The organism is Streptomyces sp. NPDC047072 (assembly GCF_040643855.1).
Taxonomy (GTDB): domain Bacteria; phylum Actinomycetota; class Actinomycetes; order Streptomycetales; family Streptomycetaceae; genus Streptomyces.
On record NZ_JBEYVC010000031.1, the window covers coordinates 1 to 82190 of the forward strand.

Consider the following 82190-nt stretch of genomic DNA (forward strand, 5'->3'; position numbering starts at 1 on the left):
GTCGCTGTCCGAGACCCCGGTGCAGGCCGCCGAGGACGAGGACCCGTGTGCGTGCCCGGCGCTCGACGGTTGCTCAGGCGCTCGCGCCGACTCAGTGGTTGCGCGGGAAGCCCAGGTCGACGCCCGAGGGGCCGTCGGCCGGGTCGGGCCAGCGGGTGGTGACGACCTTGCCGCGGGTGTAGAAGTGGGTGCCGTCGTTGCCGTAGATGTGGTGGTCGCCGAAGAGGCTGTCCTTCCAGCCGCCGAAGCTGTGGTAGCCGACGGGGACCGGGATCGGGACGTTGACGCCGACCATGCCGGCCTCGACCTCCAGCTGGAAGCGGCGGGCGGCGCCGCCGTCCCGGGTGAAGATCGCGGTGCCGTTGCCGAACGGCGAGGCGTTGATGAGGGCGATGCCCTCGTCGTAGGTGTCGACGCGCAGCACGGTCAGGACCGGGCCGAAGATCTCGTCCTGGTACGCCTTCGCGGTGGTCGGCACCTTGTCGAGGAGCGAGATGCCGATCCAGTGGCCGTCCTCGAAGCCCTCGACCGTGAAGCCGGTGCCGTCCAGGACGACCTCGCAGCCCTCGGCGGCCGCGCCCTCTACGTAGGACGCCACCTTGTCGCGGTGTACGGCAGTGATCAGCGGGCCCATCTCCGACGTCGGGTCGTTGCCGGGGCCGATCTTGATCTTCTCGGCGCGCTCGCGGATCTTCTCGACGAGGGTGTCGCCGATGGAGCCGACGGCCACGACCGCGGAGATCGCCATGCAGCGCTCGCCCGCCGAGCCGTAGGCCGCGGAGACTGCCGCGTCGGCCGCCGCGTCCAGGTCGGCGTCCGGGAGGACCAGCATGTGGTTCTTGGCGCCGCCGAGAGCCTGGACGCGCTTGCCGTTCGCGGAGGCGGTGGTGTGGATGTAGCGGGCGATCGGGGTCGAGCCCACGAAGGAGACGGCCTTGACGTCCGGGTGCTCCAGGAGGCGGTCGACGGCCACCTTGTCACCGTGCACGACGTTGAAGACGCCGTCGGGCAGACCGGCCTCGGCCAGCAGCTCGGCGATCTTCAGGGACGCCGACGGGTCCTTCTCGGACGGCTTGAGCACGAAGGTGTTGCCGGTCGCGATGGCGATCGGGAACATCCACATCGGCACCATCGCCGGGAAGTTGAACGGCGTGATGCCGGCGACGACACCCAGCGGCTGGCGGATGGAGGAGACGTCCACGCGGCTCGCGACCTCGGTGGACAGCTCGCCCTTCAGCTGCACGGTGATCCCGCACGCCAGGTCGACGATCTCCAGACCGCGCGCGACCTCGCCGAGCGCGTCGCTGTGCACCTTGCCGTGCTCGGCGGTGATCAGCTCGGCGATCGCGTCCCGGTTCGCTTCAAGAAGCGCCCGGAACTTGAAGAGGATGGTGGTGCGCTTGGCGAGGGACGAGCGGCCCCAGGTCTGGAACGCGTCCTTCGCGGCGGCTACGGCGGCGTCGACCTCGTCGACGGTCGCGAACGCGACCTTGGTGGTGACCGCGCCGGTCGCCGGGTCGGTGACCGGCCCGAAGTTGCCCGACGCGCCTTCGACGGTCTTGCCGCCGATCCAGTGGTTGACGATCTTCGTCATGACCGAGTACTCCTTCACAGATGGCGGCGTCGGGTAGAGACGTGCCGTTCGTACAGCTCACGGGCCTTCACCGCGGACGCGCGCGTCGCGGTCTCGGCCACAGGAACATCCCACCAGGCCTGCGCCGGAGGCGCGCCCGACACTGTGTCTGCCGTTTCCGTCTCGACGTAGACACATGTGGGAGTGTCCGCGGCCCGCGCCTCGGCGAGGGCTGCGCGGAGGTCTCGTACGGTCTTCGCGCGCAGCACGCGCATACCGAGGCTGGCCGCGTTGGCGGCCAGGTCCACGGGCAGCGGGGCGCCCGTGTAGGTGCCGTCGTCGGACTGGTGGCGGTAGGCGGTGCCGAACCGCTCGCCGCCGACCGACTCGGACAGGCCGCCGATGGAGGCGTAGCCGTGGTTCTGGATGAGGAGCATCTTGATCGCGATGCCCTCCTGTACGGCCGTGACGATCTCCGTCGGCATCATCAGGTACGTGCCGTCGCCGACCAGCGCCCAGACGTTCCGCTCGGGGGCGGCCATCTTCACACCGATCGCGGCCGGGATCTCGTAGCCCATGCAGGAGTAGCCGTACTCCAGGTGGTACTGGTCCCGCGAGCGGGCGCGCCACAGCTTGTGCAGGTCGCCGGGGAGGGAGCCGGCCGCGTTGATGATCACGTCGGACTCGTCGACGAGGGCGTCGAGCGCGCCGAGGACCTGCGGCTGGGTCGGGCGCACGTCGGGCTCGTCGGCCTCGTAGCAGGCGTCGACGCGCTGCTCCCAGCGCTCCTTGTCCAGGGTGTACTCGTCGACGTACGCGTTGGGGACGCGGTGGCCGTGGAGGCGGAGGGCCTCGGTCAGCTCCTGGAGGCCGCTGCGGGCGTCCGCGACCAGGGGCAGACCGGCGAGCTTGTGGCCGTCGTAGGGCGCGATGTTGAGGTTGAGGAAGCGGACGCCGTCGGCTGCGAACAGCGTGCCGGAGGCGGTGGTGAAGTCGGTGTAGCGGGTGCCGACGCCGATCACCAGGTCGGCGGTGCGGGCGAGTTCGTCCGCGGTGGCGGTGCCGGTGTGGCCGACGCCGCCGACGTCCTGGGGGTGGTCGTGGCGCAGGGAGCCCTTGCCGGCCTGGGTGGAGGCGACGGGGATGCCGGTGCTCAAGGCGAACTCGGCGAGGGCCTCTTCAGCGCGGCTGTGGTGGACGCCACCGCCGGCGATGACCAGAGGGCGCTGGGCGTTGCGGATCGCGCTTACGGCTTCGGCGAGTTCGGCCGGGTCGGCGCCTGGACGTCGTACGGCCCAGGTGCGTTCGGCGAAGAACTCCTCCGGCCAGTCGTACGCCTCGGCCTGAACGTCCTGCGGGAGAGCCAGAGTTACGGCACCGGTCTCCACGGGGTCGGTGAGGACCCGCATCGCCTGGAGGGCGGCCGGGATCAGGGCTTCGGGGCGCATGACGCGGTCGAAGTACCTCGACACCGGGCGCAGGCAGTCGTTGACCGATATGTCACCGGCGTACGGGACTTCGAGCTGCTGGAGGACCGGGTCGGGGGCGCGGGTGGCGAAGATGTCGCCGGGGAGCAGCAGGACCGGGAGGTGGTTGATGGTCGCGAGGGCCGCGCCCGTCACCAGGTTGGTGGCGCCCGGGCCGATGGAGGTCGTGACCGCGTGGGTGGAGAGGCGGTTGGACTGACGCGCGTAGCCGACGGCCGCGTGGACCATGGACTGCTCGTTGCGGCCCTGGTGGAAGGGCATGTCGGCGGCGGACTCGACGAGCGCCTGGCCGAGGCCCGCCACGTTGCCGTGGCCGAAGATGCCCCAGGTCGCGGAGATCAACCGCTGCCGTGCGCCGTCGCGTTCGGTGTACTGGGCGGCGAGGAAGCGGACCAGCGCTTGCGCGACGGTCAGGCGGATCGTCATCGGTACCCCTCGGTGTGGTCCGGGTGGAAGCAGATCCGCCACTCCCGCGTCGCACCCGGGCCCGCCATGACGTTCAGGTAGTACATGTCGTGCCCGGGCTGCGCGATCGACGGGCCGTGCCACCCGTCGGGGACGAGCACGGCGTCGCCGGAGCGGACCTCGGCGAGGACGTCGGCGCCGCCCTCACGGGAGGGAGATACGCGCTGATAGCCGAAACCGTTCGGGCCGTCGATCTCGAAGTAGTAGATCTCCTCCAACTCCGCTTCCACACCGGGCCGGTGCTCGTCGTGCTTGTGCGGAGGGTACGAGGACCAGTTGCCGCCGGGCGTGATCACCTCGACGGCGATGAGCTTGTCGCAGTCGAAGGCGTCGGCGGAGGCGAAGTTGCGGACGTGCCGCAACTGGGTGCCGCTGCCGCGTTGTTCGACGGGGACCTCCGGCGCGGGGCCGTAGCGGGCGGGGAGTCGTCGCTCGCACTTCGCTCCTGCCAGGGCGAAGCGGCCTCCCGCGCCGGAGGCGATCGTTGCCTGGGCGTCCCGGGGCACGTACGCGAAGTCGGAGACCCCCGCGAACACGCTCTCCCGGCCCAGGAGTCGGAACTCTTCCTCTTCAGTCTGTACGGTGCAGCCGCCTTCCAGCGGCAGCACGATCCACTCGCTGTCCCCGGCGGCGAAGGTGTGCGTGCCGCCCGGCGCCAACTCGACGATCCTGAGGGCGCTGTAGCCCCAGCCCGCCTTCTTCGGGTCGATGTCGACGGCGTACTCGGCCGTGCCCGCGGTCCCGCGCGGGACGTACAACTCGTTGCTCATACCGGCCCTCACAGCAGTCCGACGGCGGTGTCCACGGCGGCGGCCACATCGCCGTCCGCCGGGTACAGCAGCGAACGGCCGACCACCAGGCCGCGGACGGTGGGCAGTTGGAGGGCGCCGCGCCACTTCTCGTACGCGCCGTCCTGGTCGTCGCCGACCTCGCCGCCGAGGAGCACGGCGGGCAGCGTGGAGGTGGCCATGACCTCGGCCATGTCGTCCGGGTTGTCGCAGACCGGGACCTTCAGCCAGGTGTAGGCCGAACTGCCGCCCAGGCCCGAGGCGATGGCGATGGACTTGGTGACGGCCTCGGCGGAGAGGTCGTTCCTGACCTTGCCCTCGCTCGTACGGGAGCTGATGAACGGCTCGACGAAGAGCGGGAGTCGGCGCGCGGCCATGTCGTCGATCGCGCGGGCGGTGGTCTCCATCGTGGTGAGGGAGCCCGGGTCGTCGTAGTCGATGCGCAGCAGCAGCTTGCCGGCGTCGAAGCCGAGGCGCTGGATGTCCTCGGCGCGGTGGCCGGTGAAGCGGTCGTCGAGCTCGAAGCTCGCGCCCTGGAGGCCGCCGCGGTTCATGGAGCCCATGACGACCTTGCCGTCGAGGGCGCCGAGCAGCAGCAGGTCGTCGAGGATGTCGGCGGTCGCGAGGACGCCGTCCACGCCGGGGCGGGAGAGCGCGAGGACCAGCCGTTCCAGCAGGTCGGCGCGGTTGGCCATGGCGAACTTGCGGTCGCCGACGCCGAGCGCGCCCCGGGCGGGGTGGTCGGCGGCCACGATCATCAGGCGGCCGTTCTCGTTCAGCAGCGGCCTGCGGGTACGGCGGGCGGCGGCCTCGGCGATCGCCTCGGGGTGCTGGGTTCGGAGGCGGACGAGCTCCGCGATGTCGACGCTCACTTCACGGCTCCCGCGGCGATGGCCGCCTCGATCTCGTCCGGCGTGGGCATCGCCGAGCTGCACTCCAGGCGGGAGGCGACGATGGCCCCGGCCGCGTTGGCGTGCCGCATGATCTTCTCCAGGTCCCAGCCGGCGAGCAGGCCGTGGCAGAGCGAGCCGCCGAAGGCGTCACCGGCGCCGAGACCGTTGAGTACGTTCACGGGCAGCGGCGGGACCTCGGCCTCGTCGCCCTTGCTGTCGACGGCGAGGACGCCCTTGGGGCCCTGCTTGACGACGGCGAGTTCGACACCGGCGTCCAGCAGCGCCTGAGCCGCCTCGCGGGGCTCGCGCACGCCGGTCGCGACCTCGACCTCGTCGAGGTTTCCGACGGCGACGGTGGTGTGCTTGAGGGCCTCGACGTAGAAGGGGCGGGCCTCGTCGGGGTCCTTCCAGAACATGGGGCGCCAGTCGAGGTCGAAGACCGTCGTACCCGCCTTGGCGCGGTGGGCGAGGGCCGCGAGGGTCGCCGTACGGCTGGGCTCCTCGCTCAGGCCGGTGCCGGTGACCCAGAAGATGCCCGCCTCGCGGACCGCGTCCAGGTCCAGCTCGTGGGCGTCGATCTCCAGGTCCGGGGCTTTGGGCTGCCGGTAGAAGTAGAGCGGGAAGTCGTCCGGCGGGAAGACCTCGCAGAAGGTGACGGGGGTCGGCAGGCCCGGAACCGGGGTGACCCACCGGTCGTCCACGCCGAAACCTCGCAGCGCCTCGTGCAGATAGGTGCCGAACGGGTCGTCGCCGGTGCGGCTGATGACCGCGGTGCGCCGTCCCAGGCGCGACGCGGCGACGGCGACGTTCGTCGCCGAGCCCCCGAGGAACTTGCCGAAGGACGTCACCTGCGGCAGCGCGACACCGGTCTGCAGTGGATACAGGTCCACACCGATCCGCCCCATGGTGATCAGGTCGTACGCCATCGGCTTCCTTTCGTACCTGTGCGTCGGCTCTCCCAGCGTTTCTAGCCCCGTCCGCCGAGCCCTGTCAATACTTTGTCCAGACATTCGGACGAGACCTTGACAGCGCTTACCGCTCGCGCGGAAGCTGACCGGCATGACTCCCGCACCTCAGTCCTCACTGTCCCGCATCCGCATCGGGTCGGCTCCCGACTCATGGGGCGTGTGGTTCCCCGACGACCCCCAGCAGGTCCCCTGGCAGCGCTTCCTCGACGAGGTCGCGGACTCCGGCTACGAGTGGATCGAGCTGGGGCCGTACGGGTACCTCCCGACGGATCCGGCCGTCCTCACCGAGGAGGTCTCGCGCCGCGGCCTCAAGGTGTCGGCCGGCACGGTCTTCACCGGGCTGCACCACGGTGAGTCCGTCTGGGAGAAGACCTGGGCGCACGTCGCCGACAACGCGGTGCTCGCGCAGGCGATGGGGGCGAAGCACCTCGTCGTGATTCCGTCGTTCTGGCGGGACGACAAGACGGGTGAGGTGCTGGAGCCTTCCTCGCTCACGCCGGAGCAGTGGCGGAACCTCAGCTCGCTGACCGAGCGGCTTGGGCAGCGGGTCCGGGAGGAGTACGGGCTTCAGATCGTCGTCCACCCGCATGCGGACACGCACATCGACAGCGAGGAGAACGTCGTCCGGTTCCTGGACGCGACGGACTCGTCCCTCGTGTCGCTGTGTCTGGACACCGGGCACTACGCGTACTGCGGCGGGGACAGCGTGAAGCTGATCGAGACGTACGGGTCGCGGATCGGGTATCTGCACCTCAAGCAGGTGGATCCGGAGATCCTGGCGGACGTGCGTTCCAAGGGGACGCCGTTCGGGCCTGCTGTGGCGCAGGGTGTGATGTGTGAACCGCCGTCCGGGGTACCGGCGTTGGGGCCGGTGCTGGAGGCTGCTGGGCGGCTGGATGTGGATCTGTTCGCGATTGTGGAGCAGGACATGTATCCGTGCGAGCCGGACAAGCCTCTGCCGATTGCTCAGCGGACCCGGGCGTTTTTGCGGAGTTGCGGGGCGTAGTTGTTTGGCTGCGGGTGTGTGGGGGCTGGTCGCGCAGTTCCCCGCGCCCCTAAGGGGTGTTGCCGGGGCCCTTTCGCTGGAAAGCTGGCCGGATGGTGTGGATTCGGTCCGGGCGTGGGGCTGGCGGGTCCTGGGAGTTGGCGCTTGCCGCTCCTCATCCTCGGTTGCGGCCCGCATTGCTCAGCTATCGCGGCTTGAAGCTCTCCATGGACCGGCCCCGGCGGCGACTTGAGACGCCTGTCGGGGCCGCCACCTTGTTGCTGGGGTTCGAGGACCCCGTGCGGATCACTCGGGGTGGGCGGCCGCCGGACACCCTTGTCTCCGTGTTCTGCGGTCCTACGACCACTCCCGCCGTCGGGGAGCACAGCGGGCGGTTGTCCGGGATCGAGGTGATGCTCGCCCCCTGGGCCGCCTTCACGCTCTTCGGGACACCTCAGTACGAACTCGCCGATCGCGTCGTCGATCCCGACGTGCTGCCGCATGTGTTGGGTGGGCGGGTCGGTGAACTCGCCGCCGCGCTGGCCGCGTTGCCATCGTGGGATGCGCGGTTTCGGTTGCTGGACGACGTGTTCTCGCGGTGGTGGGAGAACGGGGTGCCGTGCTCGGCCCGGGTGGTGCGTGCCTACGGCGAACTCGTGCGGACCGGCGGCGCGATGCCGGTACGGCGGCTCGCCGAGGAGGTCGGGTGGAGCGTGCGGCATCTGGAGAACCGGTTCCGGGAGCAGATCGGGCTGGGCCCGAAGGCCGCGGCGCGGGTGCTGCGGTTGCAGCGGGCCCGGCGGCTGCTGGCGGAGGGCGTCGGACAGGCGGAGACCGCGGCGGCGTGCGGGTTCTACGACCAGGCGCATCTGAGCGGTGAGTTCAAGGCGATGACCGGGTGCACACCGCGGGAGTTCACGGTGGCCCGGCGGATGGCGCTGCCCGTGCCCGCGAGCGACCGGATGACCGGGGAGGCGACGAGTCTCGTGCTCGCGCCGGGGCGCAGTGCGGATTTCTCCAAGACCGGCGGGCGGGTCTGACTGCACGCTGTCAGGACAAAAGGGGGGAAGCCGATGGGCCGGGCCCGACGCAGCGGGCCCGGCCCATTCGCACGCCCACGGTGAGGGCTGCCCCTCCCCTGTCAACGCGCCCCGCCGATGAGCCCGCGTGCGCCTTTGCGGCACCTCTGTCACAAACGCCCCCCGCGTGTCACACATGTCGCGTGTACGCGGGCTGCGTGTCACACCCGGTACACAGCCACTGACCGACGGTCACCGCCTGTCGTTCACGGGGCACAGGCTTCTGTGATCGCCAGCGCAGCGCCCGGTACCCCCGACGCGGCCGTTCCCGGCCGCCGCCGCGGTGCGCGCGAGGAGGTGCACCACATGACCGACCGAAGGCTCTGGTCGTACAAGGAGATCGCGGCGCACATCCGAGTGCAGCCGGACACCGTGCGGTCGTACCGCAAGCACGGGCTGCTGCCGCCGCCCGACCACGTCGAGGGCGGCAAGCCCTTCTGGTACGCCGACACCGTGCGGACGTGGGTCGCGTCCCGGCCCGGCAACCGGGGCCGAAGAGAGGACTGAGTCCGTCTTGTGTGGACGCCGGGTGCCCTTGAGCGGGTGCCCGGCGTCGCCGTCAGTGGACCGGGCGGCCCGGGGCCGGGTGGGGGCGGTCGTGGGTGTGGGTGGCGACGGACTTGCCGCCGTCGACGCGCAGGGTGACGCCGGTGATCCAGTCGGCGCGCGGGGAGAGCAGGAACGCGGCCGCGTGGGCGACGTCCTCGCTCTCGCCGATCCGGCCGAGGGGGTAGCTGGCGGCGATGGTGTCGTCGGGGAGGGTGGCGAGGGTGTCCTTGAAGGCGGTGCGGACGAACGCGGGGGCGATGGCGTTGACCCTTACGCGCGGGGCGAGTTGGTCGGCGAGGTCCTCGGTGAGGCGGTGCAGGGCGGACTTGGTGGCGCTGTAGGCGGGCATCCGGAAGACGGCGTGCGCGGCGACGGTGTTCATCATCAGGACCGCGCCGCCGTTCTCCTTCATCCAGGCGTGCCAGGCGAGTTGGACGAAGTCGAGCGCGGCGAGCACGTTCGTCTCGAACATCCGGCGGAAGCAGTCCAGGTCGAGGTCGATGGCGGGGGTGTCCAGGGCCGGGTTGATGCCGGTCGTGTAGACGAGCAGGTCGAGGCGGCCGAAGGTGTCCATCACGGCCTCTACGGCGGCCTTTCGGTCCTTCTCCTCTCTGCTGTGCGCGGTGATCGCGAGGACGCGCCGGCCGGTGTCCTCGCGGATGGCACGGGCTGCCTCGCGCAGGGGTTCCTCGGTACGGGCGGTCAGCGCCACCGAGGCGCCCTGGCGGGCGAGTTCGGCGGCGATGGCGTAGCCCATGCCGCGGCTGGCGGACACCACGAGGGCCGTGCGGTCGTGGAAGGCGGCGGTCGTCATCGGTCGGCTCCGGGGGCGCAGGCGGCCATGTCGTCGATCGCCGCGCGCCACCGGTCCGGGATCTCCTCGGCGCCGGGCAGGGAGCGGTCGATCTGGAAGGAGGCGGTGGAGGTGTCCCCGTAGAGGAAGAGGCCGACGGTGAGGGGGAAGCCGTCGGGGCAGCAGATGATCGGGACGACCCGGTCGACGGGGTCGCCGTCGAGGGAGAGGCGGCCGGGGACGCGGAAGATCGAGCCGACGACGGTCAGGGAGCCGGGGGCGGTCGTGTGGGCGATCAACTGGGCGTACTGGTCCGGTTCCTGACGGATCATCCGGTACAGGGTGCGGCGGTGGTCGGGGTCTCTCAGCGGGGCGGTCGCGGCGCGGGTGCGGGTGAGGCGGCGGGCCGGGGTCATCGGGCCGCCGGGGAGGTCGAGGCGGGCGAGGAAGAAGCGGTTGCCGGGGAGGGCGGTCTCCTCCGGGGTGCGCAGGTTGACGGGGAGCATCAGCGGGAGCGGGTCGCGGTCGGCCGCGGGGCGGTGTTCGGCGGCCCAGCGGCGCACCGCGTGGGCGAGGGCGGCGAGGTGGACGTCGTTGCTCGTGGCGCCGTACGCCTGTGCCGTGTCCTTGAGGAGACGGGTCGGCACCTTCTGCCAGACGACGTGGCGGCGGCCGGAGAGGGGGTGCTCGGGGTCGGTCCACAGGTGGTGCGGGCGGGTGCTGCGCCAGATGTGGGCGGTGGTGTCGAGGAGTTGGCGTGGGGTGGGTGGGGTGAGTTGGCGGTCACTGGTGTCTTCGGTGGCGGTGTCTTCGGGGGCGAGCAGGGTTTCTACGACGGTCACGAGGTTCGCGGCGTCCTGGACGGCGTGGGTGGTGATGAGGGCGAGGGCGTAGCGGCGGGGGGCGTGGCCGGTGAGGAGGGTGAGGTGCCAGGCGGGGGCGTCGGTGGGGAGGGGGCGGTGGAGGAGTTCGCGGACGGTGTCGTCGAGGCGGCCGGAGACTGTGAGTCGGCCGACGTGCGTGTCCAGGTCGGGGGCGGTGGGGGTCCAGCGGGGCGGTGTGTCGTCGGCGGTTCCGTCGGTGAGCACGTGGGTGAGGCAGGGCAGCCGGTGCAGACGCTCCGCGAGGCGCGCGCGCAGGTCGGCGAGGGCGGGGGCGTCACCGGTCAGATGCAGCACGACACCGACGTTGGGAGCCGCCTCCTGATGCGAGGCGAACTTCCCGGCGACGTGGAAGAGAAGGTCGACGGGGTTGGGAGCGGGCGGCACGAGCACGGAAGTGAGAACAGCCATGTCAGTCGACTCCGGAGGGGGCGGGGGCGGGGAACTCATGCGGGGCACGGGCCTGTTCGGGGACGCGGGGGGTCTGGGCCGGTTCCAGAGGGTGGGGGGTCTGGTCCTGCTCCGGAGCGTGGGGGCTCGGTGGGGCTTTCGGCGGCCGGCCGTCTCGCGCGGCTTCGGGGCCAGGGCCACCGCCCTCGACACGAGCGGCTTCGGGCGCACGGTCGGCATCCCCGACGTGAGCGACCTCGGGTGTACGGCCAACGCCTCCCGCATGAGCGGCCCGCGCCGCCTCCGCCAGCCGGGCCCGGGTCTCCTCCCCCACTCTACGGCGGTCCGTCTTGCCTGTTGCTGTGGTGGGGAAGGTCTCGGCGGCGAGGATGTGGCGGGGGCGTTTGTGGGCGGGTAGGTGGGTGTGGCAGAAGATGTGGAGTGCGGCTTCGTCGAAGGGGGTCGGGGTCGACGGGATCACGCAGGCGACCGGGCGGTCCAGGCCGTCCGCGTCGGGCGCCGCGACCACGCACGCCGCCGCCACCGCCGGATGGCTCAGCAGCGTGTTCTCGACCTCCGCCGGGGCGACCCAGACACCCCCGCTCTTGATCATGTCCCCGGCACGTCCGTGGCAGGTGTAGTAGCCGTCGGCGTCCCGCGTGAACAGGTCCCCGGTGTCGATCCACTCACCCTGGAAGACGGTCCGCGTGGCCTGCGTACGGCACCAGTACCCGGTCGCCGCCGAGGGCGCCCGCACCTTCAGGACCCCCGGTTCCCCGTCGGCCGCCTCGACGCGCAGGTCGTAGCCGGGGACGGGCGTGCCGAGGGTGCCGGGGCGGGCCGCGCCCGGCCGGTTGGAGAGGAAGATGTGCAGGGCCTCCGTGGAGCCCATGCCGTTCACCAGCCCGATACCGAAGCGCTCGTGGAAGCGGTGCTGGAGCTCCGGCGGCAGCGGCTCCCCCGCCGAGACGGCCAGCCGTACGCCCCGGAAGACGTCGTCGGGGACAGGGGCGCGCAGGAGCGCCGCGTACGAGGTCGGGACGCCGAAGAAGACGGTGGGCGCGTCCGCGGAGAGACGGCGGGCGATCGACTCCGGGGTCGGCGGCGCCGGGTCGAGGACGGCGGCGGCACCGGCGGCGAGCGGGAAGAAACAGGAGTTCCCGATGCCGTACGCGAAGAACAGCTTGGCCACCGAGAAGCAGCGGTCGTGCGGGCGCAGGCCGAGCACCTGCTCGCCGTAGTGCTCGGCGACGAAGCGGACGCTGCCGTGCCGGTGCATCGCGGCCTTGGGGGTGCCGGTGGTGCCGGAGGTGTAGAGCCACAGCGCCGGGGAGTCCTCGGTGGTGCGGTCGGCCCTCAGGTCGGCGGGGTCCGCTGCCCGACCGGCCGCGATCAGGTGCTCCCAGCGGATGCGCAGCACGGCGGGCGGCGGCTGGACGGGCGCGTCGTCGAGGACGACCACGCCGACCAGGTCCGGGACGGCCGCGCTGTGCCGTAACGCCGCGTGGACGCGGTCGCAGAACTCGGGTCCGGCGAGCAGGTGGCGGCAGCGCGAGTCGGCGATCAGGGCGGTCAGTTCGGCCGGCGTGCTCATCGTGGAGACCGGGACGGGGACCGCGCCGATCCGCATCAGGGCGAGCAGCGCGACGACCGTCTCGGGGCCGTCGGCCGCGTGGATCAGGACGCGCTCCTCGGGACGTACGCCGAGGGCCCGCCAGCCGGCGCCCACCGCGGCCACGCGGGCACCGAGTTCGCCGTACGTCAGGGTCGTGCGGGTTCCGACGAGGGCCGGCCGGTCGCCGAACCCGCGGGCTATCTGGCGGTCGACGAGGTAAGTGGCGGCGTTGAAGGGGGAGTTCATGAGGGCCTCCTGGAAGGGATTCGATGCTTGGACGCAACTCCCGCTGCCGCACTGCGCGTTGCGTCATGTGTCGCCCTTGCACATGCGCAGCAGTTCCAGTGCGAGGCGGGTGCCGTCCTGGCCCAGGCGGTCGTGGAAGCGCTCGACGACCTCCCGTTCGCGGGCGAGGTCGGTGCGGGACAGGGCACCCTCGGTGCGGGAGCGGCGGATGCCCCGGCTGACTCCGCCGCGGGCGGTGACGATCCCCATGAGGTCGTCGTCGAGGGCGTCGATCAGCGCGCGCTGACGCACGATCTGGGCGGCGGCCCTGGGGAGTTGACGGGTGCGGGCCCTGGGGGCGGTCGTACGGCGGGGCCCGCGCCGCCAGTCCTCGGCGGCCTCCAGGAGCGCGTCCACGTCCCGGAGGGTGTTGTAGAGATGGCAGCTGACCCGGACCCCGCCGACGCCGGAGGTGTAGCGCACGCCGACCGCGATGCCCGCCGTGAGCAGCGCGCGCAGGAGGTGCAGGTCGCCGGCGGCGCGGCCGGTGCCGAAGGTGACGATCCCGGAGCGGTGGCGGGCCTCGCGCGGGCTGACGACGGTGAACCCGAGCCGGTCCAGGCCCTCGATCAAGTAGTCGGTCAGGGTGCGCAGATGGGCCTCGACGCGCTGCGGCCGCAGTTCGAGGAAGAGCGAGAGGGCGGCCGAAAGGCCCACCGCGCCGGGGTAGTTGCCGGTGCCGCCGGTCTCCCAGGCGTGGGCGTCGTCGGTGAACTCGTAGGCGCGCAGCGGGGTGAGGTCGGGGCGCAGGAACGCCTCGCCCCAGGTGCGGGCGGGCGGTCTGGCCGCGAAGAACCCGGCGAGGGGTCTGCGCAGCCGGGGGCGGGCGGCCGGGGCCAGATAGAGGAAGCCGGTGCCGAACGGCGAGCACAGCCACTTGTGTCCGCCGCACACCAGGAGGTCGACCGGCGTCCGCCGGACGTCGAACGGCAGCGCTCCCACGTGCTGTGCCGCGTCCACGAGCAGCCAGACCCCGCGCCCGCGGCACAGTTCGGACAGGTCCGCGAGGTCGGCCCGGAAGCCGTTGGTCCACTGCACCGAGCTGAGCGCCAACACCTTGACGGCGGGGGTGAGTTCGGCGCGTACGGCGTCGACGCCGATCCGGCCGGAGGGGTCGTGCGGCACCGTGCGGACCGTGATGCCGCGGTCCTCCAGCTGCCGGCACATCACACCCAGCTGGATGAACTCCAGGTCGGGCAGGAGTACTTCGTCGCCGGCGTGCAGCGGGAGGGACTCCAGGGCGATCTTCAGTCCGTGGGTGGCGCTCTCCACGAGGGCGATGTCGCTCGCCTCGGCGCCGATCAGGCGGGCCGCCAACGGCCGTGCGCTCGCGCGCAGTTCATTGAGCCGGCCGTGCATCTCGGTGCCGGACTCGGCGGTGCAGTACTGCATTCCCTGCACGAGATCCGTCACCGCGCGGACGGCCCGTACCGGCGCGACCCCGATACAGGCGCTGTCGAGATAGACCTTCCGGTCCAGGGCGGGAAACTCCCGGCGGACACAGGACGCGAAATCACCGGGACAGCATTCTTCACTCATGCGGAACACCCCACTGAGACCCCACTGAGCACGGCATTTGACCTGCCGTTCGACGTTCAGTGGAACGGATGCGGGGGAATTCGTTCAAGGGCGCATATGCGCTGATCAGCGCACTTCACGAGCACAGGAAGCGCGTTCGTATTCTTACGACAATCCGTTTAACATTCGGCTTGATGCGGCGGGCCCCGAGGCGACCCTTCTTTTCTACGCCGTCCCGATGTGACCATTTCGGCCATGTCCCGCTATCTCTTCGACAACGCCGCCCCAGAGGCGTCGACCCGATTCTCCGTCCTCGAATCCAGCTACGACCCGGTGTCCAGAAGGGCGTTGGCGGCGACCGGGCTCGCTCCCGGATGGCGCTGCCTGGAGATCGGCGGCGGGGGCGGCTCCCTCGGCGACTGGCTCGGTGCACGGGTCGGGCCGGACGGGGAGGTCACCGTCACCGACATCCACCCGGACCGGGCGCTCTCCCGACGCGGGTCGGCGAACGTCCGGGTGCTGCACCACGACATCACCCGCGACCCGCTGCCCGACGCCGGCTACGACCTCGTCCACGCCCGGCTGGTCCTGATCCATCTGCCCGAACGGCTGCGGGTGCTGCAACGGCTGGCCGGGGCGCTGCGGCCGGGCGGGGTGCTCGTCCTGGAGGACTTCGACTGCAACTGGACGCCGGTGCTCGCGGCGCCCGACGCGGGCGCGGCGGAGCTGTTCGAACGGGTCCACTCGGCGCTGCTGAGCCTGCTGGCGCGGGCCGGGGCCGAGCCCCGGTGGGGGCTGCGGACGCTGGGCGCGATGCGCGGGGCGGGGCTGACCGACGTCACGGCGACCACGTACGCCGAGGCCTGGACGGGTGGCGGCACGGGGGTCGGGCTGCATCGCGCCAACATCTCCCAAGTCGCCTCTGCTATCGGCGAGTTGGGGGTGACGCCCGACGAGGTGAGCCGCTTCCTGGCGCTGCTGGACGATCCCGCGTTCGTCGTCAACTCCTATCCCCTGATCAGCACGTGCGGGCGGCGGCCGCAGGAAGGTGGTGCGTCATGACCGGCGTCCGGTACCGGGAGCTCCGGCTGCCCTCGGCGGAGGACCCGCTCTCCCTGATGGCACGCCTCGCCCGCAGCGGACTGTTCGAGCAGTACGTCGTCTACGAGAACGGCCCCGAGTGGTCCTTCGCCGGCGGCGTCCTCACCGACCTCCGCCTCGACGCGGACACCTGCCGTACGGCGGGACCGGCGGCCGTGGAGAACTGGCTCGCGGAACTGCCGGTGCGGGGGTGGCGGGTGTACGGGTGGGCGGCGTTCGAGTGGGGGGCGGTGTCGGCGGGGGCCGGGGGCGTGGCCGTACCCGGCGATGCGGCGGATGCCGGGGTGCTGGTGCATCTCGCGGTGCCGGTCGGGGAGGTACGGGCCGACGGCGAGGGCGTCCTGGTGCGGGCCGTGGACGAACAGCAGTTGGCACTCCTGGCCCGGCTGGTGCGAGCGGCTCCGGGCATCCCGGCGAGGGAGCCGACGGAACGGGTCGAGGTACGCCTGGACGACACCGACGGCTACCGGGAGGCGGTCGTCGCAGCTCTGACCACACTGGACGGCACCGGTCCCCTGGAGAAGGTGATCCTCTCCCGGCAGGTCCCCGTGCCCGTTCCTCTCGATCTCGTCGCCACCTATGTCGCCGGGCGGCGGGCCAACACTCCCGCTCGTTCCTTCCTCGTCCGGCTGGGTCAGGCGCATGCCGCCGGGTTCAGTCCGGAGACCGTTGCCGAGGTGACCGCCGACCGTCTGGTGGTGAGCCGGCCGCTCGCCGGGACCCGGGCCCGTACCGGCGAGCCCGCCGAGGACGCCCGGCTCCGGGCCGAGCTGCTCGGCGACCCCAAAGAGATCCACGAGCACGCCATCTCCGTGAAGCTGGCCCTGGAGGACCTCGCGGCCGTCTGCGAGGAGACCTGGGTCGCCGAGTACCTCACCGTCCAGGAGCGCGGCACCGTCCAGCACCTGGCCTCCACCGTCATGGGCCGACTGCGCCCGGACCGCACCCCCTGGCAGGCCTTCGCCGCCCTCTTCCCCGCGGTCACCGCCACCGGCATCCCCAAAGCCCCCGCCTACCCCCTCATCCGCCGCCTGGAGGGCCGCCCCCGCGGCCTGTACGCCGGTGCCGTCCTCACCTACGACACCGACGGCACCCTCGACGCCGCCCTCGTCCTGCGCACCGTCTTCCAGCGGGACGGCCACGGCCTGCTCCAGGCCGGGGCCGGGATCGTCCGGCAGTCCCGGCCCGACCGCGAGCACGAGGAGACCTGCGAGAAGCTCCGCAGCGTCGCCGCCCACCTGGTGCCCCTGGTGTCGCCGGCTCCCCGGACAGCCGCGCCGCCCGCACCCGGCCCGGCGAAAATCCCCGCGCAGGAGGAGGGCGCCTCTGACACAGTCGCCCCATGAGCGACTTCTCCGTCAAACCCGTGCTCACCGGCGAGAGGACCGTGCTGCGGCCGTTCACGGAGTCGGACGCGGAGGTGATGTGGGAGATCGCCCAGGACCCGGACGTCGTCCGCTTCACCTTCGAGCCCGGCACCGAACTCACCCCGGAACGCCTCCGCTCCTGGTACGGCTCCCGCTCCACCCAGCCCGACCGCCTCGACCTCGCCGTCACCGACCCGACCACCGGCGAACTCCTCGGCGAGGTCGTCCTGTACGAGTGGGACCCTGCACAGCGCAGTTGCACCTTCCGCACACTCATCGGTCCCCGAGGGCGCGGCCGTGGCATCGGCACCGAGGCCACCCGCCTCATCGTCGGCCACGGCTTCGAACAACTCGGCCTGCACCGGATCGAGTTGGAGGCCTACGGCCACAACCACCGCGCCCTGCGCGTCTACGAGAAGGTCGGTTTCGTACGGGAGGGCGTCCGCCGGGAGGCGGCACTGCGGGAGGGTGTGTGGACCGACTCCGTCCTCATGGGCCTCCTCGACCACGAGTGGGCCGCCCTCAGCTCCACGGCTCGATGACCGTCACCCCCGCTCCGGGCGCCGTCCCCATCGCCGCCAGTGCCTCGGGCGTCGCGTCCAGCGAGATCGTGGACGTGACCAGCAGGTCCGGGCGGAGCACACCCGCCCGCACCAGCTCCAGCATCGCCGGGTAGGTGTGTGCCGCCATGCCGTGGCTGCCCAGGATCTCCAGCTCCAGACCGATCGCACGGGCCATCGGGACCGGTGTCGTGCCGTCCGGCGAGGGCAGCAGCCCGACCTGGACGTGCCGCCCGCGCCGGCGCAGGGAGTTGACGGAGGCCGCGCAGGTGACCGGTGAGCCGAGGGCGTCCAGCGACAGATGCGTACCGCCGCCGGTCAGCTCCCGGATCTCCGCGGCCGTGTCCGGCGTCCGCGTCGCGTCCACGCACTCCACCGCGCCGAACTTCCTCGCCAGATCCAGGGCACCCGGCGACACGTCCACGGCGACGACCCGCGCGCCGGACGCCGCCGCGATCATCACCGCGGACAGACCGACCCCGCCGCAGCCGTGCACGGCGACGTGTTGCCCTGCGGCGACCCGGCCGACCTGCACGACCGCGCGGAACGCTGTCGCGAAACGGCAGCCGAGGGAGGCGGCCGTCGCGTAGGAGAGGTCGTCCGGGATCGCCACGAGGTTGATGTCGGCGTGGTCCAGCGAGACGTACTGGGCGAACGAGCCCCAGTGGGTGAAGCCAGGTTGGGTCTGGTGCTCGCAGATCTGGTGGTTGCCGGAGGCGCAGGTCGCGCAGGTGCCGCAGGCGCAGACGAAGGGGACGGTCACTCTGTCGCCGGGGTGCCAGGCGCTCACGCGGGCGCCGGTGGACTCGATCACTCCGGCGAGTTCGTGGCCCGGTACGTGGGGGAGCGTGATGTCGGGGTCGTGGCCCTGCCAGCCGTGCCAGTCGCTTCTGCAGAGGCCGGTGGCTTCTACGCGTACGACGACGCCGTGCGGTGCGGGTTCAGGGTCTGGAAGCTCCCGTACCTTTGCCGGTTCACCGTATTGATCGAAGACCACCGCTCGCATCTGCCATCCCCTCGCCGTTTGTCTCTGCGGGTCCATCGTGGCTGGTCGCGCAGTTCCCCGCGCCCCTGGGTGGGTTCTCGCCGCCCTCGCTCAGACCGAACCGTTCGTGCAGGCGCCGCAAGGCCCGAGGGGCCCACCAGGTCGCTCGCCCCGTCAGACGCATCACCGCCGGTACCAAGAGGCTGCGGATGATCATGGCGTCCATCAGGACCGCCAGGGCTATGCCGAGGCCCAGCATCTTGGTGTTGGTGACCCTGGACGCGCCTATCGCGATCATGACCACCGCCAGGATGACCGCGGCCGCCGTGATCAGGCCGCCGGTGCGCTGGAGGCCGTGGCGGACCGACTGTTCGTGGTCGCCCGTCCTGTCGTACTCCTCCTTGATGCGGGACAGGAGGAAGACGCCGTAGTCCATGGAGAGGCCGAAGGCGACGCAGAACATCAGGACCGGGAGGGTGGTCTCTATGGAACCGGGGCTGGTGAAGCCGAGGAGGCCGGAGAGGTGGCCGTCCTGGAAGACCCAGACCACGGCGCCGAACATCGCGGTCAGGCTGAGGGCGTTGAGCAGGACCGCTTGGACCGGGATCAGGACGCTGCCGGTCAGGAGGAAGACCAGGAGCAGGGTGACGATCGCGATGAAGGCGGCCGCCCAGGGCAGGCGTTCGCCGATGGCGTGCTTGGAGTCGACGAGGACGGCTGCCGTGCCGGTCACCTTGGTGTCGAAGGGGGCTTTGGTGGCGCGCAGTTCGCCGACCAGGCGCTGGGCACCGGCGTCGACCGCCTCGCCCTCGGGCTGCACCGTGAAGTACGCGGAGTCGCCCTTCACCAGGGGGCCGTCGACCCGCCGCACCTCGGGGAGGGCGGCCACCCGCTCCTTGTAGGCGGTGTACTGCGCCTCGGTCGCCTTTCCCTCGGCTAGCACCTCCAGGCCGCCGCCGGGGCTGCCGGGGAAGCCGTCGCGGATGTGCTGCTGGACGACATGGGACTCGGCGGTCGAGGGCAGCTGGCGGTCGTCGGCGGTGCCGAACTTCACGCCCAGGAAGGGCAGTCCGAGGACGATCAGCACGGTGGTGGTCGCCACCGCGAAGAGCGGGGCCCGGCGCATCACCAGGGTCGCCGCCCGCGCCCAGGCCGTGCCCTCCTCGCCGGAGGCCCGCACCGGCCGGCCGCGCCGCAGCAGCCGTCGTAGATCGAGGGAGTTGACCCTCTCTCCGAGCAGCACCAGGGCCGCCGGGAGCAGGATCAGCGCGGCCGCCGCGGCCAGGAGGACGACCGCTATGCCGGCGTAGGCGAAGGAGCGCAGGAAGTACTGCGGGAAGACCAGCATCGCGGCCAGGGAGACCGCGACCGTGAGCGCGGAGAAGAGGACCGTACGGCCCGCCGTGCGCAGGGTGGTGGCCACCGCCGTCGTCGGATCGGCGCCGGTGGCCAGCTCCTCGCGGAAGCGGCGGACGATGAACAGGGCGTAGTCGACCGCCAGGCCCAGCCCCAGCGCGGTGGTGAGGTTCATCGCGAAGACGGAGACGTCGGTGAACTCGGTCAGGCCGCGCAGGACCGCGTTGGTCCCGAGGATCGCCACGATGCCGATGCCGAGCGGCAGCAGGGCCGCGATCGCGCTGCCGAAGACCATCACCAGGAGCAGGAGCGTGATCGGCAGGGCGATCATCTCGGCGCGGACCAGGTCCTCCTGGATGGTGGTCTGCATCTCGTGGCGGACCGCGACCATGCCGCCGATCTCGACCGCCACCGGGCCGTGCGTGCCCCGGAAGGAGGGGGCGATGCGGTCGAGGGTCTCGCCCATCCGCTTCTCGTCGCCGGTGATCCGCGCGGCGATCAGCGCCTCATGGCCGTCCTCCGCGCGCAGGGCGGGTGACTTGGCCGTCCAGTACGAACCAACGCCGGTGACCCCCTTCTCGGCGGCCAGGCGGGCGGTGAGGCGGTTCGCCTCCGCCGCGACCGCGGGGTCGTCCACCGAGGCGCCGCCCGCGTCCACCAGCAGCAGGAGGTTGGGCTGGGAGTCCGGGAACTCGCGCTCCAGGGCCTGGGTGGCGTACGTCGAGTCCGCGGCCGGGTCCTCCCAGCCGCCGCTGCCGAGGCGGTCGGCGACCCCGCTGCCGGCCAGCACGGCGAGCGCGGTGAGCACGAGTGCCGCGAGCAGCGACAACCGGGGGCGGGCGGTGACGAAGCGGGTCCAGCCTCCTACGCGGGGTGGGCCGTTGACTTCGGACATGGTGCGGTGTCCCCTTCACCTCGGAAAGCCTGGAAGCTGGAAGCCGTAGACTCGTGAACACGAGAGATCGCTCGCGTTTCTCAAGAATGCGAGCGACCGCTCGTGTTTGTCAATGCCGTTCGGAGACCTGGGGATAACGCGTGCCCGAGAACTCGCCCACAGAACAGCCGCGCCGCCGCCAAGCCCGCGGCGAGCGCCGTATCGCCCAGCTGCTCGAAGCCGCCGCCAACGTCTTCTGCACGACCGGCTACACCGCGGCCAGCACCAACGCCATCGCCCGCGAGGCCGGGGTCTCCCCCGGCACGCTCTACCAGTTCTTCCCGAACAAGGAAGCGATCGCCATCGAGCTGGGCACCCGGCTCGCGCACGACATGCGGGAGATGTACGGCGAGGCGCTCGCGCCGACCGGTCCCGCGACCCCGCTGGAGACGGCGGTCGCCACCGCCGTGGACCGGTTCATCGCCTTCAACTGCGACAACCCCGTGTTCTTCGCACTGATGCACGGCCCCGACGTCCCCGGGCGGATGGCCGAGGAGCACGACGAGCTGCACACGACCCTGCTCTCCCGGATCGAGGACCTGCTCTCCTCCTACCTGCCGGACCTGTCCCCCGCGGACCTCACCCGTACCGTCCACATGTGTCTGGGGCTGTACAAGGCGGGCCTGGAACTCGTCCTCTCCCACGAGGGCGCGGAGCGCGACGCGTATGTCGAGGAGCTGAAGAACGTCCTCACCCGGTACCTCGCGCCTTTGAGAAGTACCCCCTAGGGGTATAGGGTGTGTGGCAACGCAACGTCACACACCTCTGCGAGGAGAACGACATGACCGCCGAGACCGATACCCAGGGTTCCGTGACCGCCGTGTACAAGGTGAGCGGGATGAGCTGTGGGCACTGCGAAGGGGCCGTGTCCGGGGAGATCTCCGAGATCGCGGGGGTGACTTCGGTGAAGGCTGTCGCCTCCACGGGTGAGGTGACCGTGATCTCCGCGGCGGCGCTGGACGAGGAGACCGTGCGGGCGGCTGTGGACGAGGCCGGTTTCGAGCTCGTCGGCAAGATCTGAGACGTCATGACCCCCTCCCCGATAACCGAAGTCACCGAGGTCGAGCTGGTCATCGGTGGGATGACCTGTGCCTCCTGTGCCGCTCGGGTCGAGAAGAAGCTCAATCGGATGGAGGGGGTCAGTGCGAGCGTCAACTACGCCACCGAGAAGGCTCGGGTCGCGTACCCCGCGGGGGTCTCGGTCGACGATCTGATCGCGACCGTCGTGAAGACCGGGTACACCGCCGAGGAACCTCGGCCGGCGGCGGCGGAAGCCCCCGCCCAAGACCCGGAACTCAACGACCTGCGGCAGCGGCTCGTCGTCTCCGCGCTCCTCGCTCTCCCCGTCGTCCTGCTCTCCATGATCCCCGCCCTCCAGTTCGACAACTGGCAGTGGCTGGCGCTCACGCTTGCCTCGCCCGTGGTCGTCTGGGGTGGGTGGCCGTTCCACCGGGCCGCCTGGACGAACGCCCGGCACGCCGCGGCCACCATGGACACGCTCGTGTCGGTCGGCACGCTGGCCGCGTTCGGCTGGTCGCTGTGGGCGCTGTTCTTCGGGGACGCGGGGATGCCGGGGATGCGGGAGAGCTTCCGGCTCACCGTCGGCGGGATGGACGGCGCCTCGACGATCTATCTGGAGGTCGCCGCCGGGGTCGTCGCCTTCATCCTGCTCGGCCGCTGGCTGGAGGCGCGCGCCAAGCGCCGCGCGGGGGCCGCGCTCAGGGCGTTGATGGAGCTGGGCGCCAAGGACGTCTCGGTGCTGCGGGACGGGCGGGAGGTCAGGATCCCGGCGGAGCGGCTGGCCGTCGGGGACCGGTTCGTCGTACGGCCCGGGGAGAAGATCGCGACCGACGGCACCGTCGTCGAGGGTGCCTCGGCGGTCGACGCGTCCATGCTGACCGGCGAGTCGGTGCCGGTGGACGTGGCCGCCGGTGACCCGGTCACGGGCGCGACCGTCAACGTCGGCGGGCGGATCGTCGTAGCGGCGACGCGGGTCGGGGCGGACACGCGGCTCGCGCGCATGGCGCAGCTCGTGGAGGACGCGCAGAACGGCAAGGCCGAGGTGCAGCGGCTGGCCGACCGGATCTCCGCGGTCTTCGTGCCGGTGGTCATCGCGATCGCCGTCGCGACCTTCGGCGGCTGGCTCGGCGCGACCGGCGACGCCGTCGAGGCGTTCACCGCGGCCGTCGCGGTCCTGATCATCGCGTGTCCGTGCGCGCTGGGTCTCGCCACCCCGACCGCGCTGCTGGTCGGCACCGGGCGCGGCGCCCAGCTCGGCATCCTCATCAAGGGCCCCGAGGTGCTGGAGTCCACGCGCCGCGTCGACACCGTCGTCCTCGACAAGACCGGAACCGTCACCACCGGCCGGATGACCCTCCAGGAGGTCTACGTCGTCCAGGGCGCCGACGAGAAGCAGGTACTGCGGCTCGCGGGCGCCGTGGAGGACGCCTCCGAGCACCCCGTCGCCCGCGCGGTCGCCGTGGGCGCCCGGGAGCGGGCCGGTGAGCTGCCGGAGGTGACGCGGTTCGAGAACGTCCCCGGCAGGGGCGTACGCGGGCATGTGGAGGGCCACGAGGTGGCCGTGGGGCGGCTGTTCGAGGCACCGCTCAAGGAAGACGGCCCGCCTCAGGAGCATGCCCTGCCGGACGAGCTGGCCCTCGCCAAGGACCAGGCCGAGCGGGACGGTCGTACGGCCGTCGTCGTCGGCTGGGACGGGGTCGCCCGGGGTGTCCTCGCCGTCGCCGACGCGGTCAAGCCGACCAGTGCCGAGGCGGTGCGTGCGCTGCGGGCGCTGGGGCTCACGCCGGTGCTGCTGACCGGGGACAACCGGACGGTGGCCGAATCCGTCGCCCGGACCGTCGGCATCGACGAGGTGGTCGCCGAGGTGCTGCCCGAGGACAAGGTCGCGGTCGTACGGCGGCTGCGGGGCGAGGGCCGGGTCGTCGCGATGGTCGGCGACGGGGTCAACGACGCGGCGGCGCTGGCGACGGCCGATCTGGGGCTCGCGATGGGCACGGGGACGGACGCGGCGATCGAGGCCGGCGACCTCACGCTGGTGCGCGGGGACCTGCGGGTGGCGGCGGACGCGATCCGGCTGTCGCGGCGGACCCTCGCCACGATCAAGGGGAATCTCGTGTGGGCGTTCGGCTACAACGTGGCCGCGCTGCCGCTGGCCGCGGCGGGGTTGCTCAACCCGATGATCGCCGGGGCGGCGATGGCCTTCTCGTCGGTCTTCGTGGTGACGAACAGCCTGCGGTTGCGTGCCTTTCGTTGAGCATTACTTTTGACGGACCCCTCTGGAGTCCCGGGCGCCGCTCACATAAGCTCTTCACAAGACTCGCGCAACGTCCTTACGCTTGGGTCTCGGTCGCCATACCGGGCCCTTGCGTATCTAACGGACATTTGCAAGAGACGCAGATCACAGTGATGTGAACGTAACCATCGAAGGGGTTCGAAGGTCTAAGTTGGCGATGTCAGGCAGCGTCTTGGGGGGCGCCGACTGGCATCTGAGGTTGTCTTGGGGGACTTCCTCAGAGATGCGTTGCCGGGGCACGTACTTCGGGAAGCTTTGAGCGGCCCTCCCGAGCGTGCGTTGTCCCGGCAGATCGCACACCGGAGCAGTGCGGCGAGTTTTGCTCGTTCTGCTCACAGCAGTACCAGGCAGTACACGAAAGACAGCGAATTCAGGCGCTGGTCTCTCAGGCGCCCGGCCGGATCCCGTGGGGGGAATCCGCACCGGGACATGGGAAGGCGCCCTGGACGCCGGCCCGTGGGGGGACCGTCGCCAGGGCGCCTTTCGCTTCGCGGATTTAGCCGGGGGGTTCGTGGGAGTTCAGGTCGCGTCCGGCCGACCGCCGGTGGGGGCTGGTCGCGCAGTTCCCCGCGCCCCTAAAAACCAACCCCGGCACCGGCAACTATCAGCGCTGCTCTACCGGGATGAAGTCTCGCTCCACCACGCCCGTGTAGATCTGGCGGGGGCGGCCGATGCGGGAGCCCGGTTCCTTGATCATTTCGTGCCACTGGGCGATCCAGCCCGGGAGGCGGCCGAGGGCGAAGAGGACCGTGAACATCTCGGTCGGGAAGCCCATGGCGCGGTAGATCAGGCCCGTGTAGAAGTCCACGTTCGGGTAGAGGCTGCGCGAGACGAAGTAGTCGTCGGAGAGCGCGTGCTCCTCCAGCTTGAGCGCGATGTCCAGCAGCTCGTCGGACTTGCCGAGGGCCGAGAGGACGTCGTGCGCGGCGGCCTTGATGATCTTGGCGCGCGGGTCGAAGTTCTTGTAGACCCGGTGGCCGAAGCCCATCAGCCGGACGCCCTCCTCCTTGTTCTTCACCTTGCGGATGAAGGAGTCGACGTCACCGCCGGAGGCCTGGATGCCCTCCAGCATCTCCAGCACGGACTGGTTGGCACCGCCGTGCAGCGGGCCCCACAGGGCGTTGATGCCGGCGGAGATCGAGGCGAACATGTTCGCCTGCGAGGAGCCGACCAGGCGGACCGTGGAGGTCGAGCAGTTCTGCTCGTGGTCGGCGTGCAGGATGAGCAGCTTGTCGAGGGCCGCGACGACGACCGGGTCGAGGTCGTACTCCTGCGCGGGCACCGAGAAGGTCATCCGCAGGAAGTTCTCGACGTAGCCGAGGTCGTTGCGCGGGTAGACGAACGGGTGGCCGATCGACTTCTTGTACGCGTACGCCGCGATCGTCGGAAGCTTGGCGAGCAGCCGGATCGTGGAGAGGTCGCGCTGCTTCTCGTCGAACGGGTTGTGGCTGTCCTGGTAGAACGTCGACAGGGCGCTGACGACCGACGACAGCATGGCCATCGGGTGGGCGTCGCGCGGGAAGCCACGGTAGAAGTTCTTGACGTCCTCGTGCAGCAGGGTGTGCTGCGTGATCTCGTTCTTGAAGACCGAGAGTTCGTCGACGGTCGGCAGCTCGCCGTTGATCAGCAGGTAAGCGACCTCCAGGAAGGTGGAGCGCTCGGCCAGCTGCTCGATCGGGTAGCCGCGGTAGCGGAGGATGCCCGCCTCGCCGTCGAGGTAGGTGACGGCGGATTTATAGGCGGCCGTGTTGCCGTAGCCGCTGTCCAGCGTCACCAGACCGGTCTGGGCGCGGAGCTTGCCGATGTCGAAGCCCTTGTCGCCGACGGTGCTGTCGATCACCGGGTAGGTGTACTCGCCGTCGCCGTACCGCACTACTACTGAGTTGTCGCTCACGTCTTCCCTCACCGACGTTGTGCCTCATCTTCGAGGTTGCCCTGACTGTCTCTACCATCCCCCATTTGGCGCAGGAGAGTGCACTCGGGGTCGGCCGTTGGGCTTGTCCGCGGCACTCAGTGCCGCCAACTTGCCCATCCTGCCCCTCCGCCACCCCCTTCGGGAAGAGCTCTGTGACCCACATGACTCATTTGATCGATCATTTTTTGTGGTCACTGGCCCGCCAGCCGGAAATCCAGCGCCGTACAGCGCCGGCCCGCGGACACCGTGCGCACCGCCTGCCCGATCGCCTTGCGCGAACCGACGAGGACGACCAGCTTCCTGGCCCGGGTGACCGCCGTGTACAGGAGGTTCCGCTGCAGCATCATCCATGCGCTGGTGGTGACGGGGATCACCACGGCGGGATATTCACTGCCCTGTGAACGGTGGATCGTCACCGCGTACGCGTGCGCCAGTTCGTCCAGTTCGTCGAAGTCGTACGGCACCTCCTCGTCCTCGTCCGTCAGCACGGTGAGGCGTTGGTCGACCGGATCGAGCGAGGTGACCACGCCCACGGTGCCGTTGAAGACACCATTGGTGCCCTTCTCGTAATTGTTGCGAATCTGGGTGACCTTGTCGCCGACCCGGAAGACCCGGCCGCCGAACCGCTTCTCCGCGAGGTCGGGGCGGCCCGGGGTGATGGCCTGCTGGAGCAGGCCGTTGAGGGTGCCGGCGCCCGCGGGGCCTCTGTGCATGGGCGCGAGCACCTGGACGTCCCGGCGCGGGTCGAGCCCGAACTTGGCCGGAATCCGACGGGCCGCGACGTCCACGGTGAGCCGGCCGACCTCCTCGGTGTCGTCCTCGACGAAGAGGAAGAAGTCCTTCATGCCGTCGGTGACGGGGTGCTGTCCGGCGTTGATGCGGTGCGCGTTGGTGACCACACCGGACTGCTGCGCCTGCCGGAACACGCGCGTGAGGCGGACGGCGGGGACGGGGCCGCCGTCGGCGAGCAGGTCCCGCAGGACCTCCCCCGCGCCGACGCTGGGCAATTGGTCGACGTCCCCGACGAAAAGCAGGTGCGCGCCCAAAGGCACCGCCTTCACCAGCTTGTTGGCGAGCAGCAGGTCCAGCATGGACGCCTCGTCGACGACCACCAGATCGGCGTCGAGCGGGCGGTCCTTGTCGTAGGCCGCGTCGCCGCCGGGCTTGAGCTCCAGGAGGCGGTGAACGGTGGAGGCCTCCGCGCCGGTGAGTTCGGCGAGGCGCTTGGCGGCACGGCCGGTCGGGGCGGCGAGGACGACCTTGGCCTTCTTGGCGCGGGCCAGCTCCACGATCGAGCGGACCGTGAAGGACTTGCCGCAGCCGGGGCCGCCGGTGAGGACAGCGACCTTCTCGATGAGCGCGAGCTTCACGGCGGCCTCCTGCTCGGGGGCCAACTCCACGCCCGTACGCCCCTTCAGCCACGCCAGCGCCTTGTCCCAGGTCACGTCATGGAACGCCGGCATCCGGTCCTGGTCCGTGCGCAGGAGGCGCGACAGCTGGGCGGAGAGGGAGAGTTCGGCGCGGTGGAAGGGGACGAGGTAGACGGCGGTGACGTCATGGCCGTCGGGGCCGGGCACCTTCTCGCGTACGACGCCGGGCTCGCCCGACTCCTCGTCGGGCAGGGCGAGTTCAGCGAGGCACTCGATGACCAGGCCGGTGTCGACCTGGAGCAGCTTCACCGCGTCGGCGATCAGCTGCTCCTCCGGGAGATAGCAGTGCCCTTGGTCGGTGGACTGCGAAAGGGCGTACTGAAGACCGGCCTTCACCCGCTCGGGGCTGTCGTGCGGTATCCCGACGGACTGGGCGATCTTGTCGGCGGTGAGGAAGCCGATGCCCCAGACGTCGGCGGCGAGCCGGTAGGGCCGGTTCTTCACGACGGAGATCGAGGCGTCGCCGTACTTCTTGTAGATGCGCACGGCGATGGACGTGGACACCTCGACGGTCTGGAGGAAGAGCATGACCTCCTTGATCGCCTTCTGCTCCTCCCAGGCGTCGGCGATCTTCTTCGTCCGTTTCGGCCCGAGCCCCGGAACCTCGATGAGCCGCTTCGGCTCCTCCTCGATGATCTTCAGGGTGTCCATGCCGAAGTGCTGGGTGATGCGGTCGGCGAAGACGGGTCCGATGCCCTTGACGAGACCCGAGCCGAGATAGCGCCGGATGCCCTGGACGGTGGCCGGCAGGACGGTCGTGTAGTTCTCCACGGTGAACTGCTTGCCGTACTGCGGGTGGGAGCCCCAACGCCCCTCCATCCGCAGGGACTCCCCGACCTGGGCACCGAGCAGCGCACCGACGACGGTGAGCAGATCGCCACCACCGCGCCCGGTGTCCACCCGCGCGACCGTGTAGCCGTTCTCCTCATTGGCGTACGTGATCCGCTCCAGGACGCCTTCGAGGACCGCGAGCCGTCGCTCGCCCGTGGGTTGAGCCATGATCCGACGGTACCGGCGACCTCTGACACGGCGGGTGCCGATCGACCGCCCGCCGCCCCGTGGGCGCGGGGATTGGTGCGGTTTTCCCGGGCCCCTGCCCTATTCACGGCGTGTCGCCGGGAAAACCGCACCAATCCCCGGGCTAGCGCCGCCAGCTTCATCACGATCCGGTATCGGGGGCTTGCCTCTCGTCGTGTAATCGATTCCAATCCTTCGTGCACGAAGTTGTGTAATCGATTCCACGAGGAGGTGGAGCGGCGATGGCGAGCATCAAGGACGTCGCTGCCGAGGCGGGGGTGTCCGTCGCCACGGTGTCGCGGGTCCTGAACGACCATCCGTCGGTCAGCGCGGAGGCACGCACGCGCGTGCTGGCCGCCGTCGAGGCGCTGGGCTACCGCCCGAACGCCGTCGCCCGCTCCCTGCGCACCGACCAGACCCACACCCTCGGCCTGGTCATCAGCGACGTGATGAACCCCTACTTCACCGAACTGGCCCGCTCCGTCGAGGAGGAGGCCCGCGCGCTCGGCTACAGCGTGATCATCGGCAACGCCGACGAGCGCCCGGATCTACAGGACCACCACGTACGGAACCTGCTGGACCGGCGGATCGACGGGCTCCTCGTCTCCCCCACCGACGGCGGCTCCCCGCTGATGCTGGACGCCGTACGGGCCGGGACGCCGATGGTGTTCGTCGACCGGTGGATCCCGGGCGTCGACGTGCCGGTGGTGCGGGCCGACGGGCGGGACGCCGTACGCGATCTCGTGGCCCATCTGCACGCGCTCGGGCACCGGCGGCTCGCCATCATCGCCGGGTCCGCCGCCACGACCACCGGACGCGAGCGTGTGGAGGTCTTCCGGGAGGCCCTCCAGGCGTACGGGCTCGATCTTCCCGACGCCTACGTCGGGCAGGGCGACTTCCAGGCCGAGAGCGGGCGCCGGGTCACCGAGGGCTTCCTCGACCTGCCCGAGCCGCCCGAGGCCGTCTTCGCCGCCGACAACCTGATGGCGCTCGGGGCCCTGGACGCCGTACGCGCGCGTGGGCTGCGGGTCCCCGACGACCTCGCGCTCGCCGCGTTCGACGACATCCCGTGGTTCGTGCACACCGATCCGCCGGTCACCGCGATCGCCCAGCCCACGGGCGAGCTGGGCCGGGCCGCCGTGCGCGCTCTCGTCGACCGCATCGAGGGGCGGCCGCCCGAGTCCGTCACCCTTCCCGCCCGTCTCGTCGTACGCCGCTCGTGCGGCGAGAACCCCACCCCTGTGCAAAGGAGCACGTCGTGAGCAACCAGGACGAGTTGCTGCGCATCGAGGGCATCCGCAAGACCTTCCCCGGCGTGGTCGCGCTCGACGGCGTCGACTTCGGCCTGCGTCGGGGCGAGGTGCACGTGCTGCTCGGCGAGAACGGCGCCGGCAAGAGCACGCTGATCAAGATGCTGTCGGGCGCCTACCACCCCGACGAGGGCCGCGTCCTGGTGGACGGCGAGGAGGTGCACATCCGCGGGGCGCAGGACGCCGAGCGGCTGGGCATCGCCACCATCTACCAGGAGTTCAACCTCGTCCCCGACCTGACCGTCGCCGAGAACATCTTCCTGGGCCGCCAGCCGCGCCGCCTCGGGATGATCGACCGGAAGACGATGGAGGCGGACGCCGAGGTGCTGCTCCAGCGCGTCGGGGTCGACGTGTCGCCACGCGCGCGCGTGCGGGAACTCGGCATCGCGCGGCTCCAGATGGTGGAGATCGCCAAGGCGCTGAGCCTGAACGCGCGCGTGCTGATCATGGACGAGCCGACCGCCGTGCTCACCTCCGAGGAGGTCGACAAGCTCTTCGCGATCGTGCGCACCCTGCGCGAGGACGGCGTGGGGATCGTCTTCATCACCCACCACCTGGAGGAGATCGCGGCCCTGGGCGACCGGGTCACCGTCATCCGGGACGGGAAGTCGGTCGGACAGGTCCCCGCCGCCACGCCCGAGGACGAGCTCGTACGCCTCATGGTGGGGCGGTCGATCGAGCAGCAGTACCCGAGGGAGCGCGGCGACACCGGTCAGGCCCTGCTCAAGGTCGAGGGCCTCAGCCGGGACGGCGTCTTCCACGACATCGGCTTCGAGGTGCACGCCGGCGAGGTCGTCGGCATCGCGGGGCTGGTCGGCGCGGGCCGTACCGAGGTCGTGCGCGCCGTGTTCGGGGCCGACCCGTACGACAAGGGGACCGTGAAGGTCTCCGGGGCCGCCCTGAAGGGGCATGACGTGGGCGCCGCCATGGCGGCCGGCATCGGGCTGATCCCCGAGGACCGCAAGGGCCAGGGGCTGGTGCTCGACCAGACCGTCGAGGAGAACCTCGGACTGGTCACCATGCGGGCCGCCACGCGCGCGGGGCTCGTCGACCTCAAGGGGCAGCGGGAGGCGGCCGCGAGGATCGCCGGGCAGCTGGGCGTGCGGATGGCCGGGCTCCAGCAGCAGGTGCGCACGCTCTCCGGCGGCAATCAGCAGAAGGTCGTCATCGGCAAGTGGCTGCTCGCCGACACCAAGGTGCTCATCCTCGACGAGCCGACGCGCGGGATCGACGTCGGCGCCAAGGTCGAGATCTACCAGCTGATCAACGAACTGACGGCGCAAGGGGCCGCCGTACTGATGATCTCCAGCGATCTCCCGGAAGTGCTCGGCATGAGCGACCGGGTGCTGGTGATGGCCCAGGGCCGGATCGCCGGCGAACTCGACGCCGACGAGGCCACGCAGGACTCCGTGATGGCGCTCGCCGTCAGCACACCCACCACTACCGAAGGGGAGGCCAGCCGTGGCCACTGACACGCTCAAGAGCGGGGCGAGCGCGGGTGGTCTGCGCCGTCTCCTGCTGGACAACGGCGCGCTGACCGCGCTGATCGTCCTCGTCGTCGCCATGTCGGCGCTGTCGGGCGACTTCCTCACCACCGACAACCTGCTCAACGTCGGCGTCCAGGCGGCCGTGACCGCCGTCCTCGCCTTCGGTGTGACCTTCGTGATCGTCTCGGCGGGCATCGACCTGTCGGTCGGCTCGGTGGCGGCCCTGTCGGCCACGGTCCTCGCCTGGAGCGCGACGCAGCACGGAGTACCGGTCTTCATAGCGGTGGTGCTCGCCGTCGTCACCGGCATCGCGGCCGGACTCGTCAACGGCTTCCTCATCGCGTACGGCAAACTCCCGCCGTTCATCGCGACGTTGGCGATGCTCTCGGTGGCGCGCGGTCTGTCGCTGGTGATCTCCGAGGGCTCCCCGATCGCCTTCCCCGACTCGGTCTCGCACCTCGGTGACACGCTCGGCGGCTGGCTGCCGGTGCCCGTGCTCGTGATGGTCGTCATGGGGCTCCTCGCGGCCTTCGTGCTGGGACGGACGTACATCGGCCGCTCCATGTACGCGATCGGCGGCAACGAGGAGGCGGCGCGGCTGTCCGGTCTCCGCGTGAAGAAGCAGAAGCTCGCCATCTACGCGCTGTCCGGTGTGTTCGCCGCCGTCGCGGGTGTCGTGCTGGCCGCGCGGCTCTCCTCCGCGCAGCCGCAGGCCGCCGACGGCTACGAGCTGGACGCGATCGCCGCGGTCGTCATCGGCGGTGCCTCGCTCGCGGGCGGCACCGGCAAGGCGTCCGGGACGCTGATCGGCGCGCTGATCCTCGCGGTGCTCAGGAACGGCCTCAACCTCCTCAACGTGTCGGCGTTCTGGCAGCAGGTCGTCATCGGTGTCGTGATCGCGCTGGCGGTGCTCCTGGACACCCTGCGCCGCAAGGCCGGGGCGACCCCGGTGGCCGGTGCCTCGCAGGGCGGCAAGGGGCGCCAGGTCACGACGTACGGGCTCGCGGCCGTCGTCACCGTGGCGATCGTCGGCGCGACCTCCTTCCTGCACAACGGCTCGTCCTCGACGGCGAACCCGAAGGTGGGGCTGTCCCTCTCCACTCTCAACAACCCCTTCTTCGTGCAGATCCGCTCGGGTGCCCAGGCCGAGGCGAAGAAGCTGGGCGTGGACCTGACCGTCACGGACGCGCAGAACGACGCCTCGCAGCAGGCCAACCAGCTGCAGAACTTCACCAGTTCGAGCCTCGGCGCGATCATCGTCAACCCGGTGGACTCGGACGCGGCGAGCAACTCCGTGAAGGCCGCCGACAAGGCGAAGATCCCGGTCATCGCGGTGGACCGCGGTGTCAACAACGCCAGGACGGACGCTCTCGTGGCCTCCGACAACGTGGCCGGCGGTGAACTCGCCGCCAAGACCATCGGCGAGAAGCTCGGCGGCAAGGGGAAGATCGTCATCCTCCAGGGCCAGGCGGGCACTTCGGCCGCCCGGGAGCGCGCGGAGGGTTTCGCCAACGGCCTCAAGGCGTACCCGGGGATCCAGGTCGTCGCCCAGCAGCCGGCCGACTTCGACCGCACCAAGGGCCTCGACGTGATGTCGAACCTGCTCCAGGCCCACCCTGACGTCCAGGGCGTCATCGCCGCCAACGACGAGATGGCGCTCGGCGCGATCAAGGCGCTCGGCTCCAAGGCCGGCAAGTCGGTCTCGGTCGTGGGCTTCGACGGCACTCCGGACGGACTCGCGGCCGTCAAGAACGGCTCGTTGTACGCGTCCGTGGCACAGCAGCCCTCCCAGCTCGGCAGGATTGCCGTGGACAACGCCGTCAAGGCCCTTCAGGGTAAGAAGGTCGAGGAGACTGTGAAGGTTCCGGTGAAGGTGGTCACGGAGGAGAACGTGGCCGGCTTCAGCGGCTGACGGTCCAACTCACCCCAGGGAGTCATCTTCATGTACGACTACGACCTGCTGGTCGTGGGATCCGCCAACGCCGACCTCGTGGTCGGCGTGGAGCGGCGGCCCGGCCCCGGCGAGACGGTGCTCGGCTCCGACCTCGCCGTCCACCCCGGCGGCAAGGGCGCCAACCAGGCGGTCGCGGCCGCCCGGTTGGGCACGTCCACGGCGCTGCTGGCGCGGGTCGGCGACGACGGGCACGGGCGGCTGCTGCTGGACTCGCTGCGGGCGGCCGGGGTCGACACGGTGGGCGTGCTGGTGGGCGGGGCACCGACGGGGGTCGCGCTGATCACCGTCGACCCGTCCGGCGACAACAGCATCGTGGTCGCGCCGGGCGCCAACGGCCGTCTGACGCCGGGGGACGTCCGGGCCGCGGGGAGCCTCTTCCACGCCTCCCGGGTGGTGTCGGCGCAGCTGGAGATCCCGCTGGAGACGGTCGTGGAGGTCGTACGGAATCTGGCACCCGACAGCCGTTTCGTGCTGAACCCGTCGCCGCCGCGGCCGTTGCCGTCGGAGGTGCTGGCGGCCTGCGACCCGCTGATCGTCAACGAGCACGAGGCGAAGGTGATCCTCGGCGAGGCGTGTGTCAGCGACCGGCCCGAGGACTGGGCGCGGCTGCTGCTCGCGAAGGGGCCGCGGTCGGTGGTGGTGACGCTGGGCGGCGCGGGTTCGCTGGTGGCGTCCTCCGCGGGAGTGGAGCGGGTGCCGGCCGTGAAGGTGGACGCCGTGGACACGACGGGTGCGGGCGACGCGTTCACCGCGGCGCTGGCGTCCCGGCTGGGAGCGGGCGCGGGGCTCGCGGAGGCGGCGGCGTACGCGTCCCGGGTGGGGGCGGCGGCGGTGACCCGCAAGGGCGCGCAGGACTCCTTCCCGACGGCCCGGGAAGTCGACGGTCTGGAGGGCGGGGCGCTGGAGGACGGGGCGAGTGGGGCGTCCGGCACGGGGCGGCGGGATGAGGCGCCGAGGGACGGGGTGGGCGGGCCCGGGACGGCGGGTGGGGCGCTGTGAAGCGGGCGGGCATACTCAACCGCCATCTCTCCGGCGCGCTCGCGGAGTTGGGGCACGGGGACGGGGTGCTGGTGTGCGACGCCGGGATGCCGATCCCGGACGGGCCGCGCGTGGTCGACCTGGCCTTCCGGGCAGGGGTGCCGTCCTTCGCGGTGGTCCTCGACGGGCTGCTCGCCGAGCTGGTCGTGGAGGGCGCGACGGCGGCGGAGGAGATGCGGGACGCGAATCCGGCGGTGGCGGCGCTGCTCCAGGGGGAGTTCCCGGACCTCCAGCTGGTCTCCCACGAGAAGCTCAAGGACCTCTCGGCGGGAGCGCGGCTGATCGTCCGCACGGGCGAGGCACGGCCGTACGCGAACGTACTGCTGCGCTGCGGGGTTTTCTTCTAGCCCGCAGCATCTCTACGACATGTTTCGAGGGGCCCGGTCCGTCGACCGGGCCCCTCGGGTTTTCCCCTCCACTCAGGACTCCCTGTGATCCCCCCAGATCCCCCTCCAAGAGTCCTGATGCGATGTATGACAGGCGAGGTGGGGCGAGGGTTGTACGGCGTCTCCGGAATTTTTTCTAGCGGCTTCCCCGGCTGTCCGCGACCCGCTTCACATCCCCGAGGGACTCCTTCAACCGGAGCGCGAGGTAGCGGAGTTCCTCGCCGCTCAGGTCGGGCTCCGCGAGGAGTTCGGTGGCGTGGTCCAGGAGGTTGCCCGCCATGCCGAGTTGGATGCTCTCGATCTGGTCCGCGAGCCGGGAGACATGCCCGACCCCGTCTCCGAGGAGAAAACAGGGCTTGCCTCCGAGTCCGGTCCAGGGCAGCAGCCGCCCTTCGTCGCCCACCGGTCCGCTCATGTCAGCCTGCTTTCTCATCTGCGGTGACTCCGCTCTGTCGCGAATCACTCACAGAATGGGGTCGGCGTTGGCTACGCTGCCAGGGGCCGGGGCTTGACATCCCGCCTGTCAGGGAAGGGAGTTGGCCGGATGAGCGAAGACCGTGGGCCTCGAACGCCCCGCCAGAAGTACGGCGAGGAGTTGCGGCTACGACGGATCGCGACCCGTCTCACCCAGGAGGAACTGGGCGACCAGGTGGTGTGCTCACCCACTCTGATCAGCCACTTCGAGGCCGGGCGGCGCCTGCCCAAGCCGGACGACGCCCTGCGGATCGACAAGGCGCTCGGAACAGACGGGTTCTTCGCCCGCTGGCTGAAGGACCTGGACTCCAAGTACGCGGACCACTTCGCGGCAGCGGCCGAGCTGGAGCAACAGGCTTCGCTGATCCAGCAGTTCGCGCTGTCGTTGGTACCGGGGGTGTTGCAGACCGACGGTTATGCGCGGGCCCTCTTCCGCGCGTATCGGCCGAACTTCACGGCCGAGGAGCTTGACAAGGCCGTTGTCGTCCGAACAGAACGTCGACGAATCCTCGACGCATCACCGCATCCCGTGGTGTGGACGCTGCTCGACGAGGCCGTGCTCCGGCGCCGGATCGGCGGACCTCATGTCATGGCAGAGCAGTTGCGCAAGATCGCGGACTCGGCCGACGCAGGACGGCTGCGCCTGCATGTCATCCCGTACGGGGTGGGGGCGCACGCACTGCTGGAGAGCTTGCTCACCCTCATGAGCTTCGAGGATTCGGCGCCGGTGGCCTACGTCGAGGGCTTCCTCAGCGGGCACTTGATGGATGATCCGGCCCTGGTGAGCGCCTCGCAGACCGCCTACGCTCTGGCCCTGGGCGACGCGTTGTCGCACCAGGAGTCGATTGCCCTCGTGAGGGCGGCAGCAGAGGAACACACGCATGGTCAGTGAGCACACCGTCTCCGACTCGTCCGCCCTCACCGGGTGGTTCAAGTCCAGCTTCAGCGGCGGTGGTCAAGGCGAGTGCCTGGAGGTCGCCCGCGGCCACGCGCGCGTGCCCGTCCGGGACAGCAAGGTGGAGTTCGGGCCGGCGGTGGTCTTCTCCGCGGGCGGGTGGTCCGCGTTCGTGGGTGCCGTACGCGAGGGCCGTATAGGCGGCTAGGCGCCGGCGATCTCTTTCCGGAGTTGCCGGGTGAAGCGGCGCAGGAGGTCCAGCGTCTCGCTGAACTCGGCCCGGATGTCGTCCCGGCCGCCGCTCGGGCGGGTGCGCCAGACCCGGCGGGCGAGAGCGTCGGCCAGCTCGACGGTGTCGCCGTCGCAGAGCAGGTAGAGCGCCGAGCGTGCCTCCTGCAGCCGGTTCGCCAACTCGTTGGCTCCGGGGCCGTCGTCGCTCAGCCGTGTCTCCTTCAGGTGGTCCAGCAGCTGAACCACGGCCGTGCTGAAGCCGATCCCCGCCTTGAGCTTCTGCTCGCGGAGCCACATGCGGTCCTGTCGACGCGCGGTGAACCACGAACCGAACAAGACCCCCATGAACCCGATCGCGGCCCCGACGGCCACGGGCAGGACGTTCTCCACGGTCAGCTCCCCCCGACGTACGGCGGCGCCAGGCTACCGACGACCGGAGTTCCGCGGAAAATCCCGGGCGCGGACGTCCGCCTCGCCGCGACACTGCCCCTATGACGACGACACCGGCCCATGAAGCAGATCTGCGCTTCTACCTTCAGGACGCCCGTAATGCCGTGCTCCTGAAGGTGGACGGGCTCAGTGAGTACGACGTGCGGCGGCCGTTGACGCCGACCGGGACGAATCTGCTGGGGCTGGTGAAGCATCTTGCCGGGGCCGAGGCGATGTACTTCGGGGAGACCTTCGGGAGGCCGTTCTCCGGTGCGCCGTTGCTGTGGGTCACCGGGGCGGCGGAGGAGGCGAACTCCGATCTGTGGGCGAGGGCCGACGAGTCGCGTGAGGGGATCGTCGACACCTATCGGCGGGCGTGCGCGCACGCGGACGAGACCATCGCGAGCCTGCCGCTCGACGCCGTGGGGCGGATTCCCTTCGAGCCGTACAGCGAGATTCCGCTGCACCGTCTGATCGTTCACATGATCGGTGAGACGCATCGTCATGCCGGGCACGCCGATATCGTCCGCGAACTCATTGACGGCGCGGTGGGGTTGCGGGGATCGGGTGACAACCTGCCCTCGGAGGACGGCAGTTGGTGGGCCAGGCATCGGGAGCGGGTGGAGCGTGCGGCACGTGAGGCTTCGGCCGACGGTCACACGTTCTCCTCGAACGGGTGAAACGACCGGTACACAGAGTGGAGCCGTGCCGGGAATCACGCCAGGTCGCGGGCGAGTCGGGCGTCAACTCTGCACATCCCATCCTTCGTTTGGATCAACACCCTGAATTCACCGCTTCTCCACATACTGCTTGAATCCTCGCGAATGATCATCGAGGTGGGGAGCAAGGTGGAAAAACGGTCCTCCCTGGGCGGGGCGACGGTGTTGATCGTCGGTGCCGGGCCCGCCGGGCTGGTGCTCGGCAACCTGCTGCTGGCGGCCGGCGTCGGCTGTCTGATCGTGGAGCGGAGCAGCCGCGCGCACGTCGAACGGCGGGCGCGGGCCGGCTTCCTCGCGGAGCACACGGTCCGCGTCCTCGCCGACAACGGCCTGGCCGACGGGCTGGCGGCTCGCGGACGGCGGCACGACACCTGCGTCTTCCGCACCGGGCGGGGCGAGTTCGCCCTCCGGTACGGCGGCCTCGGCCGGGGTGAGGCCCACACCGTCTACCCGCAGCAGGAACTGGTGACCGACCTGATCGCCGAGTTCCTGCGGCGCGGCGGCGACCTGCGGTTCGAGACCGCGGTGCGCGAGATCGGCGGGCTGGACGGCGAACGGCCCTGGCTCGTGGCGCAGAGCGTGGGCGGGGCGGACGGGGCGAGCAGGGCGGAAGGGGCGGGCGGGGCGGGCGGGGCGGACATCGCGAACGCCACGGACGGCACCGGCAGCGGCAGCGCCACCAGCAGCGGCACCGGCACCAGCACCAGCACCAGCACCAGCACCAGCACCGACGCCAGTCTCAGCCCCAACCCCCCGTACCGCCTCACCGCCCGCTACATCGCCGGCTGCGACGGTCGCCACGGCGTCTGCCGTCGCCACGTCCCCGCAGGCACCGTCCGCACGCACCGGCGCCGGCACGGCGTCTCCTGGCTCGCGCTGCTCGTCGAGACACCCCCCTCGCTGCCCGCGGTCACCTACGCGGTGCACGACCGGGGCTTCGCCGGGCACATGGCCCGTACGCCCTCCGTCACCCGCTACTACCTCCAGTGCGCGCCGGGAACCGACCCCGGCACATGGAGCGACGACGCCCTCTGGGACGAACTCGACCTGCGCATGCGGGCGGAACGATTCGGCCCGCTGCGTCGTGGGCCCGTCCTGGAGCGCACGGTGGTCGACCTGGAGTCCGACGTGCTCGATCCGATGCAGTACGGGCCGCTGTTCCTGGCAGGCGACGCGGCGGGCCTGATCAGCCCCTCGGCGGCCAAGGGCGCCAACCTCGCGGTGATGGCGGCCGAGACCCTGGCCCGCGCGTTCACCGCCGCGCTCCACGACGGCGACGAGGAGCCGCTGGCCCGCTACTCGGCCACCTGCCTGCCGAGGATCTGGCGGGCCCAGGAGTTCTCCCACTGGATGATCGGCCTGCTGCACGCGCCCGCCGGGGACGACGACGAGGCCCGCTTCCTGCGCGCCCTGCGCGACTCCCGCCTGGAGAGCCTGCGCACGTCACCGGCCCAGCAGCACTCCTTCGCCGACAGTTACGTCGGCATCTAGGACCGGCCCGGCCGCCCTTCCCGTCCACCGGCGACCGGGCCCACGGCCACCGCTGACCCACGGCGGTACGTCCGCCTCCGGGTACGCCCAGCCCCCCGTACGCCCGTCGTGCCGTACGCCCAACACGCCGTACCCCCATGACCACCGCACCCCCACCGCATCCCACCACCGAAGGACACCCATGCCCATCGCGTCCGCGCCGGAGCGCTGTCTGTCGCCTGCGGATCTCGACCGGATCGAGGCGGCGGCCGAATTCGTCCGCAGGAACGACACTGCGAGCGCCCTCGACGCCCTGCTGCCCGCCCTGACCGCCGAGGAGCGGCACGACCTCGGCGGGCTCGTGCGGCTGGCGCACACCGCGCTGCTCGTCTTCCCGCGCACCCTCGCGGGGCTGGGCGACGAGCTGGCCGGGCGGGGGCTGCGCACGGGTGGGATGACGCCGAGCGTGGTCGTCCGCGGCCGACTCGCCCAGCGGTACGGGCGGCCCGCCGGTGACCTGCCCGTCGGGATCCTGCGGGCGGCCGTGCCGGGCGCGCCGGACGGGCGCGGGGAGATCGAGGTGTTCGCGCTGGAGGTGCCGCCCGGCTCGGACCTCGCGTCGGTCGCGGCGGACGAGCGGACGGCGGGGTACGAGGCGCACACCGCGTTCGAGGTCCTCGCCCCCACGCCGGTGGTCCTGCACGGTCTGACGGCCCTGCTGGTCGACCGGGCCGGGGCCCGAGCCGACGGCGGCGGCAGCAACCCGCACGAGAACTCCACCGTGTTCTACTTCCGCGCCGGGGACCACCGCATCGAGCTGTACGTCCCTGGCCGACACCCCGAACTCCTCGCCGCCCACCTGCGCCGCTCGGCGGACCAGGACCATCAGGGACTGGCGGTCGGTGACCGGCCCCGCGACCGTCTGCTGCACCTGATGACCGGCGCCTGGACCACCCAGGCGATCGCCACGGCCGCCGCGCTCGGGCTCGCCGACCACCTCGACGCCCACCCCGGCGCCGGTCTCGCCCGCCTCGCCGAGCTGACCGGCTGCCACGCGGACAGCCTGGGCCGGCTGCTGCGGTATCTCGCCGGGCTCGGGCTGGTCGCGGTGGACACCGACGGGTCGTACCACCTCGCCGAGCTGGGGAGGCCGCTGCGGACCGGTGCCGACGCCTCCTTCCGGCCGCTCGCGCTGCTCTACGGCGGCCCGTTCTACCGTTCCTTCGGGAGGCTGCCGCAGGCGGTGCGGACCGGGGAGGAGGCGTTCGCGACGGTCTTCGGGGAGCATCACTTCCCGTACTTCGCCCGCCATCCCGAACTGGCCGACCTCTTCGACCGGGCCATGGCCGCGAGCGCACCGATGTTCGCCCCGGTCGCCGGGCTGGTGGATCTCTCCGCCCACCGGGTGGTGGTCGACGTCGCCGGCGGCAACGGCGAACTCCTCGGCCGTCTGCTGCGCGCGGCGCCGCACCTCAGCGGGGTGCTGCTGGAGCGGCCGCACGCGGTGGAGGCGGCGGAGAAGGCGTTCGCCGAGGCCGGGCTGACCGACCGCTGCCGGTTCGTGGCGGGCGACTTCACGGCGGCGGTCCCCGCGGGCGGCGACCTGTACGTCCTCTCCCGCGTCCTGCACGACTGGGACGACGAGCGCTGCCTCACGATCCTGCGCCGGTGCGCCGAGGCGATGGCCCCCGGCGCGGAGCTGCTGGTCGTCGAACGGCTCCTGCCGGAGGACGGCCGCCTCACCCTCGCGGTGGCGTGGGACGTGCACATGCTGTGCAACGTGGGCGGCCGGGAGCGTACGGAGGCGCACTACCGGCGGCTGCTGGCGGAGGCGGGCTTCGAGTTCGCCGCGTGCCATGAGCTGCCGTTGCAGGGGGCGCTGTTGCGGTTCCGGCGACAGTGAGGGGGCGAACCTGAGGGCAGCAGCCCCCAGGACCGTCAGACCCGCGGCAGCCCCAGTACCGTCACTCCCGCGGCGCCCCCGTCGACCCCCGAACCATCAGCTCCCCCCGAACCGTCGCGATCCCCCCGGGCGGCGGCTCCTCCCGCCCCATCGCGATCCGCCCGGCCCGGGCCCCGGCCTCCGCCAACGGCAGCCGCACCGTCGTCAGCGCCGGCACCGCGTCGATACTGAACGGAAGATCATCGAACCCCGCGACCGACACGTCCTCCGGAATCCGCATCCCGGCCTCCCGCAGCGCCGCGCACGCCCCGAGCGCGACGGAGTCGTTCGCGGCGACCACGGCGGTGAGGGACGGATCCCGGCGCAGCAGCTCCAGCGTGGCCTCGTAGCCGGACCGCCGGTCGTAGCGGCCGTGGACGGTCCAGCGGGGGTCCTCCGTGATCCCGTGCGCCTCCAGGGCCGCGCGGTGGCCCTCCAGCCGGTGCCGGGTCGTCGTGCGCTCCTCGGGGCCCGCGATGTACCCGAGCCGCCGGTGGCCGAGCCCGATGAGGTGCTCGGTGAGTTCCTTGCCGCCGCCGCGGTTGTCGAAGGTCAGTGCGATCGCCCCGGTCTCCGGGGCGGGCGGGCGGCCGCACAGCACGATCCTCGTGCCCGCGTCGGCCAGCTTGCGCAGCTTCGCTGCCATCGCCGCCTTGTGCGGGGCGTCCTCGACCGCGCCGCCGGTGAGCACGACGGCCGCCGCGCGCTGCCGCTGGAGCAGGGTGAGGTACGTCAGCTCGCGCTCCGGAGACCCGCCTGTGTTGCAGACCACACCGAGCCGCTCGCCGCCCGCACGCCCGCCGGGGCCGCCGATCTCGGACTGGATCGCGCCGGCCATGATCCCGAAGAAGGGGTCGGCGATGTCGTTGACGAGGATGCCGACCAGGTCGGAGGTGGCGGCGGCCAGCGCGCTGGCGGGGCCGTTCAGTACGTAGTCCAGCTCGTCGACGGCGCGCAGTACCCGTTCCTTGGTGGACGCGGCCACGGGGTAGTTGCCGTTCAGCACGCGCGACACCGTCGCGGGGGAGACCTGGGCGCGGGCCGCCACGTCCGCCAGGGTCACCGTCATCTCGTCGTCCTCCGGTCGCGCGCCGCAGCGCATCTCAGTCGTACTCCGTCGTACACGCGGGCACCTACCGCCCGGTTCCGAGCCGACCTTAAGGCCATGACCCCCACTTGTTCGCCCCCTCGAACAACTCACCCCCGCCGCGGTCTTGTCCAGACCGCTGCTGAGAGGCTAGCTTCTTCTTGGATAGAAAGCGCTTGCTGTAACGCTCATCAGTGGAGCGTGCGCGGCGCGCACAACCGCGTACGACTCCTACGAAGGGAATGACGTGACACGCAAGACGGTGCGTATCGCCATGAACGGTGTGACGGGGCGCATGGGCTACCGCCAGCACCTGGTCCGTTCCATCCTCGCCATCCGTGAGCAGGGCGGACTGGACCTCGGCGACGGCACGGTGCTGTGGCCCGAGCCGATCCTCGTCGGCCGCCGCGAGCACGCCCTCAAGGCGCTCGCCGAGCAGCACGGCCTGCGGCTCGACAACATCGCGACCGACGTGGACGCGGTGCTCGCCGACCCGACCGTCGACATCTACTTCGACGCCCAGGTCACCTCCGCGCGCGAGGAGGCCATCAAGAAGGCGATCGCGGCCGGCAAGCACATCTACACGGAGAAGCCCACCGCCACCGGCCTCGACGGCGCCCTGGAGCTGGCCCGCCTGGCGAACGCGGCCGGCATCAAGCACGGGGTCGTCCAGGACAAGCTCTTCCTCCCCGGCCTGCTCAAGCTGAAGCGCCTCATCGACGGTGGCTTCTTCGGCCGGATCCTCTCGATCCGCGGCGAGTTCGGCTACTGGGTCTTCGAGGGCGACTGGCAGCAGGCCCAGCGCCCGTCGTGGAACTACCGCGCCGAGGACGGCGGCGGCATCGTCGTCGACATGTTCCCGCACTGGGAGTACGTCCTGCACGAGCTGTTCGGCCGCGTGAAGTCCGTCCAGGCCCTCACCGCCACCCACATCCCGCAGCGCTGGGACGAGAACGACAAGCCCTACGACGCCACCGCCGACGACGCCGCCTACGGCATCTTCGAGCTGGAGGGCGGCGCGATCGCCCAGATCAACTCCTCCTGGGCGGTGCGCGTCAACCGCGACGAGCTCGTCGAGTTCCAGGTCGACGGGACGGAAGGCTCCGCAGTCGCCGGTCTGCGCAACTGCCGTGTCCAGCACCGGAGCGCCACGCCCAAGCCGGTCTGGAACCCGGACATCCCGGCCACCGAGGTCTTCCGCGACCAGTGGCAGGAGGTCCCGGACAACGCGGACTTCGACAACGGCTTCAAGGCGCAGTGGGAGCTGTTCCTCAAGCACGTCTACGCCGACGCCCCCTACCAGTGGGACCTCCTCGCCGGCGCCCGCGGTGTCCAGCTCGCCGAGCTGGGTCTGAAGTCCTCGGCGGAGGGCCGCCGTCTCGACGTACCGGAGATCGCGCTGTGACCATCCAACTGCCTTCCGGCGACGGGACGTTGCGGGCGTACGAGCCCCGCACCGAGCCCCTCGCCGTCACGACCGGCTCGCCCTTCACCTCGCGTACGGTCTTCTCGGCGGCGCACGTCGTGGCCGACCCGTTCGCGGACGTGTCGCCGGACTCGCCGGCCGCCGTCGACTGGGACGCCACCCTCGCCTTCCGCCGCCATCTGTGGTCGCACGGGCTCGGGGTCGCCGAGGCGATGGACACCGCGCAGCGCGGGATGGGCCTGGACTGGGCGGGTGCGGCCGAGCTGATCCGCCGAAGTGCCGCCGAGGCCAAGGCGGTTGGCGGTCTCATCGCGTGCGGTGTGGGCACCGACCAGATCGCTTCGGGCTCTCTCGCCGAGGTCCGGGCGGCCTACGAGGAGCAGCTCGCCCTCGTCGAGGCGTCCGGCGCGCAGGCCATCCTGATGGCGTCCCGGGCGCTGGCGGCGGCCGCCAAGGGCCCCGAGGACTACCTGGAGGTCTACGGCCACCTGCTGCGCCAGTCCGCCGAGCCGGTGATCCTGCACTGGCTGGGCCCGATGTTCGACCCGGCGCTTGAGGGTTACTGGGGCTCGTCGGACCTCGACGCGGCCACGGATGTGTTCTTGCAGGTCATCGCCGCGCACCCGGACAAGGTCGACGGCATCAAGGTCTCGCTCCTGGAGGCCCGGCGCGAGATCGACATCCGCCGCCGGCTCCCCGACAGGGTCCGCTGCTACACCGGCGACGACTTCAACTACCCCGAGCTGATCGCGGGCGACGAGAAGGGCTTCAGCCACGCGCTGCTCGGCATCTTCGACCCGCTGGGTCCGCTGGCGGCGGAGGCGGTCCGCGTCCTCGACACGGGAAACGTTGTCGGGTTCCGTGAACTCCTCGATCCCACGGTCGAGTTGTCCCGCCATCTGTTCCAGAAGCCGACGCGCTTCTACAAGACGGGAGTTGTCTTCCTCGCGTGGCTCGCGGGCCACCAGAGCCACTTCACGATGGTCGGCGGCCTCCAGTCGGCCCGCTCCCTGCCGCACTTCGCCCGCGCCTACCAACTCGCCGACGGCCTGGGCCTGTTCCCGGACCCGAAGCTCGCGGAGGAGCGGATGAAGACCCTGCTGTCCCTGTACGGGGTGAACCAGTGACCGAACTCGCGCGTTTCTCCATCAACCAGATGACGGTCAAGCAACTGTCGCTGCCGGAACTGGTGTCCGCCTGCCGTGAGTTGGGCGTCTCCGGTGTGGGCCTGTGGCGGGAGCCCGTCCAGGCGTACGGCGTCGAGGAGACGGCCAAGCTGGTCCGCGACGCGGGCCTGACCGTGACGACCCTGTGCCGCGGCGGCTTCTTCACCGCGATCGACCCGGACGAGCGGGCGGCGGCCCTCGCCGACAACCGCCGGGCGATCGACGAGGCGGCGACGCTCGGCACCGACACCCTGGTGCTGGTCTCGGGCGGCCTCCCGGCCGGCTCGAAGGACCTGCGCGGGGCGCGGGAGCGGATCGCGGACGCGCTGACGGTGCTCGGCCCGTACGCCGAGGAGCACGGCGTACGGCTGGCCATCGAGCCGCTGCACCCCATGTACGCCTCGGACCGCTGCGTGGTCTCCACCCTCGCCCAGGCCCTGGACATCGCGGAGCGCTTCCCGGCCCGGCAGGTCGGCGTCACGGTGGACACGTACCACATCTGGTGGGACGACAACGCGCCCGCGCAGATCGCCCGCGCGGGCGCCGGCGGCCGTATCCACACCTTCCAGCTCGCCGACTGGACGACCCCCCTCCCGGAGGGCGTCCTCAACGGCCGCGGCCAGGTCGGCGACGGCGCGATCGACATGCGCGAGTGGCAGGGGTACGTCGAGGCGGCGGGGTACACCGGCGCGATCGAGGTGGAGCTGTTCAACGACGCGCTGTGGGCGCGGGACGGGCGCGAGGTGCTCGCCGAGACCGCCGAACGGTTCGTGGCCCACACCCTGTGAAGGTGTATTCACACAGCTCGCTCTAATAACCGGAGATCAGCACCCGTACGTTTATCGGGCTCCCTGTGATTTCACTGTCCATTCAGGTTTTTCGAGGGCAGTGGGAACCGCATCTGTCCTGGTCATGTCTGTACGATCAGGTCCGCCGCAGGGCCGGAGGGGAATTCCAGAATTCCCCTCCGGCTACCAGCGGAAAAGAAAAGGTAAGGAAACAAGGAGTTCTCTGTGAACATGCGAATTGCAGCCGTCTCCGTGGTGTCCGCCGCTCTCGTCGCGACCGGTGCCGGTGCCGCCGTCGCCGCCCCGCAGGCAGCCCCGGCCCCCAAGGCGACCATCACCCTCAAGGCGAGCGCCCCCGCCGTCAAGCTCGGCGACCCCGTCACCTTCAGTGGCAAGGTCGCCGGCCTCAAGGAGGGCAGCAAGGTCGTCATCCAGGTGAAGGAAGGCGCGAAGTGGGTCACGCTGCCGGCCACCGCCAAGGTGAACAAGGGCGCCTACAAGGTCGCCGAGAAGCTGGAGAAGAAGGGCGTCGAGATCCTGCGCGCCAAGGACGGCAGCACTGTGTCCAAGGCGGTCTCCGTCACCGTCGGCTGACGCTGACCCGCGCCTGCTGACAGCCGGATGAGACAGCCCCACCCCGTTGGAGCCGGGGTGGGGCCGTCGTCGTGAATCCTATGGATTCCGTGGGAGCGATGCCCCCGGCCCCGGCTGAGATTGTTCTTAATTACCGCTGGAGGCACACGAGTCGAAGCCTCGGTCACGGGTTCCGGTAGACCGAGGTGAACGTGCGGTCGAGGCGGCGGGCGGTCAGGTCCGTGCGCTGGATGGACCAGTGGACCGTGGCGCCCTCCAGGCCGTCGATCCAAGGGGTCCATTCGGCGAGCAGGACCCAGTCCGCGGGGTCCGCCGACACCGGTTCGTCGCCGCCCCAGCGGCCGGCCGCCGCCTCCTGTGCCGCGCGCCATGCCACCGTCGCGACGGGATCGGTGTCGATGGCCTCCTGGTCGGCGTACCCGCCGAGCTGGAGGTGTCCCTGGGAGGTGATGTCCTCGTAGGTGTCGGCCCACACCTCGGCCAGTTCCTCGGAGCGCGGATGCCCGGGGAGCGGGACCCAGCGGGGCTCCTCGGGTATCGCCACCCAGTAGTGGTACGGCAGGGAGACGTCGGCCGTCGCCCTGAGCTGCTCCTGCGGGAACTGTGCGAAGACCTCCTGGTACTCCTCGTCCTCCTCGAACCAGGGCCAGCCCTCCTTGTCCCGCTCCTCCACGGGCGTTCCCACCGGGACGTACACCGCGCTGCCCGCGCTCTCCCGGTGGCCGTAGTCCTCGGGGTAGGCGAACAGCAGCAGGTGGCCGTCGGGCGGGAGGGGCAGGTCCGTCGTACCGGCGGGCAGCGCCGCGAAGTCGATGGTCGCGACGTAGGGGTGGAAGGGGTGCGGGGTCCCCACGGGCAGCAGCAGCGGCCCGCCGAACCGGCCCACGACCGGCCCGTCCCCCTTCTCCCCCAGGGTCGCGCACGGCCGGGCGAGGTCCATCCACCGCTCCACGTCCTCGGCGGGGATCCCTCGCGCGATCGCCTCGTCCTTGAACGGGCCCAGTCCGGCCCGCAGTTCAGAAGTCATGGGGGCCACCGTAGAGCCGGCCACCGACACCGCGGCCGCCCGTTGTCAGTGCCGCCCCCTATCGTCCCGGCATGACCTTTTCACTGCCCCGCGAACTGCGGCTGCCCTCCGGACGCTTCGAGCGACGGGGCCCCACGGAGATCTGGCTCGCCGACGAACTGCCGGACGACATCGAGGAGTTGTGGGTGGAGCTGCTTCGGCGGGCGCCCGACACAGGGTTGTATCCCCACCTCTGCTGGCCCGGGGATCACGGGGCACCCGAGGGGGCGGAGGCCGCAGACGCCGTAGACCTGGAGAAGGTGCTCGCTGTCGACTTCACGGCGTACCGGGAGGCTCGGCTGCCGTACTGGTCCGATCCGTCCACCGCCGAGTTGCCGGACGACACTCCGGAGGGGGTCGCGCCCTGGCCGCACGATCCGGGGCCGCCGTTCGACAGCTGGCCGGGGTTCGCGCCCGCGGGGCCCTCCGGGGCGGACCCCGCGGAGGCGGCCGCCCGTGCCGTCGCCGAGCTGCTGTGCACCGATCCGTTCGCGAGTTCCTTCGTGCTCGCCCTCGTGCCCGCCCGGTGTTCCGCCGACGTGCCCGCGCTGGTCGGCTGGGACCACGGGGCGCCGATGCCGTTGCTGACCGCCCTGTTGCGTAGCTGGGAGGAGCGGTTCGGGGCGCGGGTCATCGCCGCGTACGGCGGGGAGGTGCAGGTGTCCGTCGCACGGCCGCCGCTCGACCCGGGGGACGCGGAGCGGCTGGCGCTGGAGCATGTGCTGTCCACCGCGGACAACATCGTCGACGACCCGCCGACGCCGTTCCCGGAGTACGCGCGCGAACTCGTGGGGCGGACCGAGTGGCGCTTCTGGTGGGACTGAGGCGGGCATTCCGGGCGCGCGCCCGGGCATGCCGGGCCACCATGGGGTTCAGGTGCGGGGCCCCGGGAGGGGTGCGGCGCGCGGGCACAGGGGCTGCGGCGCAGGGCCACGGGGATCGGCGCAGGGATCGGCGCAGGGCCCCAGGGGTTCCGGCGCACGCCTCAGCGCAGGCGCTCCCGGGTCTCCGGCCGCCACCCGAAGCCCCCGGGGATCCCGCCCCCGCCCCCGCCCCCGCCCCACCGATGAGTTCCGCCCGCCACCCCGGTCTGAACCGCCGTAACCGACAACGAACTGGAGTGAGTCCCATGCGCATCGTGGTCAGCGAGTTCATCAGTCTCGACGGTGTCGTGCAGGCGCCCGGCGGGCCCGAGGAGGACACCGACGGCGGGTTCGCGCACGGCGGTTGGTCGCATCCGTACTTCGACGCGGAGGTGCTGGGCCCCGCGTTCACCGAGGGGATGGAGCGGGCCGAGGCGCTGCTGTACGGGCGGCGGACCTATCTGACGATGGCGGGGGCCTGGCCCGAGCGCGCCGGGGACCCGTTCGCCGACCGGCTCAACTCCCTCAAGAAGTACGTCGTGACGGACACCCTCAAGGACGACGAGCTCACCTGGAACAACACCGAGCGCATCCCCGGCGGTGAGGCGGTCGCGCGGATCCGTGAGCTGCGGGACCGGGAGGGCGGGGAGCTGGCGATGATGGGCAGCCCCACCCTCGTGCGCACCCTCCTCGCCGAGGGCCTGGTCGACGAGCTGCAGCTGATCGTCATGCCGGTGCTGCTCGGCGGCGGCAAGTCGATCTTCCCGGCGGACGGCGGCAAGCGGCCGTTCGAGCTGGTCTCCACGACGGCCGGGAAGACCGGGGTGCAGCTGTGCGTCTACCGCCCGGCGGCCGGGTGACCCTGGTGACCCCCTCATGGAGGGGCTAGCCGGGACGGGCTCGTACGGCATACGCTCGTCCCGGCAGAACCTCTGACTGAGTCAACGATCCAGGGGGTGGGTCACCATGACCGTCCAGGACATCCGCGCCTTCAACCGCTTCTACACGAACGTCATCGGCGCGCTCGACTACAGCCGCCAGCTGTACGCCCCCTACACCCTCACCGAGTCCCGGGTGATCTACGAGCTCGCGCACTCGCCGCGCACCGACGCGGCCGATCTGCGCACCGAACTCTCGCTGGACGCCGGGTACTTGAGCCGCATCCTGAACAAGTTCGAACAGGACGGGCTGATCGAGCGGACCGCCTCCGAGCACGATCCGCGCCGGGTGCGGGTCACGCTCACCGCCCGTGGCCGGCAGACCGCCGCGCTGCTCGCCGAGCGCGCCGACGAATCCGTGGGCGCGCTCCTCGCGACCGTCCCGCCCGCCGAGCGGCCCCGGCTGTCGGAGGCGATGCACACCGTCCGCACCCTGCTCTCCGACGGGCGCCCGCCCCGCCGCGAGGATGTCCTCCTGCGCGAGCCGGGACCCGGCGACCTCGGCTGGATCGTGGCCCGCAACGCCGCCCTGTACGCGGCCGAGTACGGCTTCAACGCCGACTACGAGGGCCTGGTCGCGAGGATCGTCGCCGACTTCGCCGAGGACCACGACCCGCACCTGGAGCGGGTGTGGATCGCCGAGCTGGACGGCCGTCCGGTGGGGTGCGTGATGTGCGTACGGGACGACGCGCCCGCCACCGCCCGGCTGCGGCTGCTGCTCGTCGAGCCGGACGCGCGCGGGCTCGGCATCGGCGACCGGCTGGTCCGCTCGGTGATCGACTTCGCGCGCGGGGTCGGCTACCGCGACCTCGTCCTGTGGACCAACGACGTCCTGGCCGCCGCCCGCCATGTCTACCAGCGGCACGGCTTCGTACTGGTCGCCGAGAAGCCCCACCGCTCCTTCGGCGTTGACCTGAACGGCCAGGACTGGCGCCTGGACCTGACCGCGGACCCCGGCGAGTGACAGTCGGCACGGGGTGCGTGAGAGTAGGACCATGAAACTGGCGTTCTCCACCCTCGGCGTACCCGGACTCCCCCTCACCGACGTGCTGCGGCTCGCGACCGCGCACGGCTATCACGGCGTAGAGCTGCGCGCGCATCCCGAGGAGCCGGTGCATCCCGGCATCGGGCTCGCCGAACGGGCCGACGCGGTCGCCGAGTTCAAGGCCGCGGGCGTGGAGGTGCTCGGGCTCGCCGGGTACGCGCGGGTGGCCGCGCCGGGCGCCGACGAGCCCGTCGTGGAGGAGATCCACCGGCTGCTCGACCTGGCCCGGGACCTCGGAGCCGGTTTCGTCCGCGTCTTCCCGGGCGCCGCCTCCGACCAGAGCCGCGAGGAGGCCGACGCCACGGCCGCGCGGAGGCTCGGTACGGCCGCGGAGTACGCCGGCGACCTCGACGTACGCATCCTTCTCGAAACCCATGACTCGCACCGCACGGGCGCCGACGCGATCCGGATCCTCGGACCCGTCGGTCACCGCCAGGTCGGTTCGCTGTGGGACGTCATGCACACCTGGCTGGGCGGCGAGCAGCCCACCGACACCTACGCGGCGCTCGCCCCGCACCTCGGATATGTGCAGGTCAAGGACATCGCCTCGGCCGAGGACACCACCCCGGTCGGGCTCGGCTCAGGGGTGCTGCCGCTCGCCGAGTGCGTGGAGGTGCTCTCCCGGCACGGCTGGGACGGCTGGCTGTGCTGGGAGTACGAGAAGCGCTGGTACGAGGGGGCGGCGCCGCTGGAGGAACTGCTGGGCGCCGGGCGCGAGCATCTGGCGAGGTTGCTCAACGAGTCCGCCTGATTAATTCGGTGGCCCCGCCGGGGACGGCCCGCTACCGTCCCCGGGTGCATCAGCCCACCCCGCTCCCCCTCCCGCTCTCATGAGCCTGTCCCGTACGTTGCTCGATGTACGGCCCCTGCGCACCTCCCCCGTCTTCCGGCGGCTGGTGTTCGGGCGCACGGTGTCGACGCTCGGCTCGTTCATGACCATGGTCACCGTCATGTACCAGGTGTGGGACATGACCCACAGCGCGTTCTGGAGCGGTGCGGTCGGGGTCGCGCAGGCGGTGCCGATGGTGGGCGTCAGCCTCTTCGCGGGCGCCTGGGCGGACCGCGTGGACCGGCGCCGGCTCTACCTCACGGGCACGGTCGGCTCGGCGTGCTGCTCGCTGCTGCTGACCGTGCAGGGCTTCGCGGGGCACGCGCCGGTGGCCGTCGTCCTGCTGCTGGTCGCCGTACAGACGTCGTTCGCCGCGCTCGGCGCGCCCGCGGCGGGCGTGTTCGTGCCGCGGCTGCTGCCGAAGGACCAGGTGCCCGCCGGTCTCGCCCTCCAGCAGGTCACCGCCCAGGCGATGATGCTGGTCGGCCCGGCGGTCGCCGGTGTCGTGCTCGGCTGGTGGGGCATCGGCGTCTGCTACCTCCTGGACACGCTGAGCTTCGCGATGTCCTTCTACGGTGCCTACGGCCTGCCCGCGCTGCCGCCAGAGGGCGGGAAGTCCCGGCCGGGGGTGCACGGCGTGCTGGACGGACTGCGGTTCCTGGTCGGTCACCGCACGGTGCGCGGCGCGCTGCTCACCGACCTGGCCGCGACCGTCCTGTCCATGCCGGCCAGCCTCTTCCCGCTGGTCAACGAGGAGCGGTTCGGCGGCGATCCGCGCACGCTCGGCCTGTTCCTGTCCGCGCTCGCGGTGGGCGGGGTCACCGCGACGGCCTTCTCCGGGCCGGTCACCCGGCTCGCCCGCCCCGGCCCGGTGATGCTCTGCTGCTCGGCCGGCTGGGGCGCGGCCCTGCTCCTGTTCGGCCTGACGACGAGCGCCTGGCTCGGCCTCGGCCTGCTGGCGCTCGCGGGTGCGGCGGACGCGCTGGCCGTGCTCTCCCGGGCGACCATCGTGCAGACCCACACGCCCGACGCCCTGCTGGGCCGGGTCACGGCCGCCGAGACGATCGTCGGCCAGGCGGGACCCCACCTGGGCAACCTCCGCGCCGGCCTGGTCGCGGGCTGGAGTTCGGGGGCTACGGCGCTGATCGTGGGCGGGGCGATGTGCGTGGCGGCGGTGGGGTACGTGGGGGCGAGCACTCCGGAGCTGCGGGCGGCGGTCGCCTCCGGCGGGGACGGCGCCGACGTCGGGGAGGGCGCCGACTTCGGGGACGAGCCCCCGGGCGCGGGCCCGCACGTCGAGGACGGGCAGCTGGGCGCGGGCCCGCGCATCGAGGACCGGCGCCCGGAAGCGGGCATCCCCCTCACGGACCCGGCTCCCGGCACCCCCGTCACCGACGAGGCGTGAGCCTCACCTCCGGGTCCAGGCACCAGTCCAGAACGGCGGGCCAGGGCCCGTAGCCCGCGTCGAGATCGAGGTGGGCGGCGCCGGGGAGGGTGTCCGTGGGGATGCCCAGGGGGTCGCCGAAGAGACGGGCGGCTCCTTCCGGGCAGTACGGGTCGTCGTCGCCGGCGACCAGGCGGGTGGGGTTGGGCAGGGTGAAGTCGAGGGCGGGGGCGGCGAATTCGGCGACCTCGGGCAGTTCCGCGAGCACCGAGGCGGAGGGCGGGGCGACGAGGAGGACGCGGTCGACGGCACCGCTCTTCACCAGCCCGCGCGAGACGGCGTGCAGCCACAGCAGCGCGGAGGCGCTGTGCGCGAGGACGACCCGGTCCTCTTCGGCGGGCAACTCGGCGAGGTGGCGGGTGAGTTCGGCGAGCCAGGTGTCGAGGTCGGGGTCGTCGGGGTCGGGCAGCTGGGGGTAACTCACGTGCTGTCCGCGCTCGTTGAGCCGGTCGGCGAGCCAGTGCTGCCAGTGGTCGTGGGGCCGGTGGTTCTGGTAGCCGTGGAGGATGAGGTAGGCGGTCATGGAAACAATTGTTTCCGTCGCCGACCGACAGATCCAGTTAATCTTTCCTGGTGGAACAGATAAGCACGCCCTTCACGGTCGATCTGCGCCGGCTGGCCGTCCTGCGGGAACTCCAGCGCCGGGGCAGTCTGGCGCGCACCGCCGAGGCGCTCCATCTCACGCCCTCGGCGGTCTCCCAGCAGATCGCCGCGCTGGCCCGGGAGGCGGGCATACCGCTGACGGAGAAGGACGGGCGGGGCGTACGGCTGACCGGGCAGGCCCGGGTGCTGCTGGCGCACGCCGATCTGATCGCGGCCCAACTGGAGCGGGCGCGGGCCGACTTGGCGGCGTACGGCGAGGGCGGCGGCCGGGGCGCGGTGACGATCGGGTGTCTGTCGAGCGGGATCCTCGGCCTGCTGCCGGACGTGCTGACGGCTCTGTCCGAGCGGCTGCCCCGGGTCCGCGTCGACGTCGTCGAGTCGGCGCCGCCGGACCTGTTCACCGCGCTCGACGGCGGCCAGGTGGACGTGGCGGTCGCGGTGGACTTCGCGTCGGCACCGCCGCGCACCGACCCCCGCTACAGCCGCACCGAGCTGCTGACCGACGTCATGGACATCGCCGTCCCGGCCGGTCACCGGCTCGCCGGACGCGGCCGGATCGCGCTGCGGGAACTGGCGTACGAGTCCTGGATCGTGGGGGACCCACGCAGTTGCGTCGGCGCGGTGGCCCGCTCGGTGTGCGCGGCGGCCGGGTTCACCCCGGACATCCGGCACGCGGTCGACGACTGGGCGGCGGTGGCCGCGCTGGTGGAGGCGGGGCAGGGCGTCGCCCTGCTCCCCCGGCTGGTCCGCCCGGTGTACGCCGGCCGCCGGCTGGCCCTGCTCACCACCGAGGGCGAGCCGCCGTCCCGGCACGTCTTCGCGGCCGTGCGGAAGGGGGCCGAGAAGGACGCGGTGCTGGCGACGGTGCTGGAGGAGCTGCGCGCCTGCTCACATCCGTAGGCGCACGGTGAAGACCGTCTCCGTGTCCGGGGTGCTGGTCACCGCGACCGTGCCGCCGTGGGCCTCGGTGAGCTGGCGGACGATCGCCAGGCCCAGGCCGCTGCCGCCGGTCTGGCGGCTGCGGGACCTGTCGGCGCGCCAGAAGCGGTCGAAGACGCGGGGCAGGTCGTCGGCGGCGATCCCGGTGCCGGTGTCGGCGACCTCGATCACGATCTCGTCGCCGGCCGTGCGGCAGCGCAGCGTGACGGTGCCGCCCGGGGGTGTGTGGCGGATCGCGTTGGACAGCAGGTTGCCGACGGTCTGGCGCAGGCGCGCGGGGTCGGCGAGGAGGGTCGGGGTGTCCTCGATACGGGTGACGAGGGTGACGCCGGCGGTGTCGGCCCGGCCGCGGTGGGCCGCCGCCACATGGCCGAGGAGTTCGCGCAGGTCGAGGGGTTCCGGGTGCAGGCGGAACCGGCCCGCGTCGGCCTGGGCCAGGTGCTGGAGGTCGTCGACGATGTGCTGGAGCAGCAGGGCCTCCTCCAGCAGGGAGGCGACGAACGCCTCGTCGGAGACGGCCAGTCCGTCCTGGGCGGCCTCCAGCCAGCCGCGGATCGTGCTGAGCGGGGTGCGCAGTTCGTGGGCGACATCGCTGACCATCGCCTTGCGCTGGACCTCCACGCGCTCGCGGCGCTCCGCCAGGTCGTTGAAGGCGGCGGCCAGATGGCCGATCTCGTCGTTGCTGGTCACCGGTACCCGCAGCTGCTGCTGGGCCGGGCGGCGGGCCGCGTCGGTGAGCGCCCGCAGCGGTCTGACCAGCCGGGTGCCGACGGTGACGGTGACGGCCACGGTCAGGACCAGGACGAGCGCGGCGACGCCCGCGATCCGGCCCTTGTTGGCCGAGGAGAGGTGGAAGCCCGGCTCTGCCGCTCCCGCCGGGGTCGCGACGAACAGCAGCGCGGGAGGGGCGACGTAGGGGGCGAGCTGCTCGCGGCGGGCGGTGTCGACGCACCGCTGCACGGGCTCGTCGACGCTCCTGGTGGGGACGAATCCGAGGCCGATCTCGACGGGGTCCAGCCGCTGGCGTCTCACGCAGCCGCCGACCAGGGTGTTGAGCCGGCCGAGCGCCCGCTTCTCGGTCTTGGTGGGAGCGTCGAGTTGGTACACGCCGCACACCTCGCCGACCTTCCGCTGGACGCTGCTGTCGCCGGTCATGACGAGGGAGGGCCTGCCGCTCGCCCCGTCGACGACTCCGGCGGCGAATCCGGCGCCGCGCAGACAGGTCTGCAACTTCCGTGCGACCTGGCGCAGTTGCCCCCGTTCGGTGGCCGACAGCCGGTACGGGCCGACCGCGCGCGGGTCGATGCCGTCGGCCTGGACGCCGGGCAGCAGCGCCGGGTCGGCCCGCAGCGGGTCGACGAGCGCCGAGGCCCGGGCGGGGAGCGCCTGGGACACCGTGCCGGACGCGGCGACGGACCGGCGGTCCTGGGTGGTCAGCGTGATGTGCCGGCCGGTCCGTTCGGCCAGCCGCTTCAGGGTGGGCGCCACCGCGGACCAGTCGGTGTGGTCGGCCGCGTAGCCGATGAGCGTGTCGTAGATCTGGGCGTCGTCGGCGAGGACCTGGCCCTGCTCCTGCTGGATGGCGCTGGTGGCGGTACGCGCGGCGAGCCAGGCGGTGGCGGCGACCGAGCAGACGGCGATGGTGATCGACGCGGCCAGCAGCCGGACCAGCAGGCTGCGGCGCAGGGGCAGCCTGCCGTGCAGGCGCGCCCGCTTCTCAGTGGCCACGGCTGCCGTCGGTGAGGCGGTAGCCGACGCCGAACACCGTCTGGAGATAGGCCGGCCGGCGCGGGACGCGCTCGATCTTCTTGCGGAGGTTCAGGACGTGCACGTCGATGGTGCGCTCGGTGATGTAGCGGTCGTCCCCGCGCGTGCTCGCCAGCAACTGGCGCCGGGTGAAGACCCGTTCGGGCTCGGCCGCCATGGCCGCGAGGACGTCGAACTCACCCGGTGTGCAGGCCACTTGCCGACCCTCGATCTCGACCGTACGGCGCACCGGGTCGACGGCGAGGGCGCCGACCCGCAGCACGGGGTCCTCCTGAGCCGCGCCGGACGCCCGAGTCCGCCGTAGCAGGGTACGGATGCGGGCCATCAGCTCGCGGGGGCTGTAGGGCTTGGTGAGGTAGTCGTCCGCGCCGAGGTCCAGGCCGAGCAGCAGGTCCTCCTCGGTGCTGCGGGCGGTCAGCATCAGCACCGGCAGGTCGCTCTCGCGGCGCAGGACGCGGCACACGTCCAGACCGTCGACGACCGGCATCATCACGTCGAGGACCAGCAGGTCGGGCCGGTGGCGGCGCACCTCTTCCAGCGCGGCGCGCCCGTCGTGGACGAGCAGGGCGGTGTGGCCCTCGCTCTCCAGGTAACGGCGGATCACCTCGGCCTGTTTGGGGTCGTCCTCGGCCACGAGGACACGGGCGTTCATGGGGTCAGCGTAGGCACGCGGCGATCAGGTCAGACGGGTTTCTGACCGCGTCCTGACAGGATCGTCATAACTTCGGGCCATGGTCTGCGGCATGTTGAACCTCTTCCATCGAACCGCGGTCGCCACCGCCGTCGGCACGGCAGGCCTGCTCCTTCTGACCGCCTGCGGAGGCGTCGGCGGGAACGACGACGCGGGCAAGGGCAGCGACGGCGAGGTCGCCTCGCTCACCACACCGGCGGCGGACGGCGGTTCGGCGAGCGCGAGCGCCGATCCCGACGCGGGCCGTCCGCAGATCCGGCTGGACAGCACCAACGAGGAAGTCGACCGGATGTACCAGGCCTGGGAGGCCTGTCTGAAGGAGCACGGGGCGCAGGAGAAGTACAAGCGCAAGCCCAACGACCCCTCGGTGCTGGCCTGCAAGGGGAAGGAGCCGCTCAACCCGCCGGAGCTGGACCCGTCGAAGAACCCGGACTACAGCGACGACGTACGCGAGATGGTCAAGTGCATGAAGGGGCACGGCATCAAGGCCCTGGTCTACCAAGGCAATTGGGCCCTGGAGACCGGGGACGAGATGAACCGCCCCCACTACGACGAGTACGAACTCCAGTGCCAGGTGAAGGCGTTCGGTGGAGACAAGTAGACGGTTGGTCATCGGGGTGGTGGCGTCGGCGGTCGTCGTGGCGAGCGCCTTCACCGTGACCGCCTGGCAGAACGACGGCGGGAAGGCGGACACCGCGAAGGGCGACGCCGTCCGGACCGCGACCGCCGTCGTGACCCGCGGCGACCTCTCCAACGCCCAGACGCTGGACGGGACCCTCGGCTACGGCCGGGCGACCACGGTGAAGGGCGGCAAGTCCGGCCTGATCACCTGGCTGCCCGCGACGGGGACCACGGTGAAGCGCGGCGAGCCGCTGTACCGGGTGGACAACGTGCCGGTGCCGGTCTTCTACGGCGGCACACCGCTGTACCGGACGCTGTCGGCCAGGAACACGACCGGCCCCGACGTGCGTACCGTCGCCGACAACCTCAGGGAACTCGGGTACGACATCGGCGTGCAGCCGGCGGTGGGGACGTGGGTGACTCCGCAGGCGGGCACGAGCGGGTCGGGGGCGTCGGACACGGCCTCGGGCACTTCAGGTACGGGTTCCGGTACGGCTTCGGGCGCGCCCGTGTCGAGTGCCCCGCCCTCCGCACCCGTCACCTCCGCCACCCCCGTCCAGGTCAAGCGCGGTGACGGTGTGCTGACCGCGAGTCTCGTCGCCGCCGTCAAGCGGTGGCAGACCGCGGCCGGGATGCCGTCCACCGGCTCGCTGGGGGTCGGCGATCTCACGGTGCTTCCCGGGGCCGTACGGGTCGAAGGGGTCCAGGCGCAGCTCGCCGACCCGGCTGACGGAGCCCTGATGACGGTCACGTCCACCACCAAGTCGGTGACCGTGCCGGTGGATCCGGACGCGGCGGGCTCGATGCGGCGCGGCGACACGGTGACGGTGAGCCTGCCCGACGACTCCACGGCCAAGGGCACCATCGCCTCCATCGGTGCGGCCGTCCGCGTCAGCGACGCGTCGAGCGGGGACGACACCTCCGGGCAGCCCCGGTTGACGGTCGCCGTCTCCCTGCGCGACACCGGGGCGGTGCGCGGGCTCAACTCCGCGCCCGTGCGGGTGAGTTTCACGTCGGAGACCCGCAAGAACGTGCTCACCGTGCCGGTCGGCGCCCTGATGGCGCTGCGCGAGGGCGGTTACGCGGTGCAGTTGCCGGGCGGCCGGCTGGTGGCGGTGAGGACCGGGATGTTCTCCAAGGGCCTGGTGGAGATCAGCGGCACGGGCATCGACGCCGGGACCAAGGTGGTGACGACCTCGTGAGCGCGCCCCCGGTTCTCGCGGTGCGCGGCGCGAGCATGGTGTACCCCGGCGGGGTCACGGCGCTCGACGACGTCTCGCTCGTCGTCGAGCGGGGCGAACTGCTCGGTATCGTCGGCCCGTCGGGGTCCGGCAAGTCGACCCTGCTGAACATCATGGGCACGCTGGACCGGCCGACGAGCGGCACCGTGGAGATCGGCGGCCAGGACGTCGCGCACCTCTCCGACCGCCGGCTCTCGGCGCTGCGGGGCCGCCAACTCGGCTTCGTGTTCCAGCAGTTCCACCTCACCGACGGGCTGACCGCCGCCGAGAACGTCGCGACCGGCCTGCTGTACGCCGGTGTCCCGCGCGGCAGGCGCCGCGCGCTGGCCCTGGAAGCGCTGGACCGGGTGGGGCTCGCCCGCCGGGCCCGGCATCTGCCGCAGCAACTCTCCGGTGGTGAGCGCCAGCGGGTGGCGATCGCCCGCGCGCTCGTCAACCGGCCGGTCCTGGTGCTCGCGGACGAGCCCACGGGCGCGCTGGACACCGCCAACGGCGTGGCCGTACTGGATCTGCTGACCACGCTGAACCACGAGGGGACCACCATCGCGGTCATCACCCACGACCGGGACATCGCGGCCCAGTTGCCCCGGCGGGTGGAGATCCGCGACGGCCGACTGCGCTCCGACACCCGCACCGACGCATACGCCGGCCCGCCCGCCCGTACGGAAAGTTGGTCATGACCACCACCTCCACCAGGTCGGCCGCCCGGGGCGCCGCCAGGCCGGTGCGGCTGGCGCCGCTGGACATCCTCGGCCTCGGGATGCTGGGCGTGCGGACCCGCAAGATGCGCGCCGCCCTGTCCGCGCTCGGCATCTCGATCGGCATCGCCACCCTGATCGTCGTCACCGGGATCCCGGCGTCCAGCCAGAAGGCGCTGATGAGGGAGCTGTCCGCGCTGGGCACCAACATGCTCCAGGCGGTGCCCGCCCACCAGGACCCGCCGGTGCTGCTGCCCCCGGAGTCGGTGGACATGACCCGCCGGATCGGGCCGGTCACGGCGGCCAGCGCGGTCGCCAACACCCATGCCGAGGTGCTGCGCAACGACCGTCAGGGCGAGGCCGACTACACGGGGCTGACCGTTCTGGCGAGCAGGACCGACCTGCTGCGGACGATCAACGCCGAGGTGGGATCGGGCCGGTTCCTCGGCGCGAACACGGAGCGGTTCCCGACGGCCGTGCTCGGTTCGGTCGCCGCCTCCCGGCTCGGCGTCCCGAGGATCACGCCCGGGCAGAGCACCCCGCAGATCTACATCGACCAGCAGTGGTTCACGGTCATCGGGGTCCTGGAGAAGACCCCGCTGTCGCCGGACATCGACCGCTCGGTGCTGGTCGGGTGGGACGCGGCGCGCACGCTGCTGAAGTTCGACGGCCATCCGACCGTGATCTACCTCAAGGCGAAGGAGTCGCGGATCGAGGCGGTACGGGACGTGCTGCCCCGGACCATCAACCCCGAACTGCCCGGTGTGGTGCAGGTCAGCCGCCCGTCCGACGCGCTGGCGGCGAAGCGGGCCACGGAGTCCACGTTCTCCGCGCTGTTCCTGGGGCTCGCCGGAGTCGCTTTGCTGGTCGGCGGTATCGGAGTGGCCAACACCATGGTCATCTCCGTCCTCGAACGCCGCCGGGAGATCGGCCTGCGGCGCGCGCTGGGCGCCAACCGGGGCCAGATACGCGCCCAGTTCCTCACCGAGTCGGTCGTCCTGTCGGCGCTCGGCGGACTGGCCGGAACGGTCCTGGGCACCCTCGCGACGATCGCCTACGCCACCCACCAGCACTGGCCACCGGTAATCCCCCTAACCTCGGTGACCGCCGGCTTCGGCGGCGCGATCCTGATCGGCATGCTGGCCGGCGTCTACCCGTCCATCCGCGCGGCCCGGCTGACACCTACGGAGGCGCTGGCGACGGCGTGATCGTCCAGTGGTTGCTGCGCAGGACGCGGTCGGCGAACGGCATGTCGATCTCGCCAACGTGCCGGAAGCCGAGGGAACAGCAGATGCCGTTGGAGGGCCCGTTGCCGACGGCCGGAAAGGCATGGATCTCCCCCCAACGGCCCTCGTCCCACGCCAGTTCGAGCAGCGCGCGGACGGCACGCTTGCCGAGTCCCCGGCCCTGGAACTCCGGCAGCACCATCCATCCGATCTCGGAAACACCCTCATGCGCCCAGACGGTGACGTGTCCGGCCACCTCGCCGTCGGGGCCGGCCCCTACGACGATCATCTTGCTCAACGCGGTACCGGCGGCCGCCTCCTCGGCGTCTCGCCGCACCTTGTCGGCCATCCCCTCGCGGGGCAACGGCCCCCCGAGCCCACCCATCATCACGGGATCACACCGCATCCGCACATACGCGTCCACGTCCCCCACCACGACATCCCGCAACAGCACGCCGGTCCTCCGCACTTCACCCTCGACGGTTCACGAACCCCGCCACCCGCTCCTCCAACCGCCTTCGGCACTCCGGCCATTCCTCCGCCGTCACGGAGAAGATCGCCGAGTCGCGCAGGCGGTCGTTCTCGCCCGGGGCCCAGGAGCGGGACCAGTTGCGCAGGATGCCCTCGAAGTGGGCGCCGGTGGTCTGGATCGCGGCGCGGGAGCGGGTGTTGCGGGCGTCCGTCTTGAGGTCGACGCGGGAGACGTGCCAGGTCTCGAAGGCGTGGCGGAAGAGGAGGAGTTTGGACTCGGCGTTGATGCCCGTGCCCTGGGCCGAGGCCCCGAGCCAGGTGAAGCCGACCTCGACCGCGTCGAGCCGCTCCTCCGAGCGCCGGCACCGCGGTTCCCAGTACGCCGTCGCGCCCACCGCCCGCCCCGTCGCCACCGACACCTGCGCGTACGGCGCGAGCCGTCCCGTCGCCGCCCGGGCGAGCTGCGCGTCGACGTATCCGCCGACCTCGTCGGCCCTCGGCACCCAGGTGTACGCGTACGTCTCCCGCCGCTCCTCCGCCGCCACCGCCAGATCCGCCGCGTGCCGGTGCCCCAGCGGCTCCAGACGCACCAGCGCCCCCTCCAGCAACGGCCCCCGCAGCACGTAACCCACGCGGCGTCCCCCTTCGACTTCGCACGCAACAGTCAGAACAGGTCCAGGAGTTCGGACAGCCCGGAGATCACACCGCTGCCCCGGAGAGCCGTCGGCTCTCGGGTCAACACCCGGCCCTCATAGCCGAGTTCGACCGCCGCCTCCACCAACTCCGGGTCGTCGTCCACGAACACGCACTCCTCTGGCGGTAACCCCAGCGCCTCGCTCGCGTGCCGGTACATCCGCGGGTCCGGTTTGACACAGCCCAGGACCGCCGAGATCGCGTACGCCTCGAAGTGGTCCGCGATCCCCAACTCGGCGTGCAGGGAAGGCAGTTCCGGCCACGCGTCGGAGACGACCGCCATCCGTACACCCCGGCGAGCCAGCTCCTCCAGGGTGCCGACGACGTCGGGGAAGAGTTCCACCACCGACGCGGCCGGCACCTCCAGGCGCAGGTCGGCGACGAGGCCCGGGGTCGACGGCACGGCCAGGTGGTTCAGCAACACCCGGTGGTACTCGTCCCGTTCGGGGGGCGCGGCCGAACCGGCGAAGTACTCCTCCCCCGCCGCGATCGCCCGCGCGAACCGCTCCGGGGTGACCGTGGGGTCGTACCGGAGGACCGTCTCCTCGAAGTCGGGCCGGGGGTTCCAGCGGCCCCCGACCGGCCGTATCAGCACACCGCCCGAGTCGAAGAGCACCGCCCGCAGTTCGCCGGTCATCCCCAGCCCGCTCCTCAACCCCGCGTGAACTCCGCGAACGCCTCGTGGAAACCCGGGAAAGTCTTCCGTACGCATCCCGGGTCGTCGAACGAAATATCTGCTACCCGCAGTCCGGTCACCGCGAACGACATCACGATGCGGTGATCGCCGTGGGTCTCGATCTCCGTACCGGTGAGGGGAGTTGGCGTCGGGCGGATCTCGATCCAGTCCGGGCCGGTCTCGACCTCCGCGCCCAGGCGCCGCAGGTTCTGCGCGCAGGCCTCCAGGCGGTCGCACTCCTTCACCCGGGTGTTCGCCACGTCCTCGATACGGACCGGGCCGTCGGCGAAGGGGGCGATCGCGGCGAGGGTCGGCATGGTGTCGGAGATGTCGCGCATGTTCACGGTCAGGCCGCGCAGCGTTCCCGTGCCGCGGACCGTCGTGCCGTCCTCGCGGACCGAGACCTCCGCGCCCATCCGGCGCAGGACGTCCACGAAGCCGAGGTCGCCCTGGAGGGCGCCCGAGCCGAGACCCGGGATCGTGACCTCGGCGCCCGGGGTCACCGCCGCCGTCGCGAAGAAGTAGCTCGCCGTGGAGGCGTCCGGCTCGATCGCGTACGTCGTGGCGCGGTAGCCGCCCGGCGGGACGACGTACGTGTCGCCCTCCCTCGTGACCTCCACGCCGAACGCCCGCATCATCGCGATGGTGATCTCGACGTACGGCACCGAGACCAGGTCCGTGACGCGGATCCGCAGCCCGCGGCGGGTCAGCGGGCCGAGGAGCAGCAGCGCGGTGAGGTACTGCGAGGACTGGCCCGCGTCCAGGACGACCTCCCCGCCCTCGACGCCGGCCGCGCGGACGGTGAGCGGGTGGTGGCCCTCCGCCTCCTCGTGCCGCAGGTCCACGCCGAGGTCGCGCAGGGCGCGGGACAGCGGGGCGAGGGGGCGGCGGCGCATCTGCGGGGACGCGTCGAAGCGGTACGTGCCGTGGCCGGCCGCGGCGAGGGTGGGCAGGAAGCGGGCGGTGGTCGCGCCGTCCCGGCAGTAGACGTCGGCCTCCGCCGCCGCGGGGCCCTGCGGGCGGCCGTCCACCTGCCAGGTGTCGGGGGTACGGCCGACGCGGTAGCCGAGCCGCGTCAGTCCCTCGGCGAAGCCCTCCGTGTCGTCCGACCGCAGGGGCCGTACGAGGGTGGTGACGCCGTCGGCCGCGGCGGCCAGGAAGAGGGCGCGCGCGGTGATGGACTTCGAGCCGGGAAGGGAGAGGGACCGCGGGGCGGGGATGTCGACGGGCATGCCCCTCATGATCGCCGGGGCAGCACCTCCGGCGCGAGGGCGTCCACGGGGTGGACCGGGTCACACGGCACCACCAGGGCTCGCACGCCAGTGCGGCGCGCTCACCCGCTCCGGATGCGGCGACGCCTACCGGTCTCGGGGCCGCCAGCGATTCCGGTCGTCCGGCAGCGGCCCCCGCCGGTCCGTCTGCACCCGGATCTCCTGGTACGCGTCCGCCGCCGTCCCGTGGAACGCCTCGTCGTACGCGGCCAGCGCCCCGCGCAGGGCCCCGCCGCCCGTACCCCGGCGCCGGATCCGCCGGGCCAGCGCGACGAACAGGCCCAGCACGACGGCGATCCCGGCGAGGACGAACAGGAGCGGCGGCAACTGACCCATACGGCGACCCTACGCCTCGGATCCGGCCCGGCACCGAGGCCCAACCGCCCCGTTGGCCCCACCCCCACCAACTTCCGGAAATCGGGCCGGAGCCGGGAACCCCGCCCCCTTCCCGGTCGTCCAATCCGCAAGCTGCCGGAGAGTCACCGTGGTGCGGCGTCGGCCTCGCTGCTGGCTGCGATCGCTGACCAACCCTCTCCTCCGTACTGCGGCCGGCAGCAGGCCGTCATCGGCGCGCCCCCCTCCAACAGCGCCGATGGCGGCCCCTCCTTGGTTACCGTGCACTCCCTTGACTGGCGGAAACTTCCCGGTTATTGGTGACTTCTCGGAAGTTTCCTTCAACGGATCACCTCCGGAAGGAGCGCACGTGCCCTCCAGACGTACCGTCCTGGCCGCCACGGCAGGGGTCACCGCCGCACTCGCCGTGGGCGGGACCGCCTACGCGGACGACAAGAAGCTCCGCTCCCTGATCGCCCGTATGACGCTGCCCGAGAAGGTCGGCCAGCTCTTCGTGATGCGGGTCTACGGCCACTCCGCCACCGCCCCCGACCAGGCCGACATCGACCTCAACCTCCAGGAGATCGGCGTCCGTTCGGCCGCCGAGCTGATCGAGCGGTACCGGGTCGGCGGGATCATCTACTTCACCTGGGCGCACAACACCCGCGACCCGCACCAGATCGCGGACCTCTCCAACGGCATCCAGGCGGCCTCGCTGAAACAACCCCGCGGCCTGCCCGTCCTCATCTCCACCGACCAGGAGCACGGGATCGTGTGCCGGGTCGGCGAGCCCGCGACCCTCTTCCCGGGCGCGATGGCCGTCGGCGCGGGCGGTTCGGCACAGGACGCCCGCACGCTCGGCCGGATCGCCGGACAGGAGCTGAAGGCGATCGGCATCCGGCAGAACTACTCCCCCGTCGCCGACGTGAACGTCAACCCGGCCAACCCGGTCATCGGCGTACGCTCCTTCGGCTCCGAGCCTCAAGCGGTCGCCGCCCTCGTCGCCGCCGAAGTCACCGGCTACCAAAGGGCCGTCGCCGCGACCGCCAAGCACTTCCCCGGCCACGGCGACACCGCCGTCGACAGCCACTACGGCTTCCCGGTCATCACGCACAGCCGGGAGCTGTGGGAGCGGCTGGACGCGGTGCCGTTCCGGGCCGCGATCCGCGCGGGCATCGACTCGATCATGACGGCGCACATCCAGTTCCCGGCCCTCGACCCCTCCGGCGACCCGGCCACCCTCTCGCACCCGATCCTCACCGGCATCCTGCGCGGCGAACTCGGCTACGACGGGGTCGTGGTGACCGACTCGCTCGGCATGGCGGGCGTCCGGGAGAAGTACGGCGACGACCGCGTCCCCGTCCTCGCCCTCAAGGCCGGCGTCGACCAGCTCCTCAACCCGCCCTCCCTGGACGTGGCGTGGAACGCGGTCCTGAAGGCCGTACAGGAAGGGGAGTTGACCGAGGCGCGGCTCGACGCGTCGATCCTGCGGATCCTGCGGCTGAAGGCGAGGCTACGGCTGTTCGAGCAGCCGTACGTCAGTCGGGGCGGGGTCACCCGCACGGTCGGCACCCGGGCCCACCTCGCGGCGGCCGACCGGATCGCCGAGCGGACCACGACCCTGCTGGTCAACCGCGACCACACGCTTCCGCTGTCCCCGCGCGAGCACGCCAAGCTACTGGTCGTGGGCGCCGATCCGGCCTCCCCGTCCGGTACGACGGGCCCGCCCACCGGAGTCCTGGCCGCCGCTCTCACCGAGCTGGGCTTCACCGCCACCGCCCTGTCCACGGGTACGGCCCCCTCGGCGGCCGTGATCGCCCGGGCCGTCGCCACGGCGGCGGACGCGGACGCGGTGGTCGTGGGGACGTACAACCTCACGGCCGCGCAGAAGACCCTGGTCGAGCAACTCGTGGCGACCGGGCAGCCGGTGGTGGCGGTGGCGATCCGCAACCCGTACGACGTGGCCCAACTGCCCTCCGTACCGGCATACTTGGCGACCTACTCCTGGACCGACGTCGAACTGCGGGCGGCCGCCCGGGTGATCGCCGGGAAGGTACGGCCGCGCGGGACGCTGCCGGTGCCGGTGCCGAGCGCGGACGACCCGGCCAAGGTGCTGTACCCGGTCGGCCACGGGCTGACGTACTAGCCGTACGCAGGCCACCCGGCGCACCACCCCCGAAAGACGCAAAGCACCCCATACGTCTGGCGTGGCCCCCTGCCGGGGGTCACGCTGGTCGGGGGAAGTCCGGGGGGAATGCGATGCGCGACAAGTCTTCCGTGGGGGTGGTGTCCGGCCTGCTGGCGCTGCTCGTCGCCCTGCTGACGGGGTGCACGGGATCGGCGGCCGGCAGTGACGGCGGTGGCGGCTCCGCCGGCAAGGAGGGCGGGCAGGTCGGCTCGGTGGTCTCGCCGTCGCCGTCCGCGACCCGGACCTCCGGCTTCGGCGCGGTGTTCCTCGCCGTCGACGAGTGCAGCTCCTTCGGGACGACCAGCTTCACCGAGGTGCCGTGCACCAGCGAGCGGGCGGCGGCGCGGGTGGTGGCCCGGCACGACGGCACGGTGACGAGCGGTCCGCCGTGTCCCGCGACCACCGACTTCGTGCTGCACATCAGCGCGCAGAACCAGGTCTCCGACGAGGACGGCGACGGGGCGATCCCGCAGGGGTACGCCTGTATGCGCAACCTGGAGCCGCCGCACCCCGGCGACCCGGGCGGCGGGGGCGGGCCGCGCACCATCGTCGGCGACTGCGTCTACAGCTCGGGCAGCGGGCAGGTCCGCGAGACGGCGTGCGACGGAAAGGGCGCGAAGAAACCGGAGTTCGAGGTGACGAAGGCGGTCGACCGGCGCGCCCAGTGCCCGCTGTCGACGGCCCTGTACGTCCAGCTCGGCGGAACGGACCCGGTGGGGTGCGCCCGGCCGCTGTGAACGACCGGGCGCGGTGAGCGAGTTACGGACGCAGCGTGGGCTCGCGCTCCACGTCGCGCACGTCCAGCTTCCTGTCGTACGTGGCGAGCGGCTTCGCCTCGGCGACGGCCGTGGCGGAGACCCCCGCCCAGGCGAGGATCCGTGCCGTGGCGAACGCCTTCTGGTCGGCGACCAGACCGGCGACGTTCGCCCCGTGGTTCATGCCGGGGGCCGTGAGGACGTACGCGTCCTTCGCGCCCTTGTCGACCCGGAACCGCTCCGAGCCCCACGGGTCGTTCTGACCGTAGACGTAGAGCATGTGCCGGGCGTTGTGCCGGATCCAGTTGTCGACGTCGCGCATCGCGTACGGCTGGAACTTCGTCGGGATCTCGCGCGGCACGAAGTTGCGCGGCGGCTGGTAGCCGTAGCGGATGTACTTCTTCTCGATGTGCGGGAAGTGGATGTCCGGCGCGCCGAGTTGGGTGGCCGCCTGGTAGAAGTACGGCGTGTACGGCTCGAGTCCCTGGTCCGTGTAGAACGAGAAGCCGGAGATCGTGTCGACCGAGTTCCAGATCTGGTCGTCGGTCGCGGTCTTCGCGTTCGGCGGGATCAGCTCGTCGTCACCGCAGTTGGCCAGCAGGTTGTACTGCCAGAAGCCCCAGACGTAGTCCAGTACGACGGCCTCGTACGCCTTGTCCAGGCTGCCCACGGTGTCGAACGTGAAGCCCTCGGCGGCCGCGTACTGCGCGTACTTCTTCTCCAGCGGCTCCCGGCGCACCAGCGCCTCGCGCTGTACGGCGTTCAGCCGGTCGCGGCACTCCTTGGTGCCGACGCCCGCGAAGAAGCGGTCGTAGGCCGAGTCCTCGTCGTTCACCACGTCGTTGGGGGCGACGTAGGCGACGACGCCGTCCATGTCGTGCGGGTAGAAGCGCTCGTAGTAGGTGGCGGTCATACCGCCCTTCGAACCACCCGTGGCGATCCAGTTCTCGGAGTAGATCTTCTTCAGCGCCTTGAAGATCCGGTGCTGGTCACTGGCCGCCTGCCAGATGTCCAGCTTGCTCCAGTCGGCCGGCTCGGGCCGGGACGGCGTGAAGTAGCGGTACTCCATGGAGACCTGGTTGCCGTCCACGATCTGGGTGGGTTCACGGCGGCTCGGTGTCGTGGAGACGTTGTAGCCGCCGGTGTAGAAGACCGTCGGCCGGGCGACGTCCTTGTGCAGCACGGTGATCCGCTGCTGGAACGTGCCCTTGGACGGGTGCCGGTGGTCGACCGGCTGGGTGTAGTTGAGCACGAAGAAGCGGTAACCGGTGTACGGCTTCTCCTCGATCAGGCTCATCCCCGGTATGGAGAGCAGCCGTTCCTTGATGTCCGTGGTGCCGGTGGCCCCCGGCTCGGCGGCGGTGGCCGCGCCAGCCGTACTGACCGTGCCTATGAGCACCGCCAGTGCGAGAAGCCATCTGAGCGCCCTGCGCATGCACCCTCCCCTGTGAGTACAGATGTGCGCCGGAAGCTAGCGGAGCAACTCGCCCGAGCACCAGGGGAAGTGGGGAAAACCCTAGGAGAAACCTGTGAAATCAGCAGAGGGTGTAGCCGTCGGAGTCGTAACCGGCGCGGCCCACACGGCCCTTGACCCACACGCAGCGCTGGCCCGCGTGGACGGTCACCGGGCCCGCGCGGTACTTGAAGGTGCCCGAGTCCTCGACCGGGCGCAGGCCGTACGCCGTCAGGGTCACCGACATGTGCTGCGGGGTGCCGGGGTTCTTGGGGAGGGTCACGGCGCAGAGGTAGCCGCGCCGCTTGTAGACCTCGACGCTGCCGGTGGCGAAGGGGTACGTCCGGATCTTGCGCCCCGCGCAGTTCGTGGCCGCCTGCGCCTGCCCCGGCGAGGCGACCGCGAGCAGTCCCGACACGGTGAGCAGGGCGAGCCCCGCCGCGAGCCGTCGTATCGCCGCACTCTTCACCGTCGCCGTCCCTCCCACAGCCTTCGGGCGTACAGATGTACGGACGCACGAGGTGTGTCGGACGGTTGCACGACCGTCAGCGAGACGCCTCGACCGGTTCCCCTACGAAGGTCCGCCACAGCTCGGCGTAACGCCCGCCCCGCGCGAGGAGTTCGTCGTGGGTGCCGTCCTCGGCGACCCGGCCGTGGGCCATCAGGACGACCCGGTCGGCGCGGGCCGCGGTGGTGAGCCGGTGCGCGACGACCAGTGTCGTACGGCGGCCCGCGAGGCGGTCGGTGGCCTGGTTGACCTGGGCCTCCGTGGCCAGGTCGAGCGCGGCCGTGGCCTCGTCGAGCAGCAGGATGTCGGGGTCGACCAGCTCGGCGCGGGCCAGGGCGATCAGCTGGCGCTGGCCCGCCGAGAGGTTGCGGCCGCGCTCGGCGACCTCGTGGAGGTAGCCGCCGTCGAGCGTGGCGATCATCTCGTGGGCGCCGACCGCGCGGGCCGCCGCCTCGACCTCGGCGTCGGTGGCGTCGGGACGGCCGTAGGCGATGGCGTCCCGGACGGTGCCCTGGAAGAGGTACGCCTCCTGCGGGACGACGCCGAGGCGGTGCCGGTACGAGGTGAGGTCCAGCGCCCTGAGGTCGGTGCCGTCGACGGTGACCCGGCCGCTCGTCGGGTCGTAGAAGCGGGCCACCAGTTTGACGAGGGTGGACTTGCCGGCGCCGGTCTCGCCGACGAAGGCGACGGTCTGGCCGGCCGGGATGCGCAAGTCGACGCTGCTGAGGGCCTCTTCGTCATCGCCGTACGCGAAGTGCACGTCCTCGAAGGCGACTTCGCCGCGCAGGGACAGGACTTCGAGCGGTTCGTCGGCCGTCTTCGTGGACGTCGGCTCCTGGAGCAGCTCCTGGATGCGGCCCAGCGACACGGTCGCCTGCTGGTAGCCGTCGAAGACCTGGGAGAGCTGCTGGACGGGGGCGAAGAACAGGTCGATGTAGAGCAGGTAGGCGACCAGGGCGCCGGTGGTGAGGGTCGCGGCCTCGATACGGCCCGCGCCCGAGATCAGGACGGCGGCCGCGGCCACCGACGACAGCAGCTGCACGAACGGGAAGTAGATCGAGATCAGCCACTGACCCCGGACGCGGGCCTTGCGGTAGCTGTCGCTGCGCTCGGCGAAACGCGCGCCGCCGTCGGCCTCGCGCCGGAACGCCTGCACGATCCTGAGCCCGGACACCGACTCCTGGAGGTCCGCGTTGACCAACGACACGCGCTCGCGGGCGAGTTCGTACGCCTTCACGCTCGCCCGGCGGAAGAAGAAGGTGGCGACGACCAGCGGGGGCAGGGTCGCGAAGACCACGAGGGCCAGCTGGAGGTCGATCACCAGCAGGGCGACCATGATGCCGAAGAAGGTGACGACCGAGACGAACGCGGTGACCAGGCCGGTCTGCAGGAAGGTCGAGAGGGCGTCCACGTCGGTGGTCATGCGGGTCATGATCCGGCCGGTCAACTCCCGCTCGTAGTAGTCGAGTCCGAGCCGCTGGAGCTGGGAGAAGATCTTCAGCCGGAGGCTGTAGAGGACCCGCTCGCCGGTGCGTCCGGTCATCCGGGTCTCGCCGATCTGCGCGGCCCACTGCACGAGGACGCTGAGCAGGGCGAGCAGCGAGGCGGCCCAGACCGCGCCGAGCGCGGCGCGGGTGACGCCCTCGTCGATGCCGTGCCGGATCATCACCGGCAGCAGCAGGCCCATACCGGCGTCCACGGCGACCAGGCCGAGGCTGATCGACAGCGGCACTCCGAAGCCGCGCAGCAGCCGTCGTAGGCCGTACGACTCCTCGGGGGTGACCGCGCGTGCCTCGTCGATGTCCGGGGTGTCGGTCGCCGGGGGCAACGCCTCGACCTCGGCGAGGAGTTCGGGGGTGGCCGGGGTGCCGGAGAGCGCGGTGTCCTTGGGCTCGCGGTCGCCGGTCCACAGGTGGGGTGTCACCCCGCGCTCGGCGTCGAACTCGGCGTCCAGCTCGTCGCGTACGGAGGTGTCCTCCTGGGGGCAGACGGGCTGGGCGTGGCCGGGCGAGACGGCGCCGAGACCGTCCGGGTCGGTGAGCAGGCGGCGGTAGAGGGGCGAGCGCTCCTGGAGCTCCTCGTGGGTGCCGAGGTCGGCGAGGCGGCCGCCGTCGAGGACGGCGATGCGGTCGGCGAGGTTCAGGGTGGAGCGGCGGTGGGCGATGAGGAGGGTGGTGCGGCCCTCCATGACCTGCTTCAGCGCCTCGTGGATCTCGTGCTCGACCTGGGCGTCGACAGCCGAGGTGGCGTCGTCGAGGACGAGCAGGCGCGGGTCGGTGAGGATCGCGCGGGCGAGAGCGACGCGCTGGCGCTGGCCGCCGGAGAGGGTGAGGCCGTGCTCGCCGACCGTGGTGTCGTAGCCCTCGGGCAGCTCGGCGATGAAACGGTCCGCCTGGGCGGCGCGGGCGGCCGCCTCGATCTGCTCCCGGGTCGCCTCGGGACGGCCGTAGGCGATGTTGTTGCGGACCGTGTCCGAGAAGAGGAAGGAGTCCTCGGGGACCAGGCCGATCGCGGCCCGGAGCGAGTCGAGGGTGAGCTCGCGGACGTCGTGGCCGCCGATGAGGACGGCGCCATGGGTGACGTCGTAGAAGCGCGGCAGCAGGAGCGAGACCGTGGACTTGCCCGAGCCGGAGGAGCCGACGACCGCGAGGGTCTCGCCCGGGCGGATCTCGAAGCTCAGCCCTTCTAGGACGGGCCGCTGGTCGTCGTAGCCGAAGGAGACGTCGTCGAACTCGACGGTGGCGGGGGCGTCGGCGGGGAGTTCCTTGGTGCCTTGGGTGAGTGACGGCTCGGTGTCGATCAGTTCCAGGACGCGTTCGGTGCCCGCGCGGGCCTGCTGGCCGACCGTGAGGACCATGGCGAGCATCCGGACCGGGCCGACGAGCTGGGCGAGGTAGGTGGAGAAGGCGACGAAGGTGCCGAGCGTGATGTGACCGCGGACCGCGAGCCAGCCGCCGAGGGCGAGCATCGCGACCTGGCCGAGGGCGGGGACGGCCTGGAGGGCGGGGGTGTACTTCGCGTTGAAGCGGATCGTGCGCAGGCGTCCGGCGAAGAGCCTGCGGCCGACCTCCCTGAGCTTTCCGGTCTCCTGGTCCTCCTGCCCGAAGCCCTTGACCACGCGGACGCCGCTGACGGCGCCGTCGACCACGCCCGCGACGGCGGCGGCCTGGGCCTGGGCGTACCAGGTGGCGGGGTGCAGCTTGGAGCGGGAGCGCTTGGCGATCCACCACAGGGCGGGGGCGACGGCCAGGGCGACCAGGGTGAGCGGGATCGACAGCCAGGCCATCACGACCAGGGAGATCAGGAACAGGGCGAAGTTGCCGATGGTCATCGGCAGCATGAAGAGCAGGCCCTGGATCAGCTGGAGGTCGCTGGTGGCCCGTCCCACGACCTGCCCCGTGGACAGCTCGTCCTGGCGGCGGCCGTCGAGGCGGGTGATCGTGCCGAACATCTCCGTGCGCAGGTCGTGCTGGACGTCGAGGGCGAGGCGGCCGCCGTAGTACCGGCGGACGTAGGTGAGGACGTAGACGAGGAGGGCGGCGACGATCAGGGCGCCGGCCCAGGGGGCCATGTCGCGGCTGCGGTCGCCGATGACGTCGTCGATGATCACCTTGGTGATCAGGGGGACGACCGCCATCACGGCCATACCGCCGAGCGAGGAGCCGAGGGCGAGGAGGACGTCCTTGGGGTACCGCCAGGCGTACCCGGCCAGTCGTCGTGCCCATCCCCGTTGCGGATCCACGCGGTGCCCTCCGGTTGTCCAGCTGTCCGATCTACCGGAAGACACCAACGCGGAAAGAAGGGGATTTCATCCCTCCGCAACAAACCTCTGCGACAAGAGAGGTCAGACGCGGACCCGCAGGTAGTAGAACCGCGTCGTCTGTGCCGCGTTCTGGTTGTCGTCGCTGACCAGCAATACCTTCAGGCGGCCCTTGTTCGCGCCCGTGATCACCATGCCCTCAATGTTGTCGAGGAGTGGGTTCGGCTGGGGCTGCTTCGCTGTCGCGCCCAGGGTCGGGCAGCTCGCTATGTCCGTCAGCAACGTCTTCTTGATCAGGTGTACGTCCGCCTGGCCCGTCAGGTTCTCGATGTCGGCCGTGTTCGTGGCGTGGCGGGGGTCGGCCAGGTAGAGGCGGACCGTGTTGCCGACGCCGGAGGTGAAGCCGCGTTCCAGGACGAGGAGGCGGCCGTCGGGGAGGGCCTGGACCTCGGGGACGCCGAGGAAGGTGGCGTCGGTGCGGTAGGCGTACTGGGCGGAGAGCTTGAAGTGGTTGTTCTTGGTCCGGGTCCAGGTCTGGAAGCGGACGATGCCGGCCGTGTCGCCGGAGATCGCGTACTCCATGGAGGCGAGCAGGGTGCGGCCGCCGTTCAGGAGGGTGAGGCCCTCGAAGGTCTGGTTCGTCGTCGCACGGCCCGCCGGGGCGACCTGGAGCGAGGCCGGAACGGGAAGGCGGTCGAGGATCTTCCCGTCCACGCTGTACCGGCGGATCGACGGCTCCGTCTCGGACGTGATCAGCCGCGTGCCGTCCCGGTCGATCGCCAGGCCCTCGGAGTCCAGCGCGGCGCCGTTCTCGTCGGCGAGCGGGACGACCTTCTTCGGCGCGAGCGTCCTCGCGTCCAGGTCGAAGAGGGCGGAGCGGTCGGAGAGGGCGGCGAGCGAGCCGTCCCTGTCCACGGCGAGCGCGGAGAGGTTCCCGACGAAGGTGCCGTCGTACGTCGTCTTGTCGAGCGCGTCGGAGAAGCGGTCGAGGGAGACGGACGGCGAGCAGGCGTGGCTCACCGGGGCCGGGGCCGAGGCGGCGGCGGGTCCTGCCACGGTGAGGCAGGTCGCCGCCGCCAGGGCCGCGGTGCTGGTCGCGAGTACGGTTCTCAGCTGCATGGACGTCACCGTAGGGCGGGTCGGTGACATGCGGGAGTCCGGGAGGCGTCAGCTTGCCGCGAGGTCCCTGTGGATGACCTTGGCGACGCCCTGGATCGTGGTGATGCCGTAGTTCATGGTGCTGTTGCCGTGGGTGAGGACCGTGATCATGTAGTCGTGGCCGCCGCCGGTGAAGGTGCCGACGCTGTGCACCCGCCAGCCGTGGGTCGAGCGCTGGAGCCAGCCGTTCTTGACGTGCCAGGAGACCCCGGACGGACGGCCGTACGGTGTGCCCCAGCGCTGCGACGAGACGACCTGCCCCATCAGCTTCAGGGTGTAGGCGCGGGAGTTGTCGCTGAGGACGGTGTTCTTCGCGGTGACCAGCTTGAGCAGCTTCTGCTCGTCGGTAACGGTGATCTGGGTCAGACCCCAGTAGTTGTTCGCCCCCGGCCTGGTCTGGGTCATGCCGGCCGCGGCGAGGAAGCCCTTGATCTTCGTCATGCCCAGCTGCCGCCAGAGCGCGCTGGTCGCGTCGTTGTCCGACTTGGTGATCATGGCCTTGGTGAGGGTGACCTCGCGGTCGGTCAGATACCGGTTGTGCTTCTTCGCGTCCCACAGCAGCGTGGCGAGAACGGTCACCTTGACGACGCTCGCCGAGTCGTAGGCCGTGGACGGGCGGAGCGTGCAGGTGGTCTTCGTCGTACGGTCGTAGAGGCCGACGGCGACGGTGCCGGAGCGGCCCGAGAGGGCGGACGTGATGTCCCGCTTGAGCTTGTCGGCCAGGCCCGCCTTGGCGGACGTACAGCTGACGGTCGGTGTGCTCGCCGCGACGGCCGGTGTGGCGGTGGCGACGCAGGCGGCCAGCGCACCGGCCGCGATCCATTTCGTGTGCCTGAATATCCCCCGTGTCATGCCCTGTTGACTCCCGGACCGGGGGGAATGGTTGTACGCATGGGGAATGGTTGTGCGAGTCGTTACCCAGCCCTAGGCGTTTTCACAGGAAGACGCCAGGTACACCACAGCCCTCGCCCAAACGCCCTTCGCACGATGGCGGGGTGACATCTGCCACCGATCCCACCCCCCACACCCAGACCGTCTCCCCCGACTGGGCACCGCCGGCCCCACCCGCCGCGCCACCGGACAGGGCCCCGCGCTGGTCGCTGCCCGCGCTGCTCGCGATCCTCGTCCTGGCCGGCGTCCTGTACGGCTGGAACCTGTCCGGGAACAGCCTGAACAGCTTCTACAGCGCGGCGATCTACAGCGGGACGCAGAGCTGGAAGGCGTGGTTCTTCGGCTCGCTGGACGCGGGGAACTTCCTCACCGTCGACAAGCCGCCGTTCGCTCTGATGATCATGGGGCTGTCCTGCCGGGTCTTCGGCTTCGGCACCTGGCAGATGATGGCGCCCGAGATCGCGGCCGCCCTCGGCACGATCTGGATCCTGCACTCGTCCGTCAAGCGGTACTTCGGACACGTGGCGGCCACCATCGCCGCGCTCGTCCTCGCGCTCACCCCGATCACCGTCGCGATCAACCGCGACAACAACCCCGACACCATCCTCGTCCTGCTGATGGTCGGCGGCGCGGCCCTCGCGCTGCGCGCGGTGCGCACCGACCGGCTGCTCCCGCTGATCGGCTCCGCGGTCCTGTTCGGCCTCGCCTTCAACACCAAGATGCTCCAGGGCTACATCGCCCTGCCGGCCGTCTTCGCGGTGTACGTGTTCGCCTCGAAGCTCGGCTGGAAGAAGAAGGTCGTCAACCTGGCCCTGGCCGCGGTGGCGCTCGCCGTCTCCAGCTTCTGGTGGGCGACGGCGGTCTCGCTCGTCCCGGCCGACGACCGCCCGTACATCGGCGGCTCGACCGACGGCTCCGCCTGGAACCTGATCATGGGCTACAACGGCCTGGGCCGGGTCTTCGGCGGCGAGGGCAACGGCGGGGGCGGTGGTGGCGGGGGCGGCACCTTCGCCGGCACCGCGGGCCTCGGCCGGATGTTCAACGACATCCTCGGCGGCCAGATCTCCTGGCTGATCCCCTTCGCCTTCCTGGCGCTCGTCGCGGGCCTGGTGCTGTGCGGACGGGCCCCGCGCACCGACCCGACGCGGGCCGCGCTCGTCCTGTGGGGCGGCTGGCTGCTGCTGCACTACCTGACCTTCGCCATGGCCGAGGGCACGATGCACCCGTACTACACGACCGCGCTCGCCCCCGGCATCGCGGCGCTGACCGGCGCGGGCGGTGTCATGCTCTGGCGTGCCTTCCGCGGCGGTGACGCCCGCTGGTCCTGGGTCCTGCCGGCCGGTCTCGCGGTCACCGGCCTCTGGGCGATCGTCCTGCTGCGCCGGGCCACCGGCTGGAACACCTGGCTGTGGCCGGTCGTCGGGGTCCTGACGGTCCTCGCGATCGTGGGTCTGTTCGTCTTCCGTACGGCGACCTCGGGGACGAAGGTCCGGCTGCTGGGCGCGTCCGTGGTCGCCGCGATCGTGGCGGCGCTCGCCGGTCCGACGGCATACGCGGCCTCGCCGGCCTTCGGCTCCTCCAGCGGCATGATGGGCGGCACCAACCCGACGGCGGGTCCGTCGACGGGCGGCGGCATGGGCGGTCCCGGCGGCGGTGGCGGCCGGGGCGGCTTCGGCGGCAACGGTGGTCCCGGCGGCGGCGAGATGCCGGGCGGCACGCAGCAGGGCGGCGGCCAGGCGAGCGGCGAGTTCCCGGGCGGCGGCACGGCGGGCGGCAACGGGAACGGGAACGGCCAGATGCAGCCCGGCGGCGGCACCGGTGAACTCCCCCAGGGCGGCGGCCAACAGGGCGGCACGAACGGCTTCCCCGGCGGCGGCGAGATGCCGGGCAGCGGTGAGATGCCGGGCAGCCAGAACGGCGAGACCGGCACGGCTCCCGGCGGCACCGGCACGACGAACGGCGGCCCCGGCGGCGGTGGCGGCATGGGCGGTGGCGGCGGCATGGGCGGTGGCGGCGGCATGGGCGGCAACGTCGACAGCGCGCTGATCTCCTACCTGGAGAAGCACCAGGACGGCGCCAAGTGGCTGCTCGCGGTGTCCAACTCGCAGAGCGCGGGCCAGCTGATCCTCAGCACCCACAAGCCGGTCATCTCCATGTGGGGCTTCACCGGCACCGACCAGGCGATGACCCTCGCCAAGCTCAAGGAGCTGGTGAAGAAGGGCGAGTTGCACTACATCCAGCTCGGCGGCGGAGGCATGGGCGGCAACAGCAGCCTGAGCCAGGAGATCACCAGCTGGGTGCAGAAGAACGGCACGGCGGTGAAGGAGAGCGACTACAGCACGAGCAAGAGCAGCAGCTCGACCTCCAGCTCCACCTCCACCAGCACCTCGACGGTCTACCGCCTGGACCCGAAGGACGTCGACTGACCCACACCCGCACCACGACGGCTCCCGACCACACGGTCGGGAGCCGTTTTTAACGTCCCGTTCATTGCCATGACCTCATGTCCATGTCACTCTCCCTCTTGCCGCCTCCATTCAACCCGCGTAGATGGGACAACCTTTATGCTGGCGACACGAATACGGCGCTGGAAGTCGGTGGCTCTGGTCACCGTCGCCGTCCTGACCGGCCTCAGCGCCCCCGCGCTCACCGCGACCCCGGCCGCCGCCACGACGACCGCGTACGACTCGACGTACTACAAGAACGCGATCGGCAAGACGGGTACGAGCCTGAAGTCCTCGCTGCACACGATCATCAGCAGCCAGTCGAAGATCTCGTACTCCGCGGTCTGGGACGCGCTCAAGGTCACCGACCAGGACCCGAACAACACCAGCAACGTGCTGCTGTTGTACAGCGGTGTCTCCCGCAGCAAGTCCCTCAACGGCGGTGACGTCGGCGACTGGAACCGCGAGCACACCTGGGCCAAGTCGCACGGCGACTTCGGCGAGGTCACCGGCCCCGGCACCGACCTGCACCACCTGCGCGCCTGTGACGTCCAGGTCAACAGCACCCGCGGCAACCTGGACTTCGACAACGGCGGCAGCGCCGTCACCAACGGCGGCGGCTCCACCGTCGACTCCGACTCCTTCGCGCCGCGCGCGGCCGACCGGGGCGACGTGGCCCGCATGATCCTGTACATGGCCGTGCGCTACGAGGGTGACGACGGCTTCGCCAACCTGGAGCCCAACGAGAAGGTCGGCAACGGCTCCAACCCCTACATGGGCAAGCTCTCCGTCCTGAAGGCCTGGAACGAGGCGGACCCGCCGAGCGCCTTCGAGGAGCGCCGCAACCAGGTCATCTACGACACCTACCAGCACAACCGCAACCCGTTCATCGACCACCCGGAGTGGGTCGAGGACATCTGGTAGGAGCCGCGCGCAAGGTCAGCCGCGCGAAAGGTCCTACAGGTGCGTGGGTGCGAACATCCGCAGCACCGCCGGGAGGACGACCACCGAGGGGCCCGGTGCGGCCAGGGCCTTCGCGAGGTCGTCCGCCAGGGTCCCCGGGGTCGTACGGACCCCGGGGACGCCGAAGGACTCGGCCAGTGCCACGTAGTCGGGGCGGGACAGCTCCGTCGCCGTGGCCTGGCCGAAGGCGTCCGTCATGTACTCGCGCAGGATGCCGTAGCCGCCGTCGTCGACGATCAGCCAGGTGACGTTCAGGTCGTACTGGCGGGCCGTCGCCAACTCGGCGATGGAGTAGAGCGCTCCGCCGTCTCCCGAGACCGCGAGGACCGGGTGCGAGGGGTCGGCCACCGCCGCGCCCAGCGCCGCCGGGAAGCCGTAGCCGAGGCCGCCGGCGCCCTGCGCGGAGTGCAGCAGGTTGGGGCCCTTGGCGTCGAAGGCCGACCAGGCCCAGTACGCAAGGATCGTCATGTCCCAGAAGGACGGGGCCCCAAAGGGCAGGGCCCGTCGGATCGACGCCAACAGCTCCTGCTCCAGGGTGAGTTCCTGGGCGGCGATGCGGTCCGCGACGCGCGCCAGGACCTCGCGGACGCGGTCCGGAGCCGAGAAGTCCTCCCGTTTCGACACCGTCTCCAGCAGCGCCTGCAACGCCAGCCGCGCGTCCGCGTGAATCCCCAACGCCGGGTGGTTGGACTCCAGTTTGCCGAGGTCGGCCTCGATCTGGATGACCCGCCCGCGCGGTTTGAACGTGTGGTAGTTGGACGACAGTTCGCCCAACCCCGAGCCCACGACGAGGAGTACGTCCGCGTCCTCCAGGAAGTCCGTGGTGTGCCGGTCCTCGATCCAGGACTGCAACGACAGCGGGTGCGTCCAGGGGAAGGCGCCCTTGCCGCCGGGGGTCGTGACCACCGGCGCCTGCAATGCCTCGGCCAGCTGCCGCAGTTTGCCGGACGCGTCCGACCGTACGACTCCCCCGCCCGCGATGATCGCCGGGCGCTCGGCGCGGGAGAGCAAGTCGGCGGCCACCGCGGTGAGTTCGGGGCGCGGGGGCAGTTCCTCGGGGAAGGCGTCGCCGCCCGTCACCACCGGGATCAGGGTCTCCGCGAGCAAGACGTCCTGCGGGATCTCCACCCACACCGGCCCGTGCGGGGCGGTCAGCGCCGACTTCCAGGCCGCCTCGATCGCGGAGGGGATCTGGGACTGGGTGCGGACCGTGTGAACCGACTTCACGACACCCCGGAACGAGGCCGACTGGTCCGGGAGTTCATGGAGATAGCCGTGCCGGCCGCCGCCGAGACCGGCGGTCGGGATCTGGCTGCTGATCGCCAGGACGGGGGCCGACGCGGCGGCCGCCTCCTGGAGGGCGGCCAGCGAGGTCAGCGCGCCCGGGCCCGTCGACAGCAGCAGCGGGGCCGCCTCGCCGGTGATCCGCCCGTACGCGTCCGCCGCGAAGCCCGCGTTGTTCTCCACGCGCAGGCCGATGTAACGGAGGTCGGAACGCCGTAGCGCGTCGAACATCCCCAGCGCGTGCTGACCGGGCAGCCCGAAGACGGTCGTCGCGCCGAGTGCGGCGAGCGTCTCCACGACCAGGTCTCCGCCGTTGCGGCCCGGAGGCGGGTTCAAGGCCGCCGAGATCTGCGCCTCGGTCGGACGGAGCACCAGGTCGTGGTCGTGAGTCACTGCGCGCGGGCCTCTGCAATCTGGCGGGACATGATCGTGGTCAGTTCGTAGGCGGTGTGGGAGGCCGCCACCGAGGTGATCTCCGCGTGGTCGTACGCGGGGGCCACCTCGACGACGTCCGCCGACACCAGGTTGCACGATGCCAGACCGCGCAGGATCTCCAGCAGCTCGCGGGAGGTCATGCCGCCCGCCTCGGGGGTGCCGGTGCCGGGGGCGTGCGCCGGGTCCAGGCAGTCGATGTCGATGGAGATGTAGAGCGGGCGGTCGCCGATCCGCTGCCGGAGCTGGTCGGCGACCTCGTCGACCCCGCGCCGCATGACGTCCGCCGAGGTCACGATGCCGAAGCCCAGCTTGGCGTCGTCGTCCAGGTCCTGCTTGCCGTAGAGCGGGCCGCGGGTGCCGACGTGGGAGAGCGCGGAGGTGTCGAGGATGCCCTCCTCGACCGCACGCCGGAAGGGCGTCCCGTGCGTGTACTCGGCGCCGAAGTACGTGTCCCAGGTGTCGAGGTGCGCGTCGAAGTGGAGCAGCGCCACCGGGCCGTGCTTCTTGGCGACCGACCTGAGCAGCGGGAGCGCGATGGTGTGGTCGCCGCCCAGGGTCATCAGACGCGCCCCCGTCCCCAGCAGGTCGTCCGCCGCCGCCTCGACCGTCTCGACGGCCTCGTTGATGTTGAACGGGTTCACGGCGATGTCGCCCCCGTCCGCCACCTGCGCCAGCGCGAACGGGGACGCGTCCTGCGCCGGGTTGTACGGCCTGAGCAGCCGGGACGCCTCGCGGATCGCGTTGCCGCCGAAGCGGGCGCCCGGCCGGTAGGAGACCCCCGAGTCGAACGGCACCCCGACCACGGCGACGTCGGCCCGGCCGACCTCGTCGAGGCGCGGCAGCCGGGCGAAGGTCGCGGGACCGGCGTAGCGCGGGATGCGGGAGGAGTCGACGGGGCCGCGGGGGGTCTCGGGGGAGCTCATGGTCGTATGCCTTCCTTGTGTCTCTAAGTTCGGTCTACCGGGGTGCCGGAACCGGCTCGGGGACCTCGCGCCCGGCGAGTCGTTCCCGCCAGGCCGCGAGTACCGCGGTGTCGGTCGCCGGGGTCGCCAGGGATACGGCGACGTAGACGACCAGGGAGGCCAACAGGCCGTAGTACACGGGCTCGTTGGCGAGGATGCCGTAACCCGCCATCAGGCCGATCACGGCGAGCCCGCCGACGACGACGGAGGCGAGCGCGCCCTGGGCGGTGCCGCGCTTCCAGAGCAGTCCGCCGAGGATGGGGACGAGGAGGCCGCCGACCAGGAGGTTGTAGGCGACCGTCAGCGCCTCGACGACGTTGTTGAGGGCGATGGCCGTGGCGATGACGGCGATGCCCATGACGAGGATGAAGACGCGGTTGCCCTGCACCTCGTCGCGCTCCCCTTCGCTGGAAGTCCCCCGCAGCCGCGACCAGATGTCGTTGTTGGCGACGGTCGCGCAGGCGATCAGCGCGCCCGAGGACGTCGACATCACGGCGGCGAGCGCGGCGGCCAGCACCAAGCCCCTTACGCCGACCGGGAGTTCGTCCTTGACGATGGTCGCGAAGGCGTCGTCCGCGTTGGCGAGGTTGGGGTAGAGGACCTTGGCGGCGGTGCCGATGACGGCGCCGGCGAGGGCGTAGACGAGGCAGTAGGTGCCGGCGACCGTGCCGCCCCACTTGGCGGTGGTGTCGCTGCGGGCGGTGAAGACGCGCTGCCAGATGTCCTGACCGATGAGCATGCCGAAGGTGTAGATCAGGACGTAGGTGAAGATCGTCTCGCCGCCGATGCCCAGCGGGTCGAAGTACTCGGTCGGCAGCTTCGCCTTCATCTCGCTGAAGCCGCCCGCCTTGACGACGGCGATGGGCAGCAGGAGCAGCAGGACGCCGATGGTCTTCACCACGAACTGCACCATGTCGGTGAGGGTGATGGACCACATGCCGCCGAGGGTGGAGTAGGCGACGACGATCGAGCCGCCGAGGACGATCGCGACGGTCCGGTTCATGTCGAAGAGGACGTCGAAGATCGTGGCGTAGGCGATGGTCGAGGTGACCGCGAGCATGAGGGTGTACGCCCACATGACCACGCCGGAGATGACCCCGGCCCGGCCGCCGTAGCGGAGGTCCAGCATCTCGGAGACGGTGTAGACCTTGAGGCGGGCGATGCGGGCGGAGAAGAAGACGGAGAGGGCGAGCAGTCCGAGGCCGATGGTGAAGACCATCCAGGCGCCGGAGAGGCCGTACTGGTAGCCGAGGCCGACCCCGCCGATGGTGGACGCGCCGCCGAGGACGATCGCGGCCATGGTGCCGGAGTACATGGCGGGTCCGAGACGGCGGCCCGCGACGAGGAACTCGCTCTTGGAGCGGGCGCGGCGCATGCCCCACCACCCCATGGCCAGCATGCCGGCCAGGTAGACGACGATGACTGTGTAGTCGACGGCCATGGGGCCCTCCTTCTGCCGGTCTGGTTCGACAGTAGGTGGCCGGAAAGCGGCTGCGAAGTGTACGTTTCATCCATTCGAACGGCTCTGCATGGAGGGAACGCACACCATGCCGGATCCCGCTGTTCCTCCCACTCCACCGGTGTCCCTGGCGGCACTCCTGGCCCGTGAGGACCTGGCCCTGCGGCAGATCGCGGGACCGTCCGATCCGGACATCGTCATCCACTGGGCCCACACCTCGGAGATGGCGGACCCGTACCCGTATCTGCTGGGCGGCGAGCTGCTGCTGACGGCGGGGGTGCACATCCCGGAGGCGGCGGGCTCGGGCACGTACTTCGACGACTACGTGTCGCGGATCGTCGCGGCGGGCGGCGCGGCCCTCGGCTTCGGCGTGGCGCCGGTGCACGACACGGTGCCGCGCGCGCTGGTCGCGGCCTGCGACGCCTACGAGCTGCCGCTGATCGAGGTCCCGCCCGAGACCACCTTCTCGGGCGTGGCCCGCGCGGTCTGGCAGCTGATGGCGGAGGTCCGGCACTCGGAGCTGCGGCGGGTCACGGAGGCCCAGCAGCGCCTGGCGGCCGCCGCGTCCCGCCCGGACCCGGTGCCGGCGGTGCTGCGGCAGCTGGCCCAGCGGGTCGGGGGATGGACGGTGCTGTACGGGCCGGACGGGGCGGAGGTGGCGGGGGCCGGGAGGAGGCCCGAGGACGTCGAGCCCCTGGGGGCCGGACGGGCGCCGGAGCACGCCGGACGCAGGATGCGGGACGAGGTGCGGGCGGCACTGGCGGAGCTGGCCCGGGTGAAGAGCGCGGTGGACATCAGCCCCACGTGGCCTTGAGCTTGTCCGAGTAACCCTTCGTGTAGCCGGTGAGGTTGGGGTGGAAGACCTCGGGCGC

Annotated in this window: 70 protein-coding genes and 1 pseudogene; 38 read left to right on the top strand and 33 right to left on the bottom strand. The window is 71.3% G+C overall.

Annotation, left to right across the window (positions count from 1 at the left end; translation table 11 throughout):
* Window positions 1-91: 91 nt before the first annotated feature.
* The 5 genes from mmsA to iolC are packed head-to-tail and all read right to left on the bottom strand — an operon-like array spanning window position 92 to window position 6132.
* On the bottom strand, window positions 92-1594 hold the full coding sequence (mmsA, locus tag ABZ896_RS16270; RefSeq protein ID WP_360928278.1) for a CoA-acylating methylmalonate-semialdehyde dehydrogenase: 1503 nt from the start codon (window positions 1592-1594) through the stop codon (window positions 92-94).
* A 14-nt stretch (window positions 1595-1608) separates the two neighbouring features.
* Window positions 1609-3486, bottom strand: a complete 1878-nt coding sequence (iolD, locus tag ABZ896_RS16275; RefSeq protein WP_360928281.1) for a 3D-(3,5/4)-trihydroxycyclohexane-1,2-dione acylhydrolase (decyclizing) — start codon at window positions 3484-3486, stop codon at window positions 1609-1611.
* Window positions 3483-4295, bottom strand: a complete 813-nt coding sequence (gene iolB / locus ABZ896_RS16280) for a 5-deoxy-glucuronate isomerase (protein WP_360928284.1) — start codon at window positions 4293-4295, stop codon at window positions 3483-3485. Before iolB ends, iolD begins: the two co-directional genes overlap by 4 nt.
* 8 nt (window positions 4296-4303) lie before the next feature.
* Entirely contained in the window at window positions 4304-5185 is an 882-nt protein-coding gene (locus ABZ896_RS16285; RefSeq protein WP_360928287.1) for a deoxyribose-phosphate aldolase, read from the bottom strand.
* The gene (iolC, locus tag ABZ896_RS16290; protein ID WP_360928290.1) at window positions 5182-6132 is read right to left on the bottom strand and encodes a 5-dehydro-2-deoxygluconokinase; all 951 of its coding nucleotides are present in this window, start codon (window positions 6130-6132) and stop codon (window positions 5182-5184) included. Before iolC ends, ABZ896_RS16285 begins: the two co-directional genes overlap by 4 nt.
* Before the next feature lie 133 nt (window positions 6133-6265).
* Between iolC and ABZ896_RS16295 the strand changes: the two genes are divergently transcribed.
* The 3 genes from ABZ896_RS16295 to ABZ896_RS16305 all read left to right on the top strand — a co-directional run bounded on the left by ABZ896_RS16295 (window position 6266) and on the right by ABZ896_RS16305 (window position 8745).
* Window positions 6266-7180: a sugar phosphate isomerase/epimerase gene (locus tag ABZ896_RS16295; RefSeq protein ID WP_360928293.1), complete on the top strand. Its 915-nt coding sequence runs from the start codon at window positions 6266-6268 to the stop codon at window positions 7178-7180.
* Between the two features lie 206 nt (window positions 7181-7386).
* Complete coding sequence (locus tag ABZ896_RS16300) at window positions 7387-8199, top strand: helix-turn-helix domain-containing protein (protein ID WP_360928476.1); 813 nt, start codon at window positions 7387-7389, stop codon at window positions 8197-8199.
* 345 nt (window positions 8200-8544) lie between these two features.
* The gene (locus ABZ896_RS16305) at window positions 8545-8745 is read left to right on the top strand and encodes a MerR family transcriptional regulator (RefSeq protein WP_123989353.1); all 201 of its coding nucleotides are present in this window, start codon (window positions 8545-8547) and stop codon (window positions 8743-8745) included.
* A 52-nt stretch (window positions 8746-8797) separates the two neighbouring features.
* Here the strand turns inward: ABZ896_RS16305 and ABZ896_RS16310 are convergent, their stop codons facing one another.
* The 4 genes from ABZ896_RS16310 to ABZ896_RS16325 form a co-directional block, all read right to left on the bottom strand.
* Window positions 8798-9601, bottom strand: a complete 804-nt coding sequence (locus tag ABZ896_RS16310) for an SDR family oxidoreductase (protein ID WP_360928297.1) — start codon at window positions 9599-9601, stop codon at window positions 8798-8800.
* Window positions 9598-10872: a wax ester/triacylglycerol synthase domain-containing protein gene (locus tag ABZ896_RS16315; RefSeq protein ID WP_360928300.1), complete on the bottom strand. Its 1275-nt coding sequence runs from the start codon at window positions 10870-10872 to the stop codon at window positions 9598-9600. Before ABZ896_RS16315 ends, ABZ896_RS16310 begins: the two co-directional genes overlap by 4 nt.
* Before the next feature lies 1 nt (window position 10873).
* Entirely contained in the window at window positions 10874-12712 is a 1839-nt protein-coding gene (locus ABZ896_RS16320; RefSeq protein WP_360928303.1) for a benzoate-CoA ligase family protein, read from the bottom strand.
* 63 nt (window positions 12713-12775) lie between these two features.
* Window positions 12776-14290 carry an aminotransferase class V-fold PLP-dependent enzyme gene (locus ABZ896_RS16325; RefSeq protein WP_360928306.1) on the bottom strand — a complete coding sequence of 505 codons (1515 nt, stop codon included), beginning with the start codon at window positions 14288-14290 and terminating at the stop codon, window positions 12776-12778.
* A gap of 234 nt (window positions 14291-14524) precedes the next feature.
* Between ABZ896_RS16325 and ABZ896_RS16330 the strand changes: the two genes are divergently transcribed.
* Genes ABZ896_RS16330 through ABZ896_RS16340 form a run of 3 tightly spaced genes read left to right on the top strand, consistent with a single transcriptional unit; the run spans window position 14525 to window position 17279 of the window.
* A complete protein-coding gene (locus tag ABZ896_RS16330; protein WP_360928309.1) occupies window positions 14525-15331 on the top strand; it encodes a methyltransferase in 807 nt (268 codons plus the stop codon).
* The gene (locus tag ABZ896_RS16335; protein WP_360928312.1) at window positions 15328-16716 is read left to right on the top strand and encodes a salicylate synthase; all 1389 of its coding nucleotides are present in this window, start codon (window positions 15328-15330) and stop codon (window positions 16714-16716) included. The genes ABZ896_RS16330 and ABZ896_RS16335 overlap by 4 nt, the downstream gene beginning before the upstream one ends.
* Window positions 16713-17279 (top strand): GNAT family protein, encoded by a 567-nt coding sequence (locus ABZ896_RS16340; RefSeq protein ID WP_360928315.1) that lies wholly within the window; start codon window positions 16713-16715, stop codon window positions 17277-17279. The genes ABZ896_RS16335 and ABZ896_RS16340 overlap by 4 nt, the downstream gene beginning before the upstream one ends.
* Here the strand turns inward: ABZ896_RS16340 and ABZ896_RS16345 are convergent.
* Together ABZ896_RS16345 and ABZ896_RS16350 are read right to left on the bottom strand one after the other, a co-directional pair.
* A complete protein-coding gene (locus ABZ896_RS16345; RefSeq protein WP_360928318.1) occupies window positions 17260-18303 on the bottom strand; it encodes a zinc-dependent alcohol dehydrogenase family protein in 1044 nt (347 codons plus the stop codon). The two genes, ABZ896_RS16340 and ABZ896_RS16345, sit on opposite strands and share 20 nt — an antisense overlap.
* The gene (locus ABZ896_RS16350; protein ID WP_360928321.1) at window positions 18272-20533 is read right to left on the bottom strand and encodes an MMPL family transporter; all 2262 of its coding nucleotides are present in this window, start codon (window positions 20531-20533) and stop codon (window positions 18272-18274) included. Before ABZ896_RS16350 ends, ABZ896_RS16345 begins: the two co-directional genes overlap by 32 nt.
* 140 nt (window positions 20534-20673) lie before the next feature.
* Here ABZ896_RS16350 and ABZ896_RS16355 point away from each other — a divergent pair, with 140 nt between their 5' ends.
* The 3 genes from ABZ896_RS16355 to ABZ896_RS16365 are packed head-to-tail and all read left to right on the top strand — an operon-like array spanning window position 20674 to window position 23846.
* Window positions 20674-21300, top strand: coding sequence for a TetR family transcriptional regulator (locus tag ABZ896_RS16355; RefSeq protein WP_360928324.1), 627 nt, complete (start codon window positions 20674-20676; stop codon window positions 21298-21300).
* Between the two features lie 53 nt (window positions 21301-21353).
* Window positions 21354-21593: a cation transporter gene (locus ABZ896_RS16360; RefSeq protein ID WP_360928327.1), complete on the top strand. Its 240-nt coding sequence runs from the start codon at window positions 21354-21356 to the stop codon at window positions 21591-21593.
* A gap of 6 nt (window positions 21594-21599) precedes the next feature.
* Entirely contained in the window at window positions 21600-23846 is a 2247-nt protein-coding gene (locus ABZ896_RS16365; protein WP_360928330.1) for a heavy metal translocating P-type ATPase, read from the top strand.
* 643 nt (window positions 23847-24489) lie between these two features.
* Here ABZ896_RS16365 and ABZ896_RS16370 read toward each other — a convergent pair.
* Window positions 24490-25779, bottom strand: coding sequence for a citrate synthase (locus tag ABZ896_RS16370; protein WP_360928333.1), 1290 nt, complete (start codon window positions 25777-25779; stop codon window positions 24490-24492).
* Window positions 25780-25991: 212 nt separating this feature from the next.
* Window positions 25992-28229, bottom strand: a complete 2238-nt coding sequence (locus ABZ896_RS16375; protein ID WP_360928336.1) for an ATP-dependent RecD-like DNA helicase — start codon at window positions 28227-28229, stop codon at window positions 25992-25994.
* A gap of 260 nt (window positions 28230-28489) precedes the next feature.
* Between ABZ896_RS16375 and ABZ896_RS16380 the strand changes: the two genes are divergently transcribed.
* From ABZ896_RS16380 to rbsD, 5 genes are read left to right on the top strand one after another with little or no spacing between them, the layout of a single operon-like run.
* On the top strand, window positions 28490-29509 hold the full coding sequence (locus tag ABZ896_RS16380; protein WP_360928339.1) for a LacI family DNA-binding transcriptional regulator: 1020 nt from the start codon (window positions 28490-28492) through the stop codon (window positions 29507-29509).
* Window positions 29506-31029 carry a sugar ABC transporter ATP-binding protein gene (locus ABZ896_RS16385; protein WP_360928342.1) on the top strand — a complete coding sequence of 508 codons (1524 nt, stop codon included), beginning with the start codon at window positions 29506-29508 and terminating at the stop codon, window positions 31027-31029. Before ABZ896_RS16380 ends, ABZ896_RS16385 begins: the two co-directional genes overlap by 4 nt.
* Window positions 31019-32956, top strand: coding sequence for a substrate-binding domain-containing protein (locus ABZ896_RS16390; protein ID WP_360928345.1), 1938 nt, complete (start codon window positions 31019-31021; stop codon window positions 32954-32956). The genes ABZ896_RS16385 and ABZ896_RS16390 overlap by 11 nt, the downstream gene beginning before the upstream one ends.
* A 30-nt stretch (window positions 32957-32986) precedes the next feature.
* Window positions 32987-33997: a ribokinase gene (locus ABZ896_RS16395; RefSeq protein WP_360928348.1), complete on the top strand. Its 1011-nt coding sequence runs from the start codon at window positions 32987-32989 to the stop codon at window positions 33995-33997.
* Window positions 33994-34383 (top strand): D-ribose pyranase, encoded by a 390-nt coding sequence (gene rbsD / locus ABZ896_RS16400; RefSeq protein WP_360928351.1) that lies wholly within the window; start codon window positions 33994-33996, stop codon window positions 34381-34383. The genes ABZ896_RS16395 and rbsD overlap by 4 nt, the downstream gene beginning before the upstream one ends.
* Window positions 34384-34558: 175 nt before the next feature.
* On the opposite strand, the gene ABZ896_RS16405 is transcribed toward rbsD, so the two are convergent.
* Complete coding sequence (locus ABZ896_RS16405; protein ID WP_360928354.1) at window positions 34559-34837, bottom strand: hypothetical protein; 279 nt, start codon at window positions 34835-34837, stop codon at window positions 34559-34561.
* Window positions 34838-34966: 129 nt separating this feature from the next.
* On the opposite strand from ABZ896_RS16405, the gene ABZ896_RS16410 reads away from it, so the two are divergent.
* The gene (locus ABZ896_RS16410) at window positions 34967-35788 is read left to right on the top strand and encodes a helix-turn-helix transcriptional regulator (RefSeq protein WP_360928357.1); all 822 of its coding nucleotides are present in this window, start codon (window positions 34967-34969) and stop codon (window positions 35786-35788) included.
* Window positions 35778-35999 (top strand): DUF397 domain-containing protein, encoded by a 222-nt coding sequence (locus tag ABZ896_RS16415; protein WP_360928359.1) that lies wholly within the window; start codon window positions 35778-35780, stop codon window positions 35997-35999. Before ABZ896_RS16410 ends, ABZ896_RS16415 begins: the two co-directional genes overlap by 11 nt.
* Here ABZ896_RS16415 and ABZ896_RS16420 read toward each other — a convergent pair.
* A complete protein-coding gene (locus tag ABZ896_RS16420) occupies window positions 35996-36412 on the bottom strand; it encodes a hypothetical protein (protein WP_360928362.1) in 417 nt (138 codons plus the stop codon). The genes ABZ896_RS16415 and ABZ896_RS16420 overlap by 4 nt on opposite strands.
* A 101-nt stretch (window positions 36413-36513) precedes the next feature.
* Between ABZ896_RS16420 and ABZ896_RS16425 the strand changes: the two genes are divergently transcribed.
* The 3 genes from ABZ896_RS16425 to ABZ896_RS16435 all read left to right on the top strand — a co-directional run bounded on the left by ABZ896_RS16425 (window position 36514) and on the right by ABZ896_RS16435 (window position 40543).
* Window positions 36514-37131, top strand: a complete 618-nt coding sequence (locus ABZ896_RS16425) for a DinB family protein (protein WP_360928365.1) — start codon at window positions 36514-36516, stop codon at window positions 37129-37131.
* A gap of 144 nt (window positions 37132-37275) precedes the next feature.
* The gene (locus ABZ896_RS16430) at window positions 37276-38661 is read left to right on the top strand and encodes an FAD-dependent monooxygenase (protein ID WP_360928368.1); all 1386 of its coding nucleotides are present in this window, start codon (window positions 37276-37278) and stop codon (window positions 38659-38661) included.
* A 181-nt stretch (window positions 38662-38842) separates the two neighbouring features.
* Complete coding sequence (locus tag ABZ896_RS16435) at window positions 38843-40543, top strand: methyltransferase (protein WP_360928371.1); 1701 nt, start codon at window positions 38843-38845, stop codon at window positions 40541-40543.
* Between the two features lie 61 nt (window positions 40544-40604).
* Here the strand turns inward: ABZ896_RS16435 and ABZ896_RS16440 are convergent, their stop codons facing one another.
* Window positions 40605-41651: a LacI family DNA-binding transcriptional regulator gene (locus ABZ896_RS16440; RefSeq protein WP_360928374.1), complete on the bottom strand. Its 1047-nt coding sequence runs from the start codon at window positions 41649-41651 to the stop codon at window positions 40605-40607.
* A gap of 265 nt (window positions 41652-41916) precedes the next feature.
* On the opposite strand from ABZ896_RS16440, the gene ABZ896_RS16445 reads away from it, so the two are divergent.
* The 4 genes from ABZ896_RS16445 to ABZ896_RS16460 all read left to right on the top strand — a co-directional run bounded on the left by ABZ896_RS16445 (window position 41917) and on the right by ABZ896_RS16460 (window position 45643).
* On the top strand, window positions 41917-43074 hold the full coding sequence (locus ABZ896_RS16445; protein ID WP_360928377.1) for a Gfo/Idh/MocA family oxidoreductase: 1158 nt from the start codon (window positions 41917-41919) through the stop codon (window positions 43072-43074).
* Window positions 43071-44222 (top strand): dihydrodipicolinate synthase family protein, encoded by a 1152-nt coding sequence (locus ABZ896_RS16450; RefSeq protein ID WP_360928380.1) that lies wholly within the window; start codon window positions 43071-43073, stop codon window positions 44220-44222. The genes ABZ896_RS16445 and ABZ896_RS16450 overlap by 4 nt, the downstream gene beginning before the upstream one ends.
* The gene (locus tag ABZ896_RS16455) at window positions 44219-45049 is read left to right on the top strand and encodes a sugar phosphate isomerase/epimerase family protein (protein WP_360928383.1); all 831 of its coding nucleotides are present in this window, start codon (window positions 44219-44221) and stop codon (window positions 45047-45049) included. Before ABZ896_RS16450 ends, ABZ896_RS16455 begins: the two co-directional genes overlap by 4 nt.
* 231 nt (window positions 45050-45280) lie before the next feature.
* Window positions 45281-45643 carry a hypothetical protein gene (locus tag ABZ896_RS16460; protein ID WP_360928386.1) on the top strand — a complete coding sequence of 121 codons (363 nt, stop codon included), beginning with the start codon at window positions 45281-45283 and terminating at the stop codon, window positions 45641-45643.
* A gap of 163 nt (window positions 45644-45806) precedes the next feature.
* On the opposite strand, the gene ABZ896_RS16465 is transcribed toward ABZ896_RS16460, so the two are convergent.
* Window positions 45807-46670, bottom strand: a complete 864-nt coding sequence (locus ABZ896_RS16465) for a DUF1963 domain-containing protein (protein WP_360928388.1) — start codon at window positions 46668-46670, stop codon at window positions 45807-45809.
* Window positions 46671-46741: 71 nt separating this feature from the next.
* On the opposite strand from ABZ896_RS16465, the gene ABZ896_RS16470 reads away from it, so the two are divergent.
* From ABZ896_RS16470 to ABZ896_RS16490, 5 genes are all read left to right on the top strand, one after another.
* Window positions 46742-47533, top strand: coding sequence for a DUF4253 domain-containing protein (locus ABZ896_RS16470; protein ID WP_360928391.1), 792 nt, complete (start codon window positions 46742-46744; stop codon window positions 47531-47533).
* A 305-nt stretch (window positions 47534-47838) separates the two neighbouring features.
* The gene (locus ABZ896_RS16475) at window positions 47839-48432 is read left to right on the top strand and encodes a dihydrofolate reductase family protein (protein WP_360928394.1); all 594 of its coding nucleotides are present in this window, start codon (window positions 47839-47841) and stop codon (window positions 48430-48432) included.
* A 106-nt stretch (window positions 48433-48538) separates the two neighbouring features.
* Window positions 48539-49474, top strand: coding sequence for a bifunctional helix-turn-helix transcriptional regulator/GNAT family N-acetyltransferase (locus ABZ896_RS16480; protein ID WP_360928397.1), 936 nt, complete (start codon window positions 48539-48541; stop codon window positions 49472-49474).
* Window positions 49475-49505: 31 nt separating this feature from the next.
* Window positions 49506-50306: a sugar phosphate isomerase/epimerase family protein gene (locus ABZ896_RS16485; RefSeq protein WP_360928400.1), complete on the top strand. Its 801-nt coding sequence runs from the start codon at window positions 49506-49508 to the stop codon at window positions 50304-50306.
* 79 nt (window positions 50307-50385) lie between these two features.
* Window positions 50386-51789: an MFS transporter gene (locus tag ABZ896_RS16490; RefSeq protein WP_360928403.1), complete on the top strand. Its 1404-nt coding sequence runs from the start codon at window positions 50386-50388 to the stop codon at window positions 51787-51789.
* On the opposite strand, the gene ABZ896_RS16495 is transcribed toward ABZ896_RS16490, so the two are convergent.
* The gene (locus tag ABZ896_RS16495; protein WP_360928406.1) at window positions 51773-52351 is read right to left on the bottom strand and encodes an alpha/beta hydrolase; all 579 of its coding nucleotides are present in this window, start codon (window positions 52349-52351) and stop codon (window positions 51773-51775) included. The two genes, ABZ896_RS16490 and ABZ896_RS16495, sit on opposite strands and share 17 nt — an antisense overlap.
* A gap of 50 nt (window positions 52352-52401) precedes the next feature.
* Here ABZ896_RS16495 and ABZ896_RS16500 point away from each other — a divergent pair, with 50 nt between their 5' ends.
* The gene (locus ABZ896_RS16500; protein ID WP_360928409.1) at window positions 52402-53331 is read left to right on the top strand and encodes a LysR family transcriptional regulator; all 930 of its coding nucleotides are present in this window, start codon (window positions 52402-52404) and stop codon (window positions 53329-53331) included.
* On the opposite strand, the gene ABZ896_RS16505 is transcribed toward ABZ896_RS16500, so the two are convergent.
* Together ABZ896_RS16505 and ABZ896_RS16510 are read right to left on the bottom strand one after the other, a co-directional pair.
* Window positions 53320-55098 (bottom strand): HAMP domain-containing sensor histidine kinase, encoded by a 1779-nt coding sequence (locus ABZ896_RS16505; RefSeq protein WP_360928412.1) that lies wholly within the window; start codon window positions 55096-55098, stop codon window positions 53320-53322. The two genes, ABZ896_RS16500 and ABZ896_RS16505, sit on opposite strands and share 12 nt — an antisense overlap.
* On the bottom strand, window positions 55088-55789 hold the full coding sequence (locus ABZ896_RS16510) for a response regulator transcription factor (protein ID WP_360928415.1): 702 nt from the start codon (window positions 55787-55789) through the stop codon (window positions 55088-55090). The genes ABZ896_RS16505 and ABZ896_RS16510 overlap by 11 nt, the downstream gene beginning before the upstream one ends.
* A 91-nt stretch (window positions 55790-55880) precedes the next feature.
* Between ABZ896_RS16510 and ABZ896_RS16515 the strand changes: the two genes are divergently transcribed.
* The 4 genes from ABZ896_RS16515 to ABZ896_RS16530 are packed head-to-tail and all read left to right on the top strand — an operon-like array spanning window position 55881 to window position 59596.
* Window positions 55881-56429 carry a hypothetical protein gene (locus tag ABZ896_RS16515; RefSeq protein ID WP_360928417.1) on the top strand — a complete coding sequence of 183 codons (549 nt, stop codon included), beginning with the start codon at window positions 55881-55883 and terminating at the stop codon, window positions 56427-56429.
* Window positions 56416-57651, top strand: a complete 1236-nt coding sequence (locus tag ABZ896_RS16520) for a hypothetical protein (RefSeq protein WP_360928420.1) — start codon at window positions 56416-56418, stop codon at window positions 57649-57651. The genes ABZ896_RS16515 and ABZ896_RS16520 overlap by 14 nt, the downstream gene beginning before the upstream one ends.
* 35 nt (window positions 57652-57686) lie before the next feature.
* Complete coding sequence (locus tag ABZ896_RS16525; protein ID WP_360928479.1) at window positions 57687-58370, top strand: ABC transporter ATP-binding protein; 684 nt, start codon at window positions 57687-57689, stop codon at window positions 58368-58370.
* Entirely contained in the window at window positions 58367-59596 is a 1230-nt protein-coding gene (locus ABZ896_RS16530) for an ABC transporter permease (protein ID WP_360928423.1), read from the top strand. The genes ABZ896_RS16525 and ABZ896_RS16530 overlap by 4 nt, the downstream gene beginning before the upstream one ends.
* Here ABZ896_RS16530 and ABZ896_RS16535 read toward each other — a convergent pair.
* From ABZ896_RS16535 to ABZ896_RS16555, 5 genes are all read right to left on the bottom strand, one after another.
* Entirely contained in the window at window positions 59571-60068 is a 498-nt protein-coding gene (locus tag ABZ896_RS16535; protein ID WP_360928426.1) for a GNAT family N-acetyltransferase, read from the bottom strand. The two genes, ABZ896_RS16530 and ABZ896_RS16535, sit on opposite strands and share 26 nt — an antisense overlap.
* A gap of 16 nt (window positions 60069-60084) precedes the next feature.
* On the bottom strand, window positions 60085-60717 hold the full coding sequence (locus ABZ896_RS16540) for a GNAT family protein (protein WP_360928430.1): 633 nt from the start codon (window positions 60715-60717) through the stop codon (window positions 60085-60087).
* Window positions 60718-60749: 32 nt separating this feature from the next.
* Window positions 60750-61415, bottom strand: a complete 666-nt coding sequence (locus ABZ896_RS16545) for an HAD-IA family hydrolase (protein ID WP_360928433.1) — start codon at window positions 61413-61415, stop codon at window positions 60750-60752.
* A gap of 14 nt (window positions 61416-61429) precedes the next feature.
* The gene (gene aroA / locus ABZ896_RS16550) at window positions 61430-62686 is read right to left on the bottom strand and encodes a 3-phosphoshikimate 1-carboxyvinyltransferase (protein ID WP_360928436.1); all 1257 of its coding nucleotides are present in this window, start codon (window positions 62684-62686) and stop codon (window positions 61430-61432) included.
* Between the two features lie 126 nt (window positions 62687-62812).
* Window positions 62813-63061, bottom strand: coding sequence for a hypothetical protein (locus ABZ896_RS16555; RefSeq protein ID WP_360928439.1), 249 nt, complete (start codon window positions 63059-63061; stop codon window positions 62813-62815).
* 367 nt (window positions 63062-63428) lie between these two features.
* On the opposite strand from ABZ896_RS16555, the gene ABZ896_RS16560 reads away from it, so the two are divergent.
* Both ABZ896_RS16560 and ABZ896_RS16565 read left to right on the top strand, forming a co-directional pair.
* Entirely contained in the window at window positions 63429-65204 is a 1776-nt protein-coding gene (locus tag ABZ896_RS16560; RefSeq protein WP_360928442.1) for a glycoside hydrolase family 3 protein, read from the top strand.
* A 113-nt stretch (window positions 65205-65317) separates the two neighbouring features.
* Window positions 65318-65983, top strand: coding sequence for a hypothetical protein (locus ABZ896_RS16565; RefSeq protein ID WP_360928445.1), 666 nt, complete (start codon window positions 65318-65320; stop codon window positions 65981-65983).
* Between the two features lie 22 nt (window positions 65984-66005).
* Here the strand turns inward: ABZ896_RS16565 and ABZ896_RS16570 are convergent, their stop codons facing one another.
* From ABZ896_RS16570 to ABZ896_RS16590, 5 genes are all read right to left on the bottom strand, one after another.
* Complete coding sequence (locus tag ABZ896_RS16570; RefSeq protein ID WP_360928447.1) at window positions 66006-67436, bottom strand: S28 family serine protease; 1431 nt, start codon at window positions 67434-67436, stop codon at window positions 66006-66008.
* Window positions 67437-67536: 100 nt separating this feature from the next.
* Window positions 67537-67923 carry a hypothetical protein gene (locus tag ABZ896_RS16575; RefSeq protein WP_360928450.1) on the bottom strand — a complete coding sequence of 129 codons (387 nt, stop codon included), beginning with the start codon at window positions 67921-67923 and terminating at the stop codon, window positions 67537-67539.
* A gap of 76 nt (window positions 67924-67999) precedes the next feature.
* The gene (locus ABZ896_RS16580; RefSeq protein ID WP_360928453.1) at window positions 68000-71704 is read right to left on the bottom strand and encodes an ABC transporter ATP-binding protein; all 3705 of its coding nucleotides are present in this window, start codon (window positions 71702-71704) and stop codon (window positions 68000-68002) included.
* A 102-nt stretch (window positions 71705-71806) separates the two neighbouring features.
* Window positions 71807-72841 carry an esterase-like activity of phytase family protein gene (locus ABZ896_RS16585; protein ID WP_360928456.1) on the bottom strand — a complete coding sequence of 345 codons (1035 nt, stop codon included), beginning with the start codon at window positions 72839-72841 and terminating at the stop codon, window positions 71807-71809.
* A gap of 48 nt (window positions 72842-72889) precedes the next feature.
* Window positions 72890-73732 (bottom strand): serine hydrolase, encoded by an 843-nt coding sequence (locus tag ABZ896_RS16590; RefSeq protein ID WP_360928459.1) that lies wholly within the window; start codon window positions 73730-73732, stop codon window positions 72890-72892.
* A gap of 143 nt (window positions 73733-73875) precedes the next feature.
* On the opposite strand from ABZ896_RS16590, the gene ABZ896_RS16595 reads away from it, so the two are divergent.
* Together ABZ896_RS16595 and ABZ896_RS16600 are read left to right on the top strand one after the other, a co-directional pair.
* Entirely contained in the window at window positions 73876-76197 is a 2322-nt protein-coding gene (locus ABZ896_RS16595; protein ID WP_360928462.1) for a glycosyltransferase family 39 protein, read from the top strand.
* Between the two features lie 138 nt (window positions 76198-76335).
* On the top strand, window positions 76336-77139 hold the full coding sequence (locus ABZ896_RS16600) for an endonuclease (protein WP_360928465.1): 804 nt from the start codon (window positions 76336-76338) through the stop codon (window positions 77137-77139).
* A 33-nt stretch (window positions 77140-77172) separates the two neighbouring features.
* Here ABZ896_RS16600 and ABZ896_RS16605 read toward each other — a convergent pair whose 3' ends face one another.
* From ABZ896_RS16605 to ABZ896_RS16615, 3 genes are read right to left on the bottom strand one after another with little or no spacing between them, the layout of a single operon-like run.
* Window positions 77173-78855 (bottom strand): thiamine pyrophosphate-binding protein, encoded by a 1683-nt coding sequence (locus tag ABZ896_RS16605; protein WP_360928468.1) that lies wholly within the window; start codon window positions 78853-78855, stop codon window positions 77173-77175.
* A complete protein-coding gene (speB, locus tag ABZ896_RS16610; RefSeq protein ID WP_360928470.1) occupies window positions 78852-79820 on the bottom strand; it encodes an agmatinase in 969 nt (322 codons plus the stop codon). The genes ABZ896_RS16605 and speB overlap by 4 nt, the downstream gene beginning before the upstream one ends.
* A 34-nt stretch (window positions 79821-79854) precedes the next feature.
* Entirely contained in the window at window positions 79855-81300 is a 1446-nt protein-coding gene (locus ABZ896_RS16615; RefSeq protein WP_360928473.1) for a sodium:solute symporter, read from the bottom strand.
* 106 nt (window positions 81301-81406) lie between these two features.
* Here ABZ896_RS16615 and ABZ896_RS16620 point away from each other — a divergent pair.
* Window positions 81407-81991, top strand: a pseudogene (locus ABZ896_RS16620) (PucR family transcriptional regulator ligand-binding domain-containing protein); the annotation flags it as partial.
* Window positions 81992-82190 lie beyond the last annotated feature (199 nt).

Excerpts from the sequence above, each read along its gene's own strand:
- iolB (WP_360928284.1), bottom strand. The coding sequence starts at position 4,295 with ATGAGCAACGAGTTGTACGTCCCGCGCGGGACCGCGGGCACGGCCGAG.
- ABZ896_RS16465 (WP_360928388.1), bottom strand. The coding sequence starts at position 46,670 with ATGACTTCTGAACTGCGGGCCGGACTGGGCCCGTTCAAGGACGAGGCG.
- ABZ896_RS16325 (WP_360928306.1), bottom strand. The coding sequence starts at position 14,290 with ATGAGTGAAGAATGCTGTCCCGGTGATTTCGCGTCCTGTGTCCGCCGG.
- ABZ896_RS16375 (WP_360928336.1), bottom strand. The coding sequence starts at position 28,229 with ATGGCTCAACCCACGGGCGAGCGACGGCTCGCGGTCCTCGAAGGCGTC.
- ABZ896_RS16320 (WP_360928303.1), bottom strand. The coding sequence starts at position 12,712 with ATGAACTCCCCCTTCAACGCCGCCACTTACCTCGTCGACCGCCAGATA.
- ABZ896_RS16585 (WP_360928456.1), bottom strand. The coding sequence starts at position 72,841 with ATGCAGCTGAGAACCGTACTCGCGACCAGCACCGCGGCCCTGGCGGCG.
- ABZ896_RS16530 (WP_360928423.1), top strand. The coding sequence starts at position 58,367 with ATGACCACCACCTCCACCAGGTCGGCCGCCCGGGGCGCCGCCAGGCCG.
- ABZ896_RS16555 (WP_360928439.1), bottom strand. The coding sequence starts at position 63,061 with ATGGGTCAGTTGCCGCCGCTCCTGTTCGTCCTCGCCGGGATCGCCGTC.
- ABZ896_RS16590 (WP_360928459.1), bottom strand. The coding sequence starts at position 73,732 with ATGACACGGGGGATATTCAGGCACACGAAATGGATCGCGGCCGGTGCG.
- ABZ896_RS16565 (WP_360928445.1), top strand. The coding sequence starts at position 65,318 with ATGCGCGACAAGTCTTCCGTGGGGGTGGTGTCCGGCCTGCTGGCGCTG.
- ABZ896_RS16475 (WP_360928394.1), top strand. The coding sequence starts at position 47,839 with ATGCGCATCGTGGTCAGCGAGTTCATCAGTCTCGACGGTGTCGTGCAG.
- ABZ896_RS16490 (WP_360928403.1), top strand. The coding sequence starts at position 50,386 with ATGAGCCTGTCCCGTACGTTGCTCGATGTACGGCCCCTGCGCACCTCC.
- ABZ896_RS16495 (WP_360928406.1), bottom strand. The coding sequence starts at position 52,351 with ATGACCGCCTACCTCATCCTCCACGGCTACCAGAACCACCGGCCCCAC.
- ABZ896_RS16305 (WP_123989353.1), top strand. The coding sequence starts at position 8,545 with ATGACCGACCGAAGGCTCTGGTCGTACAAGGAGATCGCGGCGCACATC.
- ABZ896_RS16395 (WP_360928348.1), top strand. The coding sequence starts at position 32,987 with ATGTACGACTACGACCTGCTGGTCGTGGGATCCGCCAACGCCGACCTC.
- ABZ896_RS16330 (WP_360928309.1), top strand. The coding sequence starts at position 14,525 with ATGTCCCGCTATCTCTTCGACAACGCCGCCCCAGAGGCGTCGACCCGA.
- ABZ896_RS16515 (WP_360928417.1), top strand. The coding sequence starts at position 55,881 with ATGTTGAACCTCTTCCATCGAACCGCGGTCGCCACCGCCGTCGGCACG.
- ABZ896_RS16430 (WP_360928368.1), top strand. The coding sequence starts at position 37,276 with ATGATCATCGAGGTGGGGAGCAAGGTGGAAAAACGGTCCTCCCTGGGC.
- ABZ896_RS16615 (WP_360928473.1), bottom strand. The coding sequence starts at position 81,300 with ATGGCCGTCGACTACACAGTCATCGTCGTCTACCTGGCCGGCATGCTG.
- ABZ896_RS16310 (WP_360928297.1), bottom strand. The coding sequence starts at position 9,601 with ATGACGACCGCCGCCTTCCACGACCGCACGGCCCTCGTGGTGTCCGCC.
- ABZ896_RS16510 (WP_360928415.1), bottom strand. The coding sequence starts at position 55,789 with ATGAACGCCCGTGTCCTCGTGGCCGAGGACGACCCCAAACAGGCCGAG.
- ABZ896_RS16360 (WP_360928327.1), top strand. The coding sequence starts at position 21,354 with ATGACCGCCGAGACCGATACCCAGGGTTCCGTGACCGCCGTGTACAAG.
- ABZ896_RS16570 (WP_360928447.1), bottom strand. The coding sequence starts at position 67,436 with ATGCGCAGGGCGCTCAGATGGCTTCTCGCACTGGCGGTGCTCATAGGC.
- ABZ896_RS16410 (WP_360928357.1), top strand. The coding sequence starts at position 34,967 with ATGAGCGAAGACCGTGGGCCTCGAACGCCCCGCCAGAAGTACGGCGAG.
- ABZ896_RS16350 (WP_360928321.1), bottom strand. The coding sequence starts at position 20,533 with ATGTCCGAAGTCAACGGCCCACCCCGCGTAGGAGGCTGGACCCGCTTC.
- ABZ896_RS16440 (WP_360928374.1), bottom strand. The coding sequence starts at position 41,651 with ATGACGGTGACCCTGGCGGACGTGGCGGCCCGCGCCCAGGTCTCCCCC.
- ABZ896_RS16335 (WP_360928312.1), top strand. The coding sequence starts at position 15,328 with ATGACCGGCGTCCGGTACCGGGAGCTCCGGCTGCCCTCGGCGGAGGAC.
- mmsA (WP_360928278.1), bottom strand. The coding sequence starts at position 1,594 with ATGACGAAGATCGTCAACCACTGGATCGGCGGCAAGACCGTCGAAGGC.
- iolD (WP_360928281.1), bottom strand. The coding sequence starts at position 3,486 with ATGACGATCCGCCTGACCGTCGCGCAAGCGCTGGTCCGCTTCCTCGCC.
- ABZ896_RS16340 (WP_360928315.1), top strand. The coding sequence starts at position 16,713 with ATGAGCGACTTCTCCGTCAAACCCGTGCTCACCGGCGAGAGGACCGTG.
- ABZ896_RS16600 (WP_360928465.1), top strand. The coding sequence starts at position 76,336 with ATGCTGGCGACACGAATACGGCGCTGGAAGTCGGTGGCTCTGGTCACC.
- ABZ896_RS16460 (WP_360928386.1), top strand. The coding sequence starts at position 45,281 with ATGCGAATTGCAGCCGTCTCCGTGGTGTCCGCCGCTCTCGTCGCGACC.
- ABZ896_RS16525 (WP_360928479.1), top strand. The coding sequence starts at position 57,687 with ATGGTGTACCCCGGCGGGGTCACGGCGCTCGACGACGTCTCGCTCGTC.
- ABZ896_RS16380 (WP_360928339.1), top strand. The coding sequence starts at position 28,490 with ATGGCGAGCATCAAGGACGTCGCTGCCGAGGCGGGGGTGTCCGTCGCC.
- ABZ896_RS16425 (WP_360928365.1), top strand. The coding sequence starts at position 36,514 with ATGACGACGACACCGGCCCATGAAGCAGATCTGCGCTTCTACCTTCAG.
- iolC (WP_360928290.1), bottom strand. The coding sequence starts at position 6,132 with ATGGCGTACGACCTGATCACCATGGGGCGGATCGGTGTGGACCTGTAT.
- ABZ896_RS16480 (WP_360928397.1), top strand. The coding sequence starts at position 48,539 with ATGACCGTCCAGGACATCCGCGCCTTCAACCGCTTCTACACGAACGTC.
- ABZ896_RS16485 (WP_360928400.1), top strand. The coding sequence starts at position 49,506 with ATGAAACTGGCGTTCTCCACCCTCGGCGTACCCGGACTCCCCCTCACC.
- ABZ896_RS16545 (WP_360928433.1), bottom strand. The coding sequence starts at position 61,415 with ATGACCGGCGAACTGCGGGCGGTGCTCTTCGACTCGGGCGGTGTGCTG.
- speB (WP_360928470.1), bottom strand. The coding sequence starts at position 79,820 with ATGAGCTCCCCCGAGACCCCCCGCGGCCCCGTCGACTCCTCCCGCATC.
- ABZ896_RS16365 (WP_360928330.1), top strand. The coding sequence starts at position 21,600 with ATGACCCCCTCCCCGATAACCGAAGTCACCGAGGTCGAGCTGGTCATC.
- ABZ896_RS16315 (WP_360928300.1), bottom strand. The coding sequence starts at position 10,872 with ATGGCTGTTCTCACTTCCGTGCTCGTGCCGCCCGCTCCCAACCCCGTC.
- ABZ896_RS16295 (WP_360928293.1), top strand. The coding sequence starts at position 6,266 with ATGACTCCCGCACCTCAGTCCTCACTGTCCCGCATCCGCATCGGGTCG.
- aroA (WP_360928436.1), bottom strand. The coding sequence starts at position 62,686 with ATGCCCGTCGACATCCCCGCCCCGCGGTCCCTCTCCCTTCCCGGCTCG.
- ABZ896_RS16470 (WP_360928391.1), top strand. The coding sequence starts at position 46,742 with ATGACCTTTTCACTGCCCCGCGAACTGCGGCTGCCCTCCGGACGCTTC.
- ABZ896_RS16345 (WP_360928318.1), bottom strand. The coding sequence starts at position 18,303 with ATGCGAGCGGTGGTCTTCGATCAATACGGTGAACCGGCAAAGGTACGG.
- ABZ896_RS16300 (WP_360928476.1), top strand. The coding sequence starts at position 7,387 with ATGGACCGGCCCCGGCGGCGACTTGAGACGCCTGTCGGGGCCGCCACC.
- ABZ896_RS16435 (WP_360928371.1), top strand. The coding sequence starts at position 38,843 with ATGCCCATCGCGTCCGCGCCGGAGCGCTGTCTGTCGCCTGCGGATCTC.
- ABZ896_RS16405 (WP_360928354.1), bottom strand. The coding sequence starts at position 34,837 with ATGAGCGGACCGGTGGGCGACGAAGGGCGGCTGCTGCCCTGGACCGGA.
- ABZ896_RS16415 (WP_360928359.1), top strand. The coding sequence starts at position 35,778 with ATGGTCAGTGAGCACACCGTCTCCGACTCGTCCGCCCTCACCGGGTGG.